The organism is Paraburkholderia translucens, from assembly GCF_020881035.1.
Classification (GTDB): domain Bacteria; phylum Pseudomonadota; class Gammaproteobacteria; order Burkholderiales; family Burkholderiaceae; genus Paraburkholderia; species Paraburkholderia translucens.
On record NZ_JAJITC010000001.1, the window covers coordinates 288,358 to 398,964 of the forward strand.

Sequence of the window (110,607 nt, forward strand, 5' to 3'; positions counted from 1 at the left end):
ACGTCGCGCAGGACGGCGTCGAAGCCCTGGATTTCCTGCGCCGCAAAGGACGGCATCTCGACGCGCCCCGTCCCGGTCTGATCATTCTCGATCTCAATCTGCCGAAAAAGAGCGGCCGCGAAGTACTTCAGGAACTGAAAGCCGACCCCGACCTGATGAGCATTCCCGTCGTCGTGCTCACCACCTCGAAATCCGAGGAAGACGTCGCAAGAACGTACGGACTGCACGCGAATTGCTACGTCACCAAGCCGGTCGACTTCACGCTGTTCGTCGATGTCCTGCACAGAATCAACGACTTCTGGTTCAACGTCGTGACCTTACCGCCGGCGAGGCCATGAACGCGCCCCAGCACCTGCGGATCCTGCTCGTCGAGGACAGCCCGACCGATGCGCTGCTGATCCGGGAGGCGCTTGCCGAAGTGGACGATTTCGGGCACGACCTCGTGCAAGCGGAACGCCTTGCCGACGCCATTTCCCGCTGCGCGGCGGCCCGTTTCGACATCGTTCTTCTCGATCTGGGTTTGCCCGACGCGCACGGAATCTCCACATTCCGGATCTTTCGCGATCGGGTACCGGAGCTGCCCGTGCTGGTATTCACCGGTCTCGACGACAAGTCGGTCGGCCTCCAGGCGATCCAGGACGGCGCACAGGATTATCTCGTCAAACGCAGCCTCGACCCGTCCGAATTGAGCCGGGCGATCCGCTACGCGATCGAACGTCATCGCATCGCGCGGGCGCTCGAGGAGAGCGAAGAGCGGTTTGAACTGGCCGTGCGCGGCGCAAGCGCGGGCTTGTGGGACTGGAATCCGCAATCGGGCGCGATCTGGCTTTCCCCTTACTTCAAGAAGATCCTCGGTTACGAGCCGGACGAATTTCCCGACGATACCGCGGCTGTTCGCGAAGCCACTCATCCGGCTGACATCGAACGCGTCGACGCGTGTCTCGCCGCGCATCTCGAACAGATGCGCCCTTACGACATCGAATACCGCATGCGGACCAAATCCGGCGCCTACTGCTGGGTCCATGCGCGAGCGCAGGCGCTGTGGAACCAGTTCGGTCAACCGAATCGCATGCTGGGCTGGATCATCGACGTCACGGAACGCAGGCTCGCCGAGGAGGCGCTGCGTGCCTCGCGCGAAGAACTCCAGCGACTGTCGGCGGGCATCGAGCAGGCGCGCGAGGAGGAGAAGACCCGGATCGCGCGGGAATTGCACGACGATTTCGGCCAGCAGCTCGTCGCGTTGAAGATCGCCTGCGCAAGGCTCGATACGCTGGTCAGCAGCAGCGATAGCCCAGAAGGGAAAGCCGACCTCGAAAACGTCTACAGGCTGATCGATCAGCTCGTGGTGTCCGTGCGGCGCATCGCCACCGATCTGCGTCCGGCGATGCTCGACGATCTGGGCCTGATTCCGGCCCTCGAATGGCTCGTCAACCGGTTTTCGGAGCGGCACGGCGTGCGCGTGACTCGTCGCATCGCCGAAGACATCGATTTCAACGATGACAGCGCCACCGCTGTATTCCGGATCGTTCAGGAAGCGCTGACGAATGTCGCCCGCCATGCGCAAGCAACCGAGGTGCTGCTTGAAATCGTGCGCAAGGAACCGTATTGCGTCGTTCGCATTTCCGACAACGGCCGCGGCAGCGCGCCGGACCAGCGACCCGCGGCGGACTCGTTCGGTCTGTTGGGAATCCGCGAGCGCGCGTGGGCCTTGCGCGGCGACCTGCAAATCCAGACCGCGCCCGGCCGGGGCTTTGCAATAACCGTCTCGTTGCCGCTCGACACCATCGAAGCACGCATCGACAGCGCGGACCACGACCGCTCGGACCCTGCGCGCTAGCTCCGGCGCGCCGCCGCCGCGTTGCGCATCAAGCCGCCGCTGCTCACGGTGCGCGGCGGTGCGCGCACCGCGCGCGTCACATCGGCGCAAAGACGACCGGATACTCCAGATGATCCTTCACCGCTTTCACGCCCGGCGTGCGCGCGGCGGCAGCGAGGATCACCTGACGCTCTTCCTCGGAGCGCACCACACCCCAGCAATGCGCGACACCCTCCGTGACGATCAGGCCGTCGGCGGCCATCGCCCAGCGGTGTCCTTCGAGTTCCTTCGTGATCGCGGCGCGGACCTGCTCGTCCGACGGTTGCGCATCGAGCTGCGCGGGCGCGCAGCTCGCGAGCGCGCGCACGAGGTTGGACCGGCTGACGATGCCGACGAGCTTACCCTTGCGCATGACCGGTAGCCGCTTGATGTGCTTGCGTCCGAGCAATCCGGCGACCTCGGTGAGCGGCGCGGATTCATCGACGGTGACGGCAGGCGCGCTCATCACGTCACGCACCTGAATCGACCGCTCCTTCAGATATTCGGCCGCGAGCTGACGCGTGGGCGCGAGGAACTCCGCAAGCCATGAGCGGCGCGGCGTTTCGGTGCCGGTTTCGACACGCCGGAGCAGGTCGCCCTCGCTGACGATGCCGATTACACTGCCCGCGTCATCGACGACCGGCATGCCACTGATCCGGTTCTCGGCAAGCAGCTTTGCCGCGTCATAGACCGAGCTGTCCGGCGTGATTGAAACGACCTGCGTCGTCATGATGTCCGAGGCTTGCATGGTGATCTCCATATCGGGTGACGGGTGATGGCAAGACGAGACACGGGTTCGCTCGCCTGCGCAAGTACACCCCCATGATCGATGCGCGGCGCCTGACCGTTGTTGATTTGCATCAAGCCGGCGGGGACGACGCAGATGCCGGTGTACCGTAAAACGTCGCGCTGTATTGCGCGTCCGAGAGGCTCTGCAACGTGGTGCGCGGCTGGATCGATCATCGGCTGCTCGCCGGCGCACTCAGGCTGAACGAAGACGAATTGCCGTACCTCGCGCAGACGGTCGGCGCGCCCGGCACGAAGCTCTGCGCTCTCGCGGATTGAGCCAGGAGGTCGCCAAACAAAAGGCGCGCCGGTGAGGGCGCGCCATAGGTGCTCGTCCAGTTCTGGCTGCTGGCTTCTAGTCGATCGACAGGCGCTTGTGATCGCCCGGCGCTTTTTTCGGCAGGCTCAACGACAGCACGCCGTCCTTGTATTCGGCTTTCGCATTGACCTCGTCGACCTCGCCGCCGAGCGCGAACGAGCGGCTGAACGCGCCGGAATAACGCTCGCGGCGGATCACGCGCTCGCCTTCCTTCTCCTCCTTGTTGCGCTCGACCTTCGCGTTGATCGAAACGACGCGCCCGTCGATCTGTACGTCGATATCCTTCTTGTCCACCCCCGGCAGCTCGGCTTTCACCGAATAGCCCCCGTCGTTTTCCGTCACGTCGATCTTCATCGATGCGAGTTCGGTGTCCTGGGTCGACAGCATCGAGCGCATCGGCCGGAAAAATCCCTGGAACAGTTCCGAAACCGGGTCCATCGAAAGCGGATCAAAACGCGTCAGATTGCTCATTGCCTCTCTCCTTCAGATAAGCAGGCCATGAATTGGCCCGATTGACCGACTGCAAGCCGGCTTGCAGCGTCGCCGGATGGCGCGAGGCGCCGGGCGAAACCGATGCCGCCGCCATCTCGCGCATTCCCGTTCACGATCATCCTCACCGTGAAACCGCACCTTCAGCGTAGCCGCGCACGGCTTCGCGTCGTTGATCCACATCAAGCGCGCTTGTGGGCACCGGCTCGTCTTCGATCGCCTTTCGCGGTTGGTCGTGGTCGAGCATCCCGCTTGAGCGTCGCGCGGATTCCGGTCGGATTCGTCACCCCTCACCCGCCTCGTTGACACAGATCAGCCTGCTCGCCATACCCGATGGCTTGAATAAGCAGACAATGTCGGCTCGCGCCCAAGGCGGGCGCCGGCTGTTTCACCACACGGAGGTCGACCGTGTCGAACTCGAGCCGCAAGCATCGCGCACGCCGCGCAGATGCCGCCGTTCGCGGCACCCAGCATCTCGCCAACCGGCTGCGCGCCGCGCGCCGCAGCGTGCGCGGGCTCGACGCGACGCTGCGCAGGCCGCAGACGTACCCGCATCCGGCGGGCAGGATCGTGAGGATCGAAACGCATATCTCCGTCGTCTACCTCGCCGGGCGCTTCGCATACAAGATCATCAAACCCGTCGCACCCGGTTTCGCGGACTTTACCGCCACCGCGACACGCGCGCGCTGCTGCGAAGCGCAGCTGCGCCTGAACCGGCCACTCGCGCAAGGTCTTTACGCCGATGTGCTGCCGATTGCGCGCCACGCCGGCGTGCTGCGGCTCGGGGGCGGCGGCCCGGCCGTCGAGCACGCGGTCAAAATGCGCCGTTTCGACGAGGCGATGCTCTTTTCGAGTCTCGCGGCAAACGGCGCGCTGACGCCGGGCGACATCGACGGCGCGGCGAGGCGGCTCGCCGGCTATCACCTGAGGGCACCCCGCAACGCGCCCTCGTCTCGCTACGGCGGCGCCGCGGTGGCGCGCACGCAGATCGAAACGATCATCGCCGCACTGCGGACGAATTGCAGCGATCCCGCGGTGCCCGGCATCGCCGCGTGGTGCGCACGGCAGCTCGACGCACTGGCGCCGGTGATCGAGCGGCGCCGCACCGAGGGTTTCGTGCGCGGCTGCCACGGCGATCTGCATCTGGACAACGTCGTACGCTGGCGCGGCGACATCGCGATGTTCGACTGTATCGACTTCGACGATGCGCTACGCTGGATCGACGTCGCGGCGGACGTCGCGTTTCTCGTGATGGATCTGTGTGCGCGAGCGGAACCGCGTCTGGCCAATCGCCTGTTGAACCGTTGGCTGGAGACATCGGGCGACTATGCGGCGCTTTCGGTGATGCCGTTGTACATCGCCTATCGCGCCCTGGTGCGGGCGTGGGTTGCATGCCTGAAAGCGGGACACCTGGCGGGCAGCGACGTCACCGTTCCGCAGCGGGCCCTGCGTTACATCGAGGTCGCGCGAGCACAAACGCAGAAGCCGGGAGCGGTTCTGCTGCTATGTCATGGTTATTCCGGGTCGGGGAAATCGGTCGCGAGCCGGGCTCTCGCGGACCTGTGCGGCGCGGTGCGCGTGTCGAGCGACGCCGAGCGCAAGCGCCCGCGACCGGCGCCCGACGCGCCAACGGCGCTTGGCGCCGAGCACTACACGCCCGGAGCGCGTCACGCTATCTACGAACACCTTCTTCAGCTAGCGTGCGGCGTGCTGCAAAGCAGCCACAGCGTGATCGTCGATGCGACCTTTCTTGAGCGCCATCACCGAGGCACGTTCTTCGCGCTTGCCGAGCGGCTCGGCGTGCCGGTCCGGATTCTCGACTTTCGCGCCGAGCGAGCGGTGCTCGAACAGCGAATCGAAGCGCGCCAGAAAGGCCCGCGCGACCTGTCCGACGCCGACACCGCCACGCTCGCGCGTCAACTCGCGAGCGCCGACGCGCTGACTCCGGCGGAGCAAGCACTGACCTTGTCTTTCGACACCGCGGTGCCGATGGCGGCGTTCGAATCTGCCGCCTTCTGGCGCCCGGTGCTTGAATTGATGCAGCCGCGTATGGACGCTGGCGCGGCGGCCTCGCCCGCTACGTGCAAAACCTGAAAAACCCGCTGTGCAGCAGCACGGGTTTGGCGCCGACCTCCTCGAGCAGACGCTGCGCGGCCTGTTCGATCTGAAAACGATGCGCGAGGAACGCCTCGACCAGATCGTCTTCGCGTAGCGAGCTCGCGCCGAAGTGATCTTCGAGCGCTTCGGCCGTGATCGCGCATTGCACCGGCTGATCGTCGACGAGCGCCGGGAACGCGAGCACCAGATCGCGAGCGCAGTACTCGGGCGGGCTGGATGGAAAGGAAATATGCATGGTGACGACCCCTTCGGGCATGAAATGTCGCATCGGCAGATCCTCGACGCTTTGGCCGCCGCGTGATTGTCCAGCTTAGCCACACGATACGCGGCGGATTTGATGCACGCAACGCGGCGGACCACAGCGGCGAGCGGCACGACGCGCACGCCGAGCGCTCGGCACGCGATACGTCGCGTGTCTGGCCGCCACCGGTCAGTGCTCGCGCGTTCGCGCCGTGATCGTTTCGAGTTCGTGTTCCGCGAGATCGAACGCGCCGCGAATCGCCGTCTCGGCGTCGTCACCGGCGCAATGAGCGATAGGCTTGAATTCGTGCGCGGGCGTGATCAGATCGAGCCTCACGTCGTAATGCGGGCCGGCGTGGCCCGGACGCATCGCCTCGATCGCCAGATGGCAGGTCGACACGAGCGCGCCGAACCGGGCAAGACGCACCAGTTGGACCCCCGCCTCCGCTTCGAGCTGTGCCGCCCCCGGGAAGCCGAGATAGACGATCTGCATCCCGATGCCCATCCTCTCCTCCCGCCTCGAATCTCGTCCGCACGCTCTGCGAATCATCCGCGCGCGCCAGCGTGCATGCGCGCAAGTTCGTGTCCGGCCCTACGCGAGCCACTCCGTCTCCCGATGCGCCGCCATTCTTTGCCTGATGGTGTGCTCGAACGCGTCGCGCTTTTTGCCGTCGCGGCGTCCTAGCAGATCGCGGCCGGTAATCACGCAGGTTGCAAGCGGCGCCTTGCCCGCCGCTTCGGACATCTGCTTGAACGCCGTTGCGCTGCCGCGCGCACCCTCGCAGCAGAACAGCGCGAGGTGCCGGATCCGTTCGCCGTGCAGCGTCAGCCATGCCACCACCGGCGCGCACGCACCGCCTGCCCAGACAGGCCCGCCGACGACCACCACGTCGTACGCCGACACGTCGAGCAGCGCCGGCATGACCTCGGCGCGCCGATGGCGCAGCGCATCGATCAACGATCGAAGATAGCCGCTCGCACCATTGCGCGCTTCGGGACCATCGCATTCGCGGACCGCTTCGATGTCGGCGTCCAGCTCGGACGCGAGCAACTGGGCAACGCGACGTGTCGTGCCGGTGCGCGAGTAGTAGACGACGAGAATCCTGAAGGGCTCAAACATGATCCGTTCTCCGGTGGCGCACGTTAAACACGACGTTCGCCCATTTCGCCTCACGGCCTGCAACCATCGCGAAGCGTATATCCAGTGCAGTCACTGTATAAGCGCGCGGCGCGCGGCGATTGACCTGCATCAACGGGCGTGCAGCATGAGCGCGCTTGATCTGCGTCAACAGCCGCGCTCACCCGGCCCCTAGACTCGATCTCAGCACGGGTGGCCGCCCGTCCCTTCACGTCCTGTCACGGAGCCCCGGCGATGAGCTACAAAAGCATTCTCGTTCACCTCGATACCAGCGTTCGCGCACATTCTCGGCTCGAGATCGCCTTGCAGCTCGCGCATCGATTTCATGCGAGGCTGACCGGCCTGTTTTCGACCTACGTGCCGCCGCGCCACGCGTTCTTCGTGATGGCCGGCACCGCCGAGTACTACGCGGAACACGAGCGCCTGCGCCACGAGCGCGCCGGCGCGCTCGAGCGGCAGTTTCATGCGGAGCTCGCGCGCGCGAACGTCGAAGGTCAGTGGATCGCCACGGACGGCTATGCGAACGACGTCGTGCCGCCGTATGCGCGTCTCGCCGATCTGGTCGTGCTCGGGCAGGCAGACCCGCTCGACCCCGAGGCCTTCGTCGCCGAACAGTTCGTCGAGCACGTCATGCTGTCGGCGGGACGGCCGGTGTTGCTGGTGCCGTCGGCAGGCACCATCGCGGCGCCCGGGCGGCACGCGCTGATCGCATGGGACAGCAGCCGCGAAGCCACGCGCGCGGTTCACGACGCGCTGCCGTTCCTCGCGCATGCCGCGAAAGTGTCGCTGCTGACGGTCCATTCGCCGAGCGATCAACCGCCGCGCGACCGGATTCCCGGCGCCGACATCGCACTGACCCTCGCGCGCCACGGCGTGAAGATCGACGTGCGCGAGGCCAGCGTCGATGCCGGCACGCCGGTCGGAGACGCGCTGCTGTCGCAGGCTTCGGATCTCGGCTGCGACTTGATCGTGATGGGTGCGTACGCGCACTCGCGTCTGCACGAAGTCGTGCTGGGCGGCGCGACGCGCACGCTGCTGCAGTCGATGACCGTGCCTGTGCTGATGTCGCACTGAAGCTCGCGCGCAAGGAGACCGCCATGTTTCACCGCCTACTCGTCGCGCTCGATGGCAGCGACACCGCCTCCCGTGCATTCGATGCCGCCTTGACCCTCGCCGCCGAATCCGGCGCCGAGCTGATGCCGCTCCATGTGGTCGACGTGCCCGTCATCGCCTACGACGCGCCCGGATTCGACCCTTGCGTGATCCAGGACGCCTTCACCGAGGAAGGCAAGCGGATCGCGGCCGACGCGCAGAGCCGGATGGCCGCGTGCGGCGTCAAGGGCACGCCGCGCATCGTGGACGCAACGATTCCCGGCGAAGACGTCGCCCGGCGCATCGCCGCGGCGGCGCGCGAATGGCACGCCGACGCGATCGTGCTGGGCACGCACGGGCGCCGCGGCTTCCAGCGACTGATGCTCGGCAGCGTCGCCGAGCGCGTGTTGCGCCACGCCCGCTGCCCGGTCCTCCTGATCCCGGCCGCCGCGAGCGGTGCGGCCGCCGGCCAGGCTGTGCCGACCTCTGCCGAAAAGGAGCTGACATGAGCTACAAGACTCTGCTCGTCCACATCGACGACAGCCGCCGCAGCGACACACGCGTCGCGGTCGCGCTCGATCTCGCGCAGCGTTGGGATGCGCACCTGATCGGCTTGTATGCCGTCAGCGGGGATTTCGATAGGCCGTTTTTCCGCACCCACGAAGACATCGCCGCCCTGCTCGCCGCGCAGGCGGAGGTACGGCGGCAAAGGGCGCGAGATACGTTTCTCGTTGCGGGGGAGCGCGCCGGCCGCGCGGTGGAATGGCGCGCTCCGGCAGGCCCGCCGGTCGGCATCACGACGCTGCATGCGCGGCACGCCGATCTGCTGGTGCTCGGCCAGCCCGACCCGCTCGACGCCGCAGCCTATGTCGACGAGCACTTCGTCGGCGACGTCGTGCTCGGCGCGGGCCGGCCCGCGCTCGTGATTCCGCGTGCGGGCGCCGTGCCGACACTCGGAGAAAACGTGCTGATCGCGTGGGACGGCAGCCGCGAGGCCTCGCGTGCGATCGCCGACGCGCTGCCGCTGCTCCAGCGCGCACGCTTCGTCGGCATCGACGTCGTCAAGAGCACGGATGACGAGAACACGGGACCCGGCGCAATCGACGTCGCCGCGTGGCTCGCCGCGCACGGCATCCGCGCTTCGTTCTCGACGACGGCGCGTCACGGCATCGCCGGCGCGGGCGCGACGCTGCTGAACCGGGTATCGGATCTGCACGCCGATCTGCTCGTGCTGGGCGCATACGGGCATTCGCGCGTGCGCGAGCGCGTGTGGGGCGGCGTCACGCGGACGATGCTCGAATCGATGACGGTGCCCGTCCTGATGGGACACTGAGCGGCCGCCGGCCTGCGCGAGCGGCCGCCGGCCTGCGCCCGCAACGGATACTGCGCACAAACGGCCCGCACTGTCCGCGCGGATGGCCGATAATGGGTGGGGAGTCAATTCAGGAAGACATCGACCCATGATCAAGGTGCTGCTGGCCGACGACCATACGCTCGTGCGCGACGGGCTGCGCCATATCCTGCAGAAAGCGAGCGGCTTCGACGTAACCGGCGAAGCGTGCGACAGCGCGACGACGCTCGCGCTGATCCGCTCGACGCACGCCCATGTGCTCGTGCTCGATCTGTCGATGCCAGGGCGTAATGGCATCGAGCTGATCAAGCAGATCAAGGACGAAAAACCCGACCTGCGAATTCTCGTGCTGACCATGCACGCCGAGCAGCAATACGCGGTGCGCGCGTTCAAGGCGGGCGCCTCGGGCTACCTGACCAAGGAGAGCGCGAGCGCGGAGCTGGTCGGCGCGGTGACGAAAGTCGCCTCGGGCGGCGTCTACGTGAGCCTGGCGATGGCCGAGCGCTTCGCGCAGCATCTGAACGAACCTGCCGACGCCCTGCCGCACCAGCGGCTGTCCGATCGGGAATTCGACGTGTTCCGGCGCCTCGTCGAAGGCCAGAGCATCAGCGAGATCGCCAACCAGCTATGCGTCAGCGTGAAGACGATCAGCACCCACAAGACGCGCATCCTCGAAAAAATGGAGATGCCGAACGAGAACGGGCTCGTTCGCTACGCGATCCGCCATAAGCTGTTCGACGACGACAGCGACCTGTAGCGGTTGCCAGGTTCCGAGCGCAGCCATACCCGCGCAACGCGAACGCGAGACATCCGGATCGTTGACCTGCCTCAAACCCGCCACGGCGCCGGGTGACACGATAACGACAAGAACCGCGCGCTCGCGGTCACGACCCGACAGGAGACTTCGAGATGAACGATGGCGCTCGACAAAATGCCTGGGAAATCAGCGAACCGCACTTCAGCGCGTCCACGCCACTGGAACAACAGTTGCGTTTTGCGCTGCGCTATGCCGTGCTCGCACCGTCGAATCACAACACCCAGCCGTGGCGGTTCATCGTCGACGGCGAGACCGTGCAGCTCTGTGCCGACCGCATGCGCGCGCTCCCGGTGGTCGATCCTTTCGATCGCGAACTTCTGATGAGCTGCGGCGCGGCGTTGTTCAATTTTCGCGTGGCGCTGTGCCGTCTCGGTCTCGCTTATGCGATCACGCTGTTTCCGTCGGAGGCGGACCCTGACATCGTTGCGCAAATACGGGTGTCGCGCGATGGGCCGCGCGACCCGCAGTTGCACGATCTCTTCGATGCGCTGACGGCGCGCGTGACCACGCGTGCGCCGTTCGAGGATCAGCCCGTTCCCGTGGCTCTGCAACGCAAGTTGGGCGACGCCTGCGACGACGAGGGGGCGATTGCCTGTTGTGTGGAGCAAAAGCCCGCGCGCGACGCGCTCGCGCAACTGATCGCCGACGCCGATCATGCGCAGTTCGCGGACCCGCGTTTCAGGCGCGAGCTTGCCAGCTGGATCCATCCGCAGCGACGCGACGACGGGATGCCCGCGTACGGAACGGCTGTCGGCGCGCTGCTCGATTTCGCGGCGCCGCTCGTCACCCTGGCTGTCCGCGTGTTCGATGCGGGGACCGGACAGGCTGCCACGCATCAGCGCCTCGTGGACGGCTCGCCGCTGATGGTCGGCATTGCCACGATGCGCGACGACCGCGAGGCATGGCTCGCGGCCGGACAGGCGCTCGAACGGATGCTGCTGGTCGCGGCGTCGGCGGGACTGACCGCGTCCTATCTGAACCAGCCGATCGAAGTGGCCCCGCTGCGTGAGCGGCTCCGGACGCTGCTGCGCACGGACGCGGTCCCGCAGCTTCTGCTTCGCGTGGGACGCGGCCCGCGCGTGAATCATTCGCCGCGGCGGCCGCTGGCCGATGTCGTGACCTGACACGCGAGAGTTCGGGCAGGTGTGGGCGGCGTGACGATGGGTATGTCCGCGGCGGCGCCCCATGTGCGGCGTGAGGCGCGCCAGCAACTCGCCGCCGCACGCCGGTGACTGTTTGATCGAGGTCAACCAGGACCGATTCCCCGTCCGTACACTGATCTAATTTCTGATGCGGGAGCATTGCCGTGATCTTGCGAATCCGAAATCGTCTACTCGTATGCGCGGCGCTTGCGCTGGCGGCTGACTTCGCCTATGGCGAACCCGAGCCGAGCGCGCTCGTCGACCAGCAGCACTGCATGTTTTGCCATACCCGCGATGCGCCGTTTCTCGCGCCGTCGTTCCAGCAGATCGCCGAGCGCTATCGCAACGTGCCCGACGCGCATGTGATGCTCGAGCAGAAGCTGCGGCTGGGCGGCAAGGCGCACTGGGGTGATATGGCGATGCCGCCGGCGGTCGAGCGCGGCGGCCCGCTGTCGGCCGAGGACGCGCACACGCTCGTGCAATGGGTACTCAGCCAATGATCCCCGATGGCAACGTCACATAAAGGTCGTGCCTCGATCGGATTTGTTCTCCGCCCAAGGCTGCGCGCCATGCTCAGCGAGGATGCGTCTGCTGACCGAGAGCCACCATCAGCCGAGCGTGCCCGAACGCAAGTCAAGGTTGTTGAATGGTTATAGTCAAAGCCGATGGTGTGCTTCGGCTGATGCACGTTGGGCGGCGCGACAGGCCGTGCCGTTTAGCGCGAACCTGCGGAGCAATATGGCTCATTGAAACTCGGCGCCCAAAAAGAAAAGTGGGAGGAATCCATGTGGATGAGCTGGCTTTTGGTCTTCGTTCCGATAGCAGTTGCGCTGGAATTTTTCGCTTCCCATCAATATCTGCTGATTTTCGTCGCGTCCTCTTTAGCCATCCTGCCGCTTGCCGGATGGATGGGACACGCCACCGAGCAATTGGCCGATCGCATGGGTGAAGGCGTCGGAGGCCTGCTCAACGCGACGTTCGGTAACGCCGCCGAACTGATCATCGCGTTCGTCGCATTGCATGCGGGGCTCCATCAGGTCGTCGAGGCATCCATCATCGGGTCTGTGGTCGGCAACATGCTGCTCGTGCTAGGCGCCGCCATGCTTGCCGGAGGCATACGCTATCCCGAGCAGCGCTTCAATCCGCTCGGCGCGCGTTCGCAAGCGACGATGCTCATGCTCGCGGCCGTCGCGCTGATTCTTCCCGCCGCATTCCAGGAGGCAGAGGGCGCCACTGCGGCAATGGTTCACCGGCTCAGCGTCTCATTTTGCGTGGTGCTGCTCCTCATCTACGCGTTGTACCTGATGTTCTCGCTGGTCACGCATCCTGGGCAGTTTCGCAGTTCGGCCACGACGGAGAACGACGCGCCAGCACAGCACGAGGGAAATGCTCCGCAACCGTTATGGCGTTCGTTAACGATCCTGGCCGCCGCCACTGCCGGGACGGCGTGGATAAGCGAGATCATGGTGGGTTCGATCGAACCGATGGTGCACCAGTTTGGGTTCAGCGGCGTCTTCGTCGGTGCCTTCGTAGTCGCGATATTGGGAAACGCCGCCGAGCATGCGACGGCGATCACCGCGGCATTGAACAACCGGCTGGACCTGTCGTTTTCCATATCGCTCGGTTCGAGCGTGCAAGTCGCGCTATTCGTTGCGCCCGTCCTCATCCTCGCGAGCCATTTCGTTGGTCAGGCTCCAATGGATCTGGCGTTTCGGCCCGATCTCGTTCTCATCGTAGTGATGTCCGGCCTGGTCACGGCGCAGGTAGCGGGCGACGGACGCTCCGATTGGTTCAAGGGAGTGCAACTCCTGGTCGTTTATTTCGCCATGGCTCTTACCTTCTTTTTCCTGCCTGCATGAATTCGGAGGGTGGCCGCGCTGAAAACTCGCGGCGTTGTTCCGTCACAGCGCGCGCATCGCGGCGTCGATATGTAATCCGGCTGGCAGCAGCTCCGCGCGTGGATAACGCACGAGTGCGAATGCGCGCATCCGGGGCGGATCGCCTGGAATGCGCGCAACTCGAAACTCGATCTCGTGGCTCGCCTGGGTATCGTCCTGTCTGATCACGTTCATGAGATCCAGACGAATGCTGCGTCTTTCGACATACAAGTGGTCGGTGGGATGGGAATACACGTCGCAAACCCGATCGAGTTCAAGTTCGACCGCCTCGGTTGGAACACGAAGCGCAGCCAGGTTGCGGGCGTTGTCTTCGATCTGAACCTTTAGCCGGGCCAGTTCGTCAGCGTCGGCGTCCGGTCGATCGCCGAGCACCGAGCGCATGCCCACGCCCTGGCGTTCGAGCAAAGCCACGCGCGCTTCAAGAAGCTCGCGTCCTTTTGCGACGAGGTCACGCCGGTCTGCGGCAAGTCGCGCTAGCCCTTCGAGCGCCAGTTGGTCCACCAGCCGCCGCGCGATTTCGGCGCGCAGGTCGCTCTCCGTTCCACCACAGATGATGACCCGATGGTCGCTGAAGCACAGCTTGGTCTGCACGACGTCATGGCGCACCAGCTCGCCTTCGAGCGCTACGCCGAGTACCCGTCGCTCGTACATCGCCATGCCGAGCGTCGCGTAGGCGTGCGTGTGGTCGGCGTTTCGCGCGAAGAAACCGCGCAGTTCTTCCGAACGGCTGAAAATTTTGGTCAGATCATCAGGCGTGGCGAAGAATGCGCGAATGAATGGATCAGTGGACCAGGCAGCCGCATTGGCCTCATGCGAGGCGGGCAACGAGGCTGTCAATTTGTCGATGTAGCCGAGCGAAATGGCCACTGCGTGGCCGAGCCGTTCCTTGTGGCGCTGCGCCAATCGCAGACGCGGGTTGACCGCGATGGCGCGATCGATCATTTCATCGAGGCGCTCAGTCTCGCTTTGCGTGTGTTGCGCGTGCTTTTGGCCCGATAGCCAGGCAAGGAAGCCCATATCTCACCTGTCATGAGGAAATTGCGTTGCCCGCTGCGGATGCGTCGCGGGCGACAGGGTTAGCCGCCACAGTCGAGAATGACTTTAATGCGCCGCGGCCGCATCGATTTGATTTGCGTCAACAAGACGCTATGCGCCTTTCAATGTAGTAATTGGTTTGCCTGTGGACCAGCTGAAAACAATGCGCCAATGTGGCGTCGGTAACGTTCAGTGCGCGTTCGCTGTGACTTACTGATCAGGATCAACTCGCAGACCGTGCGGAGGTCTTAACTAGATCAACTCTCGCGCTGGATCGAGCCGGGACATCAAACGGCATTTTCAGGGGACGAACTCATGAGCCATGCGGCCCGAATCGTCTGCACGATACTGCTCGGCGTGTTGCTCGCCTTGACAGGCGCTCTGCCGGATGCGGAAGCGGCGGATGGCGAGACCCTGACCAACGTGAAGGCGCGTGGCGTACTGCGTTGCGGCGTGAGCGAGGGCATTACCGGCTTCTCGTCCCGGGACACCGCCGGTCAATGGGCCGGTATCGATGTCGATTTCTGCCGCGCGTTGGCCGCGGCGGCGCTTGGCGACAGGAACAAGGTCGAGTTCGTTCCGCTCAAGGCGTCCGCGCGATTTCCAGCGCTTCAGACAGGCCAGATCGATGTGCTCTCGCGCAATACGACCTGGACATTGCTTCGTGAGGGCGCATTGAAGGTGCAGTTCGCGGGCGTGCTGTTTTACGACAGCCAGGCCTTCATGGTTCCAGGCCAAGGTCAAAAGCAGTCGGTTGCGTCGCTCGCCGGGAGCACGGTGTGCGTGCAGAAGGACACCTCCACACTCGATCATCTGATCGCTTATTCGAGCGCGAATGGATTGAATCTCAAGCCGCTCGTGATGGATTCCGCCAGCGACACGAGCCGCGCATTCTTCGCGGGCCGCTGTGCGGCGTACTCGGCGGACTCGTCTTACCTGCAAGCGCTGCTCCTGCACGCACCCGGTGGTGCAGCGGCCTTTGCGATTCTTCCGGACAGGATTGCCAAAGAGCCGCTTGGACCCGTGGTGCGTGGCGGTGATGAACCATGGCTTACGCTCGTGCGGTGGGTGCTCCTGACGCTGATAGAAGCCGAAGAGCTTGGCGTGACGCGGGCAAACCTTCAGGTGCGCATGCGTGAGCCGGCCGTTCGGCAGGCGCTCGTGCCCGACGACCCGGTCGCCCGGACGATCGGCGTCGAACCCGGCTGGACGCTACGGGCTCTGCAGAGCGCGGGCAACTATGGAGAGATGTTCGACCGCAACGTCGGCGTGCACAGTGCTCTGCGCCTCGAGCGCGGAACCAACGCGTTGTGGACGCATGGTGGCCTGATGTACGCGCCGCCAGTTCGATAAATCACGCGAGGCCCGCATGAGCGATCTACAGGTCTATATCGTCGTCGGGGTATTCTCGGCCGTCATCCTCGCGATCGCTTTCAATGTGATCGACATGGCCGTGGCGGCGCTGGTCGGCATGTGCGTGCTGATTGCACTGAACATACTCGACGAGCAGGATCTTCTCGCCGCGGCCCGAATCGCGGCGGGACCGATCAGCCTGCTGTTCGGCGGCATGGTGGTCGCCCGCATCCTGTCGACAACGGGTCTCTTCGAGGTAATCGGCGACTTCTACCTGCGGGCCACGGGCGGCAGTGGCAGACGCTTCCTGCTTCTGCTGATCGTGATTGTCGCGCCGTTGTGCGCATTCTTGCCGAATGCGACCACGGTCATCCTGATCGCGCCAATTATCATCCGGGTGGCGGTGGCCCTCGACGTGGACATCGTTCCGCCGATGATACTGACCGCGATCGTCAGCAATGCAGCCGGGCTGCTGACGCTGGTCGGCGATCCGGCAACGTTCCTCGTCGGCAGCTCGATCGGCATGACGTTCGGCGAATATCTGAGCCGCGTCAGTGCAGGCGGACTGCTGGCGCTGCTTGTGGTCGTGCCGTTGCTGCCTTTCCTGATGCGCGAGATCTGGAAAGTCCGCAGGAGCCTGCCGCCCGCCGCGCACGTTGCGCGCATCACACGACCCGTGTACGCCGCGGTTTCACTTGCGGTGCTGGCCGCCATGATGGTGCTGTTCGTGTTCGGCGAAAATCTGCCCACGCGCATCGTGCCGCCCGTGGTCGCGCTGATTGCCGCTGCGCTGGCGCTGCTGGTCGGCTACGCGGCGAGGATCGAGCCGACCGAGAACGTGCTGCGCGACGTCGACTGGAAGACTCTGCTGTTTCTCGCATGCATCTTCTGTCTGGTTCAGGCGATGGTGAAGACAGGTCTTCTTCAGGCCATGTCGCTCTCGCTCTATCAGGTGTTCGGCACGCAACTGTCGCTCGTCGCACTGGCGATGATCGCGGGGATCGGCGTGCTCTCTTCACTGCTTGCCAATGTGCCCGTAGCCGCCGCGTCGATCGTGATGGTGAAGGGTTACCTGGTGACGGCGCAGTTGGTGCCCGAGGTGGCGCTGTCGGACCAGTTCACGCAATGGCCCGCGGCGGCTATTCCGGTGTTCGTCGCCATGATGTTCGGCGCGACGCTCGGCGGAAATGCCACGCTCGTTGGTGCTGCGGCGAACATCGTGTCAGCGGGAATCTGCGCCCGCGAAGGCAAGCCGGTCACGTTTGTGCGGTTCCTTCGCTACGGGCTGCCGATGACGATCGCGCAGCTCGCGGTATCGGCCGTCTACGTGCTCGCGCTTGCCCGTTTCGTGCGGTAGAGCCAACCTGCGCCTGACCCGTGCAGGTGGTGCGCGAAGCGACGATGCCGCGCGCCTTGCGCTATGCCTCGTCGTCGGTCCTGCCCGTCAGCGCGTGCCGCGCGGCGTCACCCTGCTCGTGCGACGCCGCGTAGAACACCTGCGCCCGGCTGACCACGATTTTCAGCGCGGCGATCACCGGCACCGCGAGAAAAATCCCCGCGACGCCGCCAAGCTGATCGCCCGCGAGCAGCCCGACGATCACCAGAAACGGACTGACCTCGACGCCCTCGCTCATCAGATACGGATTGAGCACGTAGTCCTGAAACAGCCGATACAGCCCGATGAAAAGCAGCAGCCAGAAGGGATGCGGAAAGCCGCTGAACACCGCGACCACCAGCGTGATCGCGATCGCGGCAAGCGGTCCCGCGAACGGCACGAATTCGAGCAGCGCCGCGCTGACCGCGAGCAGAAACGCGTACGGCACGCCGAACAACGAGAACGCGATGCCGTAGCACAGCAGCGTAGCGAGCGACAGAAACAGCAGCGCGCGCACGTACCTCGACAGCAGCACGTTCACATCGTCGACGATCCCGACCCATAGCGTGCGATGCGGCCGGTTCAGCAGCGCGAGAAACGCCTTGCGCATCTTCTCGCCGTCCTTGATCAGCAGGAAGCTCAGGATCGGAACGAGCACCAGATAGATCACGTTGCCCGCCGCATGCACGACGCCGACCCCGAGGCTGCGCGCGAGCGGTACTGCCTTGTCCGAGCCGGTCTCGATCTGGCTGCGCACGAATTCGAGGATCCGCTCACGCAATGGTTCGAGAAAATGCGGCAGCGGCAGGCGGTTCTGCACGTCAGTGCGCAGCAGCGCGGGCAGTTGCTTGACGAGGCGCGACGCCTGATCCTGCAACTCCACGCCGAACAGCGAACCCACCACCGCGAGCAGCGCGACCACGACGACGAATACGATTGCGATCGACGCGACGCGCGGCACGCGGCGCGGCCTCACGCGTTCGACCAGCGCCACCATGGGGTAGATCAGATAGCTGAAGAACACCGCGAAGACGACGACGAGCACCGTCGTCGACGCGATGTAGATGATGAAAAGCAGCAGACCGATCAGAAACGCGGTCCAGACTTTCCGGGCCGCGCCGACGTCGAATCCCAGCATGAGGCGTCCTCGAATGGGCGATGCGAGTCCGGCGCGATGCGGCGCGCACCGGCCGCGTGCGAAACGTTATGCACGGGGTGCGTCAGCGCACGGCTTGCGTGCTGACGCGATGCGCCCCAATCCGGGTCGGTGAAGCTGCGGCGCGCGCTAGCTCTTTACGCGCTCCTGCAGTTCATCGGCCTCTTCGCCGATTCTGGCCTGCATACGCCCGGCAATTTTTTCGGCCGCTCCTTCGGCCTGCTTCGCACGATTGCCGGTCACCTTGCCGATCGCTTCCTTGACCGACCCCTTCAGTTCCTTCGCTGTACCTTCTGCACGATCCCTGTTCATGATGCCTTCCTGCGGGTTTCGACTGTGGAGTTGCCTGGTGGCGTTGCAACGAAACAGCCAATGTGCGGCATGACGCACCGCGTTATGGCGCGCATCGCATCACGTGAGGCGATCCGCGTCGGAGCAACCCTGGACCTTTAGCATGCATCGTACCCGGCGCGCGCGGGGCCGCGCAGGACCGCCTGACTTCGGCCTTCAGGAGGTCCTCTGGTACCGCATAGTAGATCCGATCAGCCGACCTCAGATATAGCCGCAATTGCAATACTTCGTAACTGCGCCCGGCTGACAGGTGGAGCGCGGGACGGGCAGGATGCCTAGCAGACCTAACGGCGAGCGGACTTTGGCCGGGCGCGCGCCTGGGCGCCGCGCGCGTTGAATTCGTTGTGCGAATTCAACGCGTGTCATTCCGCCCCGCGCCGTGCCCCCTGCGATAGCGAGGCATCAGGACCGTCAACCCAGATCGGGAAAATCCTCTTCCCAGTACTCGCCGGGCAGACGAGCGGGTTCGGCCGCGCGCTCCATTTCGCGGCGCCGCAACTCGACGCGGCGGATCTTGCCGGAGATCGTCTTCGGCAGCTCGCTGAATTGCAGGCGGCGAATCCGCTTGTACGGCGCGAGTTTTTCGCGTGAGAACGCGAACACCGCGCGCGCGAGCTCGGGACCGGCCTCGTAGCCGTGGCGCACGGTGACGAACGCCTTCGGCACCGACAGACGCAACGCGTCCACGCTCGGCACGACGGCCGCCTCGCCGATCGCCTCGTGTTCGATCAGCACGCTTTCGAGTTCGAACGGACTCAGGCGATAGTCGGACGACTTGAACACGTCGTCCAGGCGGCCGACGTACACGTAGTAGCCGTCGTCACGACGCAGCGCAACATCCGAGGTTCGATAGAAGCCATTGCGCATCGCCTGCGCGGTCGCCGTCGGATTGTTTGCGTAGCCGGTCATCAGGCCGAGCGGCCGTGCGGCGAGCGGCAGCGCGATTTCGCCTTCGCCGGCGGGGTGATCGTCGGCGTCGAGCAGTTCGACCTGGTAGCCCGGCAGCGGACGCCCCATCGAGCCGGGCACGACCGGCTGGCCCGGGGAATTGCCGATCTGGCAGGTCGTTTCGGTCTGGCCGTAACCATCGCGAATCGTAATGCCCCACGCGTGCTTCACGCGCTCGATGACCTCCGGGTTGAGCGGCTCGCCCGCGCCGACGATCTCGCGCAGCTTCACCGGATAATCGCCGAGCCGCTCCTGCACGAGCATGCGCCAGACTGTCGGCGGCGCGCACAGCGTGGTGACTTCGAAGCGCACGAGCGCGGCAAGCGCGTCCTTCGGTACGAAGCGCGCGAAATTGAACACGAACACGCAGGCCTGCGCGTTCCACGGCGCGAAAAAGCAGCTCCACGCGTGCTTGGCCCAGCCCGGCGAGCTGATGTTCCAATGGATGTCGCCGGGTTGCAGGCCGATCCAGTACATCGTCGACAGATGCCCGACCGGATAGCTCTGATGCGTATGCTCGACGAGCTTCGGCTTCGATGTGGTGCCGGACGTGAAGTACAGCAGCAGCGGATCGCTGGCGTGCGTGACGCCGTCCGGCGTGAAATGCGGCGAGGCCTCGTATGCGGCGGCGACATCGATCCAGCCGTCGCGCGGCGTGCCGACCGAGAAGCGCGTGAGCGGCACGTCGAGCGTATCGAATTTGCCCAGCTCCGCGCTGTCGACCACGGCGCACTTCGCGCCGCCGATCTGCACGCGCTCGCGCACGTCGTCGGCGGATAGCTGGGTGGTGGCGGGCAGGACGATCGCGCCGAGCTTCATCGCGGCGAGCATCACGTCCCATAGCTCGACGCGGTTCGGCAGCATCAGCAGCACGCGGTCGCCGCGCCCAACGCCCGCGCCGCGCAGAAAATTCGCCATGCGCGACGAGCGCTCCGACATCTGCGCGTATGACAGACGCAGGCCGGCGCTTTCGGGATCGTCGGCGATCCACAGCGCGGGGTTGTCGTTATCGCGCGCGATTGCGTCGAAGTAGTCGAGCGCCCAGTTGAACTCACCGAGCGCCGGCCATGCGAACTCGCGGTAGGCGCGCTCGTAGTCGGTGCGATGGCGCACCAGCAGATCGCGCGCTTCGAGAAAGGCTTTCGCTGCTGTCATCGTCGTCTCCTGTTTTGCCCGCTCTCGTTGTTGCGGCCGCGGCCTCGACGAAGCGCCGGCGGCGAGGCTATTGTGCGCTCAAACGGCACGCGCAGACCTGGCTGTTGATGACCGCGGCGCATCTCACGCGACGCGCCGAATCGGACTAAGCTGTAAGCGGCAACAGGCCAGCCTTGATCGAGGTATCGGCCCGCACCACCGGTTTGCACCGGCAGGCGCGGCGGCCGTCAGCGATGAACAAGATTACCCATCTCCCGCTCCGGCAATCCGGTCCGCGCACGCCGCTGATCCGCGGCGGCATCGTGGATCAACTGATGCGCGGCATCGCCGTGCTCGGCGCGCTATGCGCGATCGGTTTCGCGGCCCGCGAAGCGCTGGCGCCGGCGCAAGCGGCCAACGCGGCGAGCTTCGCCGCCGCGACCACGAACAGCGTCATCGTGATTCCGGTCAACGGCGCGATCGGGCCGGGCAGCGCCGATTTCATCGTGCGCGGTTTGCAGCGCGCCGCGACCCAGCGCGCGCAACTGGCTGTCCTGCAACTCGATACGCCCGGGGGCCTCGATACCTCGATGCGACAGATCATCAAGGCGATCCTCGCCTCGCCCGTGCCCGTGGCGACCTTCATCGCACCGAGCGGCGCGCGCGCCGCCAGCGCCGGCACCTACATCGTCTACGCGAGCCATATCGCGGCGATGGCGCCGGGTACCAACCTCGGCGCGGCGACACCGATCGAGATGGGCATCGGCGGCAACGAGCCGCCCGCGGGTGGCGGCACGCCGGGCACGCCGGGACTGCCGGACATGCACACGCTGCCCGGCAGCGCGTCCGCGCCCGCCGCTTCGTCACCCGGCGCGTCATCCGGCGCGTCACCCAATGCGTCGTCCCAGGCCGCCGCCGCCCTGCCGCTCGACAGCCAATCGACCGAGCTGCGCAAGCAGGTCCACGATGCCGCCGCCTACATCCGCGGCCTTGCGCAGATGCGCGGCCGCAACGCCGACTGGGCCGAGCGCGCGGTCCGCGAAGCGGTGAGCCTGTCCGATGAAGAAGCGCTCGCGCAGCACGTCATCGATATCGTCGCGCGCGACGAGCCCGACCTGCTGCGCCAGTTGAACGGCCGCACGATCGTCACGAGCACCGGCAACGTCACGCTGCACACCGCACATGCGCCGCTCGTCACGCTGGAGCCCGACTGGCGCAGCCGCTTTCTCGCCGTGATCACCGATCCGAGCGTCGCGCTGGTTCTGCTGATGCTCGGCATGTACGGCCTCTTTTTCGAATTCGCGAATCCGGGCTTCGTGCTGCCCGGCGTGGTCGGCGCGATCAGCCTGCTGCTCGGCCTGTTCGCGATGCAGATGCTGCCGATCAGCTACGTCGGCCTCGGGCTGATCTTTCTAGGTATCGCCTTTCTGATCGGCGAGGCGTTTCTGCCGACCTTCGGCTCGCTCGGCTTCGGCGGCATCGTCGCGTTCGTGGTCGGCGCAATGATGCTGATGGACACCGACGTGCCCGGCTACGGCATTCCCCTGCCGTTGATCGCGGCGGTCGTCGTGTTCAGCGCCGCGTTCGTGTTCGGCGTGGCGCAGCTCGCGCTGCGCGCGCGGCGGCGGCCGGTGGTGACGGGTTCCGAGGCTTTGATCGGCTGCGTCGGGGTGGTGCTGGACGGGGGCCTGCTGCCCGAACCCGAGCACGTTTCAGGCGGCACGCTGGCCGGCTGGGCGCGCGTGCACGGCGAGCGCTGGCGCGTGTCGAGCACGACGCCGGCCGCGCCGGGGCAAAGCGTGCGCGTCACGGCGCGCAACGGCCTCACGCTGACCGTGGTGCCCGTCACCTCGGCCGAAGCCATACAACAAGGAGAACGCACATGATCGGTTTCACATTCGGCTTCAGCAGCATCCTGCTCCTGCTCGTGGCCGCGCTGATTGCGTCGTCGGTGCGGATCTTTCGCGAGTACGAGCGCGGCGTCGTGTTCATGCTCGGCCGCTTCTGGAAGGTCAAGGGGCCCGGGCTCGTGCTGATCATTCCGATCGTGCAGCAGGCGGTGCGCATGGATCTGCGCACCATCGTGTTCGATGTGCCGACCCAGGACGTGATCACGCGCGACAACGTCTCGGTGAAAGTCAATGCGGTCGTGTATTTCCGCGTGGTCGATCCGGAGAAGGCGGTGATCCAGGTCGCGCGCTACTTCGAGGCAACCAGCCAGCTGTCGCAGACGACGCTGCGCGCGGTGCTCGGCAAGCACGACCTCGACCAGTTGCTGTCGGAGCGTGAGCAGCTGAATACGGACATCCAGAAGGTGCTCGATGCGCAAACCGACGCGTGGGGGATCAAGGTGTCGATCGTCGAGATCAAGCATGTCGATATCAACGAAACGATGATCCGCGCGATCGCGCGTCAGGCCGAAGCCGAACGCGAGCGGCGCGCGAAGGTGATTCACGCGGAAGGCGAATTGCAGGCGTCGAGGCAGTTGCTCGAAGCGGCGCAGACGCTCGCGCGGCAGCCGCAGGCGATGCAGTTGCGCTATCTGCAGACGCTGACGACGATCGCCGCCGACAAGAACTCGACGATCGTGTTTCCGCTGCCGATCGACCTGGTGAGCGCGGTAATGGAACGGTTCAACAAGCCTTCGGCACCCTAGATCCCGGCGCGCACCGGAAAACCGGAGCGTCCGGACGTTTTTCCGCTCGTGAGGAGGAACTCATCATGCAGATGTTTTTCCGCATCGGACTCGGCGCGCTGTTGGCCGCCGGGAGTATCAGTACCGTCTACGCGCAAGCGGTGACGCAGCCCGCCGACCCGTCGGCGCCAAAAACCCGCGCCCAGGTGCGCGCCGACCTCGTCGAATGGCTTGCTGCCGGGTACGACCCGAACGACTGGGTCAACTACCCCGAAAACGCGCAGCGCGCAGGCCGCATCGTCGCGCAACGGCGCGCCCAGCAAGGCAACGCCCCGACGACCGCGCAGTGACGGGCTCGCGGCTTCCTGACTCGCCGCGGCCTGAATACCGCCCGCCGCGGGCGGCAGGGGAACGGCTTGCGCCACGGCAAGGTATCGTTTCGTCCCGCCAGCCGCCGCGCCGTGTTTACAGTTCCGCCGTAACGCCGCCGCATGGCCCGCTTTGCCCGGACGCGCGGCGACTGCCCGAATCGCAAATAGTGACTTTCTGACCGACCACAGAGAAAAAGACCCGCCACATGGACTCGATCAAACGCTACTTCGGCTTCGACGCCATCGGCACCAACCTGCGCACCGAAGTGCTGGCCGGCGTGACCACCTTCCTGACGATGGCGTACATCATCTTCGTGAACCCGGCGATTCTCGGCGACGCCGGCATGCCGAAGAACGCGGTGTTCGTCGCGACCTGCATCGTGGCCGCGCTCGCGTCGCTGATCATGGGTCTGTATGCGAATTACCCGATCGCGCTCGCGCCCGGCATGGGCCTGAACGCGTACTTCGCGTACACGGTCGTCAAGGGCATGGGTTATACGTGGCAGGCCGCGCTCGGCGCGGTGTTCATCTCCGGCTGCCTGTTCCTGATCGTCACGCTGTTCCGCGTGCGCGAGGTCATCGTCAAGGGCATTCCGCATTCGATCCGGATCTCGATCACCGGCGGCATCGGCCTCTTCCTGGCGATCATTTCGTTGAAGTCGGCCGGCATCGTGGTCGGCAATCCGGCCACGCTCGTCACGCTCGGCAATCTGCATGACCCGCACGTCGTGCTCGCCGCGATCGGCTTCTTCGGCATCGTCACGCTCGATCATCTGCGCGTGCGCGGTTCGATCCTGATCGGAATCGTCGGCGTGACGATCCTGAGCTTTTTCTTCGGCGGCAACCAGTTTCACGGCATCCTGTCCATGCCGCCGTCGATCGCGCCGACGCTGTTTCAACTCGATATCCACAGCGCGTTGGCGAGCGGCGTGCTGAACGTGGTGCTGGTGTTCTTCCTCGTCGAGCTGTTCGATGCGACCGGCACGCTGATGGGCGTGGCGAACCGCGCGGGGCTGCTCGTCGAAGGCCAGATGCATCGGCTGAACCGCGCGCTGCTTGCCGACAGCACCGCGATCCTCGCCGGCTCGATGCTCGGCACGTCGTCGACGACGGCCTATATCGAAAGCGCTTCGGGGGTGCAGGCCGGTGGCCGCACCGGCGCGACCGCGATCACGGTCGCCGTGCTGTTTGTCGCGGCACTGTTTTTCGCGCCGCTCGCTGAAGTGGTGCCGCCGTATGCGACCGCGCCCGCGCTGCTGTACGTATCGTGCCTGATGCTGCGCGAAATGCTCGACCTGCCGTGGGACGATGCGACCGAAGTCGTGCCGGCCGCGCTGACCGCGCTGCTGATGCCGTTCACTTACTCGATCGCAAACGGCGTCGCGTTCGGCTTCATTTCGTACGCGGCGCTCAAGCTGCTGACGGGCCAGGCGCGCCAGGTGAAGCTGGTCGTGTGGATCATCGCGGCGATCTTCCTGTTCCGGTATTTCTATCTCGGCAGCGAGTGAGAACGGAAGTCGCCCGCTCGGTCAGTTACGCCAGTTCGCCTCATAAAAGCGCACGTACCCGCTTCTGAGCACGAGGCACTGCGCGCGCGTTTCCGACAAGAGCCGGCGGGTGGCCGCCTCGATGCGGGGCCGGTGCGCGTCGAACGCGACGATCATGTCCTCCTGCCGCGGCGACGCGGCACCGAAGTGATCTTCGAGCGCTTCCGCGGTGATCATGCACTCCACCCTCTGCCCATCGACCATTGCCGGAAACGCCAAAGTAAGTTCGCGACCTGAATATTCAGGGGCTTCGTTCGGAAATTGGATCTGCATGGGAGTCACCTGGAAGAGTGCGCGTGCGATGCGCTCGGGGTAATGCACGCGCGGGTTGCCTGCTGTCGTGCCGACCGCTCGTTCCTCCTTGTCCTATGCGATCGACGCGGGCCCTCACCTCGGCGCGGTAGCGTCGGTTCGCGCCGCGCGGAGGTGAATTGATTCACTTTAGACGAGTTCACGCCAGGTGCAAGATTTCCCGGTGTTTTTCCTGAACATGGGACAGAATGCCCATGTTGCGGCGCGGCATAAAGGGGCGTCCGATCCCATGTAAAGTGTCGCGCACCCAGCCATTGAACCGTACGATGTCCGCCCCCGACCGCCCGCCTGTGATTCGCGTCGAGCCGCTTGGCGCGAGCTTCGAAGCACCCGATTCGCTGACGATTCTCGAAGCCGCCGCTTTTGCGAACCTGCGTTTGCCGCGTTCGTGCCGCAACGGCACGTGCAGGGCATGCCTGTGCCGGATCAAGTCAGGGCAGGTGCGTTACTCGATCGAATGGCCCGGCGTGAGCCGCGAGGAAAAGGCTGAAGGCTATATCCTGCCGTGCGTGGCCATCGCGGAAACCGACCTGGTGATCGAAGTGCCGGATGCGGTCTTGCTACCGGCGCGCTGAGTAGCATGGAAGCGCGAGCGTGAGGTCGAGCGGCGCAAAGCGCGCCACCTTCAGCCGCCCTCTTTCATCTGCTTCAGGATCTTGTAGACGGTCGCACGGCCCATCGTCAGCACCGCGGCCACGTAGTTCGCCGAGCTGCGGCCGCGAAACGCGCCCTGCGCGTGCAGCGCCTCGACGATTTCACGCTTGTGCTCGCGCGTCAGCGCATTGATGCCGATCTGCCGGTCGCGCAACCACGTGTGCAGATACGTATTGATGCGGTCCTGCCAGTCGTCGCGGAACAGATCGTCGGCGGGTGCGTCAGTCATCGTGCCGCCCTTGATGAACAGATCGAGCGTCGAGCGCACGTCCTCGAACACCGCGATGTTGAAGTTCACGCACAGGATGCCCGCGGGCTTGCCGTCGTCGTCGAACAGGATGTTGCTCACACAGCGCATGCGGCGGCCGTCCCAGTTCAGTTTTTCGTAGGGACCGATGGTCTGGCCGCGCGCCGCGAAATGAGCGTCGTCGAGCACCGACGGAGCGCCCACTTCGAGCCGCGAAAGATTGTTCGCCAGATACGCGATGGTCTGATCACGCAGATCGTGAATCACCACTTCGGCACACGGATAGAGCAGCGCGGCGATGCCGTCGGCGATCGGCGCGTAACGCTTCAGCAGCAGGTCTTTGACAGAAGACACGTTCGGGTTGCGCATGGGAAAGACGCGAGGTTCGAAGGAGGCGAGGCGCGGTATCGGGCAACGACGGCGTGAGGTGCCCGCAGCAGCCCCCGTCGCGCGCGCACCGCCCGCATTCAGGACTCGCCATTGTAGCGGCCTGGCACCGGGCGTCGCGAATCAACACTGCGCAGCAATTTTGTCCGCCTCGCGAGCGCATTTTTTTCGTGCGATAAACGCTGATTCAACCGAAAACCACTGAACGGAGCAAACCGATGGCCACACTCGAAGCGTTTCGCGACGTGCTCGACGACAAGCGCACGCCGGAGATCATCCGCAACCACATCATCGATTCGCTGCAATACGCACTGCGCAACTTCGGTCAGGTCTTCACGGCGAAGGAACTCGAATGGCTGGCCCGCTGGGACGATGCACGCCTGCCGCTGGCGGCCACGCGTGAATTGCACAAGCGCCTCGCCGAGACGTCGCGCTGACGCGTTCAGACCCCGCACCCTGCGTTCGCCGCTCGCGCGCCCCACGCCCGCCACAGAGCTGACACGCCCTCGCCAGTCGCTCGCGAAGCCCCGCCAGACGGTCGTTCCGGCCGTGCGCCGAAGTTTGCACTATCCAATCAGCCCCGTTTCAGGCATCATATTGAAATAGTTGCACCTCGCACCCATATAGCACTGGCAGCACCAGGCAGTCTCAAACCGGCATCTCCGCACCACCCCCGACTGTTCGACCGCCGCTCGCCGGCGATCCCGTCATTCCGGCAATGCACCGCCTGCATTCGCCGTCGCGAGAAGTACACCGAGCGGTTCAGCATCATGCGTACGGCGCGTCAATGAGCGTCGCTTCAGCGTTTTTCCGGTCGAATCCGCGCTTTCGCGCGACCGCTCGAGCCATTGTCATTGAGGCCGCCGGGTCTAGCAGGCCTGTGCAAACCATTTTTATCGCGGCGCGCCCATCGGTGCTGCGCCGCCGGTTCGCGTCGCGACGCGTCAGAAAGAGGCGCTGCCGCAAGAGCGCCCACGAGCGCGGCTCGCGAACCAGGCAATACAGGACACGTTCATGAATCCAGCAGTCAAGACCTATAAAGGTTACGAAATCCACCCGCTCGTTTATCCGCGCCGCCCCGCGGGCGCGCAGGCAGGCCGCGACCCGGCCGCCGGTTACGACGCATCGGTGCGCATCTGCCGCGTCGGCGCCAATCCGGCGGCCGACGGCCGGGTGTTCCGCCTGCAGTATCTGTTTCCGTTCGACGGCATGGGCAAGGCGCGCATCGCATGCATGGCGCATGCGCAACGCTTGATCGACGGCCAGGTGAGTGGCCAGTCGGTCGCCGACCTTTGAGCGGCGTCATCGGCGCGTCACTCACGTCGCGCAGCGTGCCTTCGGGCACCGCTGCTTTTCCAATCAATCCCAGCCGCGCCGCTTGCAATGCCCGCGGCCGGCTTTCCCTTTATCCCATCGACCAGGAGTAATGCATGGCGAAAGAAGAACTGATTGAACTTGACGGTATCGTCGACGAAGTCCTTCCGGACAGCCGCTACCGCGTGACCCTCGACAACGGCGTCGTGGTCGGCGCCTATGCGTCCGGACGCATGCGCAAGAACCATATCCGTATTCTCGCGGGCGATCGCGTGACGCTCGAAATGTCGGTCTACGACCTGACCAAGGGGCGGATCAATTTCCGTCACAAGGACGAACGCCCGAGCGGCGGCGGTGCGCCGCGGCCTGCTTCGCAGGGAGCGCGGCGGCGGTAAGATGCGCCGCTTCGGTGCAACGGGCGTGCGCGGTCCCGCATGCCCCGCGCCGGTGCAGCACGACCTGTGTGGTCGCGCCGCCTCGCTCCCGGGCGCTTCGCTAGCCAGCGCCCGAAAAATTCCCCAACGGCCCGCCCCATTCGCGGGCGCCAACCCACGCGCATCTCGGCAACTCCCGCAGCATAACGACTGGCATAGCTATTGCTTTACCAGTGGTCGGTTGTCCCTTCCAACGACTCCATGCTGCGTGTTCTCCTTGTCACCGACACCGACAAACCGATCGGCGATCTGCGCGATGCGCTCGCCTGCCTGGGCTGCGAAATGCTCGCCGGCACCGCGACACCGCAGGCGCTGCATCGCGCGGTGCAGGACGAGCGGCCCGACGTCATCATCATCGATACGGAGTCGCCGTCGCGCGATACGCTCGAACAGCTCGCCGTGATGCACGCAACCGCGCCGCGCCCCGTGCTGATGTTTAGCCACGACGCGAATCAGCAACTGATCCGCGAAGCGGTGAACGCGGGCGTCACCGCGTACCTGGTCGAAGGTCTCGCGACCGAACGGCTTGCGCCGATCCTCGAAGTCGCGCTCGCGCGTTTCGCGCAGGAGTCGCAATTGCGCGAGCGGCTCGCGCAGGCCGAGAACGAATTGGCCGAGCGCAAGCTGATCGATCGCGCGAAACGCCTGCTGATGGATCGGCAGAAACTCTCCGAACCGGCCGCCTACGCAAGTCTGCGCACACGCGCGATGAACCAGGGCGTCAAACTCGCCGAGGTCGCGCGCGAGGTCGTCGCGTCGACCGGCTCGCTCAAATGATGCGCTCATGAATCCAGCCACTTCCGTCACCGCGGCGGCCTTTGCGCAGCCGCCCGAAAAGACCCATTTGCGGCTCGGCTTCGTCGCGTTGTCCGACGCGGCGCCGCTCATCGCCGCGAAGCTGCTCGAGTTCGGCCATGCGCACGGGCTCACGCTCGAACTGTGCCGCCAGCCGTCGTGGGCGGCCGTGCGCGACAAGCTGCTGTCGGGTGATCTCGACGCCGCGCACACGCTCTACGGCCTCGTGTATGGCGTGCAGCTCGGCCTCGGCGGCCCGCGCACCGACATGGCCGTGTTGATGGTGCTGAACCGCAACGGTCAGGCGATCACCCTATCGAACCGTCTCGCCGATTTGCGCGAGAAACATGGCACGTTGAGCGACGCGCTCGCGGCGCTCGGCCGCAAGCCGGTGTTCGCGCAGACCTTCCCGACGGGCACCCATGCCATGTGGCTGTACTACTGGCTCGCGGCGCAAGGCGTCGATCCGTTGCGCGACATCGACAGCGTGGCGATTCCGCCGCCGCAGATGGTCGCCGCGCTCGCCGGCGAGCGGCTCGATGGTCTCTGCGTCGGCGAGCCGTGGAATGCCATGGCCGAAGCCCACGGCGTCGGCAGAACGATCGCTTATACGAGCGAGGTATGGCCCGAGCATCCCGAGAAAGTGCTCGCCTGCCGGCGCGATTTCGTCGACGCGCATCCGCGCACGACGCGCGCGCTCGTGCAGACCGTGCTCGAAGCCTGCCGCTGGCTCGACGGCGCCGGGCATCGCGACGAGATCGCGCGTTGGCTCGCGCGGCCCGAATACATCGGTATTGACGAGACGCTGATCGCGGCGCGCTTGGCCGATCACATCGACCCCGCGAACGCGCGCCGCCTGCCGATGCGTTTCTTCGACGACGGCGCGGTCAACTATCCGCATCCATTCGAAGGCGCATGGTTCCTCACGCAGTTCGAGCGCTGGGGGATGATCGACGCACGCAACGACTACGATGCGATCGCCGAGGGCATCAACCAGACGCAGCTATATCGCGAGGCCGCCGCGCGCGTGAACGTGGCGGTGCCTGGCGAGAACGTGACACGGGTATTGATCGATGGCGAGGTGTGGTCAAACGGCTCGCCATCCGCCGCCTATGCGCGGCGCTTTGCGATCCGCCGCTGAAGCGGACCGCACGCGAAGGCTCGAAACAACGCTCAGAAGTTGTACTTGTCGATATTGCTCGCATCGAACGTGGTCGGCGGCCCGAGAATGATTTCGCCTTGCGCGCCGATCGTGCGCTTGCCGAGCTTGCCGGCGTCGAACGTTTCGCCTTCCTTGCCCGAGATATGGCCCGACGCAAGCGCCGCCGCCGCGTACGCGGCCAGATAGCCGAGCTGGTTCGGATCCCACAACTGGAACGCCTGCACGGTGCCGTTCTTCACGAACGCGCGCATCTGGTTCGGCGTGCCGAGACCCGTCACCACCACCTTGCCCTTGCTCGACGATGACGAGATATAGCGCGCCGCCGCCGCGATACCGACCGTCGTCGGCGCAACGATGGCCTTCAGATTCGGATACGCCTGCAGCAAACCCTGCGTTTCGACGAAGGACTTCTGATCGTCATCGTTGCCGTACGCAATCTTGACCAGCTTGATCTTCGCGTACTCCGGCTTCTTCAGCTCCTCCTGCATCCACTTGATCCAGGTGTTCTGGTTCGTCGCGTTCGGCGTCGCCGACAGGATCGCGAACTCGCCCTCCCCGCCCATCAGCTTCGAAACCAGTTGCACCTGGCCCCGGCCGATACCCTCCGCGTTCGCCTGATTGACGAATAGCTGCCGCCCTTCGGGCGCAGTATCGGAGTCGAAGGTGACGACCTTGATGCCCTGGCCCATCGCTTTCTTCAGATACGGCACGAGCGCGTTCGCATCGTTCGCGGCAATCACGATCGCGTCCTGGTGCTGCGTGATCAGCGTGTTGATGTATGACACCTGCGAGGACGCACCTGCATCCGACGGTCCCACCGCCTTGCCCACACCGCCGAACTCCTTGATCGCGGCGAGGCCGCCGTCGTCGGCGATCACTTCGTACGGGTTGTTGATCTGCTTCGGCACGAACGCGATTTTCAGCCCGCTCTTCAGGTCCGCCGCGAACGCGCCGCCGCAGCTGATCGCGAGCAACGCGGCGCATAGCGCGGCCATGCCGGTGTGACGTAGAGGTTTGAACATGGAATGTCTCCTGCGTTGTTGTCGACTAGGATGAGGATGAACCAGACGCGGCGGCTGACTTCGCGATGAAACGCCGGTCGCGCGCCGCCCGCCAGCGCGCGACGAGGTTCGGAATCAGCACCGATGCGAGCAGCAGCACGCCGGTCACGATGGTCAGCGTTTCGCTCGATACGTCATCGAGCGTCAACGCGTTCTTCAGCACGCCGATGATCAACAGCGACAACAGCACGCCGACCATCGAGCCGCGTCCGCCGAAAATGCTGACGCCGCCGAACAGCACTGCCGCGATCACCGACAGTTCGAAGCCCTCTCCGTTATCGCCGCGCGCACTCGTGAAACGCAGCGTATAGACGATGCCCGCGAGCGCACTGACGAGGCCCGACAGCACGAACAGGCGCAAGCGGATCGTCGCGACCTCGATGCCGGAAAAGGCGGCGGCAGTCGGATTCGCGCCGATCGCATAGAGACTGCGGCCGAACGCGGTGGCTTGCAGCAGCACGGTGAACAGCACCGCGGCGACGATCACGATCATGAACGGCCACGGAATGAAAGTCGCGCCAAGCGTGTTCATGCCAAACGCCGTATAGGCGGCCGGAAAATCCGCCACCGCCTGATCGCCGAGCAGCACGTAGGCGAGACCGCGAAACAGCGCGAGCGTACCGATCGTGACCGCGAGCGACGGAAGATTCAGCTTGACGATCACGAGGCCGTTCAATAGCCCCGCCAACGCGCCGGCGATCAGCACGAGAACGATCACGACCGGCATCGGCAAGCCCATGTGCCACAGCACGCCCATCAACGCGCTCGATGCGCCCAGCACCGACGCGACCGACAGATCGATCTCGGCGGCGACGATGATCAGCGTCATTGGCAACGCCATCAACGCGGTTTCGGTCAGATCGGCGAGCACGTTGCTCAGGTTCGCACCGGTCAGAAACACCGGCGACAACCAGCGCCCCAGCCCGAGCGACACGATCAGCACGAACGCCAGCAACACTTCCCATGGCAGCGGCGTTTCGCGTTTGCGCGTGAGCAGCGCGGAATCGGGTTTAGCCATGATCGCGTCTCCTCATCATGCGCTTGGCGACGGAGCGGGCCAGCAAAGTATCGGCCGCGATCGCCGCGACGATCAGCGCGCCCTGGATCGCCTGCTCCCAGAACGGCGAGACGTGCAGCACGACGAGCGCGATGCTGATCACGCCGAGCACGAGCGCGCCGAGCGTGGCGCCGAGGATCGTACCGACGCCGCCCGTAATCGCAACGCTGCCGACCACCGCGGCCGCGACGACCTGCAATTCGATGCCTTGCGCCGTGCTCGCATCGACGGTGCCGAAGCGCGCGAGCCACAACGCGCCCGCAAAGCCCGCGATCGCCCCGGACAGCAGAAATCCCGACATCACGCGGCGCTCGACGTTCACGCCCGCGAGCCGCGCGGCCTCCGGATTCGAGCCGATCGCATAGTGCTCGCGGCCGCCGCGAAACTGCTTCAGATACACGGACAGGCCGGCCAGTACGACGGCTGCGATTAGCGCGAGCGTCGGGATGCCGAACAGCGTGCCGGTCGCGAGCCGCGAATACGCGTCGGGCAGACTGGTCGCATTGATCTGGCCGCCGTGCACCCATGCGTAATCGGCGCCGCGAAAGATGTACAGCGTCGATAGCGTCGCCACGAGCGAAGGCACACGCCCCACGGCGACGAGCAGCGCATTGATGCCGCCCGCGACGAGCCCGATCACGAGCCCCGCGGCGAGAGCGGCGAGCACCGGCATATGCGGGAACGCAACGTACAGACTGCCCACTGCGTAGGCGCTGATACCCACTGTCGAGCCGACCGACAGATCGATATGCCGCATCAGGATCACGACGGTCATGCCGGCGGTCAGCAGACCGATGATCGACACGTTCAGCAGCACATCGCGCAGATTCTGCAGATTCAGGAACTGCGGCTTCGCGATCCCGGTTCCAACAATCAGCAGAATCAGTACGACGAACAAAGTGGTTTCGCGGCTCTTCGCGATGCTCGCGACGAGCCCGCCCGGCGCAGCGGCGGAACGCTTCGGCAGCGACTGTTGCACCGGCGCGGGATGGGTCGAATGGCGCATCATGCTGCACGTCCCATTGCTGAAGGCCCCTGGCCGAGCGCGGCGCCCATGATGCGCTCCTCGTTCGCGTCGGCGCGCGCGATCTCCGCGCTGATGCGGCCTTCGTGCATCACGAGCACGCGATCGGCCATGCCGAGCACTTCGGGCAGCTCGCTCGAAATCATCAGCACGGCCATGCCGTCGCGCACGAGTTCGGCCAGCGCGCCATACACCTCGGCTTTCGCGCCGACGTCGATGCCGCGAGTCGGTTCGTCGATGATCAGCACTTTCGGGCCGGTCGCGAGCCACTTGCCGAGCACGACCTTCTGCTGGTTGCCGCCCGACAGCGTGCCGACTGGGGCATTCGGATCGCCCGCCTTGAGGCGCAGGCGCGTACCCCACCTGGCCGCGAGCTGCGTTTCGCTGCGCGCCGAAATGAGACCATGCCGCACAAGCCGGCCGAGCACCGTCATCGACGCATTGCGCGCGATGCTCAATTCCAGCGCAAGCCCTTGCTGCCGACGATCCTCCGGCACGAGTGCGAGGCCCGCGCGCACCGCAGCCGCGGGCTTGCCGGTGTCGAGCCGCTTGCCGGCGAGCCACACCTCGCCCGCGTCGAGCGGATCGATACCGAAGATCGCGCGCGCGACCTCGCTGCGTCCCGCTCCAACGAGACCCGCGAGCGCGACGATCTCGCCCGCGCGCACGTCGAACGAGACGTCCTTGAACACGCCGATGCGTGTGAGGCCACGCACCGACAGACGCACGTCGCCGGGCGTGCAGTCGGCCTTCGGGTAGAACGTTTCCAGATCGCGGCCGACCATCTTCGCGACGATCGCGTCGGTGCTCAGATCGGCGGTCAGGGCGTCGAACACCTTCGCGCCGTCGCGCATGATCGTCACGCGCTGCGTCAGCGCGAACACTTCGTCGAGCCGGTGCGTGATGAACAGGATGGCGACATCGCGTTCGCGCAGCTTGCGCACGATCGCGAAGAGCCGCTCGACCTCGGGCAGCGACAATGCGGCGGTCGGTTCATCCATGATCAGCACGCTCGCGTTCAGCGACAACGCCTTCGCGATTTCAATCACCTGCTGGTCCGCGATCGACAGACCGCGCACCAGTTGATCCGCGCGCAGCTCGACGCCGAGCGACGCGAGCAGCCCGTTCACCTCGCGATGCATCGCGTCGTACTGGATGCGGCCGAAGCGGCCGACCGGCTGCCTGCCCATGAAGATGTTCTCCGCGATCGACAGATCGAAGAACAGCGTCGGTTCCTGATAGATGACCGCGAGCCCGGCGTCGCGTGCTTCGGCGGGCGTCGCGAAGCGGCGCGGCTCGCCGTTCACGAGCAGTTCGCCAGCGTCGGGCTGATGCACGCCCGCGAGGATTTTCACGACCGTCGATTTGCCCGCGCCGTTCTCGCCGAGCAGCGCATGCACCTCGCCGGGCCACAGCACGAGGTCGCCGTCGGACAGCGCGCGCACCCGGCCGAAGGATTTGCTCGCGTGCCGCAATTCGAGTCGCGGCACCGCGGATAAGGATGGCTGCACTGCGTTGTCTCCTGAGCGGTTGCTCGTGCGGTTTTTCGTTCGTGCGCGCGATGCGTCAAATCCGGTAGTAGCGTTCGGCGTTGCGCCGAAACAGCGCATCTTTCTCGGCTTCGCTCGCATCCGCGACGATCGCCGCGTACGCGCGCCACAAATCCGTGTACGAGCCGAACAGCCGATCGACCGGAAAGTTCGACGCGAACATCGCGCGTTCGACACCGAACGTATCGATCGTTTCCAGCACGTAGGGCCGCAGGCTCTCGACGCTCCAGTGATGATCGAACATGGCAAGCCCGCTGATCTTCACCGCGATGTTCGGACACGCCGCCAGCGAGCGCATGCCATCGCGCCACGCGCGATAACCCGCCACGCTATTGCGATCGACGAACATGCCCGCATGATTGACGAGCAAAAGCGTGTCCGCATGCGCGCGCGCGAGCGCGGCCGCCTCCTCCATTTGCGACGGATAGATCTGCAGATCGAACGACAGACCATGACGGCGCAGCAACGCGAAATGCTCGCGCCACTGCGGCTCGCGCATGTAATGACGGCCGACGTAATCGAACAGCTTGTTGTCGTGCACGTTGAGAATCTGCCGGATGCCGCGCGTATTGGCGAACGAAGCATGCGCTTCGAGCAACGCGGGCGCGTTCTGCGCGGAAAGATCGACCGCGGCGACGATCGCGTTCGGCATGCCGCGCGACGCCTCGCGATCCGCGATGGACTGTAGCCAGCGCGTTTCTTCGACGGGATCGGCCGGATCGTGATTCGCCTCGATGTGCACGATCTTCAGCACGTCGATGTCGCCCGCTTCACCGAGCAGATCGTCGAGCAGATAGTCGTGCTTCAGATCGCGCGCATCGCCGACGAACGACACGCCCGGGTTCTCCAGCCACGGATAGCGATGCGTCTTCAGATCCCACAGATGGATGTGCGAATCGACAACCTGCATGCGGCACCTTGGTCGGATGAAAAGCGTTTCGAGGTTCGTACGTCGTTGCGGGTTCAGCCGTATTCAGCGTTACTCAATGACCGAGCTGCAAGACCGGTTCGAGCGCTCGCGACAGCGGCATACGATCCGGCGCGGCCTGTCTCCTGTCGCCCCTTCGAACGACTATAATTCCTGCACCGATAGCCTCTCAATCCGTTCTTGGGATTGGGCGATCCATAATCCGAATCGCACGGGCACCAACACTGGCACCATGAGCCAACATTCCGCCGCCGTCGCACTCGTCAATCGTCTCAAGTACAAGCATCTCGCCCTGCTCGTCGCGCTCGACGACACCCGCAACCTGCACCAGGCAGCCGAGGCCGTCAATGTCGCGCAACCGAGTGCGAGCCGCATGCTCGGCGACATCGAGGAAGCGTTCGGCTTCCTGCTGTTCGAGCGCAACGCGCGCGGCATGACGCCGACGCCGCTCGGCGTCGTCACGCTCGCTTACGCGCGCCGCGCCCTTGCCGAGCTCACGCGCTTCGCCGAAGACCTCGACGTCAAACGCCGCGGCGGTCACGGACAATTGACCGTCGGCGCGATCATGGGCGCCGCGCCTGACCTGCTGGCGATGTCGGTCGCCGCGCTGAAGACCGAAAGCCCGCTGCTCAACGTGCGCATCCTCGGGGAAACGAGCGACCAGGTCGTGCAATTGCTGCATCGCCGCGAGATCGACCTCGCCTTGGGGCGGCTTACCAGTCCATTGCAGCACAACGACTTCAGCTTCGAGCCGCTCGCGCGCGAAACGCTGCTGCTCGTCGTGCGCGCCGTGCATCCGCTTGCGCGGCGCACGCGCATCACGTTGGGCGAACTCGTTGCGTGGCCGTGGGTCGCCCAGCCGGTCACGAGTCCGGCGCGCGTGCTGTTCGAAGAAGAACTCGCGCGCGCGGGGCTCGCCACGCCAGTCAATCTGACCGAGTGCGCGTCCATCTTCGCGACGCTGCAATTGCTCGAGAACTACGATGCCGTCGCGATGCTGCCGGAGTCGGTCGTGCGTGATCATGTACGCGGCGGACTGCTCGTGGCGCTGCCGCTCGAAATCGGCAAGAGCCTCGCGGGCTTCGGCATTCTGACCCGCAAGGAAGAACCGCTCGCCGAGCCGGCGCTGCGCTTCATCGAACTGCTGCGCGGCTTCTCGCGCAACCTCGCGCGCGACGCCACGGCCGACGCGCCCGGCGCGCTGAATACACCTGCCACGGTCAATTGACGCCTGCATCGCGCGCCGCTCATTGCAGGTTGACGAACAGACCGCCGTCGACGAGCAGCGCGGCGCCCGTCACATAGCGCGCGCGGTCCGACGCAAGAAACACCACGCAATCGGCGACGTCGTCGGGATGCCCCAGGCGACCGAGCGGAATGCGCTTCTCGAAGTAAGCCTTCTTCGCTTCGTCGGCGAGATCTTCGGCGTTGAGATCGGTGGCGATCGTGCCCGGCATCACCGAGTTGCAGCGGATGCCGAACGGTCCCAACGCGATCGCGCACGACTGCATCAGCGAATGCACGCCAGCCTTGGTCGGCGTGTAATGCGTCTGCATGCCGCCGCCTACTAATGCGCTGATCGAACTCGTCGCGACGATGGCGCCACCGGTGCCCTGCTTTTTCATCTGCTGCGCGGCGGCCTGCGTGACGTAGAACGCGCCGTTCAGGTTGACCGCGACCGTCGCTTCGAGCACGTCCGGCGGCATGTCGAGAAACGCGTGGAACGGGCAGATGCCGGCATTGCTCGCGAGCACGTCGAGTTTGCCGAACGCCTCGACCGTGCGGCGCACCAGCTGCCGGCCCGTGTCGCGGGCCGCAATGTTGCCTTCCACCGCGATCACGCGCCGCCCCAATGCCTCGATTTCGCCGAGCGCTTCCGCGACCGCCGAGCCGCGGCCATACGATGCGTCGTTCTCGCCCCAGTAGTTGATCGCCACGTCCGCGCCTTCGCGGGCGCAGGCCACCGCGATCGCGCGTCCGATGCCGCGCGATCCACCCGTCACGATCACGACCTTGTCCTTGAGCAGCACGCTAATCTCCTTAGCCGGGGTTCGCCGGTCGACCGATGTTCACCACCTTCAATGCTGATAAGGCCGCGTCAGCGCACATTCCGGATTGAGCCGCACTCCGAAGCCCGGCGTGTCCGGCACCTTCATGCGACCATTGACCGGCACCGGTTCGTCGAGCAGCAGCGGGTTGAACATCGGCACGACTGCGTCGGCTTTCGGCGCCATCATCAGGAACTCGGAGAACGGCGAGTTATGGCGCGTGACGACGAAGTGATAGCTGTACACCGACGATCCATGCGGCACCACCATCACGTTGTGCGCATCGGCGAGCGCGGAAATCTTGATCAGCTCGGTGATGCCGCCGCACCAGCCGACATCGGGCTGTATCAGATCGCAGCACTGCATTTCAAGCAGCATCCGGAAGCCCCAGCGCGTCGCCTCGTGCTCGCCGGTCGACACCATCATGCCGCGCGGCACGTTACGGCGCAGTTCGGCGTAACCCCAGTAATCGTCAGGCGGAAGGCATTCTTCGAGCCATTTGAGGCCGTATTCGTGCGCGCCTCGCGCGAGCCGGGTCGCGTAGCGCAGGTCGAGGCTCATCCAGCAGTCGTACATCAGCCAGAAGTCGTCGCCGACGCGCGTGCGCATGTCGGCGAGCTTGTCGAGGTTCTGCTTAAGGCCCGCTTCGCCTTCCGCGGGACCATGCTGCAGCGGCAGCTTGCCGCCGATGAAGCCCATCTGTTTCGCGAGATCGGGGCGCGCGCCGGTCGCGTAGAACACCAGTTCGTCGCGCACGGGACCGCCCAGGAGTTGATACACGGGTTCATTGCGAATCTTCGCGAGCAGGTCCCACAGCGCCAGATCGACGCCGGAGATCGTATTGAGCACGATGCCCTTGCGCCCGTAGTACAGCGTCGCGAAGTACATCTGATCCCACATCTTCTCGATGTCGGTCACGAGCTGCCCTTCGAGAAAACGCGCGAGATGCTTCTCGACGATGAACGCGCCGATCTCGCCGCCCGTCGTCACCGCGAAGCCAACCGTGCCGTCGCTCGCCTCGATCTCGACGACCAGCGTGCCGAGCACGTTGATGCCGAACGACTGGCGGCTCTCGCGATACTCGGGATAACGCGCCATCGGCGTCGCGATGTGATCGTCGATCCAGTGTCCGCCGGCCTGATCGTGATAGTCCGCGCCGCCGCCGCGAACGATGAAGGCACGCACGTGCCGGATGGTAGGCATGGCCATGAAAGGGCTCCGTGAGAGAGGCGTCGAAGCAGCTCGACAATGCGGGCTCGACGCGTGTGTAAGACGCGCGCAACAGGCGTGCAATTTGTGAGCGGCGCGCTCAGTAGGTGGCGCGGCCGCCGGACAGGTCGAACACCGAGCCGGTGCTGAACGCGCAGTCTTCGGAAGACAGCCACAGGATCAGCGACGCCGCTTCTTCTGGCAGCAGGAAACGGTTCATCGGAATCTTCGACAGCATGTAGTCGATGTGCTGCTGCGACATCGAATTGAAGATCTCGGTTTTTGCGGCAGCCGGAGTGACCGCATTGACGAGGATGTTTCGGGTCGCGAGTTCCTTGCCGAGCGACTTGGTGAAGCCGATCAACCCCGCTTTCGACGCGCTGTAGTGTGAAGCATTCGGATTACCCTCCTTGCCCGCCACCGACGCGATATTGACGATGCGCCCATAGCCCTGCTTCAGCATTTGCGGCACGACGGCGCGGCAGGTCAGATACGGCCCGATCAGGTTCACTTCGATCACGCGGCGCCACACGTCGGGCGCAAGCTCCCACGTCGTACCGATGCCACCGGTGATGCCCGCGGAGTTGATGAGCACGTCGATCGAGCCATGTTCGGCGACCGTCTGCGCCGTAGCCTGTTCCACCGCGGCCTGGTCGGTCAGCTCGACCGTGACGGCGCTGACCTTGCCGAGCTCGCCCAGCTCGCGCTCGCTGCGCGCGAGGCGTTCGCCATCGACGTCCCACAACGCGACCGACGCGCCCGACTGCAGCGCCCGCTGCGCGACCGCGTAGCCGATGCCGCGTGCGCCTCCGGTGATGACGACCGCACGCCCCTCCAGATCGATCCGATTCATTGCTTTGCTCCTATGGGCCGCCGTGCGGCGTGCCATCGAGTTGTCGTATATCGCTGCGGTCAATATACGGGCGGAGCGATCCGCGAACAATTCGACTATTGGAGGGGGCGATAGCAAAAGTGGATCGGCAGCGCGAAGCCCCAAGGTCTGTTTCCATATGGACCGCACGCACGTTCCCGATGTAGGCAGATCCTAGTCACCCGCCGCGACGAAAAGCATGGAAACATAAAGAATGGTCGACACGGCGATGATGCCGACGCCGACCAGCACCTTGGTCTGGTCGAAGTTGATACCGCCGATGATCGCTATGCCGATTCCGAAGACCGACGACAAGGTGCCGACCGCCGCGAGGCCGACATGGATCTTGCTGCGGATCAGCCTTTTGCGCTCCGATTCGGCGGCGGATTCCGATTCGCTCTCTTCCATTGCCTGCTCCTTCGCGCGCGGCATCGAACCCCGGGCGCCGTTCGTCGTCGCGTGCCTCGATACGTTTGAAGCGTAGTTGATTTGCGGCTTCTTAACTAATCGCCGTTACCTGACTTCCGCGCCATCGCGCGACACTTTCGCGGCGACGGCCGACAGGAACACCGCGCGTACGGAATCGCCGACCTTCAGTTTCTCGAGCGGAATGTCCGGCGACACATCGAGCGTTTCAGTGCGTTTTGCCCCGCGCAGCGTGATCGTGCGATGCTTGAGATCGATCTTGCGCACCGTCGCCACGACCTCGACACGCCGCGCCGACGCCACGACGCCATTGGCCGCCGGCTGCGTGACCTCGGTATCGATGCGCTGGCGAATACCGCCCGGCGCCAGCTTGTCGACGCCGACCAGCATCGCTTTCTTGTACGCAATCGTCACGATGTCGCCGACATGCAGCTTGCTCACGTCGGCGGCTTGCGGATTCACGTCGAAGGTTTCCTCGCCGCCTTGTGGGCCGCGCAGCGTCACGCTGTTCGTCGCGGGATCGATCGCGACGACTCGCGCCTGAACGTGCACCAGCGCCGCCGCGCCGATTGCCTGCTGTTCCGGCGCGGGCGCCGACGCGTTGTCCTGCGCGAAGGCCGGACCCGCCGCGGCGACAGGAATCGCCAGCGCCACCATGATCGCATTCACTCGCGCGTGCCACGTACCCGTTGTCTTGCAAGCCATGAAATGCTCCTTTTGATTGCGTCGTCATGACGGTCAATGCACTTGTCGCAAATCGTGTACTGCTCGCCGGCGCCGCAAGCGCGAACGCATCGAATAAAAGAAACGGGACTAATAAACACTGCTATCGAACCGGGGCCGCTTTTGAAACTCAAGGCGGTTCGGTTCAAATTCGGCGATTTGTCAACAAGGCCTGATTGCGAAAAGCGCGTGCTTCTCTATGCGATGAAATTGTGATGCGGAGTTGTTGCGGATGAGCCAGCACAAGCAGCCGCGCGGCTTTGCGCGCGTTCCCGCGAATGTCAGTGGCTGGGTGGAGGACTAGTCATAACATACTCCTCGCAACGAGATGGACTACCGGGCGACCCAACGCAAATTGGATCTGGAAATTGCCGGGCGTTATGACTATTTCAAACTGTCCAAGGATGCTAGCAAACGGGTAAAGGAATGGCAATCGACTGGGATCGCTGTGCGTCGTTGTTCGCGGCATGTTGGCGGCGAGTCGCGAGCCCGCAAAAACCCTTACTGGTTGATACTTAGACTGATCCGCATCGCGCATCGATAAGTACAAAAAACTGTCGTCAATCATTGGAATACTGCTAATAACGCTTGATTGGTCAAGCGCAATTTAACGTCAAACCAACGTGAAAGGACGCCAGAGCCGGTGCGCACAAGGTGCGCAATTGCAGGCACAGCGTTTGCTCGAATTCGAGCAGGCGTTTAACGCACCTCGTTGGTTCATCGAAAGGACCTTTTACATGGCCACGATCCGCCCCTGCACCGCCGCCTGCGTCATCGACGGCCGCCTCGTCATGCTGACTTTCTATCCGGGCAGCGGCGTGTTGCGTATCGCCGATTCGTCCGGCGTCTGCCTCAGTGAAACGCGCTGGGGTGCATCATGGCGCGCTCTGCTCGATGAGTTCCGCGGCTACTACGAAGCAGCGGAACACGGCAATACCGCGCGCGGCATCGACGATATCGTCGCGCGCCTCGGCGAACGCGCCCAACACATCCCAACGCAATCGGCTCTCGCGTGAAAATGCGGGCGCTCGCGAGCGGGTCATTGACCGAAATAAGTCTTGCACTCCGTACCGAACGAACAGGACTGGCTGCGCCGGCTTCCGGCTTGCGACTCGCCCGCCGGTACGCCGCCATATGACGCGTTGCGCATGCCCTGCTGCGAATCCCAGTCCTGACCGAACGACATATCGGTCGTCGCCTGCGCCGACTCGTCCGCATCGTGTTGCATCATCGCGCGCCCCGATGCACCGGGGTCCAGCTGGCCGCTCAATTCCGCCGCACTGACCGTGCTCGGCACGAGAAACAGAACCGCGACTGCGGCAATCATCAATAAACGTACTCTCATTTCCGGACTCCTCGAACCCGGCGCAGCAGTGCGCGTCCTCCACAAGAAGAATGGGTCCGTGAAACCTCAACCTGCCCAAACGGGCCGAGGGACGGGTCGATGCCGATGCGCTGCTTGCGACGGGTCATCGAACTAAGCGTATGTAGAATTGCCGCGCCTGCAAGCGCTCCATGACGCTTTCCCACACGTCGGCGGAATCGGCGCATACAGGCTGGCTGTAAGTCTGCATTGCACAGTTCTTCGTCCTTCTTTTATAGTTCGCGCCCCCCGGAATTCAATCCCGTGGCCTGCACCAGCATGGTCAATTGTCCACAGCGTTAGATAAACCGCATTCTCCGGGAAAATCAACGTGAACAAGGCGTGCCTTGCGCCCGCATTGCGTTATGATATTGCTATAAGGCAGGACAAAAGGCGGCGCCCGCACGTCAATGAAAGTCCGGTGAAAGACGGACAGCGTGGAGTAGTTCCACCCATTCGCAATCATTGCATCGAGACTCAGAGTTTTTCTTCGCGAACGGCAGGCTTACCGGCCTCGTTCGCCGCGCTGCGACATGCTGAAATATTTGCTGATTGAGACTCTCAGTTCGAGGGTCGGTTGTTCCGGCGGCCATGTCCTGTCACAGGCCGTATTGCAATTCAGGGAGCAACGTTTTTTAACCCGGCACATGGCATTTCCTTCAATCGACAACCCCCGCGGGGCGGCCCAATCGAGTCGGGCCCGACGCTGCACAGCTTTATTCCCCGCACACTATCTTTGACAGTACGCTGCACGTTTAAGAAGGACGAATATCCTATGGACGAAAGGAAGCGAGATAGCATGATTGCGTATCTCCGCCATCGTATGGACGAGTTTGGTATCAGACCAGAAGACCTTGCTGCCGCGCTGGCGACCGAGTCATTGGCGAAAAAGGCAGCGCGCTATCGCAATGCCACTGGAGACAGCTGGGACGGCAACGGCGAAATGCCGCAATGGCTCAAGCAGGCTATTAGCGCCGGCCAAAGCATCGAGCATTTCGAATTGTCGGAGAATCCGGCGCCCGCCCCCCAACCGAAAAAGCAGGTCGACTGGTCGAATGACCCGTTCGCCGGCACGCGGCTCGCGCGCCAGAATAGCCGCTAGGTGCAAGCCGCCGCACTCGAAGACACGGGCGTAATCGCCGCGGCTTCGAAATGAACCGCCGTGCCGCGCACCGGTTTGGCGCTACCGCTTGCCACATCCACGGCATTCGCGGTATTCCCGGAATTGATGGCATTCACCGCGTCGGTACTATTCGCACGATTTGAGGCAGGCTGCGCGTATTGCGGCAGCGCTATGAACGCGCTGACCTGACGCACGATCCGCCAGAACGTCTTGTCGACGAGACGGGCCTGCTCGTCAGCGGACACCTGACCGCCCGCGAGCGGATCGGCAATCGTCCAATCCACACACGCCGGAGCGCCCGGAAATACCGGCGCATGCAGTCCGCCGACGAATGCGTCGAGCACAATCACGACATCCATGCGCGGCGCCCATTCGCCAGTAAATTCGAGCCAGCTTTTCGGGCTCAGCACCGCGCGTCCCGAAATGCCCGGCCGCAATTGCGCGATCGCAAGGGGATGAACACGCGCGGCCGGCTCAGGGCCCGCGCTGAACGCCTCGAACCGATGCCCGGCCAGTTCGCGCAGTAATGCTTCGGCAATGATGCTGCGGATCGAATTATCGCGGCAGAGAAACAAAACCTTATATTTTCTGGACACGCTTACCCCGTACCGTTGTTCTTTTATGGGCCTCTGGGCGGAATTGTGCCGCTCCAGTCTTGCGCCCCCGTGACACTATGGCGCCTTTATTATTTGCGCCACGGGATTCGCACCAGGTATCTCGATTCTCGGGCACAGAGCACAACTCAGCGAACGCTGTGCAGTGTACCAGCGTCCGGCCCCCATTTTCAGCACTCCGTCAATATTCGCATCAACAAATGATGGCGATGGCGGGCGGGCGCGCGGCGATACGTCAGAACTTCAAGCCATTGAGGAATTGGAACCAAAGATTGCCGAGCGCGCTGACCGGATGCGCGTCGCTGGCGGATTCGTCGCGCCTCGCGTGGTTCGCGCGGTTGGTGTCCGGGGCGTCGTGCGCGGCGGCTGGTTCTTCGGCTCGACCCGTGCTTCGCTCCGACGCAGTCGCCGCCGCGCTCGTTTCCTGCGCGGTTCCCCCCGGTTCCCGTTCGTCCGCTCCAGCCTCTACCTCTTGCGCTCGCTTCGCAGTCTTGCTGGTGCGCTGCGCATTTTGCGCGGCGTGCGCCTCGTCGCGCCGCGCCGCCTGCAATGCCGCGACGCTGTCGGCAATCTGCGCGGCGCGCTGCGCCTCGCATTGCCGCCCAAGCAGCACGCCGAACAGCACGTCGCGATTGTGGCCCTGGTCGGCGAAGCGGATCGCGATCGACACCATCGCCGCATACGCGGCTTCGTCGGCTGCGCGCGCCGCCGCCTCTCGCTCCGCCTGCGCGCGTTGGCGGCGCATGTGCTCCGCCTCCCACTCGCGCATCTGTTCGGCATAAACCGTGTCGTAGACCTTGCGTTGCCCCGCATCGGACAGGATCGCGTACGCGTCCTTGATTTCCTGAAACGCGGCGCGCGCAATGTCCTCGGCGCCGTGGTTGCGGTCCGGATGCCATTTCATGGCGGCTTTCCGGTAAGCCCGCTTGATTTCGTCGTCGGTGGCGTGTGCGGGCACGCCGAGCGTGTCATACAGGGTTGCCATGCTGGGCTCGACCTCGCGGGGAATCCAAGCGGGCATCGTAGCATGCAAAAAACGGCGCGATCGTGAAGCGGCCTCGTTGCGCACACGCGCGTGCGGGCACTGCGGCGCGGCTCGGCGGCTTGCGGCGGGATGGTTATATCGTTAGAACAAAATGTCGCTTAGCGGCGCGGCGGCCGCTCATTAAGATGACGCTTCAAAGTCCGGTTTGCCCCGGCTGGTCCGTTTCCGGCCGTAGGCCTGCCTTGCGGGCGCCGCATGCGTTTTGCATGGACTGCACCATCAGCCGCACCGTGAACCGCAATCGAAGGAGTATTTCATTGAGCAGATCTGATCATTCCCGCCCGCCGCTCGTCGTCGGCATTGGCGGCACGACGCGCGCGGCCTCCTCGACCGAGCGCGCGCTCGCCTTCGCGTTGCGCGGCGCCGAAGCCGCGGGGGCGCAGACCCGCCTGTTCGGCGGCGCCTTTCTGCACAGCCTGCCGCACTACGCGCCGGAACAGCCCGCGCGCACCGGCGAACAACTGGAACTGATCGAGGCCGTGCGCCGCGCGGACGCGGTGATCATCGCGACGCCGGGCTATCACGGCGGCGTGTCCGGGCTCGTGAAGAACGCGCTCGATACGCTCGAGGAATTGCGCGCCGACGAGCGCCCATATCTGGACGGCCGCGCGGTAGGCTGCATCGTTACCGCATACGGCTGGCAGGCGGCCGGCTCCGTGCTGACGTCGCTGCGCTCGATCGCGCACGCGCTGCGTGGCTGGCCGACGCCGTTCGGTGCGGGCATCAACACGCTGGAGACGCGCTTCGATAGCGTGGACAGTTGCTCCGATCCGAAGGTCGCCGAGCAACTCGCGACCGTCGGCCGGCAGGCCGCGCAGTTCGCGCTCGCCTTCAATGCATTGCGAGCGCATGACGGACCTGGTGCACCGAGCCATTCGGCCGTGAGCCTCGCGTCCGCGCCCAACATGACCGCCATCCCCACGGACAGCCGCGCGGCGCGTGTTCTTCACGCGGTCTGAAGCGCTGCCCGCCACACCATGACGCCGCCGCGATCGCGCGTGGCGCCACGCTTTGCGTCGAGCGACCGTGCGCCACATAACAGACACCGCACGGCTGCGCGGATAGTGTGTTCCAACACAGCGGCTTTGATCCAATCCGGGCTTTTTTGATTACCACTCCTGCCTCGCGCTGATTTGCTTTCGACGAAAGATTGGTTCACCCGCTGCGCAGCGCGCCCTACGCTTGACCCTGCCCGCCGCTTCCCAGACCTTCGGCACGACAGGGCCGCGCCGCACGCATTGGTATTCCGCACAAGAATCGCGGACACACTGACAAGTCACGATCATGAACTCACACATCCGCTACAAGGGCTACGAGGTCGAAGCGGCAACGCAACTGCTTCCCAACGGATTGTTCGCCGCCAACCTGAAGATCGAGCAGCGCGACGAGAGCAAGCGCAAGGCGTATTCGTTCGACGCGCTCGACTACTTCTTCGACGAGGAGCACGCGCTCGCTTATGCGTCTAACTGGGGGCGTATGTGGATCGACAATCACCAGTAAGTGGATCGTAGCGCGCATCGGTGCCGATGACGGCAAGCACAGTGCCCGCTGTGCACCACCGGACATCGGCTTCCTGGCGGATGTGCAAGAATAGGCGAACCCTTGCGTTCGCCGTTCGCACGCGTGAGCTGCCCGCCATATCGGCGGATGCCGCCGAAACTCACGCACCCTCTCCCCGGATTTCGCGCTGCCCACGCCGCGAACTCGCGTGAAGGCAAGCCGCACACTCGCATTCGCAGCGCGCCGCCGGCGACGCAGCCATCCCTACGGAGACGCCGGTCATGACATGGACCGTCGACGCACAACTCGCGCTGAGCGCGACACAAGCGGTCGAGGCGTTGCAGTCCGGCCGCCTCAAGGCCGCCGACTACGTCGCCACCCTGCTCGCGCGCGCCGCTGCGCTCACGCACCTGAACGCGCTCACCACGCTCGACTTCCACGGCGCGCTCGCCGCCGCGCAGCGCATCGACGCATTGTCGCCGGCCGAGCGGGCCCGTCTGCCGCTCGCCGGTTTGCCGATCGTCGTCAAGGACAATATCAACACCGCAGGCCTGCCGACCTCGGCCGGCACGCCCGCGCTCGCGGGCTTCGTGCCGAAGACCAACGCGCCATCGGTGCAACGTCTCGTCGATGCGGGCGCGATCGTGCTCGGCAAGGCCAACATGCACGAACTCGCGTTCGGCATCACGAGCACGAACCTCTCCGCCCATGCGGGGCCCGTGCGCAACCCGTACGATCCGTCGCTGATGCCCGGTGGCTCGTCGGGTGGCACCGCCGTGGCCATCGCCGCGCGCATCGCGCCAGCCGGACTCGGCACCGACACCGGCGGCTCGACCCGCATCCCGGCCGCGCTGACCGGCACCGCGGGGTTGCGTCCATCGGTCGGCAATGGCGGTGCCGAGCGGCGCTATCACGACCCCGATGCGGTCGTGCCGATCAGCCATACGCGCGACACCGTTGGGCCGATGGCGCGCAGCGTCGCCGACCTGGCGCTGCTCGACCGCGTGATCACCGGCGACGCTGCCCTGCCCACGATTGCGCTCGATCGCTTGCGCATCGGTCTGCCCGCGCCGCTGTGGGAAGCTCTCGAGCTTCAGGTCGAAGACGTCGCGCGCGCCGCGCTACAGAAGCTGGAAGCCGCTGGCGTCACGTTCGTGCCGGTCGCGATGAGTGAGCTCGAGCATCTGAATGGCATGGTCGGCGGTCCGGTCGCCATTCACGAAGCGCGCGAGGACGTGCTCGCGTGGCTGGTCGCGAATCAGGCACCGGTGCAAACCGTCGCCGAACTGGCCGTGCGCATTGCAAGCCCCGACGTGCGCGCAATCTACGACGACGTACTCGCCGACGTGCTGGGCTCGCACTACACGGCGGCGCTCAACTACTGGCGACCGCGGTTGCAAAGCTACATGGCCGCGACCTTCGCGAATGCCGCGCTCGATGCGTTGCTGTGTCCGACTACGCGGCTCGTCGCGGTCCCGATCGACGATCTGAACGGTTCGTCGACGGTCACGATCGATGGCGGCCCGCCGATCGACACGATGGAAGCGTTCCTGCGCAATACCGATCCGGCCAGCACCTCAGGCATTCCAGGGCTGTCGCTGCCGGCGGGGATGAGCGCGAGTGGCCTGCCTGTCGGTATCGAACTGGATGGCCCGCTCGGCTCGGACAGACGGCTGCTCGCCATCGGCATCGCGATCGAACAGGTACTGGGGGCGCTGCCGCCGCCCGTGCTTTGAGGTTTGTGTTTTAATGCCTGCGCGTTGTTGCCCGCATTCATACGCTTTGCCTGCCCGAACCTCAACCTAAGCGACGATGACGATATCCGCCACCGCCCTCCCATTTCGCGGCCTCGTGCGCCGCGTCGTTCACCTGAGCGCGCTCCTCGCGCTCGCCTTCAATATCGGCGCGTGCGCGCGCCTCTCGACGGTCGATTCCAACGCGCTGTGGAAAATCGTCGACATTCGCTGCGTGCCATCGCAGGAGGCCACCGGAACGCCGGGCCAATGCACGGTCGTCAACCTCGACAAACGCTACGCCGTCCTGAAGGATATTTTCGGCCGCTCGCAGTTTCTGCTGATGCCGACCGATCGCATCACCGGCATCGAAAGTCCGCTGATTCTCGCGCCCGATGCCATGGACTACTGGAGCGACGCGTGGGATTCGCGCCACTACGTGCAGGAAGCGGTCAAACGCGATCTGCCCGACGATCAGCTCGGCCTCGAAATCAACTCCGAATATCGTCGCTCGCAAAACCAGCTGCATATCCATATCGATTGCATGCGGCGCGAAATCAGCGCCGCGCTCGCGAGTCACGCACATGACACGCCCGGCGAATGGCGCTGGGACACGCTCAACGGCGAACGCTACCGCATCATGCGCGTGACCTCGCTGAGCGGCGCCGACGACCCGTTCCGGATCGTCGCGCGCGACAATCCGGACCCGGCGACCATGGCCACGCAAACGATCCTCGTTACCGGCGCGGGACCGTCCGCGGATCGGGATGGCTGGCTGATCGTGAATAGCGGTGTCGACGTCGATGGCGGCACCGGATCGGCCGAAGCGCTGCTCGATCACGCGTGCCGCATAGCCGACGGTCATTGAGCGCTAACCTGCACGCGCTTTGCGCGCCCGCTTTACCACGATTGCGCAGATGCATTGCTCAATAAAATGGTTCGGGCGCACCGCATTGCCTCGTACGATCGGTCTGCACCTGAAACAATACCGCGGGTGCAATCATGCATTCGGACCGATTCAACGATGGCCACCTATCTCGACGACACCCAGCGCAAGCACATCGATCGTCTGGCCGCCAACTGGACCTGGCGCACGCAATGGCCGACGTGGGTGCTGACCGTCGCGATCTACGGTGGCTGGTTCGGCGTCGCCACGCATGCGCTTTTGCTAGGCCTGCCGCTGACGGCGGCGCTGCTGGCCGTCTTCGGCGCGTGGTACATGTCGTTGCAACACGAACTGGTGCATGGCCATCCGACGCGCTCACGATTCGTCAACGCGCTGTTCGGTTTCGCGCCGCTCGCGGTGTGGTTTCCCTATCACGTGTATCGCGACTCGCATCTGCGGCATCACGACGACGCGCGCCTGACCGAGCCTGGCAGCGATCCGGAAAGCTATTTCGTCAGCGCATCGGAGTGGCAACGCGCAGGGACCGCGATGCGTGCGCTGCTGGTTTTGCGCAATACGTTGACCGGCCGATTGCTGGTGGGGCCAGCGTTTTCGATTGCCGCGACGGGTGCGCAAGCGCTCGGCAAGATCCACGACGGCGACTGGCGCGACGTGCCCGGATGGCTCGCGCATCTCGCCGCGCTGGTTGGGCTCACTACGTGGTTGCAACAGGTATGCGGGATACCGGCGTGGGTGTTTATCGTCGGTGTGGGGTATGGCTCGCTCGCGCTTGCATCGGTGCGCTCGTTTCACGAGCATCGGGTGGCGCAGGAGCCCGCGCATCGCACGGTAATCAATGAAGCGGGATGGTTGTGGCGGTTGCTGTTTCTAAACAACAACTATCATCTGGTTCATCACGATTTGCCGCATGTGCCGTGGTTTGCACTTCGGGTGGTCTATGAAGCGTCGCGCCAGCACTACGTCGAGCGCTCCGGAGGCTTTCTGGTAAAGGGTTTTGGCGAATGGTTCAGACGTTATGGACTCGCGGCGGTCGCGCATCCGGTGGCGGTCGATGCGTCCGACGTAGATTCAGGAAATCCGGCGGCGTCCGCCGGTCTTGCGGGTAAATTGCGTGTGAAACTTACGGGAGCTGTCCTTCAAGGAGATGCAGCGATAATGCTTGCCGATCACCACATCAGTGGCATGCCTGTGGTGGACACCGAGGGCAAACTGGTTACGAGCGACGAAGAACGCAAGGCGATCTGCGTCACTGCCGCGAACGTTCGACGGGCCAAAGAGGTGCAGAGTCACCTCGAATATCCGTCCATCCCACTCTACCAGGAAGGCAGGCCATAGCGGGCTGTCCCTGCCCTATGGCGACGTTTGCAGGTCACATCTTCTCCTTCACGCCATGCCTGATGAGCCAATAATTCACCGGATAGGTCGTGATGAAACCCGCCACCATCGCGATTTGCATGCGCACCCAGTACGCCGCGTCCGTCGGTTTGAGGGGTGTGGCGAGTTTGGCAAATGCGATCATGCAACCGAACATGCCGATCTGATAAGCAAGCAGCGAAAGCGTGTCCGCCTTCACCGCTGCGACGATGCCCTGTCGGAGCCCCAGGCCGCGCATCGGTGCAATTGAAAAATACTGGAAGGCCACGCCGATAACATAGGCCAGAACGAACGCCAGTAGTAACCGGCCGGTGAGCGCCGAGCCCGCAATCGTCAGCGACGAAGCGAAGGCCAGCCATTCGCCGATGAAATCGCCCAACGCGCATCCGGCGCCGCAGTGGGTCGCGCCAAGGAAAGTGGCCTGCCACATGGGCGGTTCGCGTTTGGGCGCACCCGGCGTCGAGCGACCGAACCAGAAGTAAAAGACCAAACCTGCCGGCCCCCAATAGAGCATCGTGATTGGCCACACGATCGACATAATGACCATCGGTTGCCGATGCCCGGCCACCCACATGTCCCACACGACGACGCAGGCCGAAAGCACAGACAGCGTAAGCCATACCGCCGGCGCGGCGGTTGACCAGGGTGGCGACATCGCGGATTCTCCCGCAGCGGTAATCCGACAAGAGATGACAATTACGTGTGTCCCCGCACGTCTCACGCAAGATCGGCGGCAAGGGCGCACAAATGCAGCAATCGCTGTTCCCCACTACCTTCCGAACGCTCTGCGCCGGTAACTCGAAAGCGCCTCCGCCGAGGATGCACTCAGAAACTGGCCTTTGTCCGGTTGGTGTCGGTCTGTAGCGGCAGGCGAACGGGTTGCTGGAACTGATCTGTCACTCTGTTACTATGGAAGCAGGCCGATGGACGAAAGCCAATCCTTTTCCGCCATTCGAGAAAGAGATCTGAACTCATGAACCAGCGAAAGGGTCGCGCTCAAAGCGGCCTGATCACAAAGCAAGATTTGGAGTCTATGTCGAACTTCCGCTATCAGCTTCGGAAGTTTCTCCGATACTCCGAAGAAGTCACGCATGCCGCCGGGATTACTCCCCTTCAATATCAGTTGCTGTTGCACGTGAGGGGCGTTCCGGGCAAGACCTGGGCGACTGTCGGCGAACTCGCTGAACGCCTCCAGGCAGCGCCTAATGGTACGGCTGCATTGGTCAACCGGTGCGAGGCCGCGGGACTTGTCGTGCGCAAATCCGGTGAAACCGACCGCCGCCTCGTCGAAGTCCATCTGACATCGAAAGGCGAACGATGCCTGCTCAGCCTGGCCGCCCTCCATCTTGCTGAATACCGGGCGTTCGGCTGGCTGGCCAGTAGCATTGACGTGCAAGGTCAGTGAGACGAGCAAATGTCCCTGCAGCTGGGGAAACCTTTCCGCACACGGTAGCAGCCGATCCGATTCTCGAGTCCTCGTCGATTCGCCGACGGCCTCCTTTCACATCCCGACACACCTGCCTGATTGAAGCCAGTCTCAGCCGGCTCACGCGTCAGTATTTGACGCTCGCACTGCGCATCCGGGCCACGCAAGAAACGGCATACCGATTGCGGTGATGTTGCGCCAGCTTGGCCAATGCCGCTCCAGGCGCAGTGTCCGCCGAATTCATTGGGAGCGATGCCAGGCTCATTACCCGTGCACGTCGAAAAAGCAGGGAGACGACCGAATGCTGAATGCAGTAGCAGGGCTTCTGGTCACGGCCGCCGTGTTTGCGTACCTCAATACGCGCTTTCTTCGTCTACCAATGACGATCGGAATTGCCGGCCTTGCACCTGGTTGTTCGCTGTTTCTGGTCGCGGCCAGTCACCTCGGCGCGCCGGCGCTGCGTACAGCTGCCATTGCGTGGTCGCGACACCTGGCGTTCAGCCAGTTGACCCTTCAGGGAATGCTTTCTCTGCTGCTCTTTGCCGGTGCACTGGATTTGAATGCAAACGTCCTTCGCCGATATACGCTGCAGGTGGCGTTTCTCTCCGTCATCTCGACCGTCCTGTCGGCATGTCTTGTTGGAGCCGGGATGTACTGGGTGCTAAAAATCGGTCGAACGCCGCTGCCAGTCGCGTGGTGCATGGCCTTTGGCGCGCTGATCGCACCGACCGATGCCGTCGCGGTCATCGGTGCGCAGCGTCGACAGCTTTTGGGAACTGGTTGACGCGATATTAAATGCAGTTCTCTTTGCGATGATCGGGCTGGAGGCCGTCACGATTTCTGCACCATTGAGTTCCTGGACGGCGGCGCTGGCCGCCATAGCGCTTACCCTGCTTGCGCGCGTGGCAACGGTCGGTCTGCCGGTAATGGCGTTTCCGGGGTTGTTGCGCCTGCCGGCCGCCTCAGCGCCTCTGCTTGTGCTGGGGGGCCTGCGCGGCGGTATATCTATCGCACTAGCGCTCTCGCTACCAGCTGATTCCGCGCGACAGACGATCGTCATGCTCACTGATCGCAATCGAGCGTAATACTCGCAACGGCGCAAGTAAGCGGGAGGGGTGAACCCCGAATTGCCGTGTCAACCCCGAAGGACCGCGATATTCTCAGGAGTAGCCAGTCCGAAATGGGGATGGCGCTTCACGTCACCATTGTCGCCGTTCTGAAGCCGCGCTACCGCCCAATGCGCTAAGCGCGAAGCTACCCGCACCGAAAGCGGTGTAGCGCTTTGCTTCGCGCGACTTCTCCAGTCGATAGTTCCGCGCGCGAGACCGACGAATCCGCAATTGCACGGAGGGCGACCGGCATGGCTCCATCGGCGTATTTGGCGACCAACATACCGCACGCGGCAATCGCGGCCGAACGCCCTGACGAAAGTCTCGCCTTTGGCCACGAGCCCGCTGTATCCATGGCAACCGGGTCGTCAATAGCTCGATCGGCCGCGGTACCGACGCTCCCGCAAAGAGCTGTGACGGCGACTAGTATTGTCTTCGTCAACTTACAGAAAAGACTGATGGGTGGAAGCATATCCATATCGAGCCTCAAGCTACCATCGATAGCATCTTGAGCGCGGGATACACCACGGAAACGTGCGCTTCGTCCGACAACATCCGTCGCGCCTCCGCATAGCCGCTGCCGAAAGTATGTGCATTCGAACAGAACAACGCCGCCGCGGCGCCCGTAACCGCGCCAAGTAACGCGTACAGGATCAGCGTCAAGGCACTACCAGGCTGATTGGGAATCGCCCCCAACTGCGCGGGCACAAAGAACGCAGGCGCCGCGCCGAAAAAGAGCCGGCCGATGAATGTCGCCGTGCCCGTTGCAATCGCGACGGGCAGGAATGTGTTGACGCTGATCTCCGGCATCATCAATTCCGTCGCGAACAGCACACCGCCAATCGGCGTATTGAACGTCGCGGCGATGCCAGCGCCGGCCCCTGCCGCCACAAGGGTAATACGCTGGCCCGCAGTCATCCGGACCACCTGCCCGAGTGTCGAACCGAGCGCGGAACCGATCTGACTGATGGGCCCCTCACGCCCGACAGCCGCTCCGGAACCGATCGCCAGCGCCGACGCGAGCGATTTCACCACTGCCACCACCGGACGGATCTGGCCACGCCCGTAATAGATCGCATCCATGACCTCCGGTACGCCGTGACCACGCGCCTCGGGAGCAAACGTACTCACGAGCCACGTAACCCCAAGTCCGCCAACCACCGGCACGAGAATCACCAGCACGCCCCACGGCGCCGCGGATGTGAAGTGGCTGGCGTCGTACGCAAACGACAGACGTCCGAGGAAGAATGCGTTATGTACAAGGCCAATCAGGTCTCTGAACACGACTGCCCCCAGGCCGGTGACGATCCTCACGACGAGCGCAAGAGAACACAGCCAGTAGAGCCGCACAGGCACCACGGAGTCCTCGTCGACGTGCGTCACAGCACTCGGTTGTAGCGCAGCGACCTTCACGTGACGCATGTCGCTTTCCGGCTGGCCCGATGGACCGGGATCCCCCGTCATGGCGCCGTCCTTATGGGGAGTAATGTTTAACTTCGCTTATTCATCCTACTCTCCCCCGCGCACTTCGTCTGTCTTTCCGACGTCATGAGGCACCCGCACGCTGTCGCCCCGATACCGGCCCGTCCCCCTGCGTCCCTCGGGACATCGCCACCGTCAGCTGGTCCGGTCCATGCGTTCCATCATGGTCGCCGTTTCGTCCGGTCGGAGCGCACAACGCATGGCGAATGCCATGACGACCGCGCTCCACATTGAAACCAGCAGGATGTCCCACCCAAAACCAATCACATTGCGACCGCCTCCGATGTTACTGAGCCACGACAGCACCCAGATTCCCCCAAACCACGGCAGCAACCAGGAAATGTGCTTCCAACCAAACGCGCTGCCCAGTTTGCGCGCGACAAGATGCTAGTACAGGGCGTAAAGGACGAAGCCGATCGCCATCAGTGAAAAGAGGAACGTGTTGGTCTTGAAGCCGGTCCAGTAGATCACCAGGTTGCTATAGATGAAAGCGAGGGGCGCCAGTACCGATGCACCGCCTACGTGAAATGGTCGCTTAGTACTACAGCCCGTGGATATGGTGGCGTGCCTCCATCATATCCACGGTTGTAGTACTAATAGCGAAAAATTTGAGATCGTTCCACTTTGAAGATCAGCGACAAATATGTCCAGCTGACCAGCCGGTAATTGCGCTCCTCCAGATAGCGAAATATGGCGGAATCTATGACTTCTCTTATTGAACCCAGCGTAGATTCGACAATAATGATCTTTGGTTTATATCTGTCTATATCGATCGATCGCAAGACCTCGTAATCGTGACCTTCCACGTCGATGGAAAGCAGATCGATCTCCTGACCGGCGTATCGGCTGTGCTCGAGAACGTCGTTCAATGTGGTGGTTTCGACGGTCCGGATGGAGACAGGTTTCTGGAGTTCGGCTGCCGCCACTACGGGATCTAAAGTCGAAGTGAGCCCATAATTCGAGAAGTTATAAACTTCCTTGAGCTGTTTCTCGCTGGAGATGGCTGCGCATACATTGACATCATCAGACCGGGCAAGAGAAAACGCTTCAATTTTTACCGGATCCATGTCTATGTTGATGCCGCGCCAACCACGCTTATACAGTGCGTGTGTGTTCGAGAACTTCACTGGGTGGTATGCCCCCACGTCCACGTAAATCCCCTTATTGCACTGGGGACTGATTATCTCGCGCAGCACTGCGTCTTCTCCGAACTGAGAGTAGTACAAACGCGGGCCACGCGTTATCCATGTCTTGCGGACGAGCCAAAGGAAGTGTCCGAACGTCTTGAAGGTCACCATAGCCGCTCCGCGAATGAGTTTCATGCCCGAATAGTCGTTCAGATTTACATCTGCAGATTACTCGATGGTTAGCTGGCCATTCAGCGAAAGTCATAAAACTGTGTATCTTTGGCCGAAACCGTCGAGTGATGCAAAAATTATGCCTTTCTAACACAAAGCGCCTCCCAAAGCGGCCAATAGCGAAGCGCCAGGTCCTTCATCTCGACTCCTGACGACGAACAATCTCTCCTGCTGTCGGCCCTCTATATCCCTGCCGGCCGCAGCTTGAACAAATGCCTCTCGGCTGCATCGGTTCTGCTGCGCTCATGTCTTAAGCCTCCTTTAATTTTGACTACCTACGTTGATTACATCGGATTGGGGAACGGCTGTGCATCGTGCCTTCAATTCCGGGGTGAATTCCGCACAGGGCGAATGTTGCAGTCGCGGGAGAAGTCATGCACTTCGAAAAGTTGAGACACGTTCGGGTGACGGCATGCATGGCAGCGGTAGTTTCCGCAGGCTGTACCAGCGGATCGTCGGCGTCCAGATCGATACCTGACTCTTCGCCTGCCACAGATCCCCCGAGTTCCGGAACGGGGCCCGCCAAAGGCATCGTTCAAGCGTTCTCCACGCTCGCCCAGCAGCACGGCCCCGCCGTGGTCCACACCCGTTCGACGCCGAAAGAGCAGATCGCCACTTCAAATTTCTTTTCGCCTCCGGACGCCGCCGAGGGTGAACGCCGGCAATGCCATTGCATTACCGGGACTGCACGATGGCCACCGGATGTTTGTGCCGCTCGATCTGGGCTCACCCTGTTTTGCGTTGCATCGGCTGTTCAATCCTGAAACGGTCAATGGAGGTTGAAATGAAGTCACAATCTTTTCGGCTACGCGCGTCGGTGGTTGTACTGGCAGCCTGCGGCAGCCAGTACGCGCTCGCGGCCGATATGTCCACTCTCCCCCCTGCCCATACGGACGGAGCCGTCACATACCTGTCTGGGGGAATCGGAAGCGACCAGTCCGCCGCGTTCAAGAGCGCGATGCATAACTACCCTCTTGCTCTTGAGTTCGTCGGCACGACAGCTTCCGGCAATGACTATCTTGCGGATGTGCCAGTGACGATTTCTGACTCACACGGCAAGCACCTGCTGAGCACAAGATCGGACGGCCCGTTCATGCTGGTGTCATTGCCGAGCGGACGGTATGACTTGACCGCTACATATCACGGTAAAACCGAACGCCGGGAAGTCAGCGTTTCGGACGCGACTCACGCTCGCGAGATGTTCGCTTGGCCAATGTAGGCTAAAGCACATTCAATGCGATAGCGGTCAGGGATGTTGATTCCGATGACGGTCGATTACGTCGTTTGGGAAACGCGCAGCTCGGCCGTGCGTTCGACGATGATGGGCACATCATGACAGAACCCAACGCGCGGCTGACACAGGACGAAACGAATGGTCCCGCGGCGCAGGCCAACGATCCATCAGATCAGCCACGCCCCGTGTCTAGTCGCCCCCAGTCTCCGGGTTCGACATCCCGGAGACTCCGGACGCTTCCGGTCCTTCTGCTGACGCTTGTACTCACTATTGCCATCTTGACAGTTGGTATCGGTATTTTTGGCGCCATAGTTCTGCTCTTCTCTCGCGTTATCCACGCGCTCTAGTCTGTGCGGTTTGTGGCAAAAGAATCCGACACGACACTCGTTCAAAACGGCGCTCGGGAGGAAGTTGTTTTAGAGTCGTCCGGCTCCGTGAGCTTCGAAAACTGCAGCGGCTGGTAAGTGGAAGAACTCGAACCCGACATCGATCCTGTTCAGCGCGCAGCCGTAAGACAAGCCTTGCTGCCTGGCGGCGCAAACCGGCTGCTGTCACAGTGTGCATATGTCATTCTGTGCCTTAATATGAATTGCGAAGATGTAGAAGAATTCCTTACATTCAGATGGCTCTACGGCAGGTAACCAGGCTGCGAGCAGGCAAACATTTTTCACGATGTTCAAGAACGAGCTTATCGTTCTGGAATCAAATGAATGCAGACCTGATAACGTGTGGAGTGCGAAGTGGAGTATAGCGAGCAGGATCTCACGGACGGACGTCGTCGGAGGTGGCTGATCGCAACCTCGATTGCCGGAGGTATCGGTGGCGTTGCCACGCTTGTTCCGTTCATTGAGTCATTCGCGCCATCGGCGAAGGCTCGCGCGGCAGGTGCTCCCGTCGCGGCTGACATAGGCAGGTTGGAACCGGGTGACATGATGACCGTTGCGTGGCGTGGCATTCCTGTATTTCTCGTTAACCGGACGCAGCAAATGCTCAAGGACGTGGTGGCAGCAAACCCCATGGTCGCCGATCCCGACACCAAGCATCCGTTTTCCATGCCACTGCCGGATTACTGCAAGAATCAATACCGTTCACGTGCACAGCACCAGCACATTCTCGTGGTAGTGGGAGTCTGCACCCATCTCGGATGTACACCCCGGCCACGGTTTCAGTCAGGTCCGCAGGCAAATCTTCCAGACAACTGGCCGGGTGGATTTCTTTGCCCTTGCCATGGGTCCACCTACGATCTCGCCGGCAGGGTTTTCAAGGACAAGCCTGCACCGCAAAACCTGGACGTGCCGCGCTACATGTCCGAGTCGCCCACAAGCGTTCTGATTGGGCAGGATGAACATGGAGAAGCGTGACCCCACCGCAGGTTTCATGTCGACAGCGAACCGCTGTTGACGGTCGTTATGAAACAGGCGGCTATTGACTGCAATACTCAGGCCGAATCTGTCCCGGACGGCTGGAACCACAGCAAGCCTGCATGACCCCTTTTATGGGTGGCCGCAGCTCCGACCGCAGACTTCCAAAAGTCCTCTTTGATTTAGGCATACTGTGACACAACATACCGTTAACTCGGACATAAGTTTCACCCTCCAGAATCAAGGTGCAGATTTCCCAATCAACCTACCGACTGGAGGACAAAATGAAGACGACCATCATTGGGATCGCCGGCATCGGCATGCTGGTCGCCCCGGTTCTTTCTTTTGCTCAAACGAGCAACCATCCTACGCGCGCAGAAGTACGTTCGGAACTCGTCCAACTCGAAAAAGCCGGCTACAACCCCGCCAGGCGCGACGACGCAACCTACCCACGTGACATTCAGTCTGCCGAAGCGCGCGTTGCGGCCAATGAACCGCGGGCAGACCTATCGGCATCCGGAATGGGCGGGAGTACCAGTCTCACTTCACAGTCGGGAGGGGGCAGCACCGCGCACCACAACACCTCGAAGCTGTACGCACACCATTAATGAAATTACATCAGGGTCCGCGGTGGCGCGGTGTCGGCATCGGGACGACCCGCGTTAACCGCGCCTTAAGGTTTCTGACTCAATCTTTAGCCGGAGGAGATCGCGATCTCCCCGGCATTTCAGAAAGGATCATCGGGAGGTAATCGTCATGAAAACGCTTTTAGGGGCACTCGCCGTTTCGCTCGCTGTTACCGTACCAGCAATTTCCGTCGCGCAGACATCACACGATCCTGTGACCCGTGCGCAGGTCCGCGCTCAACTGGTGCAGCTCGAGCATGCCGGCTACCAATCCAGCAAAACGCACTACCCCGCCGGCATTCAGGCTGCGGAAGCTCGTGTTGCCGCGCAGAACCCTGCCGCAAGCAACGCAACCGCAGCTTACGGCGGTACGACCGTGGGTGCGTCGGAGGCGGGCCATCGCATCTCGAAGGGGACGTGGGACTCGCTGTACGGCCATCCCTAACGCCGGAAAGGATCGAGCGATTCGATGCGGATACTTCTCGTAGAGGACGCCGCACTGATTGGCAGCGGACTGCAGGAGGGACTGCGACGTAAAGGGTTCGCCGCGGACTGGATCCAATCAGGCGACGCCGCGGCACTCGCGTTGCGTACAACGCCGTATGGGCTCGTCCTGCTCGATCTGGGACTGCCAGGCGAGGACGGGCTCACGCTGCTCGCGCGACTACGCCAGCGCAACGATGACACACCGGTGATTATCATCACCGCCCGCGACGCCGTAGCGGACCGCGTCGCAGGCCTTGACGGCGGTGCCGACGACTACATGGTGAAACCGTTCGCGCTCGATGAACTGCTCGCGCGCATGCGTGTAGTACGTCGACGAGAGGGAGGGCGTTCGCGGACAACCCTACAGGTCGGCCCATTGAGACTCGACCCCGCGCAGCACCGGGCGTGGCTGCGCGAGGCCGAAGTATTGATGACGACACGTGAGTTCGCGCTGCTGCACGAACTGATGCACGATCCCGAGGTAGTCGTCTCACGCGAGCAGCTAGAAGAGCGCCTGTACGGCTGGAACGAGGAGGTCGAGAGCAACACGATTCAGGTTCATATTCATAACCTGCGCCGCAAACTCGGCGCACAGGCGATCCGGACCATTCGTGGAGTCGGCTACCAGATGGGAGAGATCGGGTGAAATCGCTTCGCCGGCGCCTGCTCTGGTGGCTGCTCCCGGCGACGTTGCTCACCGGATTACTTGCGAGCGCGGCTACCTACCGAGGAGCGCTGGCGGAGATCGACGAACTACTCAACGACCAGCTCAAGGCAGTGGCACAGCACGTCGTCGTGGAGCCAAATGGACATCTGTCACTGCGAGGGATGCAGGGCGCCAATGAAGACCGGCTTTCGGGAGAACAGTCGCACGATGTGCTGCTCCAGGTCTGGCGGGGCACGAGGCCGGTATTCAGCACGGACATTGACTCGCCTCTCCCGCCACCCTCCGGCGTCGGATTCGCAGATATCGTTGTCGGGGGACAGCTCTGGCACACCTATGTCACACGCGACGGCGGCATGCTCGTTCGCGTCGCGCAAGCAAGGCGTGCGCGCGGGGAAGCAGTGGCCGAAATTGCTATGCACCTCTTCTGGCCAGTTTTGTCGCTGGTCCCCGTTCTTGCCCTCTTCCTGTGGTTCGGGGTCGGCTATGGCTTGAGGCCGCTGACGGATATCGCTGCAAACCTCAAGCAACGGGACGCGAACAACATGCAGACGATCGACACCACGGCGATGCCCGGTGAAGTGAAACCGCTCGTCGATGCTCTGAACGATCTGCTGCTACGCCTCGATGAGGCATTCAAGGCCCAACGCGATTTCATTGCAGACGCGGCGCACGAACTTCGCACGCCGATCATGGGGCTCGGGCTGCAGGCGGAGCTGCTGCCCAAGGCGCTCGACGCAGCGGAACGTGACCTCGTCACCGCACAGATTTGCACAGGCACTGCACGCCTCGCGCATCTCGCCGAGCAACTCCTCACGCTGGCACGGCTCGGTCCCGATTCAATGCCGCCCGCCATGAGCGATCTGGATCTCACTTCACTGGCGCGCTCGGTCGTTGGCGAGCGGGCGCGCCTCGCGCAGGCGAATGCAATCGACCTTGGACTCGTCGCCACTGCAGCGGTCAAGATTCGTGGCAACGAGGACAGTCTGCGTATCCTGCTTAATAACCTCATCGACAACGCCATCCGGTATGCCGGCCCGCATTCGCGCGTCGATGTCGTCGCCAAGGTCGAGGACGGTTCACCAACCCTGATGGTACGCGATACAGGACCAGGCATTGCCGAAGAGGAGCGCGAGCGAGTATGGGAGCGCTTTTATCGCGGAAGCGGACATGCGGCGAGCGGAAGTGGTCTTGGGCTGTCAATAGTGAAGCGCATTGCCGAACAACATCAGGCCGTCGTAGCTCTCGGCAACGGTATCGACGGCTGTGGACTTGCAGTGCGGATTGGTTTTCCCGGGTGTCTTCCGCAGGAGCGAAGCGGCCAGAAAGCATCGACCGTGAATCGTGCCGCGGCGCCCGCTGCCACCGCGCGACATCTCGCCTGAGCACGGCCTCGGAGAATCTCAACCAAGTCGTGCGCAAAAGCTCCTGATTTCAACCGCTTCGGCAGCGCACGTCCGTCATCGCGGCCCGCGACGAGCGGGTACGGCCGTTGCTCGCCCCAGCCAGCATGAAACCCGCGAACAAACCGTTGCCGCCGATGTAGACAAGCGCAACGCCATCACCGAACAGGAGAGTCGCATCATGGCCGAGAATCATCGCCCCACCACACCGATGCCGGAACAACAGCAGCACGTCACACCAGGCCGGACCGCGCCGCTCGATCCGCAGCCGGATCACGGCGAACAGAGTTACCGCGGGTCGGGCCGGCTGGCCGGCAAGGCTGCGATCGTCACGGGCGGCGACAGCGGGATCGGACGCGCGGTGGCGATCGCGTTCGCGCGCGAAGGCGCCGATGTGCTGATCTCCTACCTCGACGAGCACGACGACGCCCGCGAGACCGCGCGCTGGGTGGAAGCCGCGGGCAGGCGGGCAGTCCTGGTGCCCGGCGACATCGCCGACCGTGCGCATTGCCGCGCCATTGTCGAGCGGGCTGTCGAGGCATTTTCGAAACTCGATATTCTCGTCAACAACGCGGCGTTTCAGATGTCGCACACGTCGGTCGACGAGTTCACCGACGACGAGTGGGACCACACCTTCGATACGAACATCGGCGCCATGTTCCGGATCACGAAGGCGGCGCTGGCGCACATGAAAGCGGGCGGCTCGATCATCAACACGACCTCCATCAATGCGGACCGGCCGCGTCCGACGCTGCTAGCGTATGCGGCCACCAAAGGCGCCATCCAGAACTTCACGGGCGGCCTCGCGCAATTGCTGGCCGAGCGCGGCATTCGCGCGAATTGCGTCGCGCCGGGGCCGATCTGGACGCCGCTGATTCCGTCGACGATGCCGCCTGAAGCCGTCAAGGAATTCGGCGCATCGGTGCCGATGAAGCGGCCGGGCCAGCCGGCGGAGCTGGCGCCCGCCTATGTGATGCTGGCGTCGGACGAAGCGAGCTACATCTCGGGCGCGACCATCGCCGTGACGGGCGGTATGCCGGTGATTTGAGCGCGCGTCGGGGATCGGGTTCGTCGCGGCATCGGCAGGCCGTCCGGACTGTCCGTCGTCTGCCCGCATCTCGACGATGAAGCTGTCAAAGGCAAAACGCGCATCGCATTATTCGTCATCCTACAGATTCTACTGACCGATATGCCGATACCCATCAGCGTCGAAGGATGGTACGCGGCTTGCGGCATTGCAGGAGCCGTAACCGTAATCGTAACTACTAGCGAAGGAGGAAAATCATGGGCTCGATCAATCCGCAGGGCGACCACGCAAGCGGCGCCAGGATCGTTGGCGGCGGCCGGGGCGAAGGCCCGGGTCCGGAGGTGATGGCGGCTGCGACACTCGACGGCGACAAGGTAGTGTCTTCCGACGGCGAACACGTGGGCAAGATCTCGGACATCATGCTGGACGTCCGTTCTGGCCGCATCGCTTACGCGGTGCTATCCGAGGGCGGCTTTCTGGGCATGGGCGCGACGCTTCACGCCATTCCATGGAACGCGCTGACGCTCGATACTGCGGAGAAATCCTTCCGCGTGGATATCACGGCGCAGCGGCTAAAAGACGATCCGGGCTTCGACAAGGATCACTGGCCGTCCATGGCAGATCGGGATTGGGCAACGTCTCTCCACTCCTACTACAGCCGCGATCCGTACTGGATCGGGGCGCGCGAAGCGGAAGGGGACATGACGACGCTCCGCACCGACCTTCCGCCCGAGCACTGAAGGAAGCGGGACTTGAACCCCAGCGCGGTGCCCGCAAGGCCGCATCGCCCCGAGCACCGGCGCGGGGGTCACGCTTCCGGAGACGGACATGAACACACTCGAAATAGAACGGCTCCGCCCCACGCAGGTCACTCACGGCATGCGTGAGATTCGGGACAAGACCGCGATGTACAAGGCGTTGAATGGGCACCGCCTCGAGATGGCAATTGCCGACAAGCCGATTCCTGTCGTCTACGGTCCGCGCGGCGCGCCGTACGCAATCGACCACCACCACGTCGCGACGGCGCTCTGGTTCGCCGGCATCAAAAGCGTACCGTTCGTCCTCGTCAGCGATCTTTCGTCACTCCTGGCAGCCGAGTTCTGGCTGACGATGGAAAACAGGCGATGGACATATCCGTACGACGCGCAGGGCCAGCGCGTCGCCTTCGCCGACATGCGGCAGCACGTGTGGGAGTTGGCCGACGATGAATATCGCAGCCTGGCGGCCTCGGTTCGCGACGCGGGCGGATATGAGAAGACGGGTGTTCCACTCGAAGAATTCCGCTGGTCTGACTTCTTCAGACACACTTTGCCGCGGCCGAAAGGCGACGCCGAATTCGAGGCGCTGGTCAAGCAAGCGACGAAGCTCGCAACAAGCCGATCCGCGCTCGGCCTCCCGGGCTACCTGGGACCCCGGGGCTGACAGTGCCACTCGGTTTCACCGCCACCTTCGCCCAAGCGTCGCCATGCCCGTCTCTCCTGCCGTTTTTGCAATGGGTTGCACGTTTTACGCATCTTCCTTCGGCCCAGCAGTCAATTTGATTAGGAATACAGGACAGGTAGCCCGAGCCGGTTCGCATGTCCGAGGTGCCGCTCACTGAACGGTCGCCGTGGCCGCTGGACGCGGCATCGCGAGTGCCGCGCTTAACGCCGCGCCGCGCGTGCCCAGGCCCTCAGCGTGTCGCCGAAACCGCCGCGCACGCGCGCCGCGGTGCGAGCGCTCGTGACGACGCGCGGTGCTGCGCTCCAGATCACACTGGCGCCGACCGCGACAAGCCGCTCGACGAGTGCGACGTCTTCGCTGCAAGCGAGCGGCGGAAAGCCTCCGGCGCGCCGGTATGCCGACGCGCACACGCCGAGATTCGCACCGTGCACGTGGCCGTGGCCGTCGGCGTCGCGATAGACGCTGGCGAAAATCTCCCGCACCGCCGGCGGCTGCGGGCTCCAGTCGTCGACGCACACCGAGCCGCACACCGCCTCCCCGCCGAGCGATAGCTGCACGGCGAGCCAATCCGGCGACACGCGGCTGTCGGCGTCGGTGAATGCCAGCCAGCGCGCGCCGGCCGCGAGCAGCAGCGCGGCGCCGGCTGCGCGCGCGACGCCGACGTTGCGGGCCGCAACGCTCAGCACCTCGACGCCCGCGGCGCAGGCGATCGCATGGCTGCGGTCCGTGCAGGCGTCAAGGACCACGACGATGCGCACGGTCTCGCCGCCCAGCGCGGCATGGCGGGCGGCGGCCGCGAGCGCGGCAAGGCAGTAGCCGAGGAGTTCCTCCTCGTTGTGCGCGGGGACGACGGCGCCGATCATGCGAGCCACTCGCCTTGAGCGACGGAACGCCCGTCGCGAGTCCAGACGTCGATCAGCACATCCGCCTCCCGATGGTGCGCCACATGCAGAACGCCGCAGCGCGATGCGAAGCAGGCGTGTACCGCCTCCGTCGAGACCTGCCGTCCGTCGAACCGATGCCGCCAATCGCAGGCGAGCAGGCAGCCGTCGCCGTCCAGCGAACCGTCGATGCGCGCGGCAAGTCGCCGTAGATCGTCGAGGCCGAGGTAATAGGCGAATTCGCTGACCACGATCAGGTCGAACGGCGCGGCCGTCGCGGGCCAGTCGCGCGGCAGCGTGCGCCTCTCGACGCGCGCGTGCGGCCATGGCGCGAGCCGTTCGCGAGCCGCGCGTACGGCTCGCGCGTGCAGGTCGACGGCAAGCAAGGCGTCGCAGCGCGGCGCGAGCATCGCGCTCAGCTCGCCGTTCGCGCAGCCGGGCTCGAAGACGTTGCGGTAGCGCTCGCGCGGCAGCATCGCGAGGGTGAGCGCGCGCTTGCGCCGCTCGTACCAACGCTCGCGCAACTGCCACGGATCGTCGCCGCGCGCATACAGCGCATCGAAATAGCGCTGCGTCTCGCCGTCTGCCGCCTCGTCGGAAGGTGGCGACAACGCACGAGTGCGGCATCTCACAGTGTCCATCGAAGCTCTCCTTCGGGCGAAGCCGCGTCGCGCGCCAGCGCTTCGCCGAGCGCGGCAAGGTCGTGCTCGGCATGGCTTTGCCTGACGAACACTGGCAGATCGGCCAGCGCGCGTGCGAACCCAACGTCGCGGCAATATGGCGCCGCGCCGAGCGCGCGCCCCACCGCACTTAGTACGGTATCCACCGCGGCTTCGACGCCGAGCCGTGCTCGCAGCGCGGCGGCCTGTTGATCGGTGTGTGCGGCCTGCGGATCGGCGTCGATGAGCCGCGCCGTCTCGCGCAGCAGCGCCGCCGCGCCCGCCAGGGCCACGTCGGCTGCCCCCAGATGGGCGAGCCGATACGGATCGGGACGCGCCGCCGTGGCGTCGCGCAAGCGCCGCGCGAGACCGGCCGCGGCGCCGAACCAGCAGGCGCCAATGCCTGCCCCGCCCTGCCAGAAGCCTGGGCGGCGCACGTAGGCGTGCGGCGTGCCGACCAGCACTGCAGGCGCGCGCTCGAAACGCACGTCGCCGCTCGCGGTCGCACGCATGCCCACTGCGTGCCAGTGTTCGGTGCTTCGCACCATATGGGTCTCCCCGATCGGCACGGCAGTAAGCTGGGGCTCGCCGTCAAGCCACGCGACGACGAGCGCGTCGGTCACCGCATGCGCGCCGGAACACCACGTCTGCACGCCCGACAGCAGCACGCGCGCGCCATCGAGACGCTCCGCCTCGACGCGCGCGTCGCGTGCCTGGGCGGCCCATACGGCCCAGCGGCTGCCTCGGCGCGCAGGCGGCCCTCCGAGCTCGGCCAGAATGGCGAGCGCATCGGCGTGCCCTTCAAAGAGCTTGACCAGACCGAGATCGCGCGCCGCGACCGCGGCCAGCGCGCGCCAGCGCTCGAGCGTCGCCCCGTGGCCTGGCAACGGCAGACGATCGAAGCCGCCGTCGACCAGCCGGGCAAAGGCGCCGCTCAGCTCGCGCGGGTCGTCGGCATCGAAGCGCAGCGCCGCGAGACGGGCGTCCAGACCAGAGCCTTTCGCGCCCGGTGCTTGCGACGCTGAGTGAGGCTTCAAATGGCTGGCCATATGAACGTTCCTGGACGGTTTGACGATATGGCAGGCAAATCAGCAAGCCATGTTCCAATCCTGCGCCGCTTCGGTCGCGGTACGGCACTTGCTGCGTCCTCCGCAAACGACGCAAGGAGCAACGCCATGAACCGCAATCCCTCCGACACCACACATTCGCAGCAGTCCGACCTCGAACATCCGCGACCCGCGAAGCACAACGACGACGAGCGCAGCCGCATGCCGGATCGCCCTGACAAAACGCGCAAGCAGTCGCCTGCGGACCAGCCCGGCAAGAAACCGGGCGAAGGCGAGACGCCGGTCGGTTAGCCGGAATCCTTTTTCTTCTTCGCGGAGCAAACCATGGACGAAACGCATAGCGCCACCGCAGTTCATCATTCCGCCTTTACCGCCGATCCGGCAGACGCTGCGCCGCATGACCGGCTGTCGAGCGCGGTTTCGTGGGGCGCGATCCTCGCGGGCGCGACGGGAGCCGCGGCTTTTTCGCTGATCCTGCTGGCGCTTGGCACCGGGCTTGGGCTGTCGACGCTTTCGCCGTGGACTTCGCCCGGCGGCGGCTCGGGCAAAGCATTCGGGGTTGCCGCCATCGTATGGATCTGCGTGACGCAGATTCTGACTTCAGGCCTCGGCGGCTATCTCGCCGGCCGCCTCAGGCGGCGATGGATCGCGGCCGACGCGGACGAGATTCATTTCCGCGACACGGCGCACGGTTTCCTGAGCTGGGCGGCGGCCACGCTGTTCACTGCGGCGGTGTTGACGACGGCGCTGGCCGGGTTGGTTCACGCGGGCTCGCAAGCGAGTGCGCCCGCTGCGAATCGCGCGGCCTCACTCGGTGAGCCGCTCGCCCTTCAGCGCGGCGACGCTGCCGCTGCCGACCGGGTCTGGCCGGTCGGCTATTTCGTCGACTCGCTGTTCCGGCAGCCCTCCGCGGCTGCGGCGAGCGCCGCGCCGCCGGTCGCGGCCGCCGACGCCCCGCGCGTCGAGGTCACGCGGATCTTCCTCAACAGCGTGGCGGCTCACGCACCATTGGCTCGCGAGGACAGCGCCTATGTGGGCCGTTTGATCGCGCGGCAAACCGGACTCGCTCCGCAAGCCGCGCAAGCACGCGTCGATGCGACCTATGAGCAGCTTCAGCAGAAGCTCGACCAGCTCGATGACGCCGCGCGAGCTGCGGCCGACAAGGCGCGCAAGGCCGCGATCTACGCATCGCTGTGGCTATTCGTGTCGCTGCTGATGGGGGCGTTCAGCGCCAGCCTGGCAGCGGCGTGGGGTGGCCGCCAGCGCGATCTCTAACATTCCTGTCCATTGCATTCCAAAGGAGGAGCCGGCCATGCGTTCGATTCTGCTATATCTGCTTGGCGTACCTATTCCGATCATCATCCTGATCGCACTGCTATGGCATTAGGAGCAGCGCCGCGTCATGCGTCTTCAGGGGCGTCTATCCGCGTCGTGATCGACGAAAGTCTATTGCCGCGCGGATGCAGGGCGCCCCCCTTGCGCGAGTCGTTCGATTGTCGTGACCGATGTGCAGACGTTACGTCACGCCGCTGACGGATGCTGTCCCGCGCTAAACGCGGCCCGAACTTCGTTCACCGTCTGTTCAGGCGCCTGCAGATGCGGAAAGTGGCCGAGTTTGGGGAGAATCGAAAGCTCCGCACCGCTACGGTTCGCGTACTCGATACCCATTTCCTTTTTTATATAGATGTCCTGCTCGCCCCACACCACCTTCACGGGGACTTTCAGATTTGCGACATTGGTTTCGAAGTACTCCTGGTCGCGGGTGAAGCAGGAGTAGTAGTGAAAGAAGGCGTCTGCTGACGTGAGATCACCGCCCCACCCTTTCGCCATATCGTCTCTGAACGCCTGGGACAATGGGTAGCGCTCCTCCTCGGACATCCCGCGGAAGAATGTGTTTGCCAGAATTTCGTCACGGTTCCTGTTCATCGCGGCACGCACGGCGTCAGACGAAGGCTTCGACTTCAGGCCTTGCAGGCTTTCGTACATGTACTGCGGGCGGTCGAATGGGGCAAAGTCGCCGACGATGATCTTCCTCGCGATATCCGGTCGCTCCAATGCTGCCAGCAGCGCGGGCAAGGCCCCGATATCGGTGGCATAAATCACCAGCTTCGAACTGTCGATGCCAGACGTGCGGATATAGGCTTGCAGCACCTGGGCATAGTCCTTCGGCGCGTAGGAGAAGCGATCGACGTCTGGACGCGAGGATTGTCCGTAGCCCGGCCAGTCAAACGCGTGCACCTCGTATTCGCAGGACAGAGATTCGGCGATCGCCTTCCACGCATACATCGTCTCCGGGAAGCCGTGCAGGAATAATACCGAACCCTTTGAATGTGCCGGCCGATAGACCATTTGACGCAGCCTGATGTCAGGGTTGATCTGCACCTCCCCGACTTCGATCTTCGGCGCCGATGAGGGTGACGCCGGCACGATCTCACATGGGGAAATGCTTACAGCTACTGCGGAGAAAACTGTCGCCTTCGTTTCAAGGTTGAACATGATCGTTGTTCCCGTTCAATGCGAAAGTGCACCAATTAAATTGCCAAAAGCAATGCGCCAGCCCCTTTGCCCAACGTCGCAACTGATGCGGCGCAGTCCCAGACGACTCACGCATTTCGAAGAAGCCCGCCGGCACAGCGCTTTTTACTGGCACCTCGAACATCGGCTGCGAGTGCAGTCTTCGGATACCGTATTCAGCGCCGCTGCTTCCTGTTCCGTGAGATAACAATCTCGGAAGCGCTCGTCGACGCGCTCCCACATCAGTCTCGAGAACAGCAGCGCCGCATTGAGCGGGCGATGATTGATGACGACGGAATCCGTCTCGCCCTTCTGGTTCAGATGCGCGACGACCACCGTCTCGATCGGCATGCCCTGGATCTGCGAACGATAGGACTCCATGTACAAACCGTCGCCACGCTTGCCCTTGTAGCTGTGATGCTGGAATTCGTAGAGCGAGATCGCATGTTTGATGACGGAGAGAATGTCGGCTCGTCCTTCGATCGGACGCTTCAGGACGGTGGCTTCGAGCGTCGCGTTTTCAGCGAGGCTCGTCAGCCAGAGCGGCGCACCGCGAGCGGGTGCCATCACGGGGGCTGTGTCGTTGAACTTCATGGTGCTGCTCCTGCTTTCAGGTCATCGGATGCGGCCATGATGGGGCTTTACTCGTAACGCGGAAAGTGGCAGCATCGCCATTATTCGTGGAATTTCAGACACGAAATGGCCATCGTCCGCATCTGGGTCTATGACGGAATCCTCGCGTCCGGCGTCGCGGGCCCGGTCGACGTATTCAGCGCGGCCAATCAGTTCCATGCGCGCAAGGCCGCACCCGCAGCGACATCGGCGCCCGTGTTTGCATGGCGCGTGGAGTCTCTCGACGGGCGTCCCGTCACGGCTGCGTCAGGCCAGATCATTCCCGTCGACGGCAAGATCGATCCGCGCAAACGGGCGGACGCCGTTCTGCTGACGGCACCGTTTTTCTCGAACATCGACGAGTTCCTTGGGCGCCGCGAGCAGTTGAACGAACTCTCTGCCGCGCTGCGGCGCCAACGCAAGGCAGGCGCCGTGTTGGCGGCTTATTGCACGGCCAACTACCTGCTCGCCGAGGCGGGCCTGCTGGATGGCCGCGCCGCAACGACGCACTGGGCGAGGGCCGCGGACTTCGCGCGCCGCTATCCGCGTGTGGAAGTCCGCGCACAGGAAGTGCTGATCGCGCAGGACGGCATCATCTCGGGCGGTTCCGTGACGTCGTATCTGAATCTCGCTGTTCGGCTCGTCGAAACTTTCGCCGGCGAAAAACTCGCCGCGATGACCGCGAAAGCCCTGCTGATCGACATGAACCGGACGTCGCAGGCATCTTTTGCAACGCTTCTCGACGAACATGGGCATACCGACACGCTCGTCGCGCGCGCCCAGCAGCAGATGGAGGCGACCTTGCAGCAGGGCTTCCGGCTGGGCGATCTGGCGGCGTCGCTGGCTGTCAGCGAACGCACGCTCAATCGCCGTTTCAAGGCAGCCGTCGGGCTCGCACCGTTGACGTATCTGCAGAATCTGCGCATCGAGGTCGCGAAAAGGCTGCTGGAAACGCGGCCAATCGGGCTCGAGGCGGTGAGTCAGCGAGTTGGTTATGGCGATACCAGCACGTTCCGGCAATTATTCAAGCGCAAGACCGGGTTGTCACCGAGCGAATATCAAATGCGATTCTCGCGTGCCACGGCGGAGAATATGGAAGCCGGGTCAGGGCGCAACGGCGGCTAGGGCTTCACGAGATCATCACGTCATGGCCCGCTTCATATCTGTCCCATTTCCCCGCACTGTTCTGTTGTATCTCAACGTATCTGCAGGAGCCAAGGATACGCACGCATACGCAAAACCCGTTTTCGGACATGAGCGGGATACGTTCATCCGCTCAAATACGCCGATCGCGACCGGACCGCGGAGACTGTACATCGCGGACATCACGCGCAACGCAATACGCTGATCCAAGACTGGAAACCAATCTCATGTCAAAAGACACGCCCCAATCCTCATCGCGCCGGTACTTCGTCGGTATGGCCGCAGCGGCACTCGCCGCAGGCTCGCTGGGCCGCCTCGCCTTCGCGGAAACGAGCCCGTCAACCGGCAACGTCACCGAGCCCGCGAACGGCCACAAGACGGCGATCCGGCCGTTCCGCGTTCATGTTCCCGAGTCGCAGCTCGTCGACCTGCGGCGCCGCATCAAGGCCGCGCGCTGGCCCGATCGCGAGACGGTAACCGACGAATCGCAGGGCATCCAGCTCGCCACCATTCAGGGACTCGCGCAATATTGGGCAACTGGCTACGACTGGCGCAAATGCGAAGCGCGGCTCAATTCGTATCCGCAGTTCATCACTGAGATCGACGGACTCGATATTCATTTCATCCATGTGCGATCGAAGCATGAAAACGCGATGCCATTGATCGTGACGCACGGCTGGCCCGGCTCGGTCATCGAGCAGTTCAAGATCATCGATCCGCTCGTCAACCCGACTGCGTACGGTGCGCCGGCTTCGGATGCTTTTCATCTCGTGATTCCATCATTGCCCGGTTACGGGTTTTCGGCGAGACCGACCACAACGGGCTGGGGACCGGAACGCACGGCCCGCGCGTGGGTCATGTTGATGAAACGCCTCGGCTACGAGCGCTTTGCATCGCAGGGCGGCGATCTCGGCGGGATTGTCACGAACATCATGGCCAAACAGGCGCCGCCCGAACTGATCGGCATTCATGTGAACTTTCCTGCCTCGGTTCCGGCTGACATTCTCAAATCGCTCGCTGCGGGCGACGCGATGCCTGCCAACTTATCGGCCGAGGAGCAGCACGCGTATGAACAGTTGAGCGCCAACTTCAAGAAGAAGCGCGGCTACGCTTTGGAAATGGGCACGCGCCCGCAGACGCTGTACGGACTCGCCGATTCACCCGTCGCGCTGGCTTCCTGGCTACTCGACCACGGCGACGGCTACGGCCAGCCCGCGGCGGCGTTGAGCGCAGCCGTGCTCGGTCGTCCCGTCAACGGTCATTCAGCAGGCGCGCTGACGCGAGACGACATACTCGACGACATCACGCTGTACTGGCTGACCAACACTGGCATCTCGGCGGCGCGCTTCTATTGGGAGTCGCACGCGAATTTCTTCCTCGCGGCCGACATCAACGTGCCTGCCGCCGTGAGCGCTTTTCCGGGAGAAAACTACCAGGCGCCGAAGAGCTGGACCGAAAAGGCCTATCACAACCTGATCTACTTCAACAAACCCGAAACGGGCGGCCACTTCGCGGCATGGGAAGAACCGATTATCTTCGCGCATGAAGTGCGTACGGGCTTGAGGTCCCTGCGCGCGTGAAAGCCGGGCCGGCCACCTGGTCAGCACACGATGCTTGCCCAGGTGGTCAGAGTTCAACACCACGTATTCGCCGGTTGGCCGGAGTGCAGGCAGACAGTGGCGTTCACGTTGCGCACCGCTTCCTCCCTTGCATACTGCTATGGCTGGGCAAACACGTCCGTGCGATTGGAAAGATCTCCTGAGTTTGTTTGCACGAAGAACGGCACGAACGTCGAGCCGATCGAGATCAACCCTTGATAGTCCCCGACGAAGAAGCCCTCGGCATTCGGCGCGGTCTTGAGGTCGAACGCCCCTGCGAGATGTGTTTCGTTGGCGAACGTCGTTCCCTTGTCCGTCGATGTCGTCTGCCAGATATCCGTTGGAAGTGTCGCTATGTTGCCATCCGCCAGATTGCGGAAATCGTAGTACGTCACCGCAACGGTCCCCGACGAATTGACGTTGATGCCTGGATTAAATGCCGGCCGCCCCGTAGGTGTATTGACCCGGATCGGTGTGCTCCAGGTGCTGCCGCCGTCTTTTGAAGTCGAGAGCGCGATCTCATCGTAGAGCCCGCCATTGAAGCGCGAATCCTGCCATACGGCATAGAGCTGGCCGGTCTTGGGATCGATCGCGGGCTCCGGAATAATGTCCCCTGAACGCACCGCTTCGCCGGTGTTCGGATCAAACACCGAGACGGTCTGCAAACCCGAGATAACCTTCGGCTGCGTCCACGTCGCCCCGTCATCGGTCGATTTGATGAACGCCACCTTGCCGGCCGCTTTCGAGAACGGCGGAGAGATCAGGTCGAAGAAGTCATAGAGCGTTCCGTCCTGCGAGTTGACCACAATCTGGTTGCCGATCGTCTGCTGCCGCGATGGCACCGACACGATAACGGATGGCGGACTCCATGTCGTGCCACCGTCGATCGTCCTTGAGAACATCGATGGTCCCCGGAAGGCGGCCGTATGCGTGTTCGCATAAGGATTGCCGTTCGGCAGTTCCAGCCGGTCCCACACTGCATAGGCGACGCCTGCCTTGATAGGGTTGGCGGTCACCGATTCCTTGTCGTTGAAGAATTGCAGCGTTGGTTCGTTGTTGGCGATGATGGTCTTCGGCTGCGCCCACGTCTGGCCGCCGTCTTTCGAAACCGAAGCGAGCACCCCATTGCTGTTGTTGGATTGATTGAAGGAGATCGACACGGCGTACGCCGTTCCATCGGGGCCGATCGACACCCATGGGTCGGACGCGCGCTCGTAGGCTGTCCCGCCCGCGCATGCACTGAAAGGCAGTTTAGCCGGCTTGCCCCACGTAAAACCGCCATCGAATGACGAGCTCACAGCCAGGCCGTGCGCGCCGCCGTTGTCCCATCGGTCCTGCTGCCATACGCCGATAAGGTTCGAGGGATTATGCGGGTTCGTGGCGAGCCAAGGCTCGACTTCGGCGTTCACATAGCTTGTGCCGGGGCCGCCGATGGCGCAAGTGGCAAAGGGGTTGAAATTGGAGACCAGGACGGGCGCAGCCCGGCTGGCTGTCATGCTGGTTGCGAGGACAACAGCGAGCGGAATGCCGCTCAAAAGTACACGAGACTTGTTGCTGCGCATGGATGGCTCCTTCTCCATTGCAGCCCGAGCAGTCCAAGGTAGCCTGCTGGCAATTGCGAAAGCATTGGAACAGCGTTGCACCCATGCCTGATGTCTCAACGATGGCATCGTCGGCGCGCCTTGTTTCCATCATATTCGCCCGCCACACTCACTACCGCTTCAACTGCACAGACTGCGAACGCTGAACACCGTCAGCGCGTCGGTTGCGACTTCAGTACCAAGTACCCATCAGTCTCGCGTGTCGGAAATCCGGCACACACCGATCGGACTCTTTGCAATGACCACTACTTGTCAGATGCGTGTAATGGACTTTAGATTGTGGCAAAAGGCGCTGCGCGAATTTATTGTAACAATCGCGAGCGATGCACGCTTTTATTCAAGACGGATAGAAGCGATAAGCGCGACAGACGCGGCTGCTGTAAAAGAGCTTGACGGGTTGATTTATGTATTTTGGATATTCGTTGGGTCAGCAACCGATCGAAGCCGTCGTTGTTTGGTCCCACGGTGTCGGCAAACACGCCGTCGATCACCACGTTCGTGCAGCTTCGTGAGCAATGTGAGCGGCATCGAGCTGAGCAACGTGGCGATCGCGGGCACCACATACGACACCTCGCTGTGCGCACCGCCGACCTGATGCGGGCGCAAGGACGCGGGCAACCGCGTCCTTTCCCGTTTAGCCGCCGCGCCGCCTCGTGAGCCGCTTGAGCCAGCCGCCACGTCCGAAGTCGGTCTGCTGCAGGAACACGGCAATCACGATGATCAGGCCTTTGAGCACAAGCTGGGTATTGCTGTCGATGTCGTTCAGCAACAGCATATTGCCGAGAAAGCCGAAGATGAGCACGCCCGCCACCGTGCCCGATATGCGTCCTGTGCGCGCGGTGCCTCGTCCGCGCCGCGCTCCGGCGGCGCGAAGTCCTTGCCGATCATCATCGAGACGAGCGCCGTCGAGGATTCGACCTGCGCGACCGGCAACGTCGAAATGTGCCTGCCGTCGCGCAGCACGGTCACGCGGTCGGCCACCGCAAAGACTTCGCCCAGCCGGTGGCTGATCAACACGATGCCCATGCCGCGCTCGCGCAACTGCCTCGCGAGCCCGAGGAGCGCCTGGGTCTCCACGTCGGACAGCGCCGAAGTCGGCTCGTCCATGATCAGGACCTTCGCGTCGGCCGCCAGCGATTTGGCGATTTCCATCAGCTGCTTTTCGCCGACCCTCAACGCAGCCACGCGCGTTTCTGGATCTGCGCGAAAGCCCAGTTGATCGAGCACGCTGCGCGCCGCCCGCCGCATCGCGCGCCGATCGGGAAAGCCGAGGCGTGTGCTTTTGTCATGCCGCGCGCGGCGGCGTCACCGTGGCCCATCGCTCCACGATCCGGCGATTCGCAAACCGCCACAGCACAAAGCCGTGGAACTCGATCTTCTGTCCGGAGACTGCGTCGGTCGCGCGCCAGGTGTTTCGGACCATCACCTTGTCCCGCTCGGCGATGATGTCTTCGACGGTGACATGCAGGTCCGGCCATTTCTCGTAGAGTCCCGTCATCATCGCAATCGCGGCTTCGGGGCCGACCTGAGGGCCTGAAGGTTCGTCATGGTCCAAAAAATCGGCGCTCAGGTTCTGCCGCGCGACTTCAGCTTTCTTCCGGTTCACGAAGTTCTCGAAGTGTTCGATGACGAATTGCTTCATTTCTTCGAGACTGAAACCCGGATCACCTTCCGGTGGCACTGCAAACGTCTGCATGGTTCACCCCTCTTTGGTCAGGAGCTTGAACGCATGCTGCCATTCGTTGCGCAGGAAGCCCGGCAGACACCACAACATGCACAGCGGTTCAAGCGCGCGTGCCGAGACGATGCTTCCGCAGTCGTAAGGCTCCCAGCCGAACTCGCGGATGATCCCGGCGACGCTTGCCTTCGCCTGCTCGTCGTTGCCGCACAGGAACATGGTCGGCGTGCCTTGCGCAAACTGCGGATCCACCATCAGCGCATTGCCGACGCTGTTGAATGCCTTGACTACGTGGGTACGGGGAATCTGAGCTTGAATCTGCTCACCCGCTGATTCGTTCGGACCGGTCGTATATTTCAGCACGCCGTTGACCGGCGGCTCATCGGCGAGCGGATTGGTGGCGTCGATCAGCGTCTTGCCGGCAAGATTGTCCGCTCCCGCCAGCTCGATCACGTTTGCCGCGATGCGGCCGAGGACTGCCAGCGCCACGATGTCGCCGAAGCGGGCCGCCTCGTCGAACGTACCGGTCCTCGCGCCAGCATGATTGCGCGCCCATTCCTGCACGTCGGCCTTGTCGGGACTGCGCGTACCCAGCATCGCTTCGTGACCGTGCTTGAGGAAGCCTGCCGCCAGCGCGCGGCCGACGTCACCTGAACCCAATACGCCAACTTTCATTTCATCCTCTCCTTCGCCGGCGATCGCCAGCGCCAATTTCGCGAGCAGGATCACACGCCGTCGGTAGGGTTTCCTGCTGGGTCGCGCAATAACGAGAAGCCGATTCGCGTGCCAAACCCGCATGTGTAAGCGAGTTGTACGAGTAGCATGGCTGCAGGTTCAGTGTAGCGCGCAAGCGTGATGGGACCGGCGTCGATCCGCTCGGCGCCGATGTCGTCGACCAGTTGACCGACGATCATCCGCGCATTCGCGTCGTCGCCGCAGACGAAGACGGCCGCACGTTTGCCGCCGACATGCACGTCCGGCGAGTGCAGCAGCTCAGCAAACGGCGGGATGGCCTTCACCACGGTTGCCCAGGGAGCCAGCTTCGCGATCTCTTCCGCGCCGGAGGTCGTCGTGCCGACAAGCAGGCCGCTCATGTCGGGCTTCAACGCATTCGTGCAGTCCCATAGGACCTTTCGTCCGGGTGGCGTGCCGGCTTGCGAGAGCGCCTCAGCCGCGGCGGTCCAGGGCGTCGCCAGCACCGCGACGTCCGCGAATCGCACCGCTTCGGCGACGCTGCCGGTCTGCGCACCCAGCGCTGCTGCCGTCGCCCGGAGCTTCGCCATGTCGAGACTGAAGCTCAGCATCACTGAATGCCCCTTGGCTACCAGATGCTTCGCGAGGCCCGTTCCGACATTCCCGGCCCCGATGATTCCGATTTTCATGGTCAAGCCTCCTCATGTAGCGTCAGGCCTGCGCGATGTTTGCCCAGATGGTCTTGTATTGCGTATAGCTCTCGAGCGCTTCGGCACCTTGCTCGCGTCCGTAGCCGGACATCTTGTAGCCGCCGAACGGTCCGTTCGGGTGGTACTTGTGCCACGTGTTGATCCAGACCGTGCCCGCGTCGATGCGATCGGCGAGCCGCAACGCGCGCGCCAGATCGCGCGTCTGAATGCCCGAGGCGAGACCGTACGGTGTGTCGTTAGCGATGCGCACGGCCTCCTCCTCGCCCTCGAACGGAATGATGGGCAGCACCGGACCGAAGATCTCCTCGCGGCTGATGACCAGATCGCTTGTCGCATCCGCGAACACCGTGGGTTCGATGAAGAGTCCTTTACCGTCGATACTGCGGGTGCCGCCACCGGCCACGAGGCGGGCTTTCGATGACTTGCCGGCGTCGATGTACCGCTGCACCTTGTCGAATTCCGCTCTCGACGCAATCGGCCCGACCTGGGTGCGCGGATCGAGCGGATCGCCCAGCACGGCGGCCTGCGCCATTCGCGCGAGCTTTTCGACGACCTCGTCGTAGACCGGCCGCTCCACGAGCAGCCGCGAACCGGCCACGCAGACTTCACCCTTGTTCCAGAAGATGCCCCAGAAGGCCGTCCGGACCGCCGCGTCCACATCGGCGTCAGCGAAGACGAGGTTCGGCGACTTGCCGCCGAGCTCCATCGTCGTGTGCTTGAGCGTGTCCGCGCCGTTGCGCATGATCGTCTGGCCGACGGCGGTCGAGCCGGTAAAGGCGATCTTGTCGACCAGAGGATGCTTCACCAGCGCGTCGCCGAGCGATCCCCCGGGTCCCGTGATCAGGTTATAGACGCCTTCCGGCACCCCGGCATCGAGCATCACCTGGGCGAGCGCGAGCGCGGTGAGCGGTGTATCGGACGCCGGCTTGTGCACGACGGTGTTACCGGCTGCCAATGCCGGTGCGACCTTCGAACAGGTGAGCGCCAGCGGAAAATTGAAGGGCGTGATCGCTGCCACCACGCCAAGCGGTTCACGACGCGTGAGGATCCGCAGGTGCGGTTCGTATGACGTGCGATAGGCGCCTCCCATCGCATGCATCGCGCTTGCGCCGAAGAAGCGGAACAGCCCCGCGCAGTGGGGCATGATGATGTCGAGGAAATCACGGTACGGCATGCCCATATCCATCGATTCACGCAGCGCAAAATCTTCCGCGCGCTCTTCAAGCAGGTCGGCCACACGGAAGAGGATCTTTGCGCGCGCTTCATGATGCATGCGCGGCCAGGCGCCCGTTTCGAATGCCCTGCGTGCTGATTCGACCGCGGCGAAGGCGTCTGCCACAGTCGCCTTCGCGAACTCCGTGACCGTTTCTTCGGTGGTCGGATCGACACTCGAAAGCGTCGATCCATCGGATGCATCGCGCCACGTGCCGCCGATGAGAAGCTGACCGCGTGGCATGCGCTTGCGCCGCGGGAGCGTCGCCGATTCCTGGATCATGATCGACCTCCTGACTATTGCCCGGTGGAGGCCATTCTCGGCGCCGAGGCGGAGCTCGTCTACGCTATCTGACGATGAAACAGTTGTGAGCGGAGGTGGAAGATGAAAGCGGACGCAGCCGGTTCGATCGACCTCTTGAGGTCATTGAAAACATTTGCGGCGACAGTCGAGCTGGCGAATTTTTCGGCCGCCGGCCGCCAGCTCGGGATCACACCCGGTGCGGTGAGCAAACAGGTCGGCATGCTCGAGGCGCGCGTCGGCTGCCGGCTGTTCCAGCGCAGTACGCGGCACCTGTCGGTAACCGAGCAAGGCAGGCGGCTCTACGCGATGGTGCTGCAGCCGACGCAACAGATCGAGGCAGCAATCGCGACGCTGTCGGCCGACGAGACGCAGTTGAGCGGACCCGTGAAGGTATCGCTGCCGATCGCATTCAGTCGCGTTGCGCTACTGCCCGTGCTGGGTCGGTTCAGAGAGCGCTTTCCCCAGATCGAGCTCGACCTGCGTTTCGAGAATCGCCGCGTGGATCTGATTTCGGAAGGCTATGACTGTGCGATCGGTCAGCTCAAGGATACGGATTCGAGTGTCGTCGCCAGAACGCTCGCGCCGTTGACGCTGATTCTGTGCGCGGCACCGGCATACCTCGAACGGCAAGGCACCCCCGCCTCAGTCAAAGAGCTGGAGCACCACGAAGTCATTTCGTTTCGTTCACCGAATTCCGGCCGAATCCAGATCTGGAAGTTTCAGGTGCGCAACAGGGAAGTCGTCTTTCAGCCTCACTCCCAGCTTGTGGTGACGGATACCGAGGCCTTGACCGAACTCGCCGTTGCGGGTTGTGGCATCGCGCTGTTGGGCGCACATCACGCCGCTCCGTTGATCGACGCCGGCAGACTGAAGCACGTGCTGCCGGGATGCGCCGAGCGACGCAGCGACATCTGCATCTATTACCCCGCGCGCAGGCATTTGCCGCCGCGAGTCTCGGCATTCGTCGAGTTCGTCGTGACGCAAGTGCGGGACAGCGAAACAGTCAAGCGCGCGATGGCGATCGGACGGCGGCGGCGGCTGGCCCCACAGGCGGGAACACAGGCCGGCGGGTAGGTCGCCGCGTCGGTTGCGGACCGCGGGAGCAGGATGACGTATGCCGTACGCGCGTCGGCCGCTATCGGATCGGCCGCCAGCCGCACGTGGCGATGCTCCGCCCAACCCAACGACTGCGAACATTCGCGCGCCTCGGCATACCGCGTGAAGCAGATCGACACGTCATTGCGCCCTTCAGACTCGCCCGGCTCACGAGGTCGAGGCAGACTTTTTGGAGTCGAACGGGAATATTCGAAGCGCACCGGTCGTTTAGCCTGCGGCGGTTTTTCGCCAGTCAGCCGAGGAGGGAAGTTATGTCTCAGATCTCGTGGGGTCTCAAAGCGGCAGCCGTGATTGTCCTCGCCGCCAATTTCACAATCGGGCATGCCGCAGCCGAGGATGCTTACGTTGTCAAACCACTCGTGTCCAACGTGGCAGGCGCTGCCCCGAAGGTCGACGGGGTACTGCAGAACGCCTGGGGTATTGCCTTTAGTCCGGCAGGCAGTCCATTCTGGGTCAACGATAATGCAGCGGGCTGCTCTACGCTGTATGACGGCGAGGGGACAAAGGTGGCGCTGCAGGTCTCCATTCCGCTACCGGGCAACGTCATACCGGCCGGCGCCTGTCGTCCCGTTTATCCTAACAATCCACCGAATCCCACGCCCGCAGCGCCGACCGGGATCGTATGGAATCCATCGTCAGCCTTTCTCGTGCCAGGTACGAAGATCCCGGCGCTATTCATCTTCGCCACCGAAGACGGCACGATTTCCGCTTGGGCCATCGGATTGAATCCGGCGAACAACGCCGTGATGGCAGTCGATAACTCGTCCAATCCCTCCGCCGTCAACGGGGCCGTCTATAAGGGCCTGGTCTTCGGAGTGAACGCGAAAGGAGGATTCCTGTTTGCGACGAACTTCCGCTCGGGCCAGATCGACGTATTCGGGCCGAACGGTTCGAACGGCATGTTCACGCCCGCGACGACGGATGGCGGCTTCGCCGACCCGAACATCCCAGCCGGCTACGCCCCGTTCGGTATCGCGAACATCGATGGGGACCTGTTCGTCACCTATGCGCAGCAGGACAGTAAGAAGCACGACGATGTTGCAGGCCGCGGTCATGGATTCGTCGATGTATTCGATACCGACGGCCACCTGCTGCGCCGCTTTGCGAGCCAGGGACCGCTCGACTCGCCGTGGGGCGTCACGCGCGCATCGTTTGCGTTCGGGCGCTTCAGCGGCAAGATCCTCGTAGGCAACTTCGGCAATGGCCGGATCAATGTCTTCGACAATGACGGCAGGTTCGTCGATCAACTGGAGAATGAGTCCGGCAATCCACTGGCTATCGACGGCCTGTGGACTCTGACACTGGGTGGCGGCCGCAATTCGAGTCCGGACACGCTGTACTTCTCGGCAGGTCCTAACAAGGAGACCAACGGGCTCTTCGGCATCATCGCTCCAGTCAAGTGACTGCTGGCGGCGAGCGTCGGCTCAGAACGTGCTATAGCCGCCAGCAGGCCCCCACCGCAGCCGGTCGCGAAACCCGCCAGACGCGACCGGCTCCCGGCGGGCGCCGCATCTGGGGGCTGGGGCATTGTCGCGTGACGTCGCTTAACGGCTGTTTCGCAAGCTCAACTGATTCGACACCGACCGGACTCCGCGCACTGAACTTGCCGCGTCGCCAGCGAGCGCGATCTGCCTGCGCTCCGGTACCCATCCCGTGAGCGTAACGACGCCGAGGCGCGCTCTGACGCGAATCCCGGAAGCATCCAGATTCGGCGTGCGCCTGAGGGCGCTGCGCACGTCACGGGTTACCGCGCCATCCGGCCTGTTCTGAAGCCGCGATGTCGAGTCAGCCACCCTTTGCACAGTCGCGCCGGCCTCGGTGTCCACGTCCGTTTGCGCGCTTGCATGGATCGAGCCACTACTGATGATGACCAGAGCCAGGATCGCGCCGGTTTTATTGCTCGCACCGTTCACGTTCATGCTCCCCCTCTGCAAAGGACGAAAGACCGATCGGTTCGCCATCGCGAACGAGCGCCCCCCGGGACGCGCAACGGCGCAACGCCTGCGCCCAGGAGCAGCGAGCGCAGGCGGAGAAAGCCTGAATCATGGCGGCAAGAATCGATCCAATACCGATTCACCCTCATTGAATTTTGCCCCGCTGCGAACGTGGCCGGGCCGCAGCGACTTCTTCGTGGCCGCAAGGTGATCCGCCAGTTTACGCCCCCCATCGAGTGTGCAAGTATCCTTGCCAAGGTGTATCCCGCCCATCCTTGCGAGGTCCCACATGGCCTGGAAACTTTGGAAAACCGAGAAGCGGCAGGACGATACGCGCAACTGGCCGAGCGGCACGTACGAGTCGTTGAAACAGCTGCTGGATATGTACCTGAGCAGCGACTCTGCACCATTTGCGAACTGGGCCGCCCCCGGCATTACCTTCCCCGCCGAAGTCGAAGCGCTTGCCCGAAACGGGGTCCGGGGATATCAGCTTGCCCTCTGGTTCTGGCTTTTTGCTGAGAAGCACGGCTCTATCGCGGCAAAAATGGCGCGTGAATCTTTTTGCCTGCTGGCGGACGCCGTGCAGGCATCATCCGGCGACAGGATCGACGCGCTCCTCGAACTCGAAAACCGCCTCGCGCATTCTCTCGAAGCGCTTTCCGCTCAACAGTGCACGTTTCGGCTAGAAGGTCTGTCCGTGGAGCTACCGACTGAGTTTTTCCTGGCTACGGGTCTGCTACGGCTCGCACCGGACTCGCCTTATGCCGGAAACGAGAGCGCCGGTCTGCAAGGTAACGACTTCAAGCTGGCCGATTGTTTTCGCCATGCAACCGAGGAGGGACTGTCGATCTTCCGGCCGATGATCGACGCGGTCGACTTCGACGCAAAATCGCTGCCCAACTGGAAGTGGAGCGCTCATCCTGGCGCAGCCGAGCGGCATCTGCAACGACGTCACAACAATCCGCTGTTTCCCCTGCATCGCCAGCTGGTGACGGCCCACGAGGTCTTTGAAGCACGTCTTGCCGACGCCCAGTCGCTTCAGGACATCCGCAGCGCGCTCAATGAAACTAGCCGCTCGTTCTCCGCGACGACCGAACTGCCATTGAACTGGCAGTCCTTCCTCGAAGGATACCGGGACCACGTGGACAGACTGGATGAGCGTCGCCTCGTCGCGGGCGGACAGAGCACGTCCCTCGCAGAGGCAATCGGAAAATTGCGCAGCGACATTCTCACGACCTGGCGTGCTTCGATTCACAAGAACCCGCACAGTCTCGCCACGCTGGAGCAGGAAGAAGCGAAACGGGCCGCGCGCCGGACGTTGCTGTATGAATGCCACTGGACCGCACAGCTATTGGGTCACGGGTCCGCAATTCCGCCGGAAGAGATCGTTCCCGCCCTGCTGAGCGAGTCCGTCCCCGAACTGGAAAAGGCAGTGGCCGGCTTGCAAAGCGAACCGCGGCTGCACGAGACGCTGGCGCAGTGTCGCGCAACCGCGCATCGGCTTGTCAACGAGCTTCGCGCGGCGGGTCACCCTCTTCCCGAGATCGACGACAAGCTCCGCATTCTGGATGGTGCGCCCGGGAAGTTACCGGACTGATCATCTTCGCGGTGTCCCAGGTCTTGTCACCTTTGCCTTGCACGACTACAAAGGCCACTTATGAATTCATCCTCTCGCGATCCTCTCGATCCTGCCGCAGCGGCGGCGTCGACGCTGTCAGAATATCTGGAGCTTTCGCTAGACCAGGGAAAGAGCCTGATTCTGGTTCGCTCTCAAGGCGGAAAGAGCGATGTCTACCTCGGTGAGCCCGGCGAGCCGGATGCAGGCTTGACAAGCTGCGCGGCAATTCAGAACGCGGTGGTCCACGCGATCCTGGAGTCCACGCGGTCGGGAATGAACGAACTGGTCATTGACGGACAGACCTACCGTTTCGTTCGGACCTTCGCACAAGTTGCCGAGCACGGCGCCATCGTTTTTACGCCTGCGTAGACAGCCGGAACATGAGTCAACGCCAGGCCTGCGTGAACTCACCGATCACGCGCGCAAGATGCGCCTGCATCGCCGTGCGCGCAGCGCTCGCATCGCGGGTCATGATCGCCGCAAAGATGCGCTGATGGTCGTTCTGCGAAGCCGCCCGCAACGCGGGGGTATGGAAGTGCTCCTCGATCTTTTTCCACAGCGGGTCGGCGCGGGAGTTGTCCCACATCGCTGTCACTACGAGCACGAGCATTTCGTTTCCCGTCGCGCGTGCAATCGCCAGATGAAAATCTCGGTCGGCGGCCTCGTTCGCGGCCTTGTCGTCCATGTTTTCGCACATCGCGCGCAACGCGCCGAAGAGCCGGTCGAGGTCCGAATCCTTGCGTTCGGCAGCGGCGAGCGCCGCGATCCCGCTTTCGATGACCGAGCGCGCGCGCAGCGTCTCGATCGGGCCCGGTCCGCGCGGCAGTTTGAACATGGCGGCGCTCGCCTGCGCTGCTTGGGCCACATAGATGCCAGACCCGACACGGACCTCAACCACGCCCTGCACTTCAAGCGCGATGATCGCCTCCCTGACCTGCGTGCGGCTCACGCCAAAACGCTCGGCGAGCGTGCGCTCGGAAGGCAGGCGCGCACCCGGCCCGACGTCGCCGGCCGCGATTAGCTTGTGGATCTGTTTCGCGAGCCCGACGTAGGAACGGTCGGTCGTGTCCGCATCGGCGGCGCGGCCGGCTAACGTGTGCGAAAGATCGGTCATCGAGGATTCCCGAAAGCGTCGAAGCCGCCCCGGAGCGGCGCCTCGAGTTCGCCAGAATGGTACACCACTTGCCAGGTCACGCCGCCCCGCTCCGGCGCCGCCCGTCTTTCGCCATCGAGCCGGCACGGCCGGGGTTTCAGCCCGCTCGCGGCCGCCCGTGACGCCGTGGTAAACCACTATCGCGCACACATTGGTATGCCAGTACTGTCAGACGTGAAGACGTTCGCACAGGCGCTTGCTTTGGCTTGCGGGCGGCGCCTTTGAAGAAGTCATTCCACTGCTTCGGCGAGTCCGAGCCAGTCCCGCTGCAGCACATTCCGCAAGATTCCCTGCTTCACGCACAGATCTCGGTGATCCACCACCGCCATGTGCGCCGGCAATCGGTGAGTTCAATCCAACAAAAAGGAGACGACATGCTTTCAGGAATCCAGATGCTTCGAGCGGCGGCGGCCACGGCATTGGCGCTGTGCGCAAGCGCGGCTTTCGCGCAGGTTTCGATCGTTTCCGGGCCGTCCAGCGATCCCAAATGCATGGTCCCCTGGAAGAGCGACACGAAGTTCATCAAGTATCCGAAGAAGAACGGGCCCTACCGGATCGCGCTCGTGAACGGCTACATCGCGAACACCTGGCGTATCCAGATGATCAAGACGGCCAAGGCTTATACGGCTCAACCGGCCATCGCCGCCAAGCTCAAGGAATTCAAGGTCGTCTCGACCGGCGAGGACGTGCCGGCGCAGATCTCGGCCGTCAACAACTTCATCGACGCAGGCTATGACGCGGTCATCGTCGACGCGCAAAACCCCGCCTCGTTCGGCCCCGCGATCCGCCGCGCGAAGAAGGCCGGCGTCGTGCTGATCGCGTTCGACAACATCCTCGACAGCGAAGACGCGATCAACGTCAACGTCGACCAGTACGGGCTCGGCGTGCTGTGGGCCAAGTGGCTCGCGAACCACCTGTCGAACGGCGGCAAGGTGCTCGAGGTTCGCGGGGTGGCGGGCACGTCGGTCGACACTGACCGTCACAACGGTTTCATGAAAACGCTGGACGACACCGGCAAGAAGTGGAACGTCGTCCAGGTCTACGGCAAATGGGACGACGGGGTCGCGCAAAAGGCCACCGCCGACGCGATTGCCGTGCAGGGCCATTTCGACGGAATTTCGGCGCAAGGCGGCGACACCGGAGTCGTGCGCGCGATGATCGATGCGAAACATCCGTTCGTGCCGTTCGGCGGCGAGACGGAGAACGGCTTTCGCAAGTTCTGCGCGCAGTATGGGAGCCAAGGCCTGAAGTGCACCTCGGCGGGCACCGGTCCCGCGCAGGTGGCCGTCGCGATCAAGACGGCGCTTGCCGCGCTGGACGGCGAGACGATCCCGGTTTCGATCAAGCTGCCGCTCGACGTCACCGACGATTCGATGCTGAAGGCAGGCGTCAACTATTTCCCGAACGACTCCGACAACTTCTTCGTCGGCAACTCGTTTCCGACTTGCGGCATCAATTTCTCTGCGCAGGAAATCATGAAGCAGAGCCAGGGCAACCAGTGACCGGACGATGGCCGGCGCTGTGACCGGAGACAAAGCATGCTGCAGGATGCAGAGCAGCCGTTCTTTCAGATGTCCGGCGTGTCCAAGAGCTTCGGCGGCGCGGTTGCGCTGGATCACGCCGAGCTCACGGTGCGCCGGGGCCGCATTCACGCGATCCTCGGCGAGAACGGCGCGGGCAAGTCCACGTTACTGAAGGTGATGTCGGGCGTCGTGCAGCCGGACGAGGGCACGATGCACTTCGATGGGCGGGAAGTGTCGTTCGCGTCGCCGGCCGAAGCGAACGCGGCCGGCATCGTCTGCGTGTATCAGGAACTGTCGCTGATTCCCGACTTGAGCGTGGCGGACAACATCTTCGCTTCGAATCCGCCGCGCCGTTTCGGAATGATCGACCGGCGGGCCCAGCGCCGTCAGGCCGAGGAGGCGCTCGCGCGAGCGGGCGCCGCCGACATCAATCCGCTCGCGAAAGTCCGCGACCTGCCGCTGTCGCGCCAGCAGATGGTCGAACTCGCGAAGGGGCTGGCACACGCGCCGCGCATTCTGATTCTCGACGAAGCCACGTCGGCGCTGACCGCCGCCGACGTCGCGCGCGTGATCGAGGTGCTCAAGCGCCTGCGCGAAGAGGGGCTCGCGCTGCTGTTCATTTCGCACCGCATGCACGAAGTGAAAGCGCTCGCGGACGAATGCACGGTCTACCGCAACGGTCGTCATGTGATGAGCTTCGAGGCTGGCACGCGCTCCGACAATGAGGTCGTCGAAATGATGATCGGCCGGAAGTACCAGCATGCTTTTCCAGCCAAACCCGCTGCCAGGCCCGCGCACGGCCCCCCGGCTGCACCGGTTCTCGCCTGTCACGATCTCGCGTGGAGCGACACGCTGCGGGGCATCAGCTTTTCGTTGCAGCCCGGTGAAATCCTCGGGCTGGGCGGCCTCGACGGACAAGGCCAGCGCGAACTGCTGCTCGCGCTGTTCGGTGTGTTGCGCGGTTGCGCGGGCAAGATCGAGATCGACGGCAAAGCCGTGTCGATCGGCAGCCCGACGGCCGCGCGCGCCAACGGAATCGGCATGGCGCTGATACCGGAGGACCGCAAGACCGAAGGCTTGATGCTGCCGATGTCGCTACGCGAGAATCTGTCGTTCGCCGCGCTCGATCGCATGTCCACCGCCGGCGTCATCGATCGCGACCGCCAGCAGTCGCTCGTCGACCGGATGATGGAACTGCTGGCGATCAAGTCATTCAGCCTCGACGCGCCCGTGGGCTCGCTTTCGGGCGGCAACCAGCAGAAGGTGGTCATTGCGAAGTGGCTGATCCGGCAGCCAAGGATCCTGCTGCTCAGCGACCCGACGCGCGGTATCGACGTCGGCACCAAGCAGGAGCTTTATCAACTGCTCAGGCGCCTCGCCGATGAAGGCGCCGCGGTTCTATTCTATTCGACCGACTATGACGAGCTGATCGGCTGCTGCGACCGCGTGCTCGTGCTGTACGAAGGCAGGATCAAGAAGGAACTCGTCGGCTCGGCGATCACCGAGCAGAACCTGATTGCCAGTGCTCTGGACCTGCCCGTCGGACAGGTTTCGCCTTCCACGGGAGTCGCGCTATGAGCGGGCTGCGTTACTGGTATGCGGAGAATCGCGGAGCGGTGTTCGCGTTCGGCCTGTTCGTGCTGATGTTCGCGATCTATCTCGTCAACTATCCGTCGGCGTTGTCGTCCAACGTGTTCCAGACGGCAGCGAACAAAGCGGTACTGCTCGCGCTCGTCTCGATGGCGCAGGCGCTCGTCGTGCTGACGGCCGGCATCGACCTGTCGATCGGCATGACGCTGGTGCTGACGAACTGCCTCGGATCGTGGGTCGTCACGGGCGGCTCGCTGCACAGCGCGCTCGGCATCGCCGCTGTGCTCGCGGTGGGCGCGCTGTGCGGCGCGCTGAACGGCGTGATCATCATTTTCGGCCGGCTGCAGCCGATCGTGACCACGATCGCGACGGGCGCCGTCTACTACGGACTCGCGCTGCTGCTGCGCCCCGTGCCCGGCGGATCGATCAACGAGGATCTCGCCGACGCACTGACGGGCAAAGTCGCCGGTGTCCTGCCGGCGAGCTTGCTGATTCTGCTCGCGGCGATCGCGATCATCTGGATTCCTTTCAAACGCTCGGCGCTCGGGCGGGCGGCGTACGCGACCGGATCGTCCGAGCCCGCGGCTTTCCTGTCCGGCATGCCGATCCGCCGCGCGAAGTTCGCGAGCTATACGCTGGCCGGCCTGCTCGCCGCCGTCGGCGGCCTGTTTCTGACGTTCTTCACGGACACCGGCGAAGCGAGCCTCGGCAGCGCGAACTCGTACACGCTGTTTTCGATCGCCGCGGTCGTGATCGGCGGCGTGTCGCTGCTCGGCGGCAAGGGCAGCGCGATCGGCGCGGTCTTCGGCGCATTCGCGTTCCGCTCCATCGGCGATCTGCTGTTCGTGTTCAACGTCGATGCGCTGTGGCAGCCGCTGTTCCAGGGCGTGATTCTTCTGCTTGCCGTCGCGATCGGCGCGGCCGGATTGTTCAGGGTGCGCAACCGTCTGGAGTGGTTTCAATGAGCCACCTCTCCGCAAGCGGCCGGACCACGTTCGTGTCGAGACTCACGCGCAGGATCGACAAACCGATCGCGATCGCGTTCGCGTGCATCGTCGCGCTGCTGCTCGTCGGCGGGATGTTTTCGCGCAACTTCACGTCGCCGGAATACATCCTGCTGCAACTGAAAGTCGGCGCATTCCTCGGCATCATTGCAACCGGCCTGATGATGGTGATTCTGCTCGGCCACATCGACCTGTCGCTGCCGTGGACGATCACCGTCGGCGCGATGATGGCGTGCGCGGTCGCGGGGCACGGCGAACTCGGGCGCATCCTCGCGATTCCGGTCGGGATCGGTTGCGGCGTGCTGATCGGCCTGGTCAACGGCACGCTCGTCGCGCTGCTGCGCATCCCGTCGATGATCGCGACGCTCGCGACCAATGCGGTCGCGCAGGGCCTCATGATCGTCTATACCGGAGGATCGTCGCCGCAGGACTCCGCGCCCGAGGTGATGCGCTGGCTCGCGGCGGGCTGGCTCGTACCGGGCGTGCCGAACGCCGTCGCGCTGTGGGTGGTGATCGGCGGCGCTACGATACTCCTGCTGTCGCGCACGACTTTCGGCCGCACGCTGTACGCGATCGGCAACACCGAACGCGCGGCGTATCTTTCCGGCATCAATACGCGACTCGTCACTGTGGCCGCGTTTGCCGTTTGCAGCGCGTTCGCCGCGTTCGGCGGCGTATTGCTCGCGGGCTATGCGTCGAAAGCGGCGCAGTCGATGGGCGATGCCTACCTGTTGCCGGCGATCGCGGCAGTCGTACTCGGCGGCACGTCGATTCTGGGCGGACGGGGTTCGTACCTCGGCACCGTCGCCGGCGCGATCCTCATCACGCTGCTGCAGTCGATCCTCTCGGTCGCGCAGATGCCGGAGGCGGGGCGTCAGATCATCTACGGCGTGGTGATCGCGGCGATGCTGCTGCTGTATGGGCGCAGCAAGCGGGAGACGTAGGTTTCGAGGCCGCCCGTTCGGAGTGGATCGTTGAAACGGATACTGATCATCGGCATAGGCGCGGGAAACCCCGAGTACGTGACCATTCAGGCGGTCAATGCGCTCAATCAGGCCGACGTCTTTTTCGTCATGGACAAAGGCCCGCCGAAACACAAGCTCGTTGCATTGCGCACGGAAATCATCGAGCGTTATGTGAAGGACCGGGCCTACCGGATCGTGCAGACCTCCAGTCCCGAACGCAAACGCGACGAGCTGAATTACGTTGCGGCCGTGCGCGAACTCAATGAGGAAAAGCAGCGGGTCTTCGAGCGTCTGATTGGGCAAGAGCTGTCAGACGGCGAATGCGGCGCTTTTCTCGTGTGGGGCGATCCCTCGCTCTACGACAGCACGACGCGGATCATCGGTGCGATCTCGCGCAGCGGCCGCCACGAGTTCGAGTACGAGGTCATTCCGGGAATCAGCAGCGTCCAGGCGCTTGCCGCGAAACACCGGATTGCGTTGAACGAGATCGGCCAGTCGATCGGGATCACGAACGGACGGCGCCTCGCGGAGGGCTTCCCCCACGATGTGGATAGCGTCGTCGTCATGCTCGATGCGCAGAACGCATTCCGGCAGGTCTGCAACGAGGATCTCGACATTTACTGGGGCGCGTATGTCGGCACGCCGGACGAAATCCTCGTGGCGGGCAAACTGTGTGACGTGGTGGATGAAATCGAGCGTATCCGCGCCGATGCGCGCGAGCGGCATGGCTGGATCATGGATACGTATCTGCTCAAACGACGGCGCAAAGCGCAACAATAGTCCTCGCGCCCGCCGGTGCACGCTGAGCGAGCGCCGGCTCGGCACGTCGATGCGGCGACTCAGGCCGGCAAGCCTACCGGGATGAGATAGACGACGGTCTGGGCGGCAGGCAGGGCAAGCGTGCGTGCCGCCGGCGGTCCGTCGACGGCGGCAACGGGCACGGCCGCAAGCCCGAGAACGGTGGCCTGAAGCAGTATGTTCTGGGCCGCGTGCCCGACCTCGTGGTCGGTATACGGCCTGGCTCTCGCGCCGTACCGCTCGGAGAGCCGGCCCGCATCGGCGGCGATCACGATGAGGGCCGGAGCCGACCCGACAGACTCTTGCCCGACTGCGAGGGCCTGCAGTTTCGGACGCAGGTCGGGCGAGTCGCGCGTCTCGGCTCTGTGACCTTGAGGCAGGTAGTGCATGACCTGCGCCGGGGTCACCACGTAAAGTTCGAGCGGGTACAAAGCACCGGCCGACGGAGCCGCGCGAAAGCGGCCGGTGCCGGTGATGCCCTGCCCGGCCCACAACAACTGGCCGATGGTATCGACAGGCAGCGGGTCCGGCGCGAACCTGCGCACCGACCTGCGCCGCTCGATGGCTTCCTCCAGCGAGACCGAGCCGGAGAGCTTGGGCTTCGGCAACTCGGTCTCGTGGGTGAATTGCGCAGGGCTCGCCTGCGCGAGGCTCGCGGTTCCTTCGGCGATCGCGCCTGCGGCCAGCGCAACCAGCAGTTCACGGCGTTTCATTGGGCACCTCCAGTGTCACGTCACGGAACAACCACCAACGCGGCTAGCCGACGGGACCCGCGACCGGCGTGCGCCGCTATGGTGATACGCACGGCGCGTCACTGTCCATCTGATCCGCAGTCCTGCGTGATCCGCCGCCGTGCGGCAACGCTTCGCACAGTACTCCGGCGTCGAAGGCACAATGCTTGCGGTCGTACCGTCGTCTCTGCTGCCGAGCATTGACATACATCATCCCTGGCCGGCTCGCTCAAATATATGATGCCGGTCGCGGCGATGCCACCCGTCGCGAGATTCACCCGCAGCGGGCAGCCGGTCGCATAGGGTTGCCATGCGCAACCGACAGGAGACCTATCATGTGCCGCTGGCTCGCTTATACCGGCAATCCGCTTCGGCTCGAAACCGTGCTGTTCAACGCCCGGCATTGGCTGATCCATCAGAGCCTGCATTCGCGGCTCGGGCACACGACCACCAATGGCGACGGTGCGCGGTCCCGAGCGCGGACCGCGCGCGTGATCTGAAGCGTCCGTTGACTGCATCGGGCCCGCATCTTGCTGTGTGTTGCCGCGAGGTGACACACATGAGCGACGAAAAATGGATCGAGCCCGAATCCGAGGTTCGCGATCCCGTCGAGCGGTCCTGGATCAGGCGGTTGGGTCCGGGATTGGTCACGGGCGCCGCGGATGACGATCCGTCGGGAATCGGCACGTATTCGCAAGCTGGCGCGAAGTTCGGCTTCGCGCTGCTGTGGGTGGTCCTGCTCGCCTATCCATTGATGACGGCCATCCAGCTGGTGAGCGCGCGAATCGGCCGGGTCACCGGCAAGGGCCTCGCGTCGAACATGCGGGCGCATTATCCGCCGTGGCTGCTATACAGCGCGGTCGCCCTGCTCGTCATCGCCAATGTCATCAACATCGCCGCCGACCTGGCGGCGATGGGCGCCGCTGTCGGATTGCTGGTGCGCGGCCCGCAGCACCTTTACGTCGTCGCCCTCGGGGTGTTCTCCGTCGTCCTGCAGATTTTTGTCCCCTACGATCGTTATGCGCGCATTCTGAAGTGGAGCGCCCTATCGTTGCTTGCGTACGTCGCGGTCGCCTTCATCGTTCCGGTCCCGTGGGGTGAAGTCGCACGCGCGGTCGTGTTGCCGCGCATCTCGCTCACGTCGGACTATCTGACCATGATCGTCGCTGTACTTGGCACGACGATCAGTCCGTATCTGTTCTTCTGGCAGGCGTCGCAGGAAGTGGAGGAAATGCGCGCGCCGCCAGTTCAGGCTCCGTTGCGCCGCGTACCGCGAGAGGCGCCCGCGCAGTTGCGCAGGATCAGTTTCGATACGTGGGTCGGCATGGGAGTGTCCAACGGCGTTGCCTTCTTCATCATGTTGACGGCGGCGGCCACGCTCCATCTGCATCATATCGATGTCAAAACGTCGGCTGATGCCGCGCGCGCGCTCGAGCCTTTTGCCGGGCGTTTTGCTTACGTGCTGTTTACGCTCGGCATCGTCGGAACCGGCCTGCTCGCACTGCCGGTCCTCGCCGGATCGGCCGCCTACGCCGCCGCGGGCAGCCTTCGCTGGCGCAGCGGGCTTGCCTTGCATCTCACACTCGCGCGCGAATTCTATGCGGTGATCGCACTGGCGATCCTCGGTGGTGTGTCCATCACCTTCATGCATTTCGACCCGATCCGCGCGCTGTACTGGAGTGCGGTGATCAATGGCGTCACCGCAGTGCCGATCATGATCGTCATGATGCTGATGTCTCGAAGCCGGCGTGTCATGGGACAGTTCGCCGTCAGGGGCGTGCTGGCGTGGGGAGGATGGCTGGCCACGGGCGTGATGGCGGTGGCGGCAATCGGCGTGTTCGTGCCGGCCTGAGAGGCGTGCGCCGCTGCGAAACCGGCCTGCTTTTTTTGCAGTCAGCGGCGCCCCGATCCACGCGCCGATCCGGATGCAGAAAGCCAGCCGGATCTGAACTTCCTCGAGCTGTGTTCGTCTGAACGGTGCATCTGGCCAGGCACGGCGCCGTCGCATCCTGTGAGTTTGCCGACGGCCGCGTGGCCGCTCTCGATTGACCATCAGGGAGAATTGGACATGCCCAAAAAGCGTTCAAACGAAGCCGCGCGCGGCAACCGCAATGGCAGGGTGCTCGCGGCACCGGTCTTCTCGCAGCCGCAGCCCACGCCGGATCCGCAAACGTTCGTGGTCAGGCATGCGTCCGATGCCGCGGCCTACAAGGTCATCGACGAACTGAACCGCGAGCACAAGCTGACGGCGCTGCCGTTTCCCGCGCCGCGCGGCGGCACCGAGCCCCGCCTTACGTTTGCGGAGGTGGTCAACCACAACCAGACGCTCCTCGAAAGCATCAGCACAAGCGGACAGCTCGTCTTTCATGCCACCGGCGATTGCGGCAGCACGAAAGGCCCTGCTACCCAGAATGAAGTGTCGGACAAGATGGTCAGCGATTTCGACGAAGCAGATCCCGCGGAAGTGCCGCAATTCAATTTTCTGCTTGGCGACATCGTCTACAGCTTCGGCGAAGCGCAGTACTACTACGATCAGTTCTATGAGCCGTACCGCGACTACCACGCGCCGATTCTCGCCGTTGCCGGCAATCACGACGGAATGGTTTCGCCGTTGCAGCATGAGAAAAGCCTGCAGGCGTTTCTGAGGAACTTCTGCTCCGACTGCTTCCAGGTCTCCCCCGATGCGGGCAAGCTCTCACGCACGGCACAAATCCAGCCGGGCGTTTTCTTCACGTTCGAGGCGCCGTTTGTGCGCATCATTGCGCTCTATAGCAATACGCTCGAAGATCCCGGCGTGATTGCGGACCCTCTCATCGGCAACAGCCAGTTGAAGTTCCTGAAGGCGGCCTTAATGCGGGTAAAGAAGGAAAACTACCGAGGCGCGCTGCTGTTCGCGCATCACCATCCCCCCTATGTGGCGCGCGGCCGGCACGGCTGGAGCGTCGACATGCAACAGCAGATCGATACGATCTGCAATGAAGTCGGCGTATGGCCACATGCCGACCTCGCAGGACACGCCCACAACTATCAACGCTTTACGCGAACCCGTCCCGATGGCACCCACATCCCCTACATCGTCTGCGGCAACGGCGGCCACAACGTGCAGCGGCTCACCACCAACGGACAACCGCCACTTCGCGCGCCGCAGTTGATCCAGGCTGCGTCGAGCGATACGGATGCAGTCGTCCTGGAAAACTACGACGACCGGAACTACGGTTATTTGCGGCTGATCGCCAACGCGAGGCAATTGCGCATCGAATACCATCCCGCAGTCGACGGACCCAACACGAAAGCCCCCGACGATCAGGTCACGATCGATCTGGCCACCCGCCAGGTGACTCATTACGTTGCCCGCGACTCGGGCATACCCGCTCTTGCCGAGCGCATCCGGCAGTTCGCGCAAGACCAGCCTCCTAAAGGCTGAGGGGCGCCGCGCAGTCCCCGGTCAGGTCTCCACTAAAGATTCGTCAATCCGTACCGTAATAGCGAAGATAAGGCGGCAGCTAGAACGAGTAGTTGGAGACCAGCGTGAAATCCAAAGCGGCATCGTGTCCTGAAAAAGTCAAGCCGATTCGGTCTGGGGCCGATACTGACACACACACCGATGGCCGGTCAGCCCGGAACCAGCGGAACCAGCAATTCCTTGCCTATTTCCTCTCCCGGTATGGCCGACAGAGGACCATACCGCTAACGAGCTTCCTCATTGCCATTACCGCCGGCGTTGGCATGGCCTCTCTTGTGCACCAGGCAGCCAGTGAAGCCGCGCTCGCTTTACGCCTTGCATTGTCGATCGCGGCAGGCGTCGCCGGCCTCGTGGCCGTGCGCCGGAAACTCGGCGTCGACCACGCCCGGCAGACTGCCGCTACCGCGTTGGCGAGCGGGCTTCTGCATGCGAATCGCGACTGTCTGAAGATGCTGGCGACCGACGGGAAAATGCTGCGGGTGTCGGAGCATGGCGCCAGGTTGATGGAGGCGGAGTCACCGGAGCAACTCTGCGGCGCGGACTGGCTCGGCTTCTGGAGCGGCGACGATCGCACAGCGGCCGAGACGGCCCTGGCGGGCGCTCTTTCGGGGACGAGCACCTCTTTTACGGGAAGCTGCCCGACGACCAAGGGGCGAACCAAATGGTGGAATTCCACGCTCACGCCGGTGACAGGCGACGACGGCGCCGTCGCCGCGCTCCTTTGCGCGTCCGAGGATGTCACTCAACAATGCGAGTTGTTGAAAGCACTTCGAGAACGCAATGAGCTCATGCATGAGATGGAGTCCCATGTCGGCCTGGTGTTCTATTCGGCCGACTCGAATTTTGAACGCTTTCATCATGTCAGCGCGGGTGTCGAGACCGTGTTCGGCCTGACGTCTGAAGAGCTCGCCAGCCGGCCTTCCGCATGGCTCGATCTCGTGGTTCCCGAGGACATCGAGCCTTTGCTCGCCGAAATGAACCGCGTCGCTTCCGAAGCGACAGAAGGCCGCTTCGAATACCGCATCCGCCGCCCGGATGGTTTCCAGCGCTGGATCAGAAGCACGGCCTACCCCGTGCGCGATGGCGGCACAAACGTGGCACGCATTGTCGGTGTCAGCGAGGACATCACGCTGGAGCAGGAACGGCTCGCGGCGCTTGACCGGCTGGCCTACACCGACGGGCTGACGGGGTTGGCTAACCGCGCCGCCCTGGTGCGCCGCATGAAGACGCTTTGCCGGCAGAACGTCGCCTTCGGTCTCATGTTCGTCGACCTCGACCGCTTCAAAGTCCTCAACGATACGCTCGGCCATACAGCCGCCGATCGCCTGTTGAAGAACATCGCGAAAGTCATACAGGGCGCACTTCCTCCAGATGCATGCGTGGCGCGCCTCGGCGGAGACGAGTTCGCGGTCATCGTCACGGGCGAGAGCGACAAGGCCAACCTGGCCACGTTGGCACAGTCTCTTCTCAACCTGTTCTCAAACGACGTTCGGAAGGACCACGCTGCGCCATTCGTCACGGCGTCGATCGGCATATCGATCTCTCCTGAACACGGTCGAGATCACGAGGCGCTCCTGACAAGCGCGGATATCGCCATGTATGCGGCGAAAAAAGGTGGCCGCAACGGCTTCCGGTTTGCCGACAAAGCGTCCAGCGAACTACTCGGAGATTTCGAACTGGAGCGCGATCTGCCGACGGCGCTGGCTTCGAACCAGTTCGTCCTCCATTTCCAGGGTATTCACGAGACAGCCTCCCTCACGGTGAAAGGCGTCGAAGCACTCGTTCGATGGAATCATCCGGCGCGCGGGCTGGTGGGTCCCGCCAGCTTCATCCCCATACTGGAAGAAAGCGGGTTCATCGTCGAAGTCGGGGCGTGGGTCATGGACGCGGCCCTCGCGCAACTCGCCATCTGGCAGCGCGCCGGAAGACAAGGGCTTTCCATGTCGGTGAACGTGTCTGCGCGTCAGCTCAGGGACGACTCCCTTGTCGCCATAGTCGAAGAAGCGCTGCGAAAACACCAGGTGTCGCCGGCCCTGCTGGAAATCGAACTCACCGAAAGCGCGTTGATGGAAAACTCATCACTCGCTCAGGCGACCTTGCTGGCGCTCAAGCGCCTTGGCGTACGCATCGCAATCGACGATTTCGGCACGGGGTACTCCAGCCTGCGCTATCTGGCTGATTTCTCGCCTGACATCGTCAAGATCGACCGTTCATTTACGGCGAGGCTCGGCAGCGACGCGGCGGCCACCTCGATCGTCCGCGGCATCATTCAGATGTCGCACGAACTCGGCATCAAGGTGACGGCTGAAGGCGTCGAAACGAATCAACAGTTTCATGCCTTGCGCGAAGCGGGCTGCGACTATGTGCAAGGGTTCTGTTTGTCCAGGCCGACCGATGCGGCGAACCTTCTGCGCTGCGAAGCTTCGGCATCGCCGTGCGCAGCGGGAAAAACTAGCTGCTGCGGCTGAGAAACAGGTCGGCTACGACCGAGCGCAGCCAGCGATTACCGGCCTCGTCGTGGTACTTCGCGTGCCAATGCTGTCGCACGGCAAACCTGTCCACCGGGAAAGGACACGAATGGACCGCGACATCATTGGTCCGCGCCAGCGTTTCGCCAATATGCCGGGGCAAGGTCGCGATGAGATCGGTCGACTTGATGATGGACCCGAGCCCGAGAAACCCGGGCAGTTCAAGCACCACGTCGCGTTCGATGTGCTCGCGCAACAACGCCTGTTCGAGCAGTTGCGCTCCAGTGCCCGCTGCAATGACGACGTGCCCCTCCCCGCAGTATTGTTTCAAACTCATCCGCGCACGTATGCGTGGATGATTCCGATTGGCGAGGCACACCCAGTCCTGCATATAAAGCTGTTGTTGATACATGCCGCCCCCGAGCCACGGCACGTGCCCGATCGCAAGATCCGCCTCGCCGGATTCGAGCGCCCGCTCCGTATTGCCGTCGATCCTCGCCGCCTCCAGCCGGATGCCGGGTGCCTGAGCCCGCACATGCGCCAGCATTCGGGGCAAAAGCGTGATGTGGCTCGCGTCGGTCATGCAGATGCGAAACCGTCGCTTGGCCGTGGCGGGATCGAAAGCGATTTCCCACGCAGCAAACCGGCGCAGCGACTCCAGAATCTCCCTGCACGGCCCGATCAGGGCGTCCGCCTGCGGCGTGGGAGTCATGCCGCCCGGCGTGCGGACGAACAGCGGGTCCTGCAAATGATCGCGCAAGCGGCCCAACCAGATACTGACCGTCGGCTGACTTTGTCCGAGCTGTTCAGCGGCGCGCGTGACGCTGCGCAAGTCGTAAAGCAGGTCGAAAAGCTGAAGCAGCTTGAGGTCCGGAAGGTCGGTTGTACTCATGGCGGTATTGTCGGTCGCAATACCGGAATTGTACCCATTGCATTGAGCCCGTTGACCGGCGTCACTTGAGCGGAACGGTCAACCGGTCGATAACCGCTTGCGTCCGCGGACGAACACCGCGCCACCATTCGAACGCCTCGGCCGCCTGCTCGACGAGCATGCCGACGCCGTCGGCGACACCCTGCACACCAGCGTTGCGCGCGAGCCGCAGAAACGGCGTGAGCCCTTTGCCATACGCGAGCTCGTACGCGGCCCCGCGCGGGCTGAACACGCTCGGCGCAACGGGAGGCAACTGACCGGTGAGGCTCGCCGAGGTCGCGTTCACGACGAGGTCGAACTGCCCCATCGTCTCGAGTTCCCGGTAGCCGCATGCAATCAGTCGGCTGCTGCTTGCGACTTGCGCTACCACCGCCTCGGCCTTCGGCACATGCCGGTTCGCGACGACCAGTTCCGCCGGCCGCGCGGCAATAAACGGCAACAACGCGCCTCGCACCGCTCCCCCCGCGCCGAGCACGAGCACGCGCTTGCCCGCCAGCGGTTGATTCAGGTTGACTTCGATGTCACGCACGAGGCCGACGCCGTCGAAATTCTCGGCAATGATCCGGCCGTTTTCGAACTTCATCGCATTCACGGCACCGGCGAGCGCCGCCCGTTCGCTGCGCTCATCGGCGATCGCGAACGCCTGCAACTTGAAAGGCGCCGTGACGTTCATGCCCCTGCCACCCGCGGCGATGAACCTCCTGACCGTCGCGGCGAACGCGTCGGCCGGCTCGGTTGGAGCTTCCATCCCCGTGTAGGTGATGTCCTGCCCGGTCTCCTTCGCGAACAGACGATGAATCAGCGGGGATTTCGTGTGTCCGATCGGATTGCCGATCACAGCGTATTGGTCAGTCATCACGCACCTCGCTTTGAATACAACACGCCCTCGGTCTGCATCGCGTCGATCTCCGCGGCGTCGAAGCCCAACGACCGTGCAACTTCCGCGTTGTGCTGACCGAGGTCCGGTCCGACTTCGCGGATCGACGTGTCGCAGTCGGAAAAGCGGAACGGCAGGTTCGGCAGCCGCAGTTTTCCAAAGCGCGGATGATCCTGCTCGATCACCATGCCGCGCGCGACGATCTGCGGATCGGCGACGACTTCGTCGATGCGCTGGACTTTCGCGCACGGCACGTCGATACCATCGAGCAGCGCCAGCACTTCAGCGACCGGCCGTGCGGCAACCCACGGCTTGACGACGGCGAGGACTTCCTCGCGATGGGCGTTGCGACCGTTCGGGCTGTGGAATCTCGCGTCGGCGCCGAAGCCGGCCGGACCGCCGTTCTTTTCGACGAGCGAAGCGAACCGCTTCCACGAATCATCGACTTGCGCGGCGATCACCAGATCGCCATCGGCCGCGCGAAACACGCCATACAGCGTCGACGTGGGCATATCGTGACCCGTTTGCTCGGGCAGCACGCCTTGCGTCGTGTAACACTGCACCGCGTATTCATGCATCGACACCAGCGTGTCGTACAACGCCATGTCGATATGCTGGCCGCGACCGCTCTTCACGCGGCCGAGCAATGCGGCGTTGATCGCGGCGACCGCATGAATGCCCGTGTACATATCGCCGAGCGAGATGCGCATCAGCGGGGGCGGTTCGCCCGGATTGCCGATCATCTGCATGATGCCGCTCTTCGCTTCGGCGATCAGGCCGAAGCCCGCGCGATGCGCGTCGGGTCCGGTATGGCCGTATGCCGAGATCGAGCAGTACACAAGCCCCGGGTTGCGTTCGGACAAGGCGGCATACCCGAGGCCCAGCTTGTCCAGCGCGCCAGGCCGATAGTTTTCGATGAACACATCGGCCGAATCGCACAAACGTCGCATGAACTCCTTGCCGCGCGCATCTTTCATGTCGACGCTGACGCCGCGTTTGCCCATGTTGAGCTGCAGGAAGTAGGCGCTTTGCTGGTCGTCGAGAATGGTTGCATGCTGCCGGCCGGCGTCGCCGCTGCCGGGCCGCTCGACCTTGATCACTTCGGCGCCGAGCGCCGCGAGGCAGCGGCCCACATAGGGACCGGCGAGAAAATGGCTGTAATCGACGACGCGAATACCTTCGAGGGGGCGCGCTTGCATCAGTTCGCTCCCGGACGGCGCGGCACCATCAGCCGATGTTCGCCGCGCTGGACGACCTGACCATCCTGATTGATCAACGCCGACGGCAGCACGACGATGCCCCACTGCGGACGGCTATTGCTCGCGCGCATGCTGCCCACGCGAAACTCGACGTGAAGCACGTCGTCGACCCTGATCGGCAGCAGGAAATCCCATGTCCAGCCAAGCGACATGCCGGGCAGGAAGCGATAGTCGCTCTGCGACTTCAGGCCGTCCGCGATCGACAAACCGAACAGCCCGTGCGCGACGATCGACCCGAAATGGCTCGCCTTCGCGTATTCCTCGTCGACGTGCACCGGCGTGTGATCGCCGGTGAGATCGGCATAAGCGAGAATGCGCTCTTTCGTGACCGTATAGCTCGGGCTCACGCAGGCGTCGCCTTCTTTCGCGTCGTCCCAGTACTTTTCGATGATCGTGCTCATTTTTAAGCCTCGGCGCGTGGATTGATCGCCAGCGCCTGCGCCACGCACACGGCAGGTTTGGCCTGAATGAGTTCGACCGCGAGTCCGTCAGGCAAACGCAGCCAGTTGCGCCCCTGCTGCATGGCGGTCACGCCGAATGCTTGCGCCGCGGCTAGTGCGGCCTCGAGGTCCTCGCACATCACGCCGAGATGCGCGAGCCGGCCCTCGGGACCTTCGTAATGGGGATCATTGATGAACTGCAGGCCGCCGAGCGTCCAGTACTGACGCGGCTCGTCGCGGGTGCCGTCGATTTCGCGCATGGTCATGCCGAGGACTTCCTCGAAGAAGCGGATATGCCAGCGGATATCCTTGACCCAGATGGCCACGTGTTCCACGTATGCTTTGGAGCCGCTCATGCTGGGGCTCCTTCTTTCTGACGGTCCATCAGGGCACGCTCGATGCCCTTGATGCATGCGACGAGCGTCGAATTGACCGGGGTCGGGACGCCGAGGCGTTCACCCCAACGCACGACGGCTCCGTTGATGAAGTCGATTTCGGTGACCGAGCCTTTTTCCAGGCTCTGCAGCATCGAGGTCTTGAATGCGGGCGACAGGCCTTCAGCCGCCATCGTCCAGGCTTGCTCGGCCTGGTTGATCGACAGGCGGATGCCGGCGGCCTTCGCGGCGGCCATCGCTTCTTCGATCGCCGCCAACGCGGTGGCCTTCAGTACGGCCTCTTCGTACAGTTGCCCGTACGTCAGACCGGTGATGCCGGTGATCGCGCCCGTCGCGACGTTGATCAGCAACTTGTCCCACATGGTGCCGAGGATGTTGTCGCTGACCGTGGTCGCCAGCCCCGAGCCGGTGAATGCGTCGGCGATTGCGCGGACCCGCTCGGTCGCCCGGCCGTCGAGCTCGCCGATGATCGTCAGTTTTCCGCTTACGCCCGACTGGATGTGTCCGGGCGCCTTCAGGACGCCGCCGACATAGGTTTTGCCCGCCAGAACGCGCTCCCGACCGACGATTTCGCTGAGCACGTCTTCGTGGCCGAGGCCGTTTTGCAACGACAACACCAGCGTGTCGGGTCCGACGAGGTCGAGCGCGCCGCGCATCGCCGAATCGGTGTGAAAGGACTTGACCAGAACGATGACGAGGTCCGCCGCTCCGACTTCGGCGGGATTCATCGTGGCGCGGACTTTCACGCGGCGCGAGCCGTTGGCATCGTCGACTTGCAAGCCGTCGCGGCGCATGGACTCGACGTGCGCAGCAAAGCGGTCGACCAGCCACGTCTCATGACCACCTTCGGTCAGCGCGGAGCCGATCGCGCAACCCAACGCGCCGGCTCCCAGGAATGCGATCTTCATAGGTGTCTCCGTGATATGGAGTCGAAGATACGATTCCAGACTTATGCTGGCAATGCAATGAATGCAATACGACCATTGCGTATGGCAATGTGTTTGGCTGTCGCATCACCAGAACGATGCGCCTGCGGCTTGTTCCGGTTCCCGCCTTTCGGTTCAATGCATCTGCATCTGTGGACCGCTTTGCCCCGCGTTCGCCGCCGCGCTTCTTTCCGCTCTATGCATGGCCGCCACCTTCGCTTCCGCTGCCTGAATATCGGCGGGATACGAACCATCGTCGCCCTGCGATGGGTTGTACCCCGCCGCTTCCAGTTCCTCGAGTTCGTGCACGACCTCCGCGCGGGTGACTTGATGGGGCTCAGGCCGCGACACGGTTTGCGCATACAGGCTCGCCGAACTCGCCATCGCCATGACACCAGCGATCGCGATCTTGCATAGCGAAAGACTCGAGTACTGACTCACCGATTCCGATTTCATGATGCACTCCTGTTTACCTGAAGGTGTATTTGCACACCGGCACTCGCTCTGATCGCCAGAGTTGCGCGATGTACATCAGGTAGACGCGGATTGCCCCCTGGATATTCCAGGGTCCTGAATCGCGCGAATTTCGCACGAGGTAGTCACGGTGTCACGAATTCACCGGACGCTCGCGCAATCTTCGGCGTTCGAGCACGTTGCGCAGTTGACCTGCGACGAACGCGGCGACGATCAGAGACAGGTACAAAGCCACGAGATCATGACGCCAGGCATTGAGCGCGAGCTGATGCGCACCCAGTTTCGGATCGGGAGCAGCGAGGATTGCGCTCTTCGCCTCGACCGTTCTCATCATCCGTGTAAAGCCTGCCGCGGATAGCAATGGCAACAGAATGACCCACATCAACAGCACGGGCTTCAGGCGGGGCGCCCACGGCAAATGACGCAAGCGGAACCAGACTCCAAGGCACCCGTGGATCCATCCGGGCGCGAGCAGCGCGAGCTGCAAACCTTGCGTACCACTCGTGAGCAGTTGGACGACGACGCGCTCATAGTCAGGTTCGAAGCCATAGAGCGAGGATGCTAGCCGGGTCGTCACCGCATGGCGGATCAGGAGCAGGGGCAGGCTCAGCCCCGCCCACAGACGCACCCATTCAGCCAGAGGCAATGCCCAGTGACGGCGCGCGTAAATCGTTCGCAGGGCCAACGCAAAATGAAGCGCGGCCGCACCATACAAGGCGATGGTCCCGGGTGCGCTGCGCCAGAGCCACAGCGCCAGCATCAGACCGCGCCCGGCAAGTTCGAGCGACCAGATGCCGAGCGCATGATTGAGCAGATGGAGAAAAAGATAGACCAGCAGCACCAGGCCGGAGCCGAATTGCAGCCGGCGCAGAACGGCTTGCATCGGCACCGTCATGCGAACGTCCCGCTGGTGTCGTGCGTCGCACGAGGGCCAAACGCCGTCTTGATGACGCTCCTTCGCGATGCACGGGCCGTGCCGACGATGTTCATTGGGTCCCCCATCTGACGTCAGTCTCACCTGCAAGACCGTGCGGATGCGATGGTTATTCCCGGATTGGCATGGGCTGCGCGATCAACCGCCGGATGCTCGCGCAGGCGATGTCGCTGAAGACGCCCGGCGGCGCTCCGCTCGATTGCGCGCCACAGTCTGCGCAGCGCCGGGGCGTTTGCATTTACAAGACGGATACCGGGACAAGGATGGTCCGCGCAATGCGGTTGCGACATTTGTTCACAATTGCTCGCCGGATAATGTCTATAGTGAGATAAGTCGATCACGGGTCCGATCGACCTTCCCCGACAGACAGGGAGTCTGTCTTTCAGCCCCGCTCGCTCCGCGCGTTCGGGGCTTTTTTATTGAGACTCGTCTATGAGGATTAAGACCGAAGCGCAATAGATGTCAAAATTTGTTATATCCGGCGCGATCTTCGGCCATAGCGAAACGTCTCAAAAAAAATATTCCCGACTCAAAAATAAAGACTGGAACTCGCCCTGTGCCTCAGTAGTCCGAATACTGCCATGACCCGTCATGGCACCCCACTGGCGAAGCGCGCCCCGTCCGGCTCGCCGTCATCCGCTCGTAGCCTCCATCCGAAGCGAATAGGCTACGGTTCGATAGAAATTACGCTGCGACGATCGTGTTATTACAGATCGCCGCTTGCTTATCAAAGCAAATAAATTTGAATAAGGAATTGCTGTGAAAAATCCCGCTGGTGCAATGTCGCAATCGCGGCAGTTGTTTCTTCTCCCTTTTCTTGTGCCTGGTTGCGCGAGCCACTCCGGTGTCACTGTGTCCGCGCGTTTGAACCGTTCCGAGCTGGCGGAGCGCGCAAGATGAGCGTTTTCCAGATTGCCGGTGCGGTATTCACCATCGTCGCGCTGTTCGGCGTCCTCAATTACCGGTTCATCAAATTGCCCGACACGCTTGGCATTACCGCGGTCGGGCTCGTGGTCTGCGTCGGCATTTCAGCGCTCGGCTTCTATTATCCGGCCATGGCGATCGCCGCGCGCAAGATCGTCGTGCAGATCGATTTCGCCGACATCGTGTTTCACGGCCTGCTAAGCCTGCTGCTGTTCGCCGGCGCGCTGCACGTCGATCTGTCGAAGATGCGCACGCAGCGGGGCGCGGTGCTGATGCTCGCAACGATCGGCGTATTGATCTCGATGGCGGTGGTCGGCTTCGGCATTTACCATGCGGCACAATGGCTCGGCCATCCGGTCAGCCTGCTCTGGTGTCTCGTGTTCGGCGCGCTGATCTCGCCGACCGATCCGATCGCGGTGCTGAGTGTGCTCAAGCGCGCGGCGGCGCCCGAAAGCCTCGAAACCAAGATCACTGGCGAATCGCTGTTCAACGACGGCACCGCCGTCGTCGCGTTCCTTACGCTGGTCGGACTCGCGACCGGCGCGAACGAGTTCTCCGCCGGCGCGATCGCGCTCGATCTGCTGCGCGAAGTCGCCGGCGCGCTCGCGCTAGGCGCGGCGCTCGGCTTTGGTGCCTCGCTTCTGCTGCGAGGCATCGACAGCTATCCGGTCGAGATCCTCATCACGCTCGCGCTCGCGACCGGTGGCTATAGTCTCGCCGAAGCGCTGCACGTGTCGGCGCCGCTTGCAGTCGTGATCATGGGGCTCGTGATCGGCAATCACGGCGCGGCGACGTCGATGTCGGAAAAGACCCGTGAGCATTTGTTCAACTTCTGGGACCTGCTCGACGAACTGCTCAATCTCGTGCTGTTCGGGCTGATCGGCCTCGAGATCATTGCGCTGTCGCTGCGCGTCGAGATCGTCTGGCTCGGGCTCGCGGCCATTCCGGTGGTGCTGTTCGCGCGCGGCGTCAGCGTCGCGATTCCGCTGCTCGCGTTGCAGAATTTCCGGCGCCTGAACCGGCATTCGGCTGTCGTGCTGACCTGGGGCGGCCTGCGCGGCGGCATCTCGATCGCGCTCGCGCTGTCGCTGCCGGAGTTTCACGGGCGCGAAATGTTTATCGGCGTCACCTATGTGGTCGTCGTGTTCAGCCTGCTGATTCAGGCGACGACACTCGGCCCGCTGATCCGCCGGCTCAATATCTCGGGCTGATCGTCTGCACGAAATTCGGGTTGATCGTAAAGTGGAGACCTGCGCCGATCGGCAGCAGGATCGCGCTCGCAAACGGAACATGCGCGGGAACGGCGGGCGAGCAGTTCGCCCGTCGACTCCATCAGATTTAAGCGCTTTCCGAACAGTGCCCGCCGCGGTAACGCCGCGGCACCGGGCGTTTGGCCGTCAATGCCGGTTCTCCCACATACCTGGCAGGCGCGGTTTGTCATCCTGTCGATTCAGGCGTTCGAAGGAGTTCGCCATGTCAGTCTATGTCGATGAAGGGTTTCGGCCCTGCGTGACGGAATGCGCGACGGTCGCGTTCCGCGTGTGCTGCGATGATCGCGCACAGATTTTCGAAGTCAGCGCCGACGCGCTGGTGGAGTTCTGCGGCGCCGCGAGCCGTCGCAAGCAGGACCTGCTGGTCGCGTTCGAGGATGCGCAGGATGAGATCCTCTCCGTTGCCGCCCAGCGATGGCAGTTCACGCCGAGCGAGCCGGTGCGGCTCGGTCTCGACGAATTCAAACTGGTCAGACATTAGGCATACTAGAAACGCCTTCATGCGCTGGATCGCCGCCCTGCCGATGTACAACGTGACACCCGCACTCGGCCTCGAATGGCGCGGGTGGCTCGACGACGTGCTGCGCCGGGTCAAGCCCGCCTGCCGCATCGTCGAACCGGACGAGGAGCTGCACGGATTCTGGCGGCGCCCGAATCTGCTGATCTCGCAGACCTGCGGTTATCCGCTGACGCATGGCCTGCACAAGCAGGTCCAGTTGATCGCGACCCCCTGCTTCGATGCGCCCGGCTGCGACGGCGCACATTACTCGAGCGTACTGGTCACGCGCGCCGACGCGCGCTTCGACACGCTCGCATCGTGCCGCGGCGCGCGCGCCGCTTACAACCAGGACGATTCGAACAGCGGCATGAACGCGTTTCGGCACGCGGTCGCGCCGCTCGCGCACGCCGGCATGTTCTTCGGCGCGGTGCTGCGCACGGGCTCGCATCTGGACTCGCTGCGCGCGGTCGCCGAGAACCGCGCGGACGTCGCCGCGATCGATTGCGTGACCTTCGCCTTCGTGAGCGACCTGCTGCCCGAACTGGCGCGGCGCGTGCGCGCGATCGGCATGACCGCCGCGTCGCCGGGCTTGCCTCTGATCGCCGCGGCCAATGTGTCGCGGGCGACGATCGCCGCGTTGCGCGACGCGCTGAACGAGACCCTCGCGAGCCGACCCGAGCGCGCAAAACGCCTGCGCTTAAGGGGCTTTTCAACGCTCCCACTGACCGACTACGCGCGCATCGACGAGCTTGAAAGGGAGGCGCGCGCCGCGGGCTACGCGCGGCTCGGCTGAGCGGTACCGTCGCTCATTGACTCGCTCATCGACTCGCTCATTGACTCGCCTGCTGCACATCCAGCACCAGCAGTTGCGCGCCGTCGGCGACCTGATCGCCGACCGCATACAGCACCTCCGCGACAGTGCCGGCCGCCGGCGCGCCGATCGTATGCTCCATCTTCATCGCCTCCATCACGATCAGCGGCGCGCCTTTCTCGACCACCGCGCCCGGCTCGACCAGCACCGCGATCACCTTGCCCGGCATCGGCGCGGTAAGACGGCCTTCGCCGTGCTCGGCGTCCGCTGCATGCGCGAGCAGGTTCTGCCATTCGAATGCAAGCGTCTCGCCGAGGCAGAACACGTGGAACCTGTCGCCATCGACGAACACGCGTCCCGTCGCACGCGCATCGCCGATCGTTGCGCGGAATTCGTGGTCGCCTGCGCCGAGCGACCATGTGAAGGGCTCACGCACGCCGTCGTGTTCGAGCGTTTGAACCAGCGCTTGCGTTTCGCCGTTGCGCGCGAACACGACCGTGAACGGGGCGTCGCTGTGGTCGTCGGCACCGTCGCCGATCATGCGCCAGCCGAGCGTTTGCGTGTAACCGCTGTTGAGCCGCCAGTGCGAGAGCGCATCCCACGGCGACGCGCCGTGCGCGGTACCGCCCTCGCGCGTCAGCAGCGCGGCGCACGCGAGCGCGAGCGCTTCCTTGAACGGCTTCTTCGCCGGCGCGAACAGGGCGTCGTGATGCCGTTCGATCAAACCCGTGTCGAGATCGCCGCTCGCGAACGGTTCGCTCGCGACGACGCGCCGCAGAAACTCGACGTTCGTATGCGGCCCGACGACCTCGCACGCATGCAGCGCGCGCGTGAGCCGCGCCAACGCCTCCTCGCGCGTCGCACCATGGACGATCAACTTGGCGATCATCGGATCGTAGAACGGCGTGATCGTGTCGCCCTCGCGCACGCCACTGTCGATGCGCACGGGCGCCTTGCGTCCCGGCTCGCCGAGTCCAGCCGCGTCGATCGCGAACTCGACGCCCGCGGGCATGCGCAAATGCTTGAGCGTCCCCGTGGACGGCAGGAAACCGCGCGCCGGATGCTCGGCGTAAATGCGCGCCTCGATTGCATGGCCGTCGAGCTTCAGTTGCTGCTGCGTGAGCGGCAGCGCCTCGCCCGCGGCGACGCGCAACTGCCATTCGACGAGGTCTTGTCCCGTCACCATCTCGGTGACGGGATGCTCGACTTGCAGCCGCGTGTTCATTTCCATGAAATAGAACTCGCCGCCCGGCGTCATGATGAACTCGACAGTGCCCGCGCCGACATAGTGGACCGCGCGCGCGGCGGCCACGGCCGCTTCGCCCATCGCGCGCTTCAGTTCGGCGGACAGCCCCGGCGCGGGTGCTTCCTCGAGCACCTTCTGATGACGCCGCTGCACCGAGCAGTCACGGTCGAACAGATAGACCGCGCCGCCGTGCTGATCGGCGAACACCTGGACCTCGACGTGACGCGGCCGCGTCAGGTATTTTTCGATCAGCACGCGATCGTTGCCGAAGCTGCTCGCCGCCTCGCGCTGGCATGACAGCAGCGCGGCCGCGAAGTCCGCGCTACGCTCGACCACGCGCATGCCCTTGCCGCCCCCGCCCGCACTCGCCTTCAGCAACACCGGATAGCCGATCGCGTCCGCCTCGCGCTGCAACAGCTGCGGGTTCTGGTCGTCGCCGTGATAGCCGGGCACGAGCGGCACCGCGGCCGCGTGCATCAGCGCTTTCGCGGCGGCCTTCGAGCCCATCGCGGCAATCGCCCCGACCGGCGGTCCGATAAAGACGATGCCGGCCGCCTCGCACGCATGCGCGAAATCTTCGTTCTCCGACAAAAATCCGTAGCCCGGATGCACGGCCTGCGCGCCGGTCGCGCGCGCCGCTTCGATGATGCGCTCGATGCGCAGATAGCTCTGCGCCGCCGCCGGGGCGCCGATATGCACCGCTTCGTCGCAGGCAGCAACATGTTTGGCGTCGGCGTCCGCGTCGGAATAGACGGCCACGCTCGCGATGCCGAGCCGCTTGCAGGTCGCGGCGACGCGGCACGCAATCTCGCCCCGGTTGGCGATCAGGATCTTGTTGAACATGAGTGTCTCGATGAAATAGGCGCTACGGGGCGGTGGTTGTTAGCGGGGCATCTCAGTTGCGCCAGCCGGGCGCGCGTTTTTCGAGGAACGACGCGACGCCTTCGCGGCCTTCGGCGCCAGCGCGCGTTTTCGCAATACGTGCGGCCGTGTCCTCGATCAGCGCGTCGCTCAGTTCGCGGCCCGCGATGTCCTGCACGAGCCGCTTGCACGCGCGCACCGCTTGCGGACCGTTCGCGCACAAGGTCTGCGCGAGTTGCGCGACCGTTGCATCGAGTTGCTCGGCGCTCACCGCCTCGCTGACCAAACCCAGACGCAACGCGCTCGCGCAGTCGAACGCCTCGGCGGTGACGAAGTAGCGCCGCGACGCCTGCTCGCCGAGCGCGCGAATCACGTAAGGCGCGATCGTCGCGGGAATCAGCCCGAGCCGGGCTTCGGACAGGCAGAAGCGTGCGCTGTCGACCGCGACGACGATATCGCACGCGGCAATCAGGCCCATGCCGCCCGCGTACGCGTCGCCGTTCACGCGCGCGATCACCGGCTTGTTGCAGCGATACACGGCAGACAGCATGCCCGCGAGCCGCATCGCATCGGCGCGGTTCTCGTCGTCCGAGTAGCCGGCCATTTTTTTCATCCAGTTCAGGTCGGCGCCCGCGCAGAATGCCTTGCCGTTCGCGGCGAGCACGACCGCGCGCACGTCGTCGCGCGCATCGAGCATGGTGAACGCGGCGGTCAACTCGGCGATCATCGTTTCGTTGAACGCGTTGCGCACATCCGGACGATTCAGTGTGACCGTCGCGATCGCGCCGGCAACCTCGACCTTCAGCGTTTCGTATTGCATGCGCAGCACTCCTTTGCCTTGCTTGATCGCTTCGTGAAACCGCGCGCCATCACATTCTGAACACGCCGAAGCGTGTCTCTTCGATCGGCGCGTTCATTGCCACCGACAGGCCGAGACCGAGCACGTCACGGGTTTGCGCGGGGTCGATCACGCCGTCGTCCCACAGACGCGCGCTCGCGTAGTAAGGATGACCCTGTTGCTCGTATTGCTCGCGAATCGGCTGCTTGAACGCCTCCTCTTCCTCCGCGCTCCAGTTGCCGCCCTTCGCTTCGAT

Annotated in this window: 114 protein-coding genes and 2 pseudogenes (2 of these 116 cut by a window edge); 62 read left to right on the forward strand and 54 right to left on the reverse strand. The window is 63.7% G+C overall.

Annotated elements, in window-relative coordinates; translation table 11 throughout:
- Together LJ655_RS01235 and LJ655_RS01240 are read left to right on the forward strand one after the other, a co-directional pair.
- Positions 1-338 carry the 3' portion of a response regulator gene (locus LJ655_RS01235; RefSeq protein WP_230559440.1) on the forward strand. Its footprint begins 115 nt before the window's first position, so the window shows 338 of its 453 coding nt (coding positions 116-453); its start codon lies beyond the left edge, outside the window; its stop codon occupies positions 336-338.
- Positions 335-1,837 carry a hybrid sensor histidine kinase/response regulator gene (locus tag LJ655_RS01240; RefSeq protein WP_230559441.1) on the forward strand — a complete coding sequence of 501 codons (1,503 nt, stop codon included), beginning with the start codon at positions 335-337 and terminating at the stop codon, positions 1,835-1,837. The genes LJ655_RS01235 and LJ655_RS01240 overlap by 4 nt, the downstream gene beginning before the upstream one ends.
- 76 nt (positions 1,838-1,913) lie before the next feature.
- Here the strand turns inward: LJ655_RS01240 and LJ655_RS01245 are convergent, their stop codons facing one another.
- Positions 1,914-2,603, reverse strand: coding sequence for a CBS domain-containing protein (locus LJ655_RS01245; protein ID WP_230559442.1), 690 nt, complete (start codon positions 2,601-2,603; stop codon positions 1,914-1,916).
- A gap of 152 nt (positions 2,604-2,755) precedes the next feature.
- On the opposite strand from LJ655_RS01245, the pseudogene LJ655_RS01250 reads away from it, so the two are divergent.
- Positions 2,756-2,920 (forward strand): annotated as a pseudogene (locus LJ655_RS01250) (SagB/ThcOx family dehydrogenase); the annotation flags it as partial.
- 76 nt (positions 2,921-2,996) lie between these two features.
- Here LJ655_RS01250 and LJ655_RS01255 read toward each other — a convergent pair.
- Positions 2,997-3,431, reverse strand: a complete 435-nt coding sequence (locus tag LJ655_RS01255) for an Hsp20/alpha crystallin family protein (RefSeq protein WP_230559443.1) — start codon at positions 3,429-3,431, stop codon at positions 2,997-2,999.
- Between the two features lie 426 nt (positions 3,432-3,857).
- Between LJ655_RS01255 and LJ655_RS01260 the strand changes: the two genes are divergently transcribed.
- Positions 3,858-5,543, forward strand: coding sequence for a bifunctional aminoglycoside phosphotransferase/ATP-binding protein (locus LJ655_RS01260; protein WP_230559444.1), 1,686 nt, complete (start codon positions 3,858-3,860; stop codon positions 5,541-5,543).
- Here the strand turns inward: LJ655_RS01260 and LJ655_RS01265 are convergent.
- From LJ655_RS01265 to LJ655_RS01275, 3 genes are all read right to left on the reverse strand, one after another.
- Positions 5,527-5,802, reverse strand: coding sequence for a DUF1488 family protein (locus tag LJ655_RS01265; RefSeq protein ID WP_230559806.1), 276 nt, complete (start codon positions 5,800-5,802; stop codon positions 5,527-5,529). The genes LJ655_RS01260 and LJ655_RS01265 overlap by 17 nt on opposite strands.
- Before the next feature lie 195 nt (positions 5,803-5,997).
- The gene (locus LJ655_RS01270; RefSeq protein ID WP_230559445.1) at positions 5,998-6,312 is read right to left on the reverse strand and encodes a hypothetical protein; all 315 of its coding nucleotides are present in this window, start codon (positions 6,310-6,312) and stop codon (positions 5,998-6,000) included.
- Between the two features lie 87 nt (positions 6,313-6,399).
- Positions 6,400-6,927, reverse strand: coding sequence for a flavodoxin family protein (locus LJ655_RS01275; protein ID WP_230559446.1), 528 nt, complete (start codon positions 6,925-6,927; stop codon positions 6,400-6,402).
- 252 nt (positions 6,928-7,179) lie between these two features.
- On the opposite strand from LJ655_RS01275, the gene LJ655_RS01280 reads away from it, so the two are divergent.
- From LJ655_RS01280 to cax, 7 genes are all read left to right on the forward strand, one after another.
- The gene (locus LJ655_RS01280; protein WP_230559447.1) at positions 7,180-8,019 is read left to right on the forward strand and encodes a universal stress protein; all 840 of its coding nucleotides are present in this window, start codon (positions 7,180-7,182) and stop codon (positions 8,017-8,019) included.
- Between the two features lie 23 nt (positions 8,020-8,042).
- The gene (locus LJ655_RS01285) at positions 8,043-8,546 is read left to right on the forward strand and encodes a universal stress protein (RefSeq protein WP_230559448.1); all 504 of its coding nucleotides are present in this window, start codon (positions 8,043-8,045) and stop codon (positions 8,544-8,546) included.
- Positions 8,543-9,370: a universal stress protein gene (locus LJ655_RS01290; RefSeq protein WP_230559449.1), complete on the forward strand. Its 828-nt coding sequence runs from the start codon at positions 8,543-8,545 to the stop codon at positions 9,368-9,370. The genes LJ655_RS01285 and LJ655_RS01290 overlap by 4 nt, the downstream gene beginning before the upstream one ends.
- Positions 9,371-9,497: 127 nt before the next feature.
- Positions 9,498-10,145 carry a response regulator gene (locus LJ655_RS01295; RefSeq protein WP_230559450.1) on the forward strand — a complete coding sequence of 216 codons (648 nt, stop codon included), beginning with the start codon at positions 9,498-9,500 and terminating at the stop codon, positions 10,143-10,145.
- A 152-nt stretch (positions 10,146-10,297) separates the two neighbouring features.
- Positions 10,298-11,329 (forward strand): Acg family FMN-binding oxidoreductase, encoded by a 1,032-nt coding sequence (locus tag LJ655_RS01300; RefSeq protein ID WP_230559451.1) that lies wholly within the window; start codon positions 10,298-10,300, stop codon positions 11,327-11,329.
- Positions 11,330-11,511: 182 nt separating this feature from the next.
- Positions 11,512-11,847 carry a c-type cytochrome gene (locus tag LJ655_RS01305; RefSeq protein WP_230559452.1) on the forward strand — a complete coding sequence of 112 codons (336 nt, stop codon included), beginning with the start codon at positions 11,512-11,514 and terminating at the stop codon, positions 11,845-11,847.
- A 246-nt stretch (positions 11,848-12,093) separates the two neighbouring features.
- Entirely contained in the window at positions 12,094-13,206 is a 1,113-nt protein-coding gene (cax, locus tag LJ655_RS01310; RefSeq protein WP_230559453.1) for a calcium/proton exchanger, read from the forward strand.
- A 42-nt stretch (positions 13,207-13,248) separates the two neighbouring features.
- Here cax and LJ655_RS01315 read toward each other — a convergent pair whose 3' ends face one another.
- A complete protein-coding gene (locus LJ655_RS01315) occupies positions 13,249-14,148 on the reverse strand; it encodes a hypothetical protein (protein ID WP_230559454.1) in 900 nt (299 codons plus the stop codon).
- Between the two features lie 447 nt (positions 14,149-14,595).
- On the opposite strand from LJ655_RS01315, the gene LJ655_RS01320 reads away from it, so the two are divergent.
- Positions 14,596-15,633: an amino acid ABC transporter substrate-binding protein gene (locus LJ655_RS01320; protein ID WP_230559455.1), complete on the forward strand. Its 1,038-nt coding sequence runs from the start codon at positions 14,596-14,598 to the stop codon at positions 15,631-15,633.
- A gap of 16 nt (positions 15,634-15,649) precedes the next feature.
- On the forward strand, positions 15,650-16,990 hold the full coding sequence (locus LJ655_RS01325; RefSeq protein WP_230559456.1) for an ArsB/NhaD family transporter: 1,341 nt from the start codon (positions 15,650-15,652) through the stop codon (positions 16,988-16,990).
- A gap of 61 nt (positions 16,991-17,051) precedes the next feature.
- Here LJ655_RS01325 and LJ655_RS01330 read toward each other — a convergent pair whose 3' ends face one another.
- The 3 genes from LJ655_RS01330 to LJ655_RS01340 all read right to left on the reverse strand — a co-directional run bounded on the left by LJ655_RS01330 (position 17,052) and on the right by LJ655_RS01340 (position 20,618).
- Entirely contained in the window at positions 17,052-18,146 is a 1,095-nt protein-coding gene (locus LJ655_RS01330) for an AI-2E family transporter (protein WP_230559457.1), read from the reverse strand.
- Positions 18,147-18,293: 147 nt separating this feature from the next.
- Entirely contained in the window at positions 18,294-18,476 is a 183-nt protein-coding gene (locus LJ655_RS01335) for a CsbD family protein (RefSeq protein WP_230559458.1), read from the reverse strand.
- A 450-nt stretch (positions 18,477-18,926) separates the two neighbouring features.
- The gene (locus LJ655_RS01340; RefSeq protein WP_230559459.1) at positions 18,927-20,618 is read right to left on the reverse strand and encodes an AMP-binding protein; all 1,692 of its coding nucleotides are present in this window, start codon (positions 20,616-20,618) and stop codon (positions 18,927-18,929) included.
- A gap of 233 nt (positions 20,619-20,851) precedes the next feature.
- Between LJ655_RS01340 and LJ655_RS01345 the strand changes: the two genes are divergently transcribed.
- The 4 genes from LJ655_RS01345 (at position 20,852) to LJ655_RS01360 (ending at position 25,111) form a co-directional block, all read left to right on the forward strand.
- On the forward strand, positions 20,852-22,483 hold the full coding sequence (locus tag LJ655_RS01345; RefSeq protein WP_230559460.1) for an NfeD family protein: 1,632 nt from the start codon (positions 20,852-20,854) through the stop codon (positions 22,481-22,483).
- The gene (locus tag LJ655_RS01350) at positions 22,480-23,253 is read left to right on the forward strand and encodes a slipin family protein (protein WP_230559461.1); all 774 of its coding nucleotides are present in this window, start codon (positions 22,480-22,482) and stop codon (positions 23,251-23,253) included. Before LJ655_RS01345 ends, LJ655_RS01350 begins: the two co-directional genes overlap by 4 nt.
- A gap of 65 nt (positions 23,254-23,318) precedes the next feature.
- Positions 23,319-23,582: a DUF4148 domain-containing protein gene (locus LJ655_RS01355; protein ID WP_230559462.1), complete on the forward strand. Its 264-nt coding sequence runs from the start codon at positions 23,319-23,321 to the stop codon at positions 23,580-23,582.
- A 227-nt stretch (positions 23,583-23,809) separates the two neighbouring features.
- Complete coding sequence (locus LJ655_RS01360) at positions 23,810-25,111, forward strand: NCS2 family permease (RefSeq protein WP_230559463.1); 1,302 nt, start codon at positions 23,810-23,812, stop codon at positions 25,109-25,111.
- 21 nt (positions 25,112-25,132) lie between these two features.
- Here LJ655_RS01360 and LJ655_RS01365 read toward each other — a convergent pair whose 3' ends face one another.
- The gene (locus LJ655_RS01365; protein ID WP_230559464.1) at positions 25,133-25,423 is read right to left on the reverse strand and encodes a DUF1488 family protein; all 291 of its coding nucleotides are present in this window, start codon (positions 25,421-25,423) and stop codon (positions 25,133-25,135) included.
- 305 nt (positions 25,424-25,728) lie between these two features.
- Between LJ655_RS01365 and LJ655_RS01370 the strand changes: the two genes are divergently transcribed.
- Positions 25,729-26,037 carry a 2Fe-2S iron-sulfur cluster-binding protein gene (locus tag LJ655_RS01370; RefSeq protein ID WP_230559465.1) on the forward strand — a complete coding sequence of 103 codons (309 nt, stop codon included), beginning with the start codon at positions 25,729-25,731 and terminating at the stop codon, positions 26,035-26,037.
- 50 nt (positions 26,038-26,087) lie between these two features.
- On the opposite strand, the gene LJ655_RS01375 is transcribed toward LJ655_RS01370, so the two are convergent.
- Entirely contained in the window at positions 26,088-26,732 is a 645-nt protein-coding gene (locus tag LJ655_RS01375; RefSeq protein WP_230559466.1) for a helix-turn-helix transcriptional regulator, read from the reverse strand.
- Between the two features lie 236 nt (positions 26,733-26,968).
- Here LJ655_RS01375 and LJ655_RS01380 point away from each other — a divergent pair, with 236 nt between their 5' ends.
- The 5 genes from LJ655_RS01380 (at position 26,969) to LJ655_RS01400 (ending at position 30,434) form a co-directional block, all read left to right on the forward strand.
- Positions 26,969-27,187 carry a hypothetical protein gene (locus LJ655_RS01380; RefSeq protein ID WP_230559467.1) on the forward strand — a complete coding sequence of 73 codons (219 nt, stop codon included), beginning with the start codon at positions 26,969-26,971 and terminating at the stop codon, positions 27,185-27,187.
- A gap of 577 nt (positions 27,188-27,764) precedes the next feature.
- Entirely contained in the window at positions 27,765-28,046 is a 282-nt protein-coding gene (locus tag LJ655_RS01385; RefSeq protein ID WP_230559468.1) for a hypothetical protein, read from the forward strand.
- A gap of 134 nt (positions 28,047-28,180) precedes the next feature.
- A complete protein-coding gene (gene infA / locus LJ655_RS01390; RefSeq protein ID WP_008924062.1) occupies positions 28,181-28,459 on the forward strand; it encodes a translation initiation factor IF-1 in 279 nt (92 codons plus the stop codon).
- A 240-nt stretch (positions 28,460-28,699) separates the two neighbouring features.
- Positions 28,700-29,275: an ANTAR domain-containing response regulator gene (locus tag LJ655_RS01395; RefSeq protein WP_230559469.1), complete on the forward strand. Its 576-nt coding sequence runs from the start codon at positions 28,700-28,702 to the stop codon at positions 29,273-29,275.
- 7 nt (positions 29,276-29,282) lie between these two features.
- Positions 29,283-30,434, forward strand: coding sequence for a CmpA/NrtA family ABC transporter substrate-binding protein (locus LJ655_RS01400; protein WP_230559470.1), 1,152 nt, complete (start codon positions 29,283-29,285; stop codon positions 30,432-30,434).
- Between the two features lie 32 nt (positions 30,435-30,466).
- Here LJ655_RS01400 and rhaS read toward each other — a convergent pair whose 3' ends face one another.
- The 5 genes from rhaS to LJ655_RS01425 are packed head-to-tail and all read right to left on the reverse strand — an operon-like array spanning position 30,467 to position 36,057.
- A complete protein-coding gene (gene rhaS, locus LJ655_RS01405) occupies positions 30,467-31,477 on the reverse strand; it encodes a rhamnose ABC transporter substrate-binding protein (protein WP_230559471.1) in 1,011 nt (336 codons plus the stop codon).
- Positions 31,478-31,502: 25 nt separating this feature from the next.
- Positions 31,503-32,534, reverse strand: a complete 1,032-nt coding sequence (locus LJ655_RS01410) for an ABC transporter permease (protein ID WP_230559472.1) — start codon at positions 32,532-32,534, stop codon at positions 31,503-31,505.
- Positions 32,527-33,582, reverse strand: a complete 1,056-nt coding sequence (locus LJ655_RS01415) for an ABC transporter permease (protein ID WP_230559473.1) — start codon at positions 33,580-33,582, stop codon at positions 32,527-32,529. Before LJ655_RS01415 ends, LJ655_RS01410 begins: the two co-directional genes overlap by 8 nt.
- The gene (locus tag LJ655_RS01420; protein WP_230559474.1) at positions 33,579-35,108 is read right to left on the reverse strand and encodes a sugar ABC transporter ATP-binding protein; all 1,530 of its coding nucleotides are present in this window, start codon (positions 35,106-35,108) and stop codon (positions 33,579-33,581) included. Before LJ655_RS01420 ends, LJ655_RS01415 begins: the two co-directional genes overlap by 4 nt.
- Positions 35,109-35,163: 55 nt before the next feature.
- The gene (locus tag LJ655_RS01425; protein ID WP_230559475.1) at positions 35,164-36,057 is read right to left on the reverse strand and encodes an amidohydrolase family protein; all 894 of its coding nucleotides are present in this window, start codon (positions 36,055-36,057) and stop codon (positions 35,164-35,166) included.
- Between the two features lie 250 nt (positions 36,058-36,307).
- Between LJ655_RS01425 and LJ655_RS01430 the strand changes: the two genes are divergently transcribed.
- Positions 36,308-37,303 carry a LysR family transcriptional regulator gene (locus LJ655_RS01430; protein WP_230559476.1) on the forward strand — a complete coding sequence of 332 codons (996 nt, stop codon included), beginning with the start codon at positions 36,308-36,310 and terminating at the stop codon, positions 37,301-37,303.
- A 19-nt stretch (positions 37,304-37,322) separates the two neighbouring features.
- Here the strand turns inward: LJ655_RS01430 and lra1 are convergent, their stop codons facing one another.
- The 5 genes from lra1 to LJ655_RS01455 all read right to left on the reverse strand — a co-directional run bounded on the left by lra1 (position 37,323) and on the right by LJ655_RS01455 (position 41,334).
- Positions 37,323-38,105 carry an L-rhamnose 1-dehydrogenase Lra1 gene (lra1, locus tag LJ655_RS01435; RefSeq protein WP_230559477.1) on the reverse strand — a complete coding sequence of 261 codons (783 nt, stop codon included), beginning with the start codon at positions 38,103-38,105 and terminating at the stop codon, positions 37,323-37,325.
- Between the two features lie 48 nt (positions 38,106-38,153).
- Positions 38,154-39,332: an L-rhamnonate dehydratase gene (gene rhmD, locus LJ655_RS01440; protein WP_230559478.1), complete on the reverse strand. Its 1,179-nt coding sequence runs from the start codon at positions 39,330-39,332 to the stop codon at positions 38,154-38,156.
- A 100-nt stretch (positions 39,333-39,432) separates the two neighbouring features.
- Positions 39,433-40,185: an SDR family NAD(P)-dependent oxidoreductase gene (locus LJ655_RS01445; protein WP_230559479.1), complete on the reverse strand. Its 753-nt coding sequence runs from the start codon at positions 40,183-40,185 to the stop codon at positions 39,433-39,435.
- 192 nt (positions 40,186-40,377) lie between these two features.
- On the reverse strand, positions 40,378-40,611 hold the full coding sequence (locus tag LJ655_RS01450) for a hypothetical protein (RefSeq protein ID WP_230559807.1): 234 nt from the start codon (positions 40,609-40,611) through the stop codon (positions 40,378-40,380).
- 105 nt (positions 40,612-40,716) lie between these two features.
- Positions 40,717-41,334: a copper-binding protein gene (locus tag LJ655_RS01455; protein WP_230559480.1), complete on the reverse strand. Its 618-nt coding sequence runs from the start codon at positions 41,332-41,334 to the stop codon at positions 40,717-40,719.
- 755 nt (positions 41,335-42,089) lie between these two features.
- On the opposite strand from LJ655_RS01455, the gene LJ655_RS01460 reads away from it, so the two are divergent.
- Complete coding sequence (locus LJ655_RS01460) at positions 42,090-42,368, forward strand: hypothetical protein (protein ID WP_230559808.1); 279 nt, start codon at positions 42,090-42,092, stop codon at positions 42,366-42,368.
- A gap of 23 nt (positions 42,369-42,391) precedes the next feature.
- On the opposite strand, the gene LJ655_RS01465 is transcribed toward LJ655_RS01460, so the two are convergent.
- Complete coding sequence (locus LJ655_RS01465) at positions 42,392-42,697, reverse strand: hypothetical protein (protein WP_230559481.1); 306 nt, start codon at positions 42,695-42,697, stop codon at positions 42,392-42,394.
- A 793-nt stretch (positions 42,698-43,490) separates the two neighbouring features.
- On the opposite strand from LJ655_RS01465, the gene LJ655_RS01470 reads away from it, so the two are divergent.
- On the forward strand, positions 43,491-43,817 hold the full coding sequence (locus LJ655_RS01470) for an H-NS histone family protein (RefSeq protein ID WP_230559482.1): 327 nt from the start codon (positions 43,491-43,493) through the stop codon (positions 43,815-43,817).
- Here the strand turns inward: LJ655_RS01470 and LJ655_RS01475 are convergent.
- Together LJ655_RS01475 and LJ655_RS01480 are read right to left on the reverse strand one after the other, a co-directional pair.
- Complete coding sequence (locus LJ655_RS01475) at positions 43,814-44,434, reverse strand: arsenate reductase/protein-tyrosine-phosphatase family protein (RefSeq protein WP_230559483.1); 621 nt, start codon at positions 44,432-44,434, stop codon at positions 43,814-43,816. The genes LJ655_RS01470 and LJ655_RS01475 overlap by 4 nt on opposite strands.
- 253 nt (positions 44,435-44,687) lie before the next feature.
- A complete protein-coding gene (locus LJ655_RS01480; RefSeq protein ID WP_230559484.1) occupies positions 44,688-45,437 on the reverse strand; it encodes a J domain-containing protein in 750 nt (249 codons plus the stop codon).
- 185 nt (positions 45,438-45,622) lie between these two features.
- On the opposite strand from LJ655_RS01480, the gene LJ655_RS01485 reads away from it, so the two are divergent.
- From LJ655_RS01485 to LJ655_RS01505, 5 genes are all read left to right on the forward strand, one after another.
- Positions 45,623-46,456, forward strand: a complete 834-nt coding sequence (locus LJ655_RS01485; protein WP_425605756.1) for an NADPH-dependent FMN reductase — start codon at positions 45,623-45,625, stop codon at positions 46,454-46,456.
- A 325-nt stretch (positions 46,457-46,781) separates the two neighbouring features.
- Positions 46,782-46,997 (forward strand): transcriptional regulator, encoded by a 216-nt coding sequence (locus LJ655_RS01490; RefSeq protein ID WP_230559486.1) that lies wholly within the window; start codon positions 46,782-46,784, stop codon positions 46,995-46,997.
- Positions 46,998-47,278: 281 nt separating this feature from the next.
- Entirely contained in the window at positions 47,279-48,733 is a 1,455-nt protein-coding gene (gene iaaH, locus LJ655_RS01495) for an indoleacetamide hydrolase (protein ID WP_230559487.1), read from the forward strand.
- A 76-nt stretch (positions 48,734-48,809) separates the two neighbouring features.
- Positions 48,810-49,598 (forward strand): CDP-diacylglycerol diphosphatase, encoded by a 789-nt coding sequence (locus tag LJ655_RS01500; protein WP_230559488.1) that lies wholly within the window; start codon positions 48,810-48,812, stop codon positions 49,596-49,598.
- A 156-nt stretch (positions 49,599-49,754) separates the two neighbouring features.
- On the forward strand, positions 49,755-50,972 hold the full coding sequence (locus LJ655_RS01505; RefSeq protein WP_230559489.1) for a fatty acid desaturase: 1,218 nt from the start codon (positions 49,755-49,757) through the stop codon (positions 50,970-50,972).
- 34 nt (positions 50,973-51,006) lie between these two features.
- On the opposite strand, the gene LJ655_RS01510 is transcribed toward LJ655_RS01505, so the two are convergent.
- Positions 51,007-51,666: a DUF4396 domain-containing protein gene (locus LJ655_RS01510; protein WP_230559490.1), complete on the reverse strand. Its 660-nt coding sequence runs from the start codon at positions 51,664-51,666 to the stop codon at positions 51,007-51,009.
- A 318-nt stretch (positions 51,667-51,984) separates the two neighbouring features.
- Here LJ655_RS01510 and LJ655_RS01515 point away from each other — a divergent pair, with 318 nt between their 5' ends.
- Both LJ655_RS01515 and LJ655_RS01520 read left to right on the forward strand, forming a co-directional pair.
- On the forward strand, positions 51,985-52,416 hold the full coding sequence (locus LJ655_RS01515; protein ID WP_230559491.1) for a MarR family winged helix-turn-helix transcriptional regulator: 432 nt from the start codon (positions 51,985-51,987) through the stop codon (positions 52,414-52,416).
- Positions 52,417-52,738: 322 nt separating this feature from the next.
- The gene (locus tag LJ655_RS01520; RefSeq protein ID WP_230559492.1) at positions 52,739-53,221 is read left to right on the forward strand and encodes a cation:proton antiporter domain-containing protein; all 483 of its coding nucleotides are present in this window, start codon (positions 52,739-52,741) and stop codon (positions 53,219-53,221) included.
- 811 nt (positions 53,222-54,032) lie between these two features.
- On the opposite strand, the gene LJ655_RS01525 is transcribed toward LJ655_RS01520, so the two are convergent.
- Positions 54,033-55,010, reverse strand: a complete 978-nt coding sequence (locus LJ655_RS01525) for a chloride channel protein (protein WP_230559493.1) — start codon at positions 55,008-55,010, stop codon at positions 54,033-54,035.
- Between the two features lie 611 nt (positions 55,011-55,621).
- Positions 55,622-56,350, reverse strand: coding sequence for an FkbM family methyltransferase (locus LJ655_RS01530; RefSeq protein WP_230559494.1), 729 nt, complete (start codon positions 56,348-56,350; stop codon positions 55,622-55,624).
- Positions 56,351-57,170: 820 nt separating this feature from the next.
- Between LJ655_RS01530 and LJ655_RS01535 the strand changes: the two genes are divergently transcribed.
- From LJ655_RS01535 to LJ655_RS01560, 6 genes are all read left to right on the forward strand, one after another.
- On the forward strand, positions 57,171-57,605 hold the full coding sequence (locus LJ655_RS01535; RefSeq protein ID WP_230559495.1) for a carboxypeptidase-like regulatory domain-containing protein: 435 nt from the start codon (positions 57,171-57,173) through the stop codon (positions 57,603-57,605).
- A gap of 755 nt (positions 57,606-58,360) precedes the next feature.
- A complete protein-coding gene (petA, locus tag LJ655_RS01540; protein ID WP_425605757.1) occupies positions 58,361-58,981 on the forward strand; it encodes a ubiquinol-cytochrome c reductase iron-sulfur subunit in 621 nt (206 codons plus the stop codon).
- 284 nt (positions 58,982-59,265) lie between these two features.
- Entirely contained in the window at positions 59,266-59,589 is a 324-nt protein-coding gene (locus tag LJ655_RS01545) for a DUF4148 domain-containing protein (protein ID WP_230559497.1), read from the forward strand.
- A 148-nt stretch (positions 59,590-59,737) separates the two neighbouring features.
- Positions 59,738-60,052 carry a DUF4148 domain-containing protein gene (locus LJ655_RS01550; protein WP_230559498.1) on the forward strand — a complete coding sequence of 105 codons (315 nt, stop codon included), beginning with the start codon at positions 59,738-59,740 and terminating at the stop codon, positions 60,050-60,052.
- 24 nt (positions 60,053-60,076) lie between these two features.
- Positions 60,077-60,739 carry a response regulator gene (locus tag LJ655_RS01555; RefSeq protein ID WP_230559499.1) on the forward strand — a complete coding sequence of 221 codons (663 nt, stop codon included), beginning with the start codon at positions 60,077-60,079 and terminating at the stop codon, positions 60,737-60,739.
- Entirely contained in the window at positions 60,736-62,142 is a 1,407-nt protein-coding gene (locus tag LJ655_RS01560) for an ATP-binding protein (RefSeq protein WP_230559500.1), read from the forward strand. Before LJ655_RS01555 ends, LJ655_RS01560 begins: the two co-directional genes overlap by 4 nt.
- Before the next feature lie 49 nt (positions 62,143-62,191).
- Here LJ655_RS01560 and LJ655_RS01565 read toward each other — a convergent pair whose 3' ends face one another.
- Positions 62,192-62,356 (reverse strand): hypothetical protein, encoded by a 165-nt coding sequence (locus LJ655_RS01565; protein ID WP_230559501.1) that lies wholly within the window; start codon positions 62,354-62,356, stop codon positions 62,192-62,194.
- Between LJ655_RS01565 and LJ655_RS01570 the strand changes: the two genes are divergently transcribed.
- The 3 genes from LJ655_RS01570 (at position 62,342) to LJ655_RS01580 (ending at position 64,609) form a co-directional block, all read left to right on the forward strand.
- Positions 62,342-63,208 carry an SDR family oxidoreductase gene (locus tag LJ655_RS01570; protein ID WP_230559502.1) on the forward strand — a complete coding sequence of 289 codons (867 nt, stop codon included), beginning with the start codon at positions 62,342-62,344 and terminating at the stop codon, positions 63,206-63,208. The two genes, LJ655_RS01565 and LJ655_RS01570, sit on opposite strands and share 15 nt — an antisense overlap.
- Positions 63,209-63,444: 236 nt before the next feature.
- Positions 63,445-63,927, forward strand: a complete 483-nt coding sequence (locus tag LJ655_RS01575) for a PRC-barrel domain-containing protein (RefSeq protein WP_230559503.1) — start codon at positions 63,445-63,447, stop codon at positions 63,925-63,927.
- An 88-nt stretch (positions 63,928-64,015) separates the two neighbouring features.
- Positions 64,016-64,609, forward strand: coding sequence for a ParB/Srx family N-terminal domain-containing protein (locus LJ655_RS01580; RefSeq protein ID WP_230559504.1), 594 nt, complete (start codon positions 64,016-64,018; stop codon positions 64,607-64,609).
- A 221-nt stretch (positions 64,610-64,830) separates the two neighbouring features.
- Here LJ655_RS01580 and LJ655_RS01585 read toward each other — a convergent pair whose 3' ends face one another.
- Genes LJ655_RS01585 through LJ655_RS01595 form a run of 3 tightly spaced genes read right to left on the reverse strand, consistent with a single transcriptional unit; the run spans position 64,831 to position 67,219 of the window.
- Positions 64,831-65,493, reverse strand: a complete 663-nt coding sequence (locus LJ655_RS01585) for a glycosyltransferase family 2 protein (protein WP_230559505.1) — start codon at positions 65,491-65,493, stop codon at positions 64,831-64,833.
- Positions 65,490-66,152, reverse strand: coding sequence for an SAM-dependent methyltransferase (locus LJ655_RS01590; RefSeq protein WP_230559506.1), 663 nt, complete (start codon positions 66,150-66,152; stop codon positions 65,490-65,492). The genes LJ655_RS01585 and LJ655_RS01590 overlap by 4 nt, the downstream gene beginning before the upstream one ends.
- Positions 66,140-67,219, reverse strand: a complete 1,080-nt coding sequence (locus LJ655_RS01595) for an acyl-CoA dehydrogenase family protein (protein WP_230559507.1) — start codon at positions 67,217-67,219, stop codon at positions 66,140-66,142. Before LJ655_RS01595 ends, LJ655_RS01590 begins: the two co-directional genes overlap by 13 nt.
- Positions 67,220-67,345: 126 nt before the next feature.
- On the opposite strand from LJ655_RS01595, the gene LJ655_RS01600 reads away from it, so the two are divergent.
- Positions 67,346-67,528, forward strand: a complete 183-nt coding sequence (locus LJ655_RS01600) for a hypothetical protein (protein WP_230559508.1) — start codon at positions 67,346-67,348, stop codon at positions 67,526-67,528.
- 33 nt (positions 67,529-67,561) lie between these two features.
- Positions 67,562-68,512: a hypothetical protein gene (locus tag LJ655_RS01605; protein WP_230559509.1), complete on the forward strand. Its 951-nt coding sequence runs from the start codon at positions 67,562-67,564 to the stop codon at positions 68,510-68,512.
- A 246-nt stretch (positions 68,513-68,758) separates the two neighbouring features.
- Here the strand turns inward: LJ655_RS01605 and LJ655_RS01610 are convergent, their stop codons facing one another.
- Positions 68,759-69,733, reverse strand: coding sequence for an alpha/beta fold hydrolase (locus LJ655_RS01610; protein ID WP_230559510.1), 975 nt, complete (start codon positions 69,731-69,733; stop codon positions 68,759-68,761).
- 144 nt (positions 69,734-69,877) lie between these two features.
- Complete coding sequence (locus LJ655_RS01615) at positions 69,878-70,345, reverse strand: hypothetical protein (protein WP_230559511.1); 468 nt, start codon at positions 70,343-70,345, stop codon at positions 69,878-69,880.
- A gap of 105 nt (positions 70,346-70,450) precedes the next feature.
- On the opposite strand from LJ655_RS01615, the gene LJ655_RS01620 reads away from it, so the two are divergent.
- Together LJ655_RS01620 and LJ655_RS01625 are read left to right on the forward strand one after the other, a co-directional pair.
- Positions 70,451-71,488: a GlxA family transcriptional regulator gene (locus LJ655_RS01620; protein ID WP_230559512.1), complete on the forward strand. Its 1,038-nt coding sequence runs from the start codon at positions 70,451-70,453 to the stop codon at positions 71,486-71,488.
- Positions 71,489-71,733: 245 nt separating this feature from the next.
- The gene (locus LJ655_RS01625; protein ID WP_230559513.1) at positions 71,734-73,086 is read left to right on the forward strand and encodes an epoxide hydrolase family protein; all 1,353 of its coding nucleotides are present in this window, start codon (positions 71,734-71,736) and stop codon (positions 73,084-73,086) included.
- A gap of 137 nt (positions 73,087-73,223) precedes the next feature.
- Here LJ655_RS01625 and LJ655_RS01630 read toward each other — a convergent pair whose 3' ends face one another.
- From LJ655_RS01630 to LJ655_RS01660, 7 genes are all read right to left on the reverse strand, one after another.
- The gene (locus tag LJ655_RS01630) at positions 73,224-74,666 is read right to left on the reverse strand and encodes a sialidase family protein (RefSeq protein ID WP_230559514.1); all 1,443 of its coding nucleotides are present in this window, start codon (positions 74,664-74,666) and stop codon (positions 73,224-73,226) included.
- A gap of 673 nt (positions 74,667-75,339) precedes the next feature.
- Entirely contained in the window at positions 75,340-75,507 is a 168-nt protein-coding gene (locus LJ655_RS01635; RefSeq protein WP_230559515.1) for a hypothetical protein, read from the reverse strand.
- Positions 75,468-75,953 (reverse strand): ATP-binding cassette domain-containing protein, encoded by a 486-nt coding sequence (locus LJ655_RS01640; protein WP_268991292.1) that lies wholly within the window; start codon positions 75,951-75,953, stop codon positions 75,468-75,470. The genes LJ655_RS01635 and LJ655_RS01640 overlap by 40 nt, the downstream gene beginning before the upstream one ends.
- Positions 75,954-75,990: 37 nt before the next feature.
- Positions 75,991-76,401 carry an ester cyclase gene (locus tag LJ655_RS01645; protein WP_230559517.1) on the reverse strand — a complete coding sequence of 137 codons (411 nt, stop codon included), beginning with the start codon at positions 76,399-76,401 and terminating at the stop codon, positions 75,991-75,993.
- A gap of 3 nt (positions 76,402-76,404) precedes the next feature.
- Positions 76,405-77,058 carry an NADPH-dependent F420 reductase gene (locus LJ655_RS01650; RefSeq protein WP_230559518.1) on the reverse strand — a complete coding sequence of 218 codons (654 nt, stop codon included), beginning with the start codon at positions 77,056-77,058 and terminating at the stop codon, positions 76,405-76,407.
- 50 nt (positions 77,059-77,108) lie between these two features.
- Positions 77,109-77,765 (reverse strand): NADPH-dependent F420 reductase, encoded by a 657-nt coding sequence (locus LJ655_RS01655; protein WP_230559809.1) that lies wholly within the window; start codon positions 77,763-77,765, stop codon positions 77,109-77,111.
- Positions 77,766-77,787: 22 nt separating this feature from the next.
- Positions 77,788-79,281 carry an aldehyde dehydrogenase family protein gene (locus LJ655_RS01660; protein ID WP_230559519.1) on the reverse strand — a complete coding sequence of 498 codons (1,494 nt, stop codon included), beginning with the start codon at positions 79,279-79,281 and terminating at the stop codon, positions 77,788-77,790.
- Between the two features lie 102 nt (positions 79,282-79,383).
- Between LJ655_RS01660 and LJ655_RS01665 the strand changes: the two genes are divergently transcribed.
- Together LJ655_RS01665 and LJ655_RS01670 are read left to right on the forward strand one after the other, a co-directional pair.
- Positions 79,384-80,376, forward strand: a complete 993-nt coding sequence (locus LJ655_RS01665) for a LysR family transcriptional regulator (protein WP_230559520.1) — start codon at positions 79,384-79,386, stop codon at positions 80,374-80,376.
- 293 nt (positions 80,377-80,669) lie between these two features.
- Positions 80,670-81,821, forward strand: a complete 1,152-nt coding sequence (locus LJ655_RS01670) for a TIGR03118 family protein (protein ID WP_230559521.1) — start codon at positions 80,670-80,672, stop codon at positions 81,819-81,821.
- Between the two features lie 141 nt (positions 81,822-81,962).
- On the opposite strand, the gene LJ655_RS01675 is transcribed toward LJ655_RS01670, so the two are convergent.
- Entirely contained in the window at positions 81,963-82,337 is a 375-nt protein-coding gene (locus tag LJ655_RS01675) for a BON domain-containing protein (protein ID WP_230559522.1), read from the reverse strand.
- Positions 82,338-82,641: 304 nt separating this feature from the next.
- Between LJ655_RS01675 and LJ655_RS01680 the strand changes: the two genes are divergently transcribed.
- Entirely contained in the window at positions 82,642-83,949 is a 1,308-nt protein-coding gene (locus LJ655_RS01680; RefSeq protein ID WP_230559523.1) for a tryptophan leader peptide, read from the forward strand.
- Positions 83,950-84,009: 60 nt separating this feature from the next.
- Positions 84,010-84,339 carry a hypothetical protein gene (locus LJ655_RS01685; RefSeq protein WP_230559524.1) on the forward strand — a complete coding sequence of 110 codons (330 nt, stop codon included), beginning with the start codon at positions 84,010-84,012 and terminating at the stop codon, positions 84,337-84,339.
- A 16-nt stretch (positions 84,340-84,355) separates the two neighbouring features.
- Here LJ655_RS01685 and LJ655_RS01690 read toward each other — a convergent pair whose 3' ends face one another.
- Positions 84,356-85,084, reverse strand: a complete 729-nt coding sequence (locus LJ655_RS01690; protein WP_230559525.1) for a FadR/GntR family transcriptional regulator — start codon at positions 85,082-85,084, stop codon at positions 84,356-84,358.
- 413 nt (positions 85,085-85,497) lie between these two features.
- On the opposite strand from LJ655_RS01690, the gene LJ655_RS01695 reads away from it, so the two are divergent.
- Genes LJ655_RS01695 through cobF form a run of 5 tightly spaced genes read left to right on the forward strand, consistent with a single transcriptional unit; the run spans position 85,498 to position 90,985 of the window.
- Positions 85,498-86,625: a sugar ABC transporter substrate-binding protein gene (locus LJ655_RS01695; protein ID WP_230559526.1), complete on the forward strand. Its 1,128-nt coding sequence runs from the start codon at positions 85,498-85,500 to the stop codon at positions 86,623-86,625.
- 36 nt (positions 86,626-86,661) lie between these two features.
- Entirely contained in the window at positions 86,662-88,224 is a 1,563-nt protein-coding gene (locus LJ655_RS01700; protein WP_230559527.1) for a sugar ABC transporter ATP-binding protein, read from the forward strand.
- A complete protein-coding gene (locus tag LJ655_RS01705) occupies positions 88,221-89,201 on the forward strand; it encodes an ABC transporter permease (RefSeq protein ID WP_230559528.1) in 981 nt (326 codons plus the stop codon). The genes LJ655_RS01700 and LJ655_RS01705 overlap by 4 nt, the downstream gene beginning before the upstream one ends.
- On the forward strand, positions 89,198-90,184 hold the full coding sequence (locus tag LJ655_RS01710) for an ABC transporter permease (RefSeq protein WP_230559529.1): 987 nt from the start codon (positions 89,198-89,200) through the stop codon (positions 90,182-90,184). Before LJ655_RS01705 ends, LJ655_RS01710 begins: the two co-directional genes overlap by 4 nt.
- A 30-nt stretch (positions 90,185-90,214) precedes the next feature.
- A complete protein-coding gene (cobF, locus tag LJ655_RS01715) occupies positions 90,215-90,985 on the forward strand; it encodes a precorrin-6A synthase (deacetylating) (RefSeq protein ID WP_230559530.1) in 771 nt (256 codons plus the stop codon).
- A gap of 59 nt (positions 90,986-91,044) precedes the next feature.
- Here cobF and LJ655_RS01720 read toward each other — a convergent pair whose 3' ends face one another.
- Positions 91,045-91,716 carry a SagB/ThcOx family dehydrogenase gene (locus LJ655_RS01720; protein ID WP_230559531.1) on the reverse strand — a complete coding sequence of 224 codons (672 nt, stop codon included), beginning with the start codon at positions 91,714-91,716 and terminating at the stop codon, positions 91,045-91,047.
- 353 nt (positions 91,717-92,069) lie between these two features.
- On the opposite strand from LJ655_RS01720, the pseudogene LJ655_RS01725 reads away from it, so the two are divergent.
- The 4 genes and pseudogenes from LJ655_RS01725 to LJ655_RS01740 all read left to right on the forward strand — a co-directional run.
- Positions 92,070-92,198 (forward strand): annotated as a pseudogene (locus LJ655_RS01725) (class II glutamine amidotransferase); the annotation flags it as partial.
- Between the two features lie 95 nt (positions 92,199-92,293).
- Positions 92,294-93,586 (forward strand): Nramp family divalent metal transporter, encoded by a 1,293-nt coding sequence (locus LJ655_RS01730; protein WP_230559532.1) that lies wholly within the window; start codon positions 92,294-92,296, stop codon positions 93,584-93,586.
- Between the two features lie 216 nt (positions 93,587-93,802).
- Entirely contained in the window at positions 93,803-95,158 is a 1,356-nt protein-coding gene (locus tag LJ655_RS01735; RefSeq protein ID WP_230559533.1) for a metallophosphoesterase family protein, read from the forward strand.
- Between the two features lie 104 nt (positions 95,159-95,262).
- Complete coding sequence (locus LJ655_RS01740; protein WP_425605758.1) at positions 95,263-97,665, forward strand: sensor domain-containing protein; 2,403 nt, start codon at positions 95,263-95,265, stop codon at positions 97,663-97,665.
- Here the strand turns inward: LJ655_RS01740 and LJ655_RS01745 are convergent.
- From LJ655_RS01745 to LJ655_RS01780, 8 genes are all read right to left on the reverse strand, one after another.
- Positions 97,649-98,557, reverse strand: a complete 909-nt coding sequence (locus tag LJ655_RS01745) for a LysR family transcriptional regulator (RefSeq protein ID WP_230559535.1) — start codon at positions 98,555-98,557, stop codon at positions 97,649-97,651. The genes LJ655_RS01740 and LJ655_RS01745 overlap by 17 nt on opposite strands.
- Positions 98,558-98,618: 61 nt before the next feature.
- On the reverse strand, positions 98,619-99,452 hold the full coding sequence (gene aroE, locus LJ655_RS01750) for a shikimate dehydrogenase (protein ID WP_230559536.1): 834 nt from the start codon (positions 99,450-99,452) through the stop codon (positions 98,619-98,621).
- Positions 99,452-100,672: a CaiB/BaiF CoA transferase family protein gene (locus tag LJ655_RS01755; RefSeq protein ID WP_230559537.1), complete on the reverse strand. Its 1,221-nt coding sequence runs from the start codon at positions 100,670-100,672 to the stop codon at positions 99,452-99,454. Before LJ655_RS01755 ends, aroE begins: the two co-directional genes overlap by 1 nt.
- Entirely contained in the window at positions 100,672-101,133 is a 462-nt protein-coding gene (locus tag LJ655_RS01760; protein WP_230559538.1) for a MaoC family dehydratase, read from the reverse strand. Before LJ655_RS01760 ends, LJ655_RS01755 begins: the two co-directional genes overlap by 1 nt.
- A gap of 2 nt (positions 101,134-101,135) precedes the next feature.
- A complete protein-coding gene (locus LJ655_RS01765) occupies positions 101,136-101,528 on the reverse strand; it encodes a VOC family protein (RefSeq protein ID WP_230559539.1) in 393 nt (130 codons plus the stop codon).
- Complete coding sequence (locus tag LJ655_RS01770) at positions 101,525-102,475, reverse strand: ketopantoate reductase family protein (RefSeq protein WP_230559540.1); 951 nt, start codon at positions 102,473-102,475, stop codon at positions 101,525-101,527. Before LJ655_RS01770 ends, LJ655_RS01765 begins: the two co-directional genes overlap by 4 nt.
- A 153-nt stretch (positions 102,476-102,628) precedes the next feature.
- Positions 102,629-102,949 carry a DUF4148 domain-containing protein gene (locus tag LJ655_RS01775; RefSeq protein WP_230559541.1) on the reverse strand — a complete coding sequence of 107 codons (321 nt, stop codon included), beginning with the start codon at positions 102,947-102,949 and terminating at the stop codon, positions 102,629-102,631.
- Positions 102,950-103,100: 151 nt separating this feature from the next.
- On the reverse strand, positions 103,101-103,862 hold the full coding sequence (locus tag LJ655_RS01780; RefSeq protein WP_230559542.1) for a hypothetical protein: 762 nt from the start codon (positions 103,860-103,862) through the stop codon (positions 103,101-103,103).
- Positions 103,863-104,797: 935 nt separating this feature from the next.
- Between LJ655_RS01780 and LJ655_RS01785 the strand changes: the two genes are divergently transcribed.
- From LJ655_RS01785 to LJ655_RS01795, 3 genes are all read left to right on the forward strand, one after another.
- The gene (locus LJ655_RS01785) at positions 104,798-106,036 is read left to right on the forward strand and encodes a cation:proton antiporter (RefSeq protein WP_230559543.1); all 1,239 of its coding nucleotides are present in this window, start codon (positions 104,798-104,800) and stop codon (positions 106,034-106,036) included.
- Positions 106,037-106,298: 262 nt separating this feature from the next.
- Positions 106,299-106,577 (forward strand): DUF1488 family protein, encoded by a 279-nt coding sequence (locus LJ655_RS01790; protein WP_230559544.1) that lies wholly within the window; start codon positions 106,299-106,301, stop codon positions 106,575-106,577.
- 19 nt (positions 106,578-106,596) lie between these two features.
- Positions 106,597-107,388 (forward strand): phosphate/phosphite/phosphonate ABC transporter substrate-binding protein, encoded by a 792-nt coding sequence (locus LJ655_RS01795; protein WP_230559545.1) that lies wholly within the window; start codon positions 106,597-106,599, stop codon positions 107,386-107,388.
- Between the two features lie 37 nt (positions 107,389-107,425).
- On the opposite strand, the gene LJ655_RS01800 is transcribed toward LJ655_RS01795, so the two are convergent.
- The 3 genes in view from LJ655_RS01800 to LJ655_RS01810 are tightly spaced (at most 52 nt apart) and all read right to left on the reverse strand, a layout consistent with a single transcriptional unit that may run on beyond the window.
- A complete protein-coding gene (locus LJ655_RS01800) occupies positions 107,426-109,495 on the reverse strand; it encodes an acetyl/propionyl/methylcrotonyl-CoA carboxylase subunit alpha (protein ID WP_230559546.1) in 2,070 nt (689 codons plus the stop codon).
- 52 nt (positions 109,496-109,547) lie between these two features.
- Positions 109,548-110,333 carry an enoyl-CoA hydratase/isomerase family protein gene (locus LJ655_RS01805; protein ID WP_230559547.1) on the reverse strand — a complete coding sequence of 262 codons (786 nt, stop codon included), beginning with the start codon at positions 110,331-110,333 and terminating at the stop codon, positions 109,548-109,550.
- Between the two features lie 49 nt (positions 110,334-110,382).
- Positions 110,383-110,607: the 3' end of a carboxyl transferase domain-containing protein gene (locus LJ655_RS01810; RefSeq protein WP_230559548.1), read on the reverse strand. 1,383 nt of this gene lie beyond the right edge of the window; the window shows 225 of its 1,608 coding nt (coding positions 1,384-1,608); the start codon falls outside the window, past its right edge; its stop codon occupies positions 110,383-110,385.

What these genes read in the sequence shown, in the direction of transcription:
- iaaH (WP_230559487.1), top strand. Translation starts at nt 47,279, where the DNA reads ATGACATGGACCGTCGACGCACAACTCGCGCTGAGCGCGACACAAGCG.
- LJ655_RS01545 (WP_230559497.1), top strand. Translation starts at nt 59,266, where the DNA reads ATGAAGACGACCATCATTGGGATCGCCGGCATCGGCATGCTGGTCGCC.
- LJ655_RS01480 (WP_230559484.1), bottom strand. Translation starts at nt 45,437, where the DNA reads ATGGCAACCCTGTATGACACGCTCGGCGTGCCCGCACACGCCACCGAC.
- LJ655_RS01570 (WP_230559502.1), top strand. Translation starts at nt 62,342, where the DNA reads ATGGCCGAGAATCATCGCCCCACCACACCGATGCCGGAACAACAGCAG.
- LJ655_RS01705 (WP_230559528.1), top strand. Translation starts at nt 88,221, where the DNA reads ATGAGCGGGCTGCGTTACTGGTATGCGGAGAATCGCGGAGCGGTGTTC.
- LJ655_RS01745 (WP_230559535.1), bottom strand. Translation starts at nt 98,557, where the DNA reads ATGAGTACAACCGACCTTCCGGACCTCAAGCTGCTTCAGCTTTTCGAC.
- LJ655_RS01770 (WP_230559540.1), bottom strand. Translation starts at nt 102,475, where the DNA reads ATGAAGATCGCATTCCTGGGAGCCGGCGCGTTGGGTTGCGCGATCGGC.
- LJ655_RS01615 (WP_230559511.1), bottom strand. Translation starts at nt 70,345, where the DNA reads ATGAAGTTCAACGACACAGCCCCCGTGATGGCACCCGCTCGCGGTGCG.
- LJ655_RS01690 (WP_230559525.1), bottom strand. Translation starts at nt 85,084, where the DNA reads ATGACCGATCTTTCGCACACGTTAGCCGGCCGCGCCGCCGATGCGGAC.
- LJ655_RS01730 (WP_230559532.1), top strand. Translation starts at nt 92,294, where the DNA reads ATGAGCGACGAAAAATGGATCGAGCCCGAATCCGAGGTTCGCGATCCC.
- aroE (WP_230559536.1), bottom strand. Translation starts at nt 99,452, where the DNA reads ATGACTGACCAATACGCTGTGATCGGCAATCCGATCGGACACACGAAA.
- LJ655_RS01395 (WP_230559469.1), top strand. Translation starts at nt 28,700, where the DNA reads ATGCTGCGTGTTCTCCTTGTCACCGACACCGACAAACCGATCGGCGAT.
- LJ655_RS01335 (WP_230559458.1), bottom strand. Translation starts at nt 18,476, where the DNA reads ATGAACAGGGATCGTGCAGAAGGTACAGCGAAGGAACTGAAGGGGTCG.
- LJ655_RS01805 (WP_230559547.1), bottom strand. Translation starts at nt 110,333, where the DNA reads ATGCAATACGAAACGCTGAAGGTCGAGGTTGCCGGCGCGATCGCGACG.
- rhaS (WP_230559471.1), bottom strand. Translation starts at nt 31,477, where the DNA reads ATGTTCAAACCTCTACGTCACACCGGCATGGCCGCGCTATGCGCCGCG.
- LJ655_RS01380 (WP_230559467.1), top strand. Translation starts at nt 26,969, where the DNA reads ATGGCCACACTCGAAGCGTTTCGCGACGTGCTCGACGACAAGCGCACG.
- LJ655_RS01355 (WP_230559462.1), top strand. Translation starts at nt 23,319, where the DNA reads ATGCAGATGTTTTTCCGCATCGGACTCGGCGCGCTGTTGGCCGCCGGG.
- LJ655_RS01320 (WP_230559455.1), top strand. Translation starts at nt 14,596, where the DNA reads ATGAGCCATGCGGCCCGAATCGTCTGCACGATACTGCTCGGCGTGTTG.
- LJ655_RS01255 (WP_230559443.1), bottom strand. Translation starts at nt 3,431, where the DNA reads ATGAGCAATCTGACGCGTTTTGATCCGCTTTCGATGGACCCGGTTTCG.
- LJ655_RS01500 (WP_230559488.1), top strand. Translation starts at nt 48,810, where the DNA reads ATGACGATATCCGCCACCGCCCTCCCATTTCGCGGCCTCGTGCGCCGC.
- LJ655_RS01240 (WP_230559441.1), top strand. Translation starts at nt 335, where the DNA reads ATGAACGCGCCCCAGCACCTGCGGATCCTGCTCGTCGAGGACAGCCCG.
- LJ655_RS01410 (WP_230559472.1), bottom strand. Translation starts at nt 32,534, where the DNA reads ATGGCTAAACCCGATTCCGCGCTGCTCACGCGCAAACGCGAAACGCCG.
- LJ655_RS01790 (WP_230559544.1), top strand. Translation starts at nt 106,299, where the DNA reads ATGTCAGTCTATGTCGATGAAGGGTTTCGGCCCTGCGTGACGGAATGC.
- LJ655_RS01620 (WP_230559512.1), top strand. Translation starts at nt 70,451, where the DNA reads ATGGCCATCGTCCGCATCTGGGTCTATGACGGAATCCTCGCGTCCGGC.
- LJ655_RS01400 (WP_230559470.1), top strand. Translation starts at nt 29,283, where the DNA reads ATGAATCCAGCCACTTCCGTCACCGCGGCGGCCTTTGCGCAGCCGCCC.
- LJ655_RS01290 (WP_230559449.1), top strand. Translation starts at nt 8,543, where the DNA reads ATGAGCTACAAGACTCTGCTCGTCCACATCGACGACAGCCGCCGCAGC.
- LJ655_RS01785 (WP_230559543.1), top strand. Translation starts at nt 104,798, where the DNA reads ATGAGCGTTTTCCAGATTGCCGGTGCGGTATTCACCATCGTCGCGCTG.
- LJ655_RS01755 (WP_230559537.1), bottom strand. Translation starts at nt 100,672, where the DNA reads ATGCAAGCGCGCCCCCTCGAAGGTATTCGCGTCGTCGATTACAGCCAT.
- LJ655_RS01800 (WP_230559546.1), bottom strand. Translation starts at nt 109,495, where the DNA reads ATGTTCAACAAGATCCTGATCGCCAACCGGGGCGAGATTGCGTGCCGC.
- LJ655_RS01265 (WP_230559806.1), bottom strand. Translation starts at nt 5,802, where the DNA reads ATGCATATTTCCTTTCCATCCAGCCCGCCCGAGTACTGCGCTCGCGAT.
- LJ655_RS01575 (WP_230559503.1), top strand. Translation starts at nt 63,445, where the DNA reads ATGGGCTCGATCAATCCGCAGGGCGACCACGCAAGCGGCGCCAGGATC.
- LJ655_RS01625 (WP_230559513.1), top strand. Translation starts at nt 71,734, where the DNA reads ATGTCAAAAGACACGCCCCAATCCTCATCGCGCCGGTACTTCGTCGGT.
- LJ655_RS01670 (WP_230559521.1), top strand. Translation starts at nt 80,670, where the DNA reads ATGTCTCAGATCTCGTGGGGTCTCAAAGCGGCAGCCGTGATTGTCCTC.
- LJ655_RS01300 (WP_230559451.1), top strand. Translation starts at nt 10,298, where the DNA reads ATGAACGATGGCGCTCGACAAAATGCCTGGGAAATCAGCGAACCGCAC.
- LJ655_RS01600 (WP_230559508.1), top strand. Translation starts at nt 67,346, where the DNA reads ATGAACCGCAATCCCTCCGACACCACACATTCGCAGCAGTCCGACCTC.
- LJ655_RS01490 (WP_230559486.1), top strand. Translation starts at nt 46,782, where the DNA reads ATGAACTCACACATCCGCTACAAGGGCTACGAGGTCGAAGCGGCAACG.
- LJ655_RS01330 (WP_230559457.1), bottom strand. Translation starts at nt 18,146, where the DNA reads ATGCTGGGATTCGACGTCGGCGCGGCCCGGAAAGTCTGGACCGCGTTT.
- LJ655_RS01445 (WP_230559479.1), bottom strand. Translation starts at nt 40,185, where the DNA reads ATGAATCGGATCGATCTGGAGGGGCGTGCGGTCGTCATCACCGGAGGC.
- LJ655_RS01710 (WP_230559529.1), top strand. Translation starts at nt 89,198, where the DNA reads ATGAGCCACCTCTCCGCAAGCGGCCGGACCACGTTCGTGTCGAGACTC.
- LJ655_RS01775 (WP_230559541.1), bottom strand. Translation starts at nt 102,949, where the DNA reads ATGAAATCGGAATCGGTGAGTCAGTACTCGAGTCTTTCGCTATGCAAG.
- LJ655_RS01530 (WP_230559494.1), bottom strand. Translation starts at nt 56,350, where the DNA reads ATGAAACTCATTCGCGGAGCGGCTATGGTGACCTTCAAGACGTTCGGA.
- LJ655_RS01585 (WP_230559505.1), bottom strand. Translation starts at nt 65,493, where the DNA reads ATGATCGGCGCCGTCGTCCCCGCGCACAACGAGGAGGAACTCCTCGGC.
- rhmD (WP_230559478.1), bottom strand. Translation starts at nt 39,332, where the DNA reads ATGGCCATGCCTACCATCCGGCACGTGCGTGCCTTCATCGTTCGCGGC.
- LJ655_RS01510 (WP_230559490.1), bottom strand. Translation starts at nt 51,666, where the DNA reads ATGTCGCCACCCTGGTCAACCGCCGCGCCGGCGGTATGGCTTACGCTG.
- LJ655_RS01555 (WP_230559499.1), top strand. Translation starts at nt 60,077, where the DNA reads ATGCGGATACTTCTCGTAGAGGACGCCGCACTGATTGGCAGCGGACTG.
- LJ655_RS01365 (WP_230559464.1), bottom strand. Translation starts at nt 25,423, where the DNA reads ATGCAGATCCAATTTCCGAACGAAGCCCCTGAATATTCAGGTCGCGAA.
- LJ655_RS01595 (WP_230559507.1), bottom strand. Translation starts at nt 67,219, where the DNA reads ATGGCCAGCCATTTGAAGCCTCACTCAGCGTCGCAAGCACCGGGCGCG.
- LJ655_RS01370 (WP_230559465.1), top strand. Translation starts at nt 25,729, where the DNA reads ATGTCCGCCCCCGACCGCCCGCCTGTGATTCGCGTCGAGCCGCTTGGC.
- LJ655_RS01700 (WP_230559527.1), top strand. Translation starts at nt 86,662, where the DNA reads ATGCTGCAGGATGCAGAGCAGCCGTTCTTTCAGATGTCCGGCGTGTCC.
- LJ655_RS01385 (WP_230559468.1), top strand. Translation starts at nt 27,765, where the DNA reads ATGAATCCAGCAGTCAAGACCTATAAAGGTTACGAAATCCACCCGCTC.
- LJ655_RS01455 (WP_230559480.1), bottom strand. Translation starts at nt 41,334, where the DNA reads ATGGCTTGCAAGACAACGGGTACGTGGCACGCGCGAGTGAATGCGATC.
- LJ655_RS01680 (WP_230559523.1), top strand. Translation starts at nt 82,642, where the DNA reads ATGGCCTGGAAACTTTGGAAAACCGAGAAGCGGCAGGACGATACGCGC.
- LJ655_RS01535 (WP_230559495.1), top strand. Translation starts at nt 57,171, where the DNA reads ATGAAGTCACAATCTTTTCGGCTACGCGCGTCGGTGGTTGTACTGGCA.
- LJ655_RS01640 (WP_268991292.1), bottom strand. Translation starts at nt 75,953, where the DNA reads ATGCGGCGGGCGGCGCGCAGCGTGCTCGATCAACTGGGCTTTCGCGCA.
- LJ655_RS01280 (WP_230559447.1), top strand. Translation starts at nt 7,180, where the DNA reads ATGAGCTACAAAAGCATTCTCGTTCACCTCGATACCAGCGTTCGCGCA.
- LJ655_RS01460 (WP_230559808.1), top strand. Translation starts at nt 42,090, where the DNA reads ATGGCCACGATCCGCCCCTGCACCGCCGCCTGCGTCATCGACGGCCGC.
- LJ655_RS01465 (WP_230559481.1), bottom strand. Translation starts at nt 42,697, where the DNA reads ATGAGAGTACGTTTATTGATGATTGCCGCAGTCGCGGTTCTGTTTCTC.
- LJ655_RS01630 (WP_230559514.1), bottom strand. Translation starts at nt 74,666, where the DNA reads ATGCGCAGCAACAAGTCTCGTGTACTTTTGAGCGGCATTCCGCTCGCT.
- LJ655_RS01650 (WP_230559518.1), bottom strand. Translation starts at nt 77,058, where the DNA reads ATGAAAGTTGGCGTATTGGGTTCAGGTGACGTCGGCCGCGCGCTGGCG.
- LJ655_RS01295 (WP_230559450.1), top strand. Translation starts at nt 9,498, where the DNA reads ATGATCAAGGTGCTGCTGGCCGACGACCATACGCTCGTGCGCGACGGG.
- LJ655_RS01525 (WP_230559493.1), bottom strand. Translation starts at nt 55,010, where the DNA reads ATGACGGGGGATCCCGGTCCATCGGGCCAGCCGGAAAGCGACATGCGT.
- LJ655_RS01415 (WP_230559473.1), bottom strand. Translation starts at nt 33,582, where the DNA reads ATGATGCGCCATTCGACCCATCCCGCGCCGGTGCAACAGTCGCTGCCG.
- LJ655_RS01685 (WP_230559524.1), top strand. Translation starts at nt 84,010, where the DNA reads ATGAATTCATCCTCTCGCGATCCTCTCGATCCTGCCGCAGCGGCGGCG.
- LJ655_RS01430 (WP_230559476.1), top strand. Translation starts at nt 36,308, where the DNA reads ATGAGCCAACATTCCGCCGCCGTCGCACTCGTCAATCGTCTCAAGTAC.
- LJ655_RS01270 (WP_230559445.1), bottom strand. Translation starts at nt 6,312, where the DNA reads ATGGGCATCGGGATGCAGATCGTCTATCTCGGCTTCCCGGGGGCGGCA.
- LJ655_RS01675 (WP_230559522.1), bottom strand. Translation starts at nt 82,337, where the DNA reads ATGAACGTGAACGGTGCGAGCAATAAAACCGGCGCGATCCTGGCTCTG.
- LJ655_RS01340 (WP_230559459.1), bottom strand. Translation starts at nt 20,618, where the DNA reads ATGACAGCAGCGAAAGCCTTTCTCGAAGCGCGCGATCTGCTGGTGCGC.
- LJ655_RS01695 (WP_230559526.1), top strand. Translation starts at nt 85,498, where the DNA reads ATGCTTTCAGGAATCCAGATGCTTCGAGCGGCGGCGGCCACGGCATTG.
- LJ655_RS01470 (WP_230559482.1), top strand. Translation starts at nt 43,491, where the DNA reads ATGGACGAAAGGAAGCGAGATAGCATGATTGCGTATCTCCGCCATCGT.
- LJ655_RS01375 (WP_230559466.1), bottom strand. Translation starts at nt 26,732, where the DNA reads ATGCGCAACCCGAACGTGTCTTCTGTCAAAGACCTGCTGCTGAAGCGT.
- LJ655_RS01580 (WP_230559504.1), top strand. Translation starts at nt 64,016, where the DNA reads ATGAACACACTCGAAATAGAACGGCTCCGCCCCACGCAGGTCACTCAC.
- LJ655_RS01245 (WP_230559442.1), bottom strand. Translation starts at nt 2,603, where the DNA reads ATGCAAGCCTCGGACATCATGACGACGCAGGTCGTTTCAATCACGCCG.
- LJ655_RS01795 (WP_230559545.1), top strand. Translation starts at nt 106,597, where the DNA reads ATGCGCTGGATCGCCGCCCTGCCGATGTACAACGTGACACCCGCACTC.
- LJ655_RS01350 (WP_230559461.1), top strand. Translation starts at nt 22,480, where the DNA reads ATGATCGGTTTCACATTCGGCTTCAGCAGCATCCTGCTCCTGCTCGTG.
- LJ655_RS01590 (WP_230559506.1), bottom strand. Translation starts at nt 66,152, where the DNA reads ATGGACACTGTGAGATGCCGCACTCGTGCGTTGTCGCCACCTTCCGAC.
- LJ655_RS01760 (WP_230559538.1), bottom strand. Translation starts at nt 101,133, where the DNA reads ATGAGCACGATCATCGAAAAGTACTGGGACGACGCGAAAGAAGGCGAC.
- LJ655_RS01765 (WP_230559539.1), bottom strand. Translation starts at nt 101,528, where the DNA reads ATGAGCGGCTCCAAAGCATACGTGGAACACGTGGCCATCTGGGTCAAG.
- LJ655_RS01345 (WP_230559460.1), top strand. Translation starts at nt 20,852, where the DNA reads ATGAACAAGATTACCCATCTCCCGCTCCGGCAATCCGGTCCGCGCACG.
- LJ655_RS01610 (WP_230559510.1), bottom strand. Translation starts at nt 69,733, where the DNA reads ATGTTCAACCTTGAAACGAAGGCGACAGTTTTCTCCGCAGTAGCTGTA.
- LJ655_RS01425 (WP_230559475.1), bottom strand. Translation starts at nt 36,057, where the DNA reads ATGCAGGTTGTCGATTCGCACATCCATCTGTGGGATCTGAAGACGCAT.
- LJ655_RS01285 (WP_230559448.1), top strand. Translation starts at nt 8,043, where the DNA reads ATGTTTCACCGCCTACTCGTCGCGCTCGATGGCAGCGACACCGCCTCC.
- LJ655_RS01735 (WP_230559533.1), top strand. Translation starts at nt 93,803, where the DNA reads ATGCCCAAAAAGCGTTCAAACGAAGCCGCGCGCGGCAACCGCAATGGC.
- infA (WP_008924062.1), top strand. Translation starts at nt 28,181, where the DNA reads ATGGCGAAAGAAGAACTGATTGAACTTGACGGTATCGTCGACGAAGTC.
- LJ655_RS01565 (WP_230559501.1), bottom strand. Translation starts at nt 62,356, where the DNA reads ATGATTCTCGGCCATGATGCGACTCTCCTGTTCGGTGATGGCGTTGCG.
- LJ655_RS01780 (WP_230559542.1), bottom strand. Translation starts at nt 103,862, where the DNA reads ATGACGGTGCCGATGCAAGCCGTTCTGCGCCGGCTGCAATTCGGCTCC.
- LJ655_RS01520 (WP_230559492.1), top strand. Translation starts at nt 52,739, where the DNA reads ATGCTGAATGCAGTAGCAGGGCTTCTGGTCACGGCCGCCGTGTTTGCG.
- LJ655_RS01450 (WP_230559807.1), bottom strand. Translation starts at nt 40,611, where the DNA reads ATGGAAGAGAGCGAATCGGAATCCGCCGCCGAATCGGAGCGCAAAAGG.
- LJ655_RS01505 (WP_230559489.1), top strand. Translation starts at nt 49,755, where the DNA reads ATGGCCACCTATCTCGACGACACCCAGCGCAAGCACATCGATCGTCTG.
- LJ655_RS01325 (WP_230559456.1), top strand. Translation starts at nt 15,650, where the DNA reads ATGAGCGATCTACAGGTCTATATCGTCGTCGGGGTATTCTCGGCCGTC.
- LJ655_RS01720 (WP_230559531.1), bottom strand. Translation starts at nt 91,716, where the DNA reads ATGAAACGCCGTGAACTGCTGGTTGCGCTGGCCGCAGGCGCGATCGCC.
- LJ655_RS01360 (WP_230559463.1), top strand. Translation starts at nt 23,810, where the DNA reads ATGGACTCGATCAAACGCTACTTCGGCTTCGACGCCATCGGCACCAAC.
- LJ655_RS01485 (WP_425605756.1), top strand. Translation starts at nt 45,623, where the DNA reads ATGACGCTTCAAAGTCCGGTTTGCCCCGGCTGGTCCGTTTCCGGCCGT.
- LJ655_RS01655 (WP_230559809.1), bottom strand. Translation starts at nt 77,765, where the DNA reads ATGAAAATCGGAATCATCGGGGCCGGGAATGTCGGAACGGGCCTCGCG.
- LJ655_RS01275 (WP_230559446.1), bottom strand. Translation starts at nt 6,927, where the DNA reads ATGTTTGAGCCCTTCAGGATTCTCGTCGTCTACTACTCGCGCACCGGC.
- LJ655_RS01645 (WP_230559517.1), bottom strand. Translation starts at nt 76,401, where the DNA reads ATGCAGACGTTTGCAGTGCCACCGGAAGGTGATCCGGGTTTCAGTCTC.
- LJ655_RS01605 (WP_230559509.1), top strand. Translation starts at nt 67,562, where the DNA reads ATGGACGAAACGCATAGCGCCACCGCAGTTCATCATTCCGCCTTTACC.
- LJ655_RS01515 (WP_230559491.1), top strand. Translation starts at nt 51,985, where the DNA reads ATGAACCAGCGAAAGGGTCGCGCTCAAAGCGGCCTGATCACAAAGCAA.
- LJ655_RS01660 (WP_230559519.1), bottom strand. Translation starts at nt 79,281, where the DNA reads ATGATCCAGGAATCGGCGACGCTCCCGCGGCGCAAGCGCATGCCACGC.
- LJ655_RS01550 (WP_230559498.1), top strand. Translation starts at nt 59,738, where the DNA reads ATGAAAACGCTTTTAGGGGCACTCGCCGTTTCGCTCGCTGTTACCGTA.
- LJ655_RS01665 (WP_230559520.1), top strand. Translation starts at nt 79,384, where the DNA reads ATGAAAGCGGACGCAGCCGGTTCGATCGACCTCTTGAGGTCATTGAAA.